We start from the raw sequence: 111,144 nt of genomic DNA, 5'->3' as shown, positions 1-111,144 counted from the left end.
AGCTCGCGCAAGACGCCCCTCAAGACGCCGCTCAGGAGTCCGCTCAAGATTCCGGCCAGGGCGCGGCAGGCGCAGCCCCGGCCCCCGTCGAGGCGCAGCCCGCACCAAGCGAGGCGCCCGCACCCGCGGCACCGCCAGCTGCCGAAGAGCCACCAGTTGCCGAAGAGCCGCCCGCCAGCGCCGAGCAGCCAGCAGCCGAGCCGGCGCCGGACGCGGAATCCGGGCCGGAGCAGGAAGCCGACGCCACCAAGGATAGGTTGGTCACGGCGTTCACCGACTCCCTGAAGCTGTGGACCAACCAGATCAAGGCCCTGGAACAGGCCATCGCCGACGGCGCGACGACCGACGAGGAACTGAGGGCCATCCCCGAATTTCTCGAGACACTGCGCGAGGCCATCCGCGAGCAGAAGGCAAGCTCGAACCCAAGCTCCAAGACATGCGGGAACGTTTGGCCAAGCTGGGCCCCGCGCCGGAGAAGGATGGGCCCAAGGAGAGCCCCGAGATTGCCGCGCAGCGAAAGCGCCTAGAGGCGAATGTCGCCGCCATCGACGGCAAGCTGAAGCAGGCCGACATCCTGTTCGTCCGCGCGGACCAGCTGATCGACGCCGCCAACGACAAGCGCCGCGAGCGCTTCACCGAATCCCTGTTCGGACCGGTCCCGAATTTCTATTCCAGCGTGCTGCCGGCGGCATTCGAGCGCGTGCCGCTGCAACTGAAGCGCCTGTTCGATGCCGGCGCCGAATGGATCTCCCGCGCCTGGGCCAAGGGCATCGTCGTATTTCTGCTGATCTTCCTCGTGCCGGTCGGAGCCGCCGTGGCCGGACGAAGCTTCGTCCGCAACATGGCCGGGCGCGTCGACGCCAAGCAGCGCGCCAACAAGCCGGCCGAGCCCACGGTACAGCAATGCGGCGTTTGGGCCTTGCGCAAGACGGTGCGCAGCACGCTGCCGCTGTGGCTCGGGCTCTTGGTCTTCTATCTCATCGTGTCCGCGGCGGGCCTTGCCGACCCCACCCTCAACGGATTCCTGCTCAGGGCAATTCTCGCCACCGGCTGGGCGATCTTCCTCATCGCCCTCATCACCTATTCCCTCCTGCCCGACGACAGCGCCTGGAAGATCATCCCGTCCACCGACGCGGTGGCTCGGCGCGTCGCCGGTTTGCTATGGGCCATTACCGCGGTCTGGTGGGTCGATCTGGTCTTAAATCTCACCGACACGGCGGTGTTCACGCCCTATCAGGTCTCGGTGCTGCGCTCGGCGATCTTCGCCGCCCTCTACGGCGTGATTCTCGCCGCCATCCTGCTGGCGATCCAAAGCGGTACGGTGATGGGCAAGGCGGCGTTGAGCGGCTGGCGCGCCTGGCTGTTCTCCTTCTGCGGCGCCGTCGCCGGCATCATCATCATCGCCATGCTGTTTGGCTACGAATCCCTCGCCCGCTTCGTGGGCATGCACGCGGTATCCACCGCCGGCGTGCTGTGGATCATGTACCTGCTGCATCTCGCCGCCGAATCCATCTCGAGCGTCAGCGTCATCTCCGGCCGAACCATCGACGACGATCTCGATGAAGAGGAGGACATGGGCGCGCCGTCCTTGCTGACCCTTCGCATCATCGTCAGCCTGCTGCTCGACATCGCCATCATCGCCGTCGGCGTCACCGTGCTTCTGCTTCTGTGGCGCTTCGACTGGGTCGAGGTCAAAGGCTGGATTCAGGCGGCGTTCTTCGGCTTCCAATTCGGCAATCTTCACCTATCGCTTCAATCCGTGCTGATCGCCCTCGGCGTCTTCGCCCTCGGCCTGGCGCTGACACGCTTCGTGCAACGCTGGCTCACCGGCCGCGTGTTCACCGGCCGGCACAGCGAGTCCGGCTTGCACGAATCCGTGCGCATCGGCATCGGCTATCTCGGCTTCGTGCTCGCGGCCTTGGCCGGCATCTCCTATCTCGGCGTCGACTTCTCGAACCTCGCCATCGTCGCCGGCGCGCTGTCCGTCGGCATCGGCTTCGGGCTCCAGAGCATCTTCAACAATTTCGTCTCGGGACTCATCCTCCTGGTCGAGCGCCCGATCAAGATCGGCGACTACATCCAGGTCGCGGGGCTCGAAGGCACGGTGAAGAAGATCAGCGTGCGCTCCACCGAGATCGAGACCATCTACCGGCAATCGGTGATCATCCCCAATGCCAACCTCATCACCGATCCGGTGACCAACTGGATGCATCTCGACAAGAGTTGCCGCCTCGACATCGCCGTCGGCGTCGACTACGGCACGGATGTCGAGCTGTTGCGGACGACTCTTCTAGATGTCGCCCAGCAACATCGCGGCGTTCTCAAGAGCCCGCCCCCGGTCGTCCACTTCGCCGGCTTTGGCGACAGCGCGCTCGACTTCGAGCTGCGGGTGTTCTTGCGCGATGTCGGCGAACGCATCCGCTCCAGCAGCGATCTGCGCTTCACCATCCTGGCGGCGCTCCGGGACGCCGGAATCTCCATTCCGTTTCCGCAGCGGGATCTTCATATCAAGGAGGGTGGCTTCACGCCGGAAGCCGGCGCCAAGCGCAAGCCGACCCAGGGTTCGCGATGAAGGCGCTGCCGGCCGCGACAGCGGCCAAATGCCTTGCCGAAAATCGCGAGATCGTGAGACTTGTCGCCATGCCGTCAACTTAGCCGAAAGGTCGTATGGGCTGATATCGGCCCATGGCGAAAAGAGGAAAAAGCAAACCCAAGATGGCCGCTGGCGATCTGGGCAAGACCCCTGTCGGGCATGGCAAGGCCCCTGTCGGGCAGGGCACCGGTCCTTTCGGCGCGACCAGGAACCCGTTTCAACTCCTCGTCGAGAACATCACCGACTACGCCATCTACATGCTCGATCCGCAAGGAATCGTGACCAATTGGAACCTCGGCGCGCAGCGGTTCAAGGGTTACAAGCCCGCGGAAATCATCGGCCAGCACTTCCGCCGGTTCTTCGTCGACGAGGATCGCCAAAACGGCTTGCCGGAGAAGATCCTGGCAACGGCCGCCGCAGAAGGCCGCTTCGAATCAGAGGGCTGGCGCGCCCGCAAGGACGGCACGCGCTTCTGGGCCCATGTGGTGGTGGACACCATTCGCGATGAGACGGGCGAGCTGATCGGCTTCGCCAAGATCACCCGCGACATCAGCGAGCGCCGCAAGTCGCAAGAGAACCTAGAGAGGCTCGCGCACTACGACAGCCTGACCGGACTCCCAAATCGCATCACGCTGCGCAACCACCTCACCGAAGCCACCGGCTCGCAAACGCCGCTCACCGTGCTCATGCTCGACCTAGACGGCTTCAAGGAGGTCAACGACAGCTTGGGTCATGCGGCCGGCGACAGCATCCTCAGGGCGGCCGGCGAGCGCATCAAGAGTTGCGTGGGCGATGAGGGCATGGTCGGCCGGCTCGGCGGCGACGAGTTCGCCGTGATCATTTCCGATGTCGCCGATCCGGTCCGGGCGGCGGAACTCTGCGACCGGCTGCTCCGCGCGTTTCGCCTACCGCTCGTCTGGGAGGGACAAGAGTCCTTTCTCGGCCTCAGCATCGGCATCGCGCTCAGCCCCAGCCACGGCCAAGACGCCGAGGACCTCCTCTCCAGCGCCGATCTGGCTCTGTATCAAGCCAAGGCGGAGCCGCGCAAAGGCTATTGCGTGTTCCAGCCGATGCTCAGGCAGGCGGCGCTCGCGCGGCGTCATTGCGATCAAGAGCTGCGCCATGCTGTGGCCACGGACCAGTTGGAACTTTTCTACCAGCCCCAGGTGAGGCTCGCCGACTATCGCGTCGTCGGCGTGGAGGCGCTGCTGCGCTGGCGGCACCGCAGCACGGACTTCTCGCGCCGGGCGCTTTCCTCAATGTCCTCGAGCGCGGCGCGCTTGCCCCAATCGTCGGCGACTGGGCGATTCAAGCGGCGGCGGCCCAGGCGCGCAAAATCCACGACTTGGGGCCGGACCACTTCCGGGTGAGCGTCAATCTCTTCGGCGCCCAGCTGCGCCGCGGCCAGCTTCGTTCGGCCGTCGTCCGCGCCCTGGAAGAGAACGCCCTGCCGCCGGCGGCCCTCGAGCTCGAGATCACCGAGAACATCTTCCTCCAGCAAGGCGACACCATGGTCGCTCCGTTGCGGGAGCTGCGCGATCTGGGCGTGGGTATTGCCTTCGACGATTACGGGACCGGCTTCGCCTCGCTCAGCCTGTTGAAGCGCTTCCCCTTGAGCCGGCTCAAGATCGATCAGAGCTTCGTTCACAATCTCTGCGCCGATTCCGAGGACGCAGCCGTGGTGCGCGCCATCGCCTATCTCGCCGAGAGCTTCAGCCTCGAGGTCACGGCGGAAGGGGTCGAGAAGGAGGAACAGCGCAAACGGCTGCGCGAGCTCGGCTGCGAGAGCGCCCAAGGCTATCTGTTCGGACGCCCGATCCCGGCGGACGAGATGATGGGGCTGATCTGCGGCGATCCCCATCACGGTCTCGCCCGCTGGCCGCGAAGCAGCGAGTCCGCCATGATTGACGCCGCCGCGCTCGACGAAGACGTCAGCCCGTTTGCTGCCAGCGCCTAGAGGTCAAGCCCCTCAACTGGCATGAGGCCCGCGCATCTCTTTGATCGCGGCCTGGATCCGGCGCCAATCTTCAGCGTGATGCTTTTCACCCAGCTTTTCGCATTCGGCGACTTTCTGCGCGGCCTCGACTTCCGCCTTGTCACCATGGGTGCCGATGAAGCGCCGCGCGTAATCGTGGATTTCGTTCATATCCATAGGGAACGTCCTCCTCTTCGAACGCCTTAACCTCCATGCTGGGCCACTTTTGTGCCCTGAGCGAGATCAATTCGTCGTCGGCGAAAGCGTTCCCTAGGCAGGCTCGGTTTCCACGGCCTTGGGCAATTCCACCACCTGCACCAAGCCGCCGCCAGGACCGTTGGCAATACTAATGTTGCCGCCGGCGCGTTGCACGAGCTCCCGCGCGATGGTGAGGCCGAGCCCCGCGCCCGGAATGTCCTGCCGGCGCGCCGGATCGGCGCGGAAGAACGGCTCGAACACCTGATCGATCACGGCGGGTGGAATGCCGGGCCCGCCATCCGCGATGACGATGCGCGCCATCGGCCCGTTGGGCGCATTGACGCTGACCCGCGCGCGAACGCCGTGCGTGGCCGCGTTGATGATGAGATTGCGCAGCGCGCGATTGAGCTTGAAGCGGCTGACCCGCACCGTCACCGGCTGCACGTCCTCGATCGTCACGTCGAGATTCTGCTCTCTCAGATCCGCGCCGATATCGCTGACCAGCTCATCGAGCCGCACCAGCTCGGGCGCGGCGGCCCCCGTCTCCTCGCGCACCAGCATGATCGCGCTGTCGGCGATGCGCTCGAGCTCGTCGAGATCGTTGAGCCACTTCCCGCGCTCGTCCTCGTCGGTGACGAACTCGGCCCGGAGCCGCATGCGCGTGATCGGCGTGCGCATGTCGTGCCCGGCGGCCGCCACCAAGCGCATCCGGCTTTCCATGGCGCGCTTGAGACGGGTCGACAGCGAGTTGAGCGCCTTGGCCGTCGCCCGCACCTCGGCCGGCCCGCGCTCGGGCAATTCCGGCAGCATTCCGTCGGCACCGACGGAGGCCACGGCGTTCTCAAGGAAGACCAGCGGCCGCACCATGCGATTGGCGACGAACACGGCGATTACGGTCGCACCGAGCGCGATCAGCATGAGCCAGCGAAACAGTGCCTTCCAGGGGGGGCCTGGCGGCGGCATGCCTGAGGTCGGCATCCAGAGCCAGCCCTTATCGCCGATGGGCACGGACACGATGAGCGGGGCGTGGTGGCCCTGCCGCGAGATCGTCACCGGAAGATCGATCCCGCGCTTCTTCAGAGTCTCACGCAAGGCCTCCGTCGTGCGCTCATACAAGCGCCCGCCTGCCGGCCCGTCCGCCAGCGTCACGCCGTCGAGACCGCTGCTCGTGAGCTTGAGCACCATCTCCACCTGCCGCACGACACCCTCGATCGCGCGCTCCGAGCGCGTCGGGGGCCCGAGCAGATAGAACAGCACGACCGTCAGCAGGCCCACGACCGAGACGATCGCGATAACAAGCAACAAGGCAAATTTTACGCGGAGCGTATTCACTGTTGGTCGTCCTCGGTGTCGACTTTCACCGCAAGCTGATAGCCGCCATTGCGCACCGTCTTGAGCAATTGCGGGACATCGTCCCCGCCCAGCTTGCGGCGCAGCCGGCTGACCAGAACGTCGATCGACCGGTCGAAGCCGTCGCCGTCGCGGCCGCGCGTCAGATCGAGCAATTGATCGCGCGACAGGACGCGGCCGGGCCGGTCGAGAAATGTCTTGAGCAGATCGAACTCCGCGCCGGTCAGCTCGATATCGCCGCGGCCCGGCGCGATCACCCGTCTTGTCTGCGGGTCCGCCGTGAATCCCTCAAAGCGGTAGACCTTCACCTCGCTCGGCTCCGGCGGCAGATCGGCCCGCCGGCGCAGTACCGCCCGAACCCGGGCGATGAGCTCGCGCGGATTGAACGGCTTGCCGAGATAGTCGTCGGCACCGATCTCCAGGCCGATAATGCGGTCCACATCCTCTTTGAGCGCCGTCAGCAGAATGATGGGCACGTTCGATCGCTGCGCCCGCAAGTCCCGGCACATGTCGAGGCCGGACCCGTCAGGCAGCATCACGTCGAGCACGATGAGGTCGACGTGGTGGGTCGCCAGTTGATCGCGCAGCTCGCGGCAATTCGCGGCGAGCAGCACGCGAAATCCCTGGCTCTCCACATAGCGCGCCAAAAGCTTGCGGATCTCCGGGTCGTCGTCGAGACGAGTATGCGGGGTGTGGTCGCGGTCATCTGATCGGCTTCCTTCTAGCCTCTTGGGCTCTGGCGAGAAGAAGATTTTTGTAACCGAAACGCACGCCGCCCGGACCAGCAATGTTTCGCAACAAAACTCGCCAGGGCGGCAACGTTCGGACATGCGAAGACCAATAATCGCAACGATCCGCCCGTAGAAAAATCGTCAGACACCAACAACTGAGGATGCTGGCTCAATGAAGTACCCCCCGAAGTTTGCCGCTCTCGCCGTCGTCGCCGTGCTCGGCGTCGCCGGGTTGACCGCGGTGACCACGGCATTCGCCGACAGCGATAACCGTAGCGAATGGAGCAAGCCCGGCATGGGCAAGCACCATGGCGGCAAGAAGATGTGCAATCGACACGGCGGCAAGCATGGCATGCGCGGCCCCGACGGCCTCGCCAAGAAGCTGAGCGTCATGGAGACGGAGATCGGCATTCGCGCCAATCAGCTCGATGACTGGCGCGACTTCACCGATGCCCTGCAAGCCACCATGAAGCGGCCGATGATGGGCATGGGCCCTGGCGGCCCGGGCGGTCCGGGTCCCCGCATGATGGCGCCGGATGCCGAGCCCTTCGCGATGGCCGAACGTCTCGCCGACAACACCATCGAGCGGGCCAAGAGCGCCGAGGCGTTGAAGACCGCGATCGCCAAGCTCCGCACCACGCTGACGCCCGAGCAACTCGACAAGGTCAAGGCGATCGAAGCCCGCCTGCGCGCAAAGATGGCCCAGGCTCATGGCTGGCAACGCGGACCTCATGGCAAGGGCCACCACGGTCAGGGCCCCCGCGACGGCGGACCGAATGCCGGCAAGCCCGCTCCCGATGCGGCCCCGTCCGCAGCGCCGGAGCCCCCCGGTGGCGATGACGACGATGGCGATGACAACGACGATTCGCTCTAAGCGCTAGCCGATACTCTCCGCGGCTAGAAGCGAAAGAGGCGGGAGCCAAACGCTCCCGCCTCTTTTCATTTCGAAGGCAAGGTCTCTTGCAAGACCGGCTCAGGAGTCCGGGAAGCCGAGACGCGCCTCGAGCGCCTCGAAGGACCGATCCATCGCGTAGAATTGCATGAACTCGAACGGGAAGTGGCCGAAATAGGGAGTCAGCTGAAACTCGGCGTAGAGTTCGGAGCCGCCGGCGATGCCTGCCACATAGAAAGCCGAAACCAGGCCCGTGCGATCCGCCCCGCTGCGGCAATGGATGAGGAGGGGGCGCTCGGCATTCGACATGAGAGCGAGCAAGTCCTCCAGCTGCGCGGCCGACACATCCCGCTTGGCCGACAGCTTGTAGTTGATGAGCTTGATGCCGTGGGCCTTGGCCGCCGCCTCTTCCTCGCGATACCAGTCGGCCTCCGGATGGGCGCCTTGCAGATTCAGGATGGTCTTGATTCCGTATCGCTCGTGCCAGCTGGCAATCTGTTCCGCAGAAGGACGCGCCGACCGGTAAAGCTCCCCGGCGATGACCGTGTGGAAGTTGCCCGTGGCGACCATGTACAGGGCATAAACCCCGCTCACGGCGACAACGAACAACAACGAGCGTACGATGATCTTGCGCGGCAGCATCCGTTTCCCTCGGATCGATAATCCCCTGGCCTAACCGGCGATTACGGCAACTTTGGCACCACCCCAAGAACACTTGGCAAATGGTCTGGCATAGGTCAGCCAGCTTGGAAGCGCGCCACGGCCCTATTTGGCGCCCGCCATCGGCACCGCGTTGGCGAACAGGGCTTCGCCCCATTCGTAAAGTGGACGCTCGAAATCGGACTCGGTGTGGATGCCCTGGCCCTTCCGCGCCTCCCATTTCTTTCCGTAGGTTTCATAGGGAAAATGGCGGATGTAATAGTCGCAGGTCTCTTCCCAATGGGCGACGGACAGCGATTTGCCGTAGTGCTGGCAATAGAGGTCGGTCTTGACGACCGTCGTGCCTTGAGGCGTGCGGCCATGCCCTTCGGCAAAACCGATCTCCTGGCGGTTGCGCCACAGCATGAGAATGTCCCGCTGCTCCGGACCGTAGAAGCGGCGGAAGTGAAGCAGTTCGCGATCCGGCGTGTAAGGCGCGTGATCCTCGGGCGTCAGATAGGCGTCGAAGAGTTGCACCCGCACCGCGTCGCAATCCGCATCGCTCAAGCCCGCCACATAATCACGCAAGTGGCACGTCACCCGCTCGTCGGGGTCGAAGCATAGCATCCAGTCATGCGGCAGTTGGCGCCGCGCCATGTCGAGCAGCAGACCGCGATGACGCGCTTCGGCGGCTTTGCGCGCCACCACATCTTCCTCCCACGACCGATTGGCGACGATCAGTGCGACCTTCGGGTGCGCGCGCAGGATTGCCACCGTATCGTCGGTGCTCGCATCGTCGTAAGCGACGATAGCATCCACTTGGCTGCTCAGATGATCGAGCGTGTCGGGCAGGATCAGCGCCTCATTGCGCATGCGCGTCATAGCGACGAGACAATGCGTCTGTCCGAGCAACGCGTCGTTGCCGGTGATGATCTCCTCGGAGTCGCGGAGCTGCCAGTTTGCAGCGCTGGTCACACCCAGAACCGCGAGACGATCGCCGCGAGCCAGATCAGGCCGGCGATGGCGATGACGCAGAACACGCCGGCCGAGGCGAGATCCTTGGTGACCTTGATGGCGTCGTGCTTGCCGGGGTGCAGATGATTGCACAGGCGCTCGATGGCGGTGTTGAGGAACTCGACCGCGAGTAGCAGGATCAAGCTGCCCATCATCGCCACCCAGATCCACACATTGGTGGCGATGAGGAACGACATCGGCAAGGCGATGACGGCGATCGCCACCTCTTGCTTGATGGCCGCCTCGGTCTTCAGCCCCTCGCGGAAGCCCCCGACCGTGTTCCAGAACGCCGCACCGATGCGCGCCAGCCCGCCTTTACCCGGCAGCGCCGGCTGCGCCCGCAAATGCTTGTACTCGGTGTCCTGCGAGGGTCTTGTATCCATGGGTCGTTTCCGGCTCACGCGGCGGACAGCTTCTGGAACACATCCTCGTCCATGTCGAAATTGGCGTAGACCTGCTGCACGTCGTCGGACTCCTCCAGCGCATCGATCATGCGCAGGAGTTTCTCGCCCGCTTCCTCGTCGATCGGCACGTCGACCTTCGACCGCCACAAAATCTGAATGGCCCGCGGCTCGCCGAAGCGCTCCTCCAGCGCCTTGGCCACCTCGTGCAGCTCCTCGGGGTTGCAGTAGACCGTATGGCCCTCCTCCCCCGATTCGACGTCGTCGCCGCCGGCCTCGATGGCCGCTTCCAGCATCTCGTCGGCGGTGGCCTTGTCAGCCTCGAACTCGATCGCGCCAAGCCGGTCGAAATTGAACGATACCGCGCCGGTCTCACCCAGATTGCCGCCGAACTTGGAGAAGATCGAACGCACCTCGCTGGCGGTGCGGTTGCGGTTGTCGGTCAGTGCCTCGACGATGACGCCGACGCCGCCCAAGGCAAAGCCCTCGTAGCGCACCTCTTCGTAATTGGCGCCGCCGGCTTCCTGGCTCTTCTTGATGGCCCGCTCGATATTGTCCTTGGGCATGTTCTGGACGCGCGCGGCGGCGACCGCCGTCCTGAGGCGCGCGTCATGGGTCGGATCGGGCAGCCCCATTTTCGCCGCCGCGGTGATCTCGCGGCCGAGCTTGGAGAACAGCTTGGCGCGCCTCTTGTCCTGCGCGCCCTTGCGGAATTGGATGTTCTTGAATTTCGAATGGCCAGCCATGGCCTGATCCCTAGTCGTTTGCGGCCTTTGCGGTCAAGACCGGGGCTGGAAGTGTCCCGCGCCCAACCTTTCCGCGATTTAGCGAAGCTTTAACCCTAATCCCGCGATAACCAAAGACTTGGGGCCGCGTAACGAGGGGGAACGGGGACGATGACGCCGAAACGGAAATCAGCCGACGACCAAACGCAAGCGCCGATCCTGAGCCTCCCGCAGCTCTGCTCCGATGCCGCCGACCACGTGGCCCGTGCCCGCGTTGTGCTTTACGACGAAACGCTGGATGCCGATCAGGCCCTGCTGCATCTCGACGACGCCATCGCTTGCCTGAAGCGCCTCTTGGCCCATGGCCGAACCTTGGATGGCAACGGATCCCATTCCGGGCTGCGCACAGCCTAGGCTTTTTGGACTTTAAGTCTCAAGCGAGCCAAGAGGCCGGCTCGGTCTGCGACAGTCGTCCGCCGAGCCTGACCGGCGCTATGGCGCGCGCCAGCCCGGTCGAATCGTCGACCTCGATAACAACGCCGCAAACCGTCGCCTCGCCCTTGGACGGCGCAAAGCGCCGCGTGTGATCTTGGTGAGGAAGCGGTTGATTGGCTCCTCCTTGTCCATGCCAAGCACCGAATCGAAATCGCCGCACATGCCCGCATCGCTGATATAGGCGGTGCCGCCGTTCAGGATCTGCTCGTCCGCCGTCGGCACATGGGTATGCGTGCCGATCACGGCGGTGGCGCGCCCGTCGACGAAATGCGCCAGCGCCTGCTTCTCCGACGTGGCCTCGGCGTGAAAGTCGATCAGGATCGCATCGGCACCGGACTTCAGCCCGCAAGCGTCCAACTCGCGCTCGATCGCCGGAAACGGGTCGTCGAGATCGCCCATGAACACCCGGCCCATGGCGTTGACCACCAGCACCTCGGCGCCGTTCGCCGCCTTGAACAGGCCCGCGCCCTTGCCGGGCGTGCCGGGCGGGAAGTTGAGGGGCCGCAACAGCCGGTCGTGGCGCTCGATATAGACCAGCGTCTCACGCTGATCCCAGACGTGATTGCCCGTGGTGACCACGTCGGCGCCGGCATCGAGCAGCTCGGTGAGGATCTGCTCGGAGATGCCGAAGCCGCCGGCCGCGTTCTCGCCGTTCACCACGACGAAATCGGCCGCGTAGCGCGTCCGCAGTTTCGGCAAGGTTTCGAGCACGGCCGCGCGGCCCGACCGGCCGACCACGTCGCCTAGAAACAGAATGCGCATGGCGTGCCGCAGATCCGCTGACGATGGTTCATCATTCTGGGCTCAATACAGCAATAAAGGCGCGGGGTCGCCAGCGGACGCGATTTTTGGGGGCGTGGTAGGGCCGCGATGGCCGTCGGAGCTTAGATCCCGGTCTCCCTACGTAATGTAGGTGGGCGCCAAGTGACGGAGACCACAGTCCCCGCCAGGGTCAGCTCCCATAGGATCTTATAGGGCCCTGGGATAAATGCTCCTAACGCACCTCGCAGCCCACCAACGGCGGACTATAACGAAAGTAATTTATAGAACGACTAGCGGCGGTTGGCCGCATCCTCCGGCGCGCGCCCCGCATGATCTGGGCATTGAGCCGTTCAATCCGGTCGGCGGTGGCACTGACCCGCTCGGCCAATTCGTCCTGGAGCATCCTGGTGGCTTCCTCGGCCGCCGACCTGTCCCGGCGCGCCTCGGCGAGCGACGTCTTCAGCTCTTCGATCTGGCCACGCAACTCCCATAACTCATCGCCCATTACCAGCGACGCCATCAAGATCAGCCGATCATCGCCCACTTGGCCGAATTTCCGCCTCATCGTGTCGACATGAGAACCGAGATATTCGGCGAGCTCGATCAGGTGGGCTTCTTCGCCCTCGCTGCATTCCAGCCGATAGTTGCGTCCATTTAGAGCGACACTAACCTGTCCCATGACAACAATTCCCCGCGTGGCGGATTTAGCCCGGCATCGCCGGCATCATGTCCTTGAGCGTTCCGAGCACGGTGTCGAGCCGGCCGGAGACCTCATCATTAGCAGCCTTCAAGCGCCTCACGCGACTGCGCTCGGCCTCGAGATCGATGAGGAGCTGGTCACGCTCATCGGTCAGAAATCGGATTTCCTCTTTAAGGGCCGCGACGGAAACGTCGCCATCGCTTTCCGCAAACACATGCTGCAAACGGCTATCAAGCGCCTCAACCGCCGCATCGAGCCGCTCGGTTGCCTGTTGCAGAGCCTTCGGTTGAGTCATTGCGCTCGCCCCTCCCCGCCTAGCGCCGCCATTTCATTTTCACAGGCACTCACTCGCCGTTGGAATCAGCAGCCTGGCGACAATGTGGTGACCCCATGTTCGACCTTCAACGACCTCTCGACAACCCTCTTCTCGGGGCATGTCCCCGATGATTGACAGCGGCGCGAGGCGTGTGATTTGAGACGGGACCTTGTTAACGTCCCGTCAATACGAAGTCGCCGTGGGAACCCCCCGATCATGGCTGACGCCAAGCCTAACTGCCGCCTGTACCTACAAGTTCCAGCGCCCTTGACCGCGAAGCTCGAAACCCAGCTCGCGCAAGCCATGGCGAACACCTCGACGGCCTGCGTCTTGCTTTGCCACGACGATCAGCCGTCGGACGATCTTGAGGCCGACCGCGTCATCGATCTCGTGCAGGCGGCGGGCATCGCCTGCCTCATCGACGGCGATATCGCCATGGCCGAGCGCCTTGGCGCCGACGGCGTTCATCTCGCCGCCGACACCGACGTCTATGCCGCCGCCCGCGCCCGCCTCGGCGAAAGCGCAAATATTGGAGTGGCTTGCGGCCCGAACCGGGACGAGGCCATGCGCCTTGCCGAGCTCGGCGCCGACTATGTCGCCTTCGCAGCGGAGAGCACGGAGGCCGACGCCGTCGATCAGTGTGCGGAGCTTATGTCCTGGTGGTCGGAGATTTTCGTGGTGCCCTGCATCGCCTGGAATGTGGACGATCCCGAGCTGGCCGCCCGGTTTGCCGCCCTCGGCGCGGATTTCGTGGCGCCGTCCAAGGCCATTTGGCAGGACGACCGCGCCGCTCAGCTCGCCGACATCGACAGCGCCATCGGCCGCGTCAGGAGCGCCGCGTGAAGGGTCTGGCCGTAGTGCTGGCGTTGCTAGCCGGGGCCGGGCTGTTTGCCGCCGGCACCGATGCGCTTGCCAAGGAAAACGAGTCTACGCGGCCTATGCCGAGGGCAAATATCTGACCGCGCTGAAGCTCGCCGAGAAAGAGGCGCAGGACGGCTCGAAAGAAGCCTACACCCTCATGGGCGAGATCTATTTGGAAGGTCTCGGCGTGCCGCAGGATTACGCCAAGGCGGCAGACGCCTATGCCAAGGCGGCCGATCTCGGCGACACCAACGCACAGTTCTCGCTTGGACTTTTGGTCGCCGAAGGCCGCGGCGTGAGGAAAGACCTTCGCATCGCCGGCGATCTGTTCACCCATGCCGCGGAGGCCGGCAATGCCGCGGCGCAATACAATCTCGCCCTGCTCTACGTCAATGGCCGGGGCCGGCCCATGGACGAGGCCAAGGCGGCCGAGTGGATGCAGAAGGCGGCGGCCCAAGGCAACGCGCAGGCGCAATACGATCTCGGCGCCTTTTATCAGTTCGGCCGCGGCGTCCCCATCGACAAGGCGAAAGCGGCCGAATGGACCGGCAAGGCGGCGGATGCCGGCTTGTCCGCGGCCCAGGTCGAATACGGCGTGATGCTGTTCAAGGGCACCGGCGTGGAGCCGGACCCGAAGCGCGCCGCCCAGCTCTTCCGGCTGGCCGCCGAGCAAGGCAACCCCGTGGCGCAGAACCGGCTGGCGCGCCTTTATGCCAACGGCGTGGTCTTCGATACCGACCTCGTCCAGGCCGCCAAATGGCATCTTCTCGCCCGTGACGCCGGCGTCAGCGACTTCTCGCTGGACATCATGCTGGCCAAGCTCACCAAGGAGCAGCGCATCGAGGCCGAGCGGGCCGTGGACGCGTGGTCCGCCGGACGGCTCACCGAATAGCGGGTTCCGCATCCCGCTTCTCTTGCGGTTCGCCTTGACAGGGGCTTGGGGCCACGTCTTAAAGGCTGCGACCCATTTCACCCCAAGGAATTCCATGAAGATCAACGGCAACGAGATCAGGCCCGGCAACGTGGTCGAGCATAAGGGCAGCCTTTGGCTCGCGGTGAAGACGCAAGCCGTGAAGCCAGGCAAAGGGCCCGCTTACGCCCAGGTGGAGCTGAAAAACGTCATCGACGGCACCAAGCTCAATGAGCGCTTCCGGTCCTCGGAGACCGTTGAGCGCGTGCGGCTCGAGCAGAACGACTATCAGTTCCTCTTTGCCGAGGGCGACATGCTCACCTTCATGGACACCGAGACCTACGACCAGATCCAGATCGCGCGCGATCTGCTGGAAGACCGCTCGGCTTTCCTCCAGGACGGCATGATGGTGACGGTGGAGAGCTACGAAGGCGTCCCGCTCGGCGTGGCATTGCCCGACCAGGTCACGCTCAAAGTGGTCGAAGCCGATCCCGTGGTGAAGGGGCAGACCGCGGCCTCGTCCTACAAGCCCGCCATGCTCGAGAACGGCGTTCGCGTCATGGTGCCGCCCTTTGTCGAGTCCGGCGAGCGGATCGTGGTCGACACCAACGAGGTCACTTACGTCAAGCGCGCCGAGTAGCCGATGCCCGCATCAGCGCTGATGAACGTCATGGTCACCGCCGCCCGCAAGGCGGGACGCAGCCTCGCGCGCGACTTCGGCGAGGTGGAAGCCTTGCAGGTCTCGCTCAAGGGGCCGGCCAATTTCGTCAGCGCCGCCGACCACCGCGCCGAGGAGATCCTCTACGCCGAGCTCAGCCGCGCCCGTCCCGGCTACGGGCTGCTCATGGAAGAGCGCGGCGAGATCAAAGGCGACGACGCGACCCATCGCTGGATCGTCGATCCGCTCGACGGCACCACCAACTTTCTGCATGGCATTCCCCTCTTCGCCGTGTCCATCGGCCTGGAGCGCGACGGCGAGATGGTGGCGGGCCTCGTCTATAACCCCGCCACCGACGAAACCTTCACCGCCGAGAAGGGCAAGGGCGCTATCTCAACGACCGCCCGCCGTCTGCGCGTGGCGGCGCGCTCCGAGCTCGCCACGTCCGTGATCGGCACCGGCATTCCCCATACCGGCAGGCCGGGCCACGATCTGTTTCTCAAGGAACTGCGCGCGGTCATGGCGGCTTCGGCCGGCATCAGGCGCACGGGCTCGGCCGCTCTCGACCTCGCCTGGACCGCGGCCGGCCGCTTCGACGGCTTCTGGGAGCGCGGTCTGCGCGCCTGGGACATCGCCGCCGGCATCGTCATCCTGCGGGAGGCGGGCGCTTATGTGTGCGACGGCGACGGCAAGGAGAACATGCTGGCGCAGGGTGGCATCATCGCCGGCAACGAGACGATTCAGGCCAAGCTGTTGAAACTGTTGAAGGCTGCTGGGGCGAGCGACGCCCCGCCCACGGCCGCGGCCAAGCCGGCGCTGACCAAATAGACGCGCGGACGCAGTAGGCTGCACCGTCGCAAAACAAACAATCCAGCGTGCAAATAAGAACTTGTCCGCCCTGAGGTTGCCGTTTTGCCCGTCAAACTAATCGGCTAATCTTTCGCGCGAAGACCCTCGATCGAACAGCGGCACAAGATGGCACCCAAGCAGTACAAGACGAAGCTCACGCGCCCGCAGGTCTTTCTCTGGCGCATGACGCTGTTCCTGGTGCTGGCGGTGTTGCTGGCCATCATCCTCGACGGGCAGACCGCACAGCTCCGGCGCAGCTTCATGGCCAATCCGGGCCTGAACGCGCTGATCATCGGCGTGCTCCTGGTCGGCGTCGTCTATGCCTTCCGCCAGGTGCTGCGGCTCTATCCGGAAATTCACTGGGTCAATAATTTCCGCATCTCCGACCCCGGCCTCACCGTCGACAAGCAGCCGGTTCTGCTGGCGCCCATGGCCACCATGCTGCGCGACCGCACCGGCCATCTATCCCTGGCGACAGGCTCTACCCGGACCCTACTGGATTCGGTGGCCTCGCGCCTCGACGAGCAGCGCGAGACGACGCGCTACCTCGTCGGCCTTCTCGTCTTCCTCGGTCTGCTCGGCACCTTCTGGGGCTTGCTCCAGACCGTGAGCTCCGTCGGCAACACGATCGCGGCGCTGGACACCACCGGTGGCGAGAACGTGATGCTGTTCGATCAGCTGAAGGAAGGCCTCGCCGGCCCCTTGAGCGGCATGGGTATCGCCTTCTCAAGCTCCCTGTTCGGTTTGGCCGGCTCGCTGATCTTGGGCTTTCTCGATCTGCAAGCGGGCCACGCCCAGAGCCGCTTCTATAACGAGCTCGAGGACTGGCTCTCCAACATCACCGAGTTGCAATCGGCCGATACAGCCGGCGCCGCCAACGTATCGCCGCAGCTGCGCTTCGCCCTGCTCGACATGCAGCGCTCGCTCACCGACCTCAACGAGAAGGTCGAGCTGCGCATCCTCAACGACAACACCGGCGACGCGGTAAAGGATCTCGCCCAAGGCGTCGACAAGCTGATCCGGCAGATGCGCGCCGAGCAGAAGGTCGTGCGCGAATGGGCCGACGAGCAGTCCCAGCAGCAGCAGGAACTCGCCGCGGTGCTGCGCCAGATCACCGGCAAGCCTAAAGTGCCCGCCGGCGGAGAGCGGAGCTAGCCATGGCCTTGGCACGCGCCCGGCGGCGGCGTTACGAGCCGAATTACTGGCCGGGCTTCGTCGACATGCTCTCCACCTTGCTTCTGGTGGTGATCTTCCTCATGGCCATGTTCATGGTCACCAACTACATCATCACCCAGGCCGCCAGCGGCAAGGACACCATGCTGTCGCGGCTCAACCGCCAGCTTTCGGAACTGACCGAGCTGTTGGCGCTGGAGCGCTCGCAGAAGTCCTCGGCGGAAGACAACCTCGCCGCGCTGCAAGCCACCCTGCTCGACAAGACCAAGGAGACGGAGCGCCTCACCGGCCTGCTCGGCGCCGCCACCGGCCAGACCGACAGTGCCGAGGATCGCGCCGCGGCGCTCGGCACCAAGCTGGACAACCAACGCAAGATCACCAATGACGCTCTGGCCAAGGTCGAGCTCCTCAACCAGCAGCTTGCCGCCTTGCGGCTTCAGCTTGCCGCCCTCAATGAAGCGCTGGAGGCCACCGAGGCCAAGGACAAGGAGAGTCAGGCGAAGATCGCCGATCTCGGCCAAAGGCTGAACGTGGCGCTGGCCAAGAAGGTCAAGGAGCTCGCCCAGTACCGCTCCGATTTCTTCGGCAAACTGCGCGCGGCACTGGGCAGCCGGCAGGACTTCAAGATCGTCGGCGACCGCTTCGTGTTTCCCTCCGACGTGCTGTTCGATCGCGGCTCCGCCGATCTCAAGCCGGAGGCCACCTTCCAGCTCGACAAGCTCGCCAATGCGCTACACGAGATCGAAGGCAACATCCCCGCCGATATCCCCTGGGTGATGCGCGTCGACGGCCACACCGACATCACGCCGATCGCCACGGTGGAGTTTCCGTCGAACTGGGAGCTGTCGAGCGCGCGGGCCATCTCGGTGGTGCGTTATCTGATGAGCCAGGGCATTGCGCCCGAGCATCTCGTGGCCGCGGGCTTCGGCGAGTTCCAGCCCATCGATGCGGCGACCACCGACGCCGCGATGGCCAGGAACCGCCGCATCGAACTGAAGCTGACGGAACGCTAGCGCTACTCTGCCGCGTCGGGGGCGAACTGAAGTTCGGCGAGACGCGCATAGATGCCGCCTTTGCGCAGCAACGTCTGATGCGTCCCCTCCTCCGCCAGATGTCCGTGATCGAACACCAGGATGCGGTCGGCGCCGACGACGGTGGACAGCCGGTGAGCGATGACGAGCGTCGTGCGCCCCTCCATCACCTTGTCGAGCGCTTTCTGCACCAGCGTCTCGCTGCTGGCGTCGAGCGCGCTCGTCGCCTCGTCGAGCAGCAGGATCGGCGCGTTGCGCAATACCGCCGCGCGATGGCGATGCGCTGGCGCTGACCCGCCGGACAGCGTGACGCCGCCCTCGCCGAGCACCGTGTCGTAGCCTTGCGGTAGCGCCACGATGAAGTCGTGGGCGAAGGCTGCCTTGGCCGCCTCCTCGATCTCCGCCCGGCTCGCCTCTTCCGCGCCATAGGCGATATTGGCGGCGACGGTATCGGCGAAGAGCGCGGTCTCTTGCGGCACCACGGCGAAGCGGGACCGGAGCGCATGAAGATCGGCCTCGTTCACCGGCACGCCGTCGATCTCCAGCTTGCCGGAGTCCGCGTCGTAGAAGCGCAGCAGCATGGCGAAGACCGTGGTCTTGCCGGCGCCGGACGGACCCACCAGCGCCACGCGCTCGCCGGGCTTCACCGTGAAGTCGACATGGTCGAGCGCGCTCGTTTCGGGACGCAAGGGATAGGTGAAGGACACGTCGCGGAAGGCGATCTCGCCGCGCGGCGGCTCGGGCAGCGCCTTCGGGTTTGCCGGAGATTGGATCGCCGAGGAAACCGAAAGCAGTTCGCCCAGCCGCTCGGCCGCGCCCGTGGCCTGCGCCACCTCGCCCCACACCTCGCTGAGGCTGCGACGCCGGCGGCCGCCAACACCGCATAGAGAACGAACTGGCCGAGCGTGCCGCCGGTCATGGCGCCGGACAGCACGTCCTGGGCGCCATACCACAACACGCCGACGACGGAGGCGAAGACGAGGAAGATGGCAATGGCCGTCAGACCGGCGCGCGCCTTCGCCCGTGCCTTGGCGGCCTCGAAGGACCGGTCCACCGCCGCGCCAAATCGCGCCGCCGTCGCATCCTCATGGGTGAAGAGCTGGAGCACCCGCACCTGCGCCAAGCTCTCGCTCGCGAAAGCCGACGCATGCGCCAGCGTATCTTGCGCCTGGCGCGACAGCGCCCGCACCGAGCGTCCGTAAGCCACGAGCGGCAGCACGATGAAGGGGATGGCAAGGAGCACGGCCAGCGACAATTTCGGGCTGGTCACCACCATCATAATGGCGGCGCCCACGAGCATCAGCGCATTGCGGATCGCCTGCGAGATGGCGGTGCTGGCGGCGGCCTTGACCTGGGTGGTGTCGGCGGTGAGCCGCGACATCATCTCGCCGGAATGCGACACCTCGTAGAAAGCAGGACTCAAGCCCGTCAGATGCCGGAACACATCGCTGCGAATATCGGCCACCACGCGCTCGCCGAGCCAATTCACGCAATAGAACCTGGCGGCGCTGGCCACCGCGAGGACGATACCGACGCCGAGCAGCGTGCCGAAATAGGTGTCGATCAGGTCAGGCTCGATGCCGGAGAAGCCGAGATCGATCATCCGCCGGATGGCCAGCGGCACCGCCAGCGTGGCGGCGGCCGAGACGACCAGCGCCAGGAAGGCCGCGGCGAGCATCGTCTTGTGACGGAAAAGATAGGGCTTGAGCCCGAGCAAAGGACGCAGCGAGACGCGCCTGCCCTTCTCCAACGGCTCGCCGGGAAGCGTTTCCGGCCCATCGGCGCTAGCGGACGGAAGCGGACCGCCAGCTTTTGACTCTCCGCCGGTATTCGGTGTTACGAGTTGCACAAGAAATGCCCAGTCATTCTTTCGGTTGGCCGACTTTAGGGGCGGAAGGCCCTGGCGGGAAGGGCCAGAGCCGCGCCTTTCCGGCGCAGTCTTGTATCGGCCGCCAAGTTCCAGTATAGGCTCGGCTCAATTGAAAACCTGCGGATTTGCAAGGCTAACGCCATGAAGAACGACATTCATCCGGATTACCACCAGATCAAGGTGGTGATGACCGACGGCACCGAGTTCATCACCTATTCGACCTATGGGGCCGAAGGTGACACGCTGAAGCTCGATATCGATCCCAAGACCCACCCGGCCTGGACCGGCGGCGGGCAGCACCTGATCGACCGCGGCGGTCGCGTCAGCCGCTTCAATAAGAAATACGAAGGCTTCCTCAAATAGCCGGTGCTATTCGGCCTCCGGGCCGAAGGCTTCCCGCAAGCGGGACAGCTGCGAGCTGAGCGGGTGGCTGACGTCGCCCGCCGGCGCGGCTGATTCAAATCGAGCATTTGATCGAGACGGACGACCCGCTCCTGGAGCTTGACGCTCTGGTCGATGAGATCGCGCAGGCGCTCGGGCAGGGCGTTGAGGTCCCGGGTCGGCTGATCGGCCCCCGTCGCCGGCAGCTTGATCTTGCGCTGCTCCTCGACGGCCTGCTCCGGCGTAACTCACCTTCGCTGACCGCGCGGCGGATCAGCAGCCATGACGCCAGCTGCATTAACCGTGTGGTGAGGCGCATGCTCTCCGTGGCGTAGGCCAGCGAATGCGGCGGCCGGAGTTTCCGGGCCTCCTTGCGGCCATCGCCGTCGAGATAAGCCGCTGCCGCCTCGACCAGCGCCATGCCTTCACGGAATACGGTTTTGAACTGATCCGAACGCGCGAACTTCGCGCCGAACGAGACCGTCACGCCGTCATAGTTATCGCTTTTTGATGTTCCCGCCATCGCCCCCACTCCGTCACCCTGAGCCGGCGGCATAGTATGCCATGCGGAAGCTCTGTCGTCGCGTACGAGTAACAAAGGTTAACGCGCGAATTCGGCCAAAAAAAAAAGAGCCGCCAAAGGCGGCTCAGGAAGTTAACAGGGAGGCGTCAAACAGAGTGGAACAGGCCACTCAGATCCAGAGGACTGGATAACGCAAACTTACCGCTCAACTCCTAACAAGCAGTTAAGACTAAGCCGGGATTTACCTAAATGAATCGCGCGGCAAGATTCTCAGCGCTTGAATGCGGCTTCCGCGGCGCTCTTCGACGATTGCTTGGTGGCGAGCACCTGCTCCACCCTGTCGATCTCGGCCTTCAGCGTTTCGATCAGCTCCGAAAGCTCGGCGACCGAGTGCTTGCTGAGATCCTGGCCGAGCTCGTGGCTCTTAACCTTCTTCGGTTCGAGATCGTTAAGGTCCATGGGCTCAGTTCCTCAGCTTGATCATAGCACCGCACGCCATATTGTGCTCGAAAGGGAGCCCATCTCATCCTGAGGTGGCCGCGCCTTCGGCCCGCGCGCCTCAGAACGACGGCTTTCAAGACCGAGGGACGCATGCTGCCACAGACCATGACTGTCATCGAAGCACGCGAGAGCGGTGGACCGGAGGTGCTGGTGCCCGGCGAGCGCCCCGTACCGTTACCCGCCGCCGACGAGGTGCTGATCGTGGTCGAGGCGGCCGGCATCAACCGGCCCGACGTGCTCCAGCGCCAGGGACTCTATCCGGCGCCCAAGGGTGCCTCAGACCTGCTCGGGCTCGAAGTGGCCGGCGCCGTCGTGGCCGTGGGCGAGGACGTCACCCGCTTCAAGGAAGGCGACTTCGTCTGCGCCCTGGTCAATGGCGGTGGCTATGCCGAGTTCGCCGTGGCGCCGGAAGCCACCACCCTGCTCGCCCCCGATGGGCTCGACGCGGTGCAGGCCGCGGCACTCCCGGAGACGATCTTCACCGTCTGGCACAATGTGTTCGAGCGCGGCGGATTGCAGGCGGGAGACTGGCTCCTGGTGCATGGCGGCGCGAGCGGCATCGGCACCACCGCCATCCAGCTCGCCACCGCACTTGGCGCCAAGGTGATCGTCACAGTGGGCAGCGCCGACAAGGCGAAAGCGTGCGAGGCGCTGGGCGCCGTCCGCGCCATCAACTACACGCAAGAAGATTTCGTCGAGGTCGTGCGCGAGGTGACCGGCAAGCACGGCTGCGACGTCATCCTCGACATGGTCGGCGGCGACTATATCGAGCGCAATCTCAAGGCCGCGGCGCTGGAAGGCACCATCGTGCAGATCGCCTTCCTCAAGACATCCAAGGTCGAGATCGACCTGATGCGGCTGATGATGCGGCGGCTCACCCTCACCGGCTCGACCTTGCGCGCCCAAACGCCCGAGGCCAAGGCGCGCATGGCGCAAGCCATCGAGGAGCGTGTCTGGCCGCTGGTCACCGCCGGCAAGTTCAAGCCGGTGATCGATTCCACGTTTCCGCTTCTCGAGGCGGCCGACGCGCACAGACGCATCGACGCGCCCGACCATGTCGGCAAGATCATGCTCAAGACGGCGTAAAAACGCCCACAGAGAACCAATTGCTTAGCTGCCCATCAGCCCCTATATAGGAGGCTATTCCCTTCATTTTGTCGGATTGGCTCTTTCGCCTGGAGGGGGCGAGAGAGGCGCCGCCACCCCTTTGAGGCTTGAAACGCTTATGACCCGCACCCCATTGATGCCCAAGGCGACCGCCGTTTGGCTGGTCGACAACACCTCGCTGACCTTCGAGCAGATCGCCGAGTTTTGCGGCCTGCACGTGCTCGAGGTGAAGGGTATTGCCGACGGCGACGTGGCCCACGGCATCAAGGGCATGGACCCGATCTCCTCCGGCCAGCTTTCGCGCGACGAGATCCATATCGCCGAGGAAGATCCCAAGCACCGCCTGCATCTGCTCGAGCCCAAGGTCGAGGTGCCCGAGGTGAAGACCAAGCGCGGGCCGCGCTATACGCCGGTGTCGCGCCGCCAGGACCGGCCCAACGCCATCCTCTGGCTGCTGCGCAATCACCCCGAGCTCAAGGACAGCCAGATCATGCGCCTGGTCGGCACCACCAAGCCGACCATCATCGCCATTCGCGACCGGTCCCATTGGAACTCGCCCAATCTCGTGGCCCAGGACCCGGTGACGCTGGGACTGTGCTCGCAGATCGACCTCGACGCCGACGTGAAGAAGGCCGCGGCGCGGCTCGAGCGCGAACGCAAGAAGGCCGGCATCCCCGACGAGGCGCCGGTGCCTGAGTCCCTGCTGCCGACCGAGGAGACCATTGCGGCCGCCCAGCCTGCGGCCGAGGCCCCGATGGCGTCTGCCCTGGCGCAAGAAGCGCGCGATGCCATGGCCGCCCCCGACGTGGTCGAGGATGCGCGGACGCGAGTCGGTCTTCGCCAAGCTGAAGGACCTGAAGCGCGACGAGCCGTCCGATGACGAGGCCTCCCACGAGGAATCCTCTTCGGAGTAGTCCGCTCCGGGGCAGCTCGCGGCCCTTATGCCTAAAAATCACCGAACGACCGCAACGGCTTAAGGCGTATCGCGGACGCGCGCCGATGCGCGGGCCGCGTGCGGTGCGCCTGGAGCACATCCGGGATTTTGACCTCGATCAAGGCCGCAGGTCGCGGCTGCGTGCAAGCCTTCCCCCCTAAACCGCTCAACAAGGGGGAGCTGTCATGAGCCAAGTCGACATTCTTTATCTCGCATTGGTGCTGGTCGCCTTCGCCGGCTTCGCCGCTGCTCTTGCGTACTATTCGCATAGCTGATCTCCGCCTCCCGCCCGATAAATCGGCAGGAGACGCGGAAGAAGGTTTGATTAGAGGCAGCCGCCTTGGCTAGGGTGCCGCGAGGAAGCGCACCCCACATCCATGGCGGAGGGTCATGGCCAACCCTTACGACACTGGCCTCGACAAAAATCCGGCGAACTACCAGCCGCTGACGCCGCTCGTATTTCTCGAGCGCGCCGCCGCCGTGCATCCGGACCATGCGGCAATCGTCCATGGCGGCGCGACCATCGACTACGCCACCTTCTATCGGCGCAGCCGGCAACTCGCTTCGGCGCTGCAAGGACGCGGCATCGGCGCGGGCGACACCGTCTCGGTGATGCTCGCCAACACGCCCGCCATGCTCGAAGCCCATTACGGCGTGCCCATGTTGGGGGCCGTGCTCCACTCCATCAATACGCGCCTCGACGCGGGCGCCATCGCCTTCATGCTCGACCACGCCGAGACCAAGGTGGTGATCGGCGACACCGAGTACGGTTCCGTGTTGAAAGAGGCGCTCGACCTCGCCGAGGTGAAACCGCTCGTGATCGACTATCGCGATCTAGAATGCGGCGTAGAGGGCGAACGCTTGAGCAATCTCGACTACGAGGAATTCATCGCCGACGGCGATCCCGAATTCGCCTGGCAGATGCCGGACGACGAATGGAACGCGCTTTCGCTCAACTATACGAGCGGCACCACCGGCAATCCCAAGGGCGTCGTCTATCATCACCGCGGCGCGGCGCTCATGTGCTACGCCAACACCATCGCCACCGGCATGGGCCAGCACCCGGTCTATCTGTGGACGCTGCCGATGTTCCACTGCAACGGCTGGTGCTTCCCCTGGTCGATCAGTCTCGTCGCCGGCACGCATGTGTGCCTGCGCGCGGTGCGCGCCAAGCCGATGTTCGACGCCATCGCCGACCACAAGGTGACCCATCTATCAGGCGCGCCGTTCGTCATGGCGGCGCTGCTCGGCGCCACGCCAGAGGAGAAGCGCGACTTCGACCACCGCGTGGCCTTCAACCATGCGGCCGCGCCGCCGCCCGCCGCCGTGCTCGCCAAGATGGACGAGGCGGGCTCGAGCTGACCCATCTCTACGGGCTGACCGAGACATACGGACCCGCCACCTTGAACGAGTGGCACGCGGCCTGGGACGAGCTGCCCTTCGAGGAGCGGCTGCAAAAGCGCATCCGCCAGGGCGTGCGCTATCACGCGCTCGAAGATTTGACGGTCATGGACCCCGCCACCATGGAGAAGACGCCGCGCGACGGCGAGACCATCGGCGAGGTCATGTTCCGCGGCAATATCGTGATGAAGGGCTATCTCAAGAACGCTACGGCGACCGGCGAGGCCTTCGCCGGCGGCTGGTTCCATTCCGGCGATCTCGGCGTCATGCATCCGGACGGCTATATCCAGCTCAAGGACCGCTCCAAGGACATCATCATCTCGGGCGGCGAGAACATCTCCTCCATTGAGGTCGAGGATGTCATCTATCGCCACCCGGACGTGACCGGCGTCGCGGTGGTGGCCAAGCCCGATCCGAAATGGGGCGAGACCCCGTGCGCCTCGTCGAGCTCCGGCCGAGGCGGAAGTGACGGAAGAGAGATCATCGCCTGGTGCCGCGAGAAGCTCGCCCGCTTCAAATGCCCGCGCCACGTGGTCTTCGTCGACCTGCCCAAGACCTCGACCGGCAAGATCCAGAAATTCAAGCTCCGCGACATCGCCCGGGACGTGTGACCGGCCCGAGGCGCTTCAGCATGCTAGAGGCTCAACATGCCCCTCCTCCGCTTTGACCTGATCGAAGGCCGCACCGACGACGAGATGCAGACGCTGCTCGACGCGGCCCACCGCGCCATGCTCGAAGCCTTCAAGGTGCCGGTACGCGACCGCTATCAGATCGTGCATGAGCACAAGCCGGGGCACATGATCGTCGAGGATACAGGCCTCGGCATCCCGCGCACCGACAAGGTGGTGTTCCTGCAAGTGACGTCGCGGCCCCGGAAGCGCGAGCAGAAAGAGGCCTTCTATCGCATCTTATGCGAGGAGCTGGAGACATCTTGCGGCATCGCCCCCTCCGACGTGGTGGTGTCGATCGTGGAGAATTCGGACGAGGACTGGTCCTTCGGCCTCGGGCGCGGCCAGTTCCTCACCGGCGAACTCTAGGCCCCCAATTCCGGCTAGGGCCGAATCGGCTTACCATCCCCGGAGGCTTGCAGGGGAGACGGGCCCATTCCACTCGAAGAGCACTTCAACGTCCTGGCCAGCTATGTGGCGCTCGTCATCGAGATCGGTGCCGTCATTGTCGTGATCATCGGCGGAACCCAGGCGCTGTGGGGCGTGCTCGGCGCCGTTTTCACCGGTCAGGCCACCGAGCTCCGCGGACGCCAGATATGGCTGAAATTCGCCACCTGGATCCTGCTGGCCCTGGAATTCGCCCTCGCCGCCGATATCCTGCGCACCGCCGTGGCCCCCACCTGGGAGGATATCTGGAAGCTGGCGGTGATCGCCACCATCCGGACCATGCTCAACTACTTCCTGGCCAAGGATATCGCCGCCTTCGAGGCCCAGGACGCGGTCCCAGGCCCCCCCGCCAAGCCGGTCTCCTCCTAGGGCCGGTCCGGCCCTAATCCGTTGGACCGCTGCCGGATTCTGTGTAGAGTCAGCCAAGGTCTTTTGGTGCAGCGCAAAAACTGTCCGCGTCGGCGCCGATTGGCACCTACAGGGGATATTTGGGCGCGACGGGCCGGAGCGTCCAACTCAGAGGCGACACGCTAGCGCGAGACCCGCTTCACTGCGCGGGAAGCGCCTCTTCACGGGATTGAGGGATGCTCAAGAGAACACCGACGGCAAAGCCGCGATTCCAATTCATCCTCATCAAGCCGTCGCACTACGACAAGGACGGGTATGTGGTGCAGTGGATGCGTTCGACCATGCCGTCGAACTCGCTGGCCTCCGTGTTCGGCCTGGCGCAGGGCGCCGCCGACCGCGACATCCTCGGCCCCGACCTGCCCATCGACGTGACGGCCATCGACGAGACCAACAAGCGGGTCAAGACGAAGGACATCATCCGCCTCATCGAGGACAATGGCGGCTTGGGCCTGGTCGGCATCGTCGGGGTTCAGTCCAACGAATTTCCCCGCGCGCTCGACATCTCGCGGGAGTTCCGCAAAGCCGGCGTGCAAGTGATGATCGGCGGGTTCCATGTCTCCGGCTGCCTGTCGATGCTTCCGGAGGTCCCCGACGACATCAAGGAAGCGCAAAGCCTCGGCATCTCGATCTTCGCCGGCGAGGCGGAAGAGCATATGGACGACGTGCTGCGCGACGCCGCCCGCGGCGAGCTCCAGCCACTCTACAACCATATGAAGCACCTGCCGTGCCTCGCCGCCGTGCCCTCGCCGCCCTTCCTGCCGCACGATTTCGTGGACCGCACCGTCGGCAACGTGACGAGCTTCGACGCCGGCCGCGGCTGCCCGTTCCAATGCTCGTTCTGCACCATCATCAACGTGCAAGGCCGCAAGTCGCGCTACCGCACGCCCGACAGCGTCGAGCACATCCTGCGCATGAACTACGAGCAGGGCGTGAACCGCTTCTTCATCACCGACGACAATTTCGCCCGCAACAAGGATTGGGAGGCGATCTACGACCGCATCATCAAGCTGCGCGAGGAAGACGGCCTCGACATCCGCTTCATGATCCAGGTCGATACGCTGTGCCACAAAATCCCGAACTTCATCGAGAAATCGAAGCGTGCCGGCGTCACCCGCGTGTTCATCGGGCTTGAGAACATCAACCCGGCGAACCTGATCGCCGCCAAGAAGCGCCAGAACAAGATCACCGAGTATCGAAAGATGCTCCTCGAGTGGAAGCGCGTCGGCATCATGACCTTTGCCGGCTACATCCTCGGCTTCCCCGCCGATACGCCGGAGTCGATCAAGCAGGACCTCGAGATCATCAAGCAAGAGCTGCCGCTCGATATGCTCGAGTTCTTCATCCTGACGCCGCTGCCCGGCTCCGAGGATCACCAGGTGCTCTCGAAAAAGGGGATCTGGATGGATCCCGACATGAACAAATACGAGCTGGAGCACGTCGTCACCGGCCACCCGAAGATGTCGAAGGAAGAATGGCAGGAGGCGTATCGCACCGCTTGGGGCATCTTCTACACCAAGGAGCATATGGAGACGGTGCTGCGCCGCGCTTACGCTTGCGGCATCAACATCCGCTCGCTGATGCCCGTGCTGTTCTGGTTCTCCAACGCCGTGCCGGTGGAAGGCCTGCATCCCCTGCAATGGGGCATCTTCCGCATCAAGCACCGCACCGACCGGCGCTCGGGGCTGCCGATCGAAAACCCGATCAGCTTCTACGCCAAATACGCCGCCGAGATCGCGCGCAAGGCCACGCTGCTCGCCAAGAGCTGGCGCGATCTCAAGAGCATCGTGAAGAAGATCGAAGCCGACCCGAAAGCCAAGGACCATATGGATCAGGCGCTCACGGCCGTGGCCGACGAGGACTCCGAGCATATGGGTCTCTACAACCAGAACGAAGCGGCCCGCGTGGCGGTGGAGCGCGAGCATCGCGTCGCCGGCGTGAAGCCGAAAGCCAACGGCGCGGGCCAGCCTGTCTTGGCGGTCAAGTCGAACGGCAACGGTCATGTCGCCGGCGAACACGGCGCGGCCGACCGTCCGGACAAGGACAAGCGCGTCTCGGAACCTGCATCGCCGCCGGCGTAACGCCGTTCCCCCCAAGCCATGGCGCCGAGCGAAGGCTTCAAGGACTTCATCACGGACCAACTGGCCGGCTTCGGGCCAGTCACCATCCGCAACATGTTTGGCGGGGCCGGCATCTATGCCGATGGTGTGATGTTCGGGCTACTCGCCGACGACGTCCTCTACCTCAAGGCCGACGAGACATCGTCCCGCGCCTTCGCCGCCGAGGGCATGGGCCCCTTCACCTATGAGCCGGACGGCAGGGCGCCGGTCGCCATGTCCTACTGGGAAGTGCCCCCGCGACTTTTGGAGGAGCCCGGCGAGTTGGCCCAATGGGCGGCCGAGGCACACCGCATCGCCCGCCTCGGCAAGACCAAAGCCGCCAAGATCAAGCCGTCACGCAAGCGCGCGGCGACGCGCCGGGCTTAGCGGAACGCGCGATTCAGGAAAGCCGCGAAGTTGGTCTTGCTGCCGCTGCTGCGGGCCTGCTCGTCGGACCCGCCGCCGAGCATCATCGGACGATACTGCTTGCTGGGAATGCCGGTCACGGGCTTGGGCGTATCGATCTCGACCGAAGCCTGCTTCACCCGCTTCACCGGCTTGCTCTCCTGCGCGATCGACGCGGTCAACATGCTCGAGGAGAGCGCGCTCCGCGCAACCCAACCTTGGGCGCCGCTCTCGACGTCGGCGACCCGAACGAAGTCGCCGTCGCGGCCGATCTCACGCAACTCGCGTCCGGCGGGGAAGCCATACAGCAGGGGAGCGTCCGCGGACGGACCGGCCCGCACGGCGGCCGGCTTGGCGGCAACCTGGATTGCCGCGGCCTCGGCCAGCGTCTTCGGCTGGGAGTCTGTCTTGGCGTTGGCGATGTTCATCGGCGCGACACTCGGTGACCGCTGCGGCAGCGGCGGTGTGTTTGGCAGGGACGGCGCGAGGTCGACGGCCGGATTCGTGCTCGGCACCGCATGCGGGAGCGCTACGGCGACGGTCACGGAGGCGGTCCGCGTGGAATCGCTGTCGGACATCACCAAGCCGCCGGCGGCCAGCGCTCCGGCAGTGAGACCGGCACACGCAAGGGTCGCAATCCTGAGAGTGTTCGCCATGATCATCCTCCGTCTCTTCCCCCTTTCGAGAGACAAAACGCCGATGCCCGGCCACTCGTTCCCCAAGCGCCATACCCGCCTTATCCTGTGCACGCCAAGAACACCGTGATGTCGCCCCCTGAGAACACTGGAGAGACACCGAATGAGCATGAACGAGAGACCACGGATTCGCCGCGTGGTGACGGGACAGGCGACGGACGGCGCATCGGTGCTGGCGAGCGACACGGCCGTCTCCCCGGTCGAGACCGCGCTCATGCCGGGCGCCGAGTTCTATAGCCTGTGGGGCGCGGACGCGCCGGTGAGCCTGCCCAATGACGGTGCCGAGCCGGACTTCCACACCTGGTTTCCGCCCGATGGCGGCTTCCGCTTCGAGTTGATCGTGCTGCCACCCGACGGCAAGCTGCCTCAACCCGGCCTCGACATGAAACAGGCGCTGGCCGAAACCGAGAAGGTGCTGCCTGGGCTGATCGGCAAGATGGATCCCGCCCATCCCGGCATGCACCAGACCGACAGCATCGACCTCATCTATGTGACATGTGGCGCCTGCGTGCTCGCACTCGACGGTGGGACCGAGATCGCCCTCGCGGCAGGCGACGTCATCGTGCAGCACGGCCCGCGCCATGCCTGGCACAATCCGCATGCCGAGCCGTGCGGTCTGCTCACAATATCGCTTGGGGTTGGCCGGAAAGGCTGAGCGTCGAAGACCCGGTTAGTTGCCGCCGAGCGCCCGGTTGATCATGTCGCCGAGACCGCCGCCATTGCGCTTGAACCAACCGGCTCTGCGGCCCCGCTGCGGCTCGTCGTCGTAATAGGCTTCGCTCTGTCCGAGATTGCGACGATTGACGCCGGACGGAGCCACCACATGCGCCTGCATCCACCCGGTCGCCGCGCTCTGCGGATCGGTCACCTCGACCCAGCCTTCATAGCGGGACACGACTTTGAGATTGCGGCCATAGGGGAAGGCGAACAGCATCGGCGCATCTTCTGACGCCGTGGCGCGCATCGCCGCGCCGGAGATCACAACCTCAACCCATTCCTCGGTGTTCTGATCCGCCCACTCCGTGGATTCCCGGCCGTCCCATTGAGGGTCTTGCGGTGGTCCGTAAGGATCGCCTTGGGCGGAAGGGCCACCTTGCGCAGGAGGCGCGTAAGGATCGCCGGGCTGGCGGTGGGCCGCATAGGGATCACCTTGTCCCGGCGGCTGACCGTAGGCCCATGGCGGGCGCCGCTCGTCGCCCATTGCTCGGCGTCGTCCGTATAGCCCTGGTCGGCGGCACCCGGCATGGGCGGCTCGGCGTCATAAGGTGCAGCCTGGCCGGGCGGCAGCGCGGCTAGGTCCTGCGACGAGTCGGTGCCCTCGCCCGGCCAGTCGTCCAAGCCGTCCTGCGCGTCCGCGCTCTCATCCGGCAGCGATGTCATGTCTTGTTCGGGAGTCTCTGCGGCGTCCACGCCGGCTGCGGGCTCCGGCTCGCTGGTGACCGTCTCGAACGGCGGGATGTCCGCGTTCTTAGTCTCATCGGCTTTGGCTTTGGGCTCGGCCTCGGCCTCGGCGGCATTCCGCTCGGCGATCGCCTGCTGGTAAGCGAGCGGACGCGCCGCCCGCTCCTCGGTCGTCGGCTTGGCAATCGGTGAAGAGCTAAGGACCATCCAAACCGCGCCAACGGCGATGGCGCAGATGACCACTAGGGAAAAGATCAGCTTTTTGATCGCGATTCTCCCGTTTTTCTCACCCCATTAGGTGGAGAAAAGGCGGCAACAGCGTGTCCTTACGCCGGGATTATGGTCTCGTTAAGCTTAATTTCCGGTGAACCGCGCAAGGTGCGTCAACGTGGCGGGGAAAAGCCAAAGCGCACCAAAAGCCTAGCGCGGAGCGGCGACACGCCGACGCATTGCTGCCGCGGGGACGTCTAGGCGCGCGCTTGCCTCCTCGGCTAGGATGCCGGCGCTGAAAACGCTTTTCCGAATCGCGCTTGCCGGACGGACCCCATGCTCTCTTACACGGAACACGATAACGCCCAGGCCGTCGAGATCGCCTTGAGCGGCCGCGTCTCGACCGATGAGTTCGACCGAGTGGCGCGCAAGCTCGAAGCCTTCATCAAGCGCCACGGTCAAGTGCGCGTGCTCGAGGTGATCACCGATTTCGAGGGCATGGACGCCGCCGCCTTGTGGCATGACGTGAAATTCAGCCTGCAGCACCTCAAGGACTTCAACCGCATCGCCGTAGTGGCGAGCCCCGGCACGCATAATCTCTGGTCGAGCCTGGTATCGCCCTTCATGGACTGCGAGGTGGAGCATTTCGCACCCGACGAGATCGACGCGGCCCGCGATTGGCTGATGTGGCCGGAAGGGGCCGCCGACGTCTGAAGCGGGCGCTTACTCGTCGGCTGGCGAAGTCTCGTCCGTTTCGGCCGGCGCCTCCTGGATCGACTCCAGATAGGCGATGATGGCGTCAACGTCATGCGGGCCGAACACGAAGATCGGCATATCCGGATGGCCGGAGACGATGCCTTCCGCCAGGGACTCGGCCAGATCTTCAATCGGATAGCGGCTGGAGAGCGTACGGAAGGGCGGCGCGTCCGGGTTCGGGCTCGCGCCTTCGATGCCGACCGCGTGGCAGCGTGAGCACTTCTCCCGCACGAGCACCTCGCCTTTGTCGGTGAGATCCTTCTCCGCCGCCAGGGCCACGGATGAGACTGCAGACGAGAGCGTGGCTCCCAGCAGCGCCACCATCGCCAATGCGAATATCGCTGTCTTACCCGATGACCAGCCGTGCATAGCGCCGCGTGCCTCCACTCCTGACGAATCGATAGGTGATGGGATCATAAGCGTCTCTCCAACCCACAGTCTGACCTAAGTCAATCTCGGCCCGCGCGCATGGCGACCTGAAGGAACTTTGGGCTCAAAAGCCGAGCCTCGAAGACAACCGAGCCAAAAAGGCAAACCGAGCCAAAAAGACAATGGCCGCGAGGAGGTTTCGCGAACCTCGCGGCCAATAAAACAAGCTCCGTTCGCGCCCCCTGCGCAGCAAGCGGGCGCGCCAATCCTAGTCCGTCGGTGTCGACCAGGCTGTGGAAAAGCCTAGTGGTGCGGCTCCGGATTCAGCCGCTCCAGCTCATCTTTCAGACGCAGTTTTTGACGCTTCCACTCCGCGATCTTGAGCGGGTCGGCGGTGGGCCGCCCCTGCTCTTCCACGATCTTGCGATCCAATGCGCGGTGTTTTTCAGACAACTTCACGAGGTTTGCGTCTAGCGCCATATCGGACCTCCAATGTCGATTGTCTACGGCATCCATACTGCCAAACCGGCGAGGACTTGTCTAACGCCCCGCGCTCGACGCGGCGTCACGGCACACGTCCCGCGCAAGCGCCTCGTCGCTCGGTGGGCGGGTTTCACGGGGCTGGCTCTTGCGCCCACTCCCGTTCGCCCCGATACTTCGACTCAAAGCGGAGAGGCAAAGGAGCGGGCACGCCCGATGGAGAGCGAGGAAATTCGCGAGCTTCGGGCGATGTTGGCGAGGCTCAAGCAAGAGCACCGAGACCTCGACAGCGCCATCAACGCGCTGGAGGATTCCGGCCGAGCCGACGCACTACAGCTCAAGCGCCTGAAGAAGAAGAAGCTCTCCCTCCGGGACGAGATTTCCCGCGTCGAGGATCAGCTGCTCCCCGACATCATCGCTTGAGCTTGCGGTCCTCGGTGATCAGGATCGCCAGCCCGAGCAGCCCGCCCAGGACTTCCACCGCCAGGTAGATGTCGAGCAGTAGGCTGGGGCGACCGTCCACGATGAGGCTGATCAACCGGCCGGCCGCCAGCGACAGCGCGAAGAAGATTGCCCAAATCACCGCCGTGCGCTGCCAAGCGGGCGTGAAGGCGGCGATCGCCCAGAACAGGGCCGAGCCGAGATAGAGGCACATCATGGCGCGAAAGATGTGGATCTGGTCGGTTCCGGTCACGGTGATGTCGAGAGCCTTGGGCAGCACGGACTGAGGCTGGACCCCGTAGCTCAGTGCGATGGGTATGATCAAGGCGACGACCAGCAAGAGATAGAGCCGCATCAACTTGCTGTTCCGCGGGCCCGCCAAGAGTTGCTCAGGCATCTCGTCTCCCTCTCCTCAATCGCCGGCGAGATTAATCCATTCTTTTTACGTAAGACACCATAACGGGAGCAGGCGCGAGACGTGCCTTGCCAAGCAAGGCCCCACCCCTATAATCGCGCGCTTTCCGAAAGCGGCCCTCCGGCCAGAATCCTTCCCATGACCAGCACCATCAGCGATGCGAAACCAGCCGTCGGCATCATCATGGGCAGCCGCTCGGACTGGCCCACGCTGAAGGCGACGGCCGATGTTCTCGATGCGCTGAACGTGCCCTATGAGACGAAGGTGGTCTCGGCCCACCGCACGCCAAAACGCCTTTACGACTATGCCGCGACCGCGCAAGACCGCGGCCTCAAGGTCATCATCGCCGGCGCCGGCGGCGCGGCGCATCTTCCCGGCATGACCGCCTCCATGACGATGCTGCCGGTCCTCGGCGTGCCTGTGGAGAGCCGCGCCCTGAAAGGCCTCGACAGTCTCCTGTCCATCGCCCAGATGCCCGCGGGCGTCCCGGTCGGCACGCTCGCCATCGGCCAAGCCGGCGCGACCAATGCCGGCCTACTTGCCGCCGGCATCCTCGCGCTCTCCGATACCGGCCTCGCCGCACGCCTGGCGGCCTGGCGCGCGGCGCAAACCGCCTCCATCGCCGAGACGTTAGAGGATAATGCCTGAGGTCAGGCTGCCGCCCGGCAGCACCATCGGCATTCTCGGGGGCGGCCAACTCGGCCGCATGCTCTCCGTCGCCGCCAGCCGGCTGGGGCTCAAGACCCATATTTATAGCGACGAGCCGAACGCGCCTGCCTTCGATGTCGCCGCTGAAACTACGGTGGCGGCCTATGACGACGAAGCCGCGCTCGCCCGCTTTGCGGGAAGCGTCGGCGTCGTCACCTGCGAGTTCGAGAACGTGCCGGCCAAGGCGCTGGAGATCGCCGGCCGGAAGGCCCCAGTGTTTCCGCCGGCCAAGTCCTTCGCTACCGCGCAGGACCGGCTGGTGGAGAAGGATTTCATCGCCGGGCTCGGCATCGCGCTCGCCCCTTACGCCGCCGTGGGCAGCCTGGGCGATCTCAACGAGGGCCTGGCGCGCGTAAAGATCCCGGCCCTGCTCAAGACCCGCCGCTTCGGTTATGACGGCAAGGGCCAAGTCATGATCCACACGCTGTGCGAGGCCGGAAGCGCCTGGGAGGCGATCGGCGAGACGCCGTCCGTGCTGGAGGGCGTGGTGCGCTTCGAGCGCGAGGTTTCGGTGATCGCCGTGCGGGGCCAGGACGGCGAGACGCGCTTCTATGACGTGGTCGAGAACGTCCATGAGGGCGGCATCCTCGCCACCAGCCGCGCACCGGCCCGCATCGCCGCCTCAACCGTGTTCGAGGCGCGCCAGATCGCCGGCAAGATCGCCGAGGCGCTTCAGCATGTGGGCGTGCTCTGCGTCGAGATGTTCCAGCGCGAGGGCGATGAGCCCCGCCTCCTGGTCAACGAGATCGCGCCGCGAGTGCATAACTCCGGTCATTGGACCATCGATGCCTGTCCCGTCAGCCAATTCGAGAACCATGTGCGGGCCATTTGCGGCTGGCCGCTCGGCGAGGTCGGCCGCCACAGCGATGCGGTGATGACCAACCTGATCGGGGCCGACGTCGAGGCCTGGGAGACGCTGGCCGCCGAGCCCAATACCGCCGTCCACCTCTACGGCAAGGCGGAGCCGCGCCCCGGACGCAAGATGGGCCATGTGACGAGGCTGTTTCCCGAGAGCTGAAACGGGGAATAGGCGGTCTGGACAACCAGTCCCCGTTTTGGTACATGGGCCATCGGATGCGGGACCTTGGCGTTCTGGCCAGGGTCATCTTTGGCCCCGCTCCAATCCCAAAACCAACGGCCAATCGGAGATCTAAGGCGCGTGCAAGTCGTCGTTCGCGATAACAATGTCGATCAGGCCCTCCGGGCGCTGAAGAAGAAAATGCAGCGCGAAGGCATCTTCCGCGAGATGAAGCTCCGTAATTATTACGAGAAGCCTTCGGAGAAGCGTGCCCGCGAGAAGGCCGAGGCCATCCGCCGTGCCCGCAAGCTCGCGCGCAAGAAGGCTCAGCGCGAGAGCGGCGTCGCCGCCAAGCCACGCACCCCGCGCCGCTAGGCATTTATCTTCAGATTTAGGCTGCTCGAGCCGGGAATCGTGTTCCCGGCTTTGTTGCGTGTGGCGCGCGTCTACGCTCGGCGTCGGCCGCCGCCACGAGTTCGACCGGACGCCCAGCCCGCGCGACGGGCGCCTCCACGGCAGGCTCCGGTGCGAGGCTGGCGATGAAGTCGCGCACGCGACCCCACGCCCCTTGCTCGAACAGATCGTTATGCCCCGCCCGAGGCACCAGGCTGAGGGTCTTCGGCTCGTTGGCGGCATGCAGCACGCGCCGCGCCTGATCCAGGGGAATGACGTTGTCCCGGCCGCCATGGATGATGAAGAGCGGCGCGGTGACTTGACCGATACGGTCGATGGTCCGGTACTGATCGACCATGATGTATTTCAGCGGCAAATACGGCCACATCAGCAGCCCCACATCCACCACCGAGGTGAAGGGAGCTTCCAGCACGAGAGCCTTCACCTCACGTTGCAACGACAGACGCGTTGCGACAGCCGTGCCGAGCGACTCGCCGTAAGTGACGATATCGTGCGGCGCCACGCCGAGGCCGCGCAGATAGTCGTAGGCGCTGACCGCATCCGCCGTGATTCTCGCCTCGGTGGGACGCCCGCCCGAGCCGCCATAGCCACGGTAGTTGAGCATGAACACGCCGTAGCCATCGCCGCCGATCGCCTTGATCTTGTTGGCGCGGTAAGCGGCACTGCCGCTATTGCCGCCGAAATAGAGCAGCGTCGGCTTGCCGGCTTGCGCCTGCCGGTACCACGCGATGAGCCGCGTACCGTCTGTCGCCTTGAACACGATCTCCTCGACGCCTGGGAGACCGGCATCGCGCGGCGCGACCCGCTTCCGATCCGGTACATAGACGAAATACCGATGCAGCAGTCGCGCAACGACGCAGAACAGCGCAAAGATTCCCACGAGCGATAGGAGAAGGTTCAACATGGATCAGGCAACGCCTCTCTATTATTGTCTTTGTTCGTCGTCTCCACCTTACCTGACGGGAATGAACGCTGGTTGAACGGCCCGTTCATCCAGCAATAACTGATGGGACGCCCCAGCGCGTTCCACGACAGCTAGCCCGCTAGGCAAAGCTCACTATATCAGCGCAAATCCAAACCTGACGAAGCTTAACTCTAGCCTAAATGGGGGGGCTGGCGTCAGAATCAATGCAACGCGCATGCGAGTCCAGCTCGCACGGCACGCGCTCTACGGACAGATTCCAGCCGGAGTTTGGCTATTCTCAGCCCAACTTTGTCCATTCTTCGTTATCTTTGAGACTGTTAACCACATCGCCGCATTGGCGGCGATCTGACGGATGTGGCCTAGAGCGACTTGGCGATCTCTTCCGTCATCTTCTTGGCGTCGCCCAGCACCATCATGGTGTTGTCGCGATAGAACACGGGATTGTCGATGCCGGCATAGCCGGACGCCAGCGACCGCTTGTTGAACAACACCGTGCCCGCCTTCCACACCTGCAGCACCGGCATGCCGTAAATCGGCGAGGACGGATCGTCCTCGGCGGCCGGATTGACCACGTCGTTGGCGCCGATCACGTAGACCACGTCGGCCTGCGGAAACTCCGAGTTGATATCCTCAAGCTCGAAGACCTCATCATACGGCACGTTGGCTTCCGCGAGCAGCACGTTCATATGGCCAGGCATGCGGCCGGCCACCGGGTGAATGGCGTATTTCACCTCGACGCCCGCCTCTTTCAGCCCATCGGCCATCTCGCGCAACGCATGCTGCGCCTGCGCGACGGCCATGCCGTAGCCCGGCACGATGATGACCTTCTCCGCGTTCTTCATCAGGAAGGCCGCGTCCTCGGCCGAGCCGAGCTTGACCGGCTTCTGCTCGCCGCCGCCGGCGGGGCCAGCCACCTCGCCGCCGAAGCCGCCGAGAATGACGCTGATGAAGGAGCGGTTCATGCCCTTGCACATGATGTAGGACAGGATCGCGCCCGACGAGCCGACCAGCGCGCCGGTAATGATCAGCGCCGTGTTGCCGAGGGTGAAGCCGATACCGGCGGCCGCCCATCCCGAATAGGAGTTCAGCATCGAGATGACGACCGGCATGTCCGCGCCGATGGGGATGATGATGAGCACGCCGAGCAGCAGCGATAGCCCGACGATCGCCCAGAAATAGACCGGCGTTTGCTCCTGACAGAACAGCACGACGCAGACCACCAGGCCGATGGCGAGCGCGATGTTGATGATATGGCGCGCGGGCAACATGATCGGCTTGCCCGACATACGGCCCGACAGCTTCAAGAAGGCGATGATCGAGCCGGTGAACGTAATGGCGCCGATGGCCGCGCCAAGCGACATCTCGATCAGGCTCGACACGCGGATCGCACCCGGCACGCCGATGCCGAAAGCCTCGGGCGCGTAATACGCCGCGGCTGCCACCAGCACGGCCGCGAGACCGACCAGCGAATGGAACGCGGCAACAAGCTCGGGCATCGCCGTCATGGGGATGCGGCGCGCGATGACCGCGCCGATGCCGCCGCCGATGGCGATACCGCCGGCAATCATCGCCCACGTCAGCGGTTCTTGCGGCTGGGCCACGGCCAGCGTGGTGACCACGGCGATGGCCATGCCGGCCATGCCCAGATAATTGCCCTGCCGCGAAGTCTCCGGCGAGGACAGACCGCGTAGCGCCAGGATGAAGAGAACACCGGCGATGAGATAGAGCAGCGTGACGAGTTCGCTCGACATCTTAGCGATCCTTGCGCCGGTACATGGCGAGCATGCGTTGGGTGACGAGGAAGCCGCCGAAAATGTTCACGCACGCCAGGATCAGCGCCGCGAGTCCCAGCAGCTTGGCAATGAGGTGGCCGGAGGAGCCTACCGCGTCGGCGGCCTCCACGGACACGGCAAGCAGCGCACCGACCACGATGACCGAGGAGATCGCGTTGGTCACCGACATCAGCGGCGTATGCAGCGCCGGCGTAACGCTCCACACCACGTAATAGCCGACGAATACGGCAAGCACGAAGATGGAGAACTGCGAGAGGAAATCGTGCCCGCCTTCCGCCGCGCCAGCTTCCGCCGCGTAGGCGCTTCCGGCCCAGGTCACTCCGGCCAGCATGCCCACGGCGAGGAGCGTGAGGCCCGCATAAAGGGTCCGTCTCGTCATGTCGTCTTGCCTCCCTTGGGCTGGCGCTTCGCAGCCGCCTTCTTAGCCGGAGCCTTGGCAGCGCCGTTGGCCTCGGGCTTCGCAGCCGCCGTCGTGGCGCCGGCCGGCTTGCCGCCCAGGCGTTCGGCAACCATGGCGTTGACGATGGCGCCGTCCCGGGCGATCGCCGTCCCCTTGGCCAACTCGTCGTCCCAATCGATGGCCAGCGCTTTCGACTCCTTGTCGATGAAGGGATCGATGAAAGCCTGGAGGTTGCGTGCGTAAAGGCTCGACGCGTTGACCGGCACTTGGCCCGCAAGATTGAGCGGGCCGAAAATGCGCACGCCCTTGTGCTCGGCCACCTCGCCGGGCTTGGTCAACTCGGCATTGCCGCCGCGCTCGGCGGCGAGATCCATGATGATGGACCCGGGACGCATGCTCTCGATCATCGTCTTGGAGATGAGCTGTGGCGCGGGACGGCCCGGGATCAGCGCCGTGGTGATGACGATGTCCTGGTTCTTCACATGCTCGGCGACCAGGTCGGCTTGCTTCTTCTTATATTCGGCCGACATCTCTTTCGCATAGCCGCCGGCGTCTCCGCCTGCTTGAACTCTTCGTCTTCCACGGCGATGAATTTGGCGCCGAGCGAAGCCACTTGCTCCTTCACGGCCGGTCGCACGTCCGTCGCCGTCACGATGGCCCGAGCCGCCGCGCGGTGGCGATGGCCTGAAGCCCGGCAACGCCGACGCCCATGACGAACACGCGCGCGGCGGGCACAGTGCCGGCCGCCGTCATCATCATCGGCAGCGCCCGCTCGAACGCCGCGGCGGCGTCGACCACGGCCTTGTAGCCGGCGAGGTTCGATTGCGACGACAGCACGTCCATGCTCTGCGCGCGGGTAATGCGCGGCATCAGCTCCATGGCGAACAGCGCGACGCCCGTCTTTGCCAGCGCGTCGAGACCCTCGGCATCGGCAAACGGATCGAGCATGCCGATCAGCGCCGCGCCCTTCTTCATGGATTTGGCGATGCTGAGCGGCGGCCGCCGCACCGTGAAGACGACATCGGCGCCCGAAACGGAGTCAGCGTCCGTCTTGGCGATCTTGGCGCCGGCGTCGGTGTAGTCCTGATCGGAGAAATGGGACCTGAGCCCCGCGCCGGAACGCACGGTGACCGTAGCCCCGGCTTTGACGAGCTTCTTGACCGTCTCGGGAGTTAGCCCGATCCGCGGCTCGTCGTTGCCCTCGGCGGGTACGCCAATCGCAATCATCGTGGCTCCGTAGGCCGACGACCAGACCACAGCGCGGTCAGTAGCCGGCGTGAATTATGTCTGCGGTTAGGATGAGCTGAAGTGTCGAGAGCTCAAGCTCTGACTATGTCAGGAAATAGCCCATGAGCGCCATAAGCACGGCGACGCTGATCACGGTCCACAACGTCATCTTACAGAACAGGCTGTAAGTCCGCATGTGCTCCGCATAGTCCATCTCCGGACTGCCCTCTTTGGGATCGATATGCATTTTGACTAACCCCCAGTCGTTTCCTGCTTTCCGAAGCCAGATAGCAAAATCCGGCCGGTCCCGCAATAATTGCGGGGCACGGCTCCTAGCCCATTAGTATGATCATATGCCCGTCCGGACCCCGAACCGACGCGGCTTTCCGGCCATTCTTCAGGGTGACGATCCCCGGCGAGACGAAAGGCGCATCCGCCGCCTCCAACTTTCTCACGAGCGCAAACAGGTCATCGACCGCGTGGATCTGGCGCGCCGAGGCCACGTCATCGGCCCTGACCGCGGCGGTCAGGGTGCGGCCAGGCGGGGTCCGGTAATGCAGAAGCTCCACATGGGGCGTCGCCACCTCGGCGGGCGCCAGCGCCACCACATCCACGAGGCAGTCGCTTAGCCCATCCAACCGGTCCTGCCCGGGCCCCTGATTGAGCGACCGGCCAGCGATTCGGAAGCCGAGCAGGCCTTCGTAGAAGGCGACGCTCCGATCCACATCCATGATCGAAATCGCCGTGTGATCGTAGCCCAAGATCCCCGAGCCCGCGGCTTGGTGCCAGACGGGGGCGCCGACGCCTTGCGGGAAGAAGATCAGCTCCAGCGGGTGACCTTCCGGATCGCGGAACTTGAAGGCGGTGACCGCGCCGGTATTGGGCGGCAGAAGCACGGGCGCACCCTTTGTGACCACGCCCGGCGAGCCGCCTTCGAGCCGCTTCCACACCGCGTCGATATCGCCGGCCACGAGGGCGACATGCTCGAACCATTGATCGTTCGAGGCGGGCTGCGGGGGATAGGGCCGGCCCGGCGGATCGAATGCCACCAGCCGGATGACGTGCTGACCGACGGTGACATCGATGGCCCGCGCCGTGGTACCCGCGTCGAGCCCGAGAAGCCTGTTCCACGCGGGATCGCCCAATCCCTGCTCCGGCCCGACATCGAGGCCGAGCGCGTCGCGGTAGAAGGCGGCCGTTGCCGGCAAATCCGCCACCGTGATGCTGACCCTGATGAGCTGCGTGACGGGCATCCGCCGCCCTCCTACTTGAAGCCGCCTGGACGGACGCCGGACCATGTCTTGGGGTCGAGTTGCACCACCATCAGCGAGGCGGGCTCGTCGCCCACCGTGCCGGAGCGATGCCCGACCCTTCCTTCCGGATCAGGCTTGGACTCCTGGTCGCCGCCGAAAGACGGCTCTCCCGGGCCCATCTCGACCCGCGTGCCGTCCATCGTCTCCACGAACCAGCGGCCCGACACGGGCACGATCCATTGCGGCTTCGGGTTCTCGTGCCAATCGCCTATCCAGCCGACCGGCAGGACGCAGAACAAGATGCTCGCCTCCGACGTCAGGAGATGATCGTTCCACTGAGGCGCGGCCTTGCCGCCCATACTCTTGAGCTTAAAGTCCGTCAGCGCGCAGCGCGTCTGATGGGTCACGCCGTCGTCGTCCGTCCACACATGCCAGTAATCGAGCTTCGGCGGCGCATCGGTCATGACGACTCTCCACTACTCTCCGGCGCTGCCGGCCAGCGTGATCTTCGGCTGTGTCAGCGCCGAAATGTCCTCGATGTCCTTGCCGACCGTCTGGATGAAGCCGCTGGCAAACATCACGAAGATCAGCCCGCCGACGAGACCGAAATTCTTGAAGAAGTCCCAGACATGCGGATAGCCCTCGCTCGAGGGCGACCAAAAGCGCGGATAGCTCCAGAAATTGTGGTAGAGGACGGCCGTGACGGCGCAATAACCGGCGAGAATGAATGCCGCGATGCCGTCATAGAAGCCGAACACGATCATCGGCGGGGTCAGCAGCTCGACGGCCATGGCCAGCACCAGGAGCACCGGACCGCCTGGCAGCACGCCGGAATTCGCCTGCTTCAGGGCGTTGTCCCAGTTGAACACCTTGTCGAGAAAGCTGAACGGGAAGATCCAGACGATGAAGATCCGCGCCAGCACCGGCAAGGCGTCGTTGATTAGCCAATCCATCGTCAGCCTCCTCTCGATAGATTCGCATCGATATGGAAGACTCGGCGAAGTGGGCCTGGATCACAACCCTTACGGCACGGTTCCCTCGGGTAACGGTACGCCCGCTTTAACGAAGGCATCGCGCTGCCGGCGCGCCACATCGGCCATATCGGAGCCGGCGATCGCATCCTCGAACAGCTGGTGATAGTTGAGCTTGGCGTCGAGATGCAGGAACACGCCGCCGAGCCCGATCGCCGCGCGGTCCATGAACACGAACTCCCGCGGCACCGTCACCGGCCCCTTCTCGCGCAAGCCCTGATGCACCCGGAAGGCTTCCTGCCGCCCATAGGCGCCCGGCCGCACATCCTCGGCGATGGTGCGCACACGGTCCTCGAGCATGGGCCCGTAGATGAAGCCCGCCCAGATATTGAGGAGGTCGATCAGCTCGTTCGAGAGCCCGGTGAAGCCCCAGGTCTCGTAGGCGTGGACGATCAGCGCGCGGTCGCCGCGCAACAGCCCGTGATAGAGATCGACCACGCCCTGAATGAACTTCGGCGCGAAGGTCCGCATGCAGCCATAGTCCAGCAGGTTGATGCCCGGTGGCCTTACCGCTTTCATCCTCGAACACCGTGTAATTGCCGAGATGGGGATCGCCGTGAATGATGCCGTATTGGCTGAACGGGTACCACCAGCCCGGAACATGGCGCGGGCGATCTGGTTGCGCTCTTCGAGCGGGCGGTCCGTGTAGTCGAGCAGCCGCTTGCCATCGAGCCACGTCATGGAGAGCAGGCGCCGGGTCGACAGCTCCGGCACGATCTCCGGCACGCGGATGAGCGGATCGTCTTGGAAGATGAGACTGTAGAGCCGGGTGTGCTTGGCCTCCAACTCGTAGTCGAGCTCCTCGCGCAAGCGCGCGGTGATCTCCTTCAGCATTTCCGACGTCTCGATGGCGGGCGTCATGCGGCGATGGATGGAGAACAGGACACCGAGTTGGGCGAGGTCCGCCTCGACCGCCGACTGCATGTCCGGATATTGCAGCTTGACCGCGAGCTGGCGCCCGTCATGAGCGGTGGCGCGATGCACTTGGCCGAGCGAGGCGGACGCCGCGGCCTCATGGCCGAAACTCGCGAACTTCGTCTCCCAGTCGGGACCGAGCTCCGCCGCCATACGCCGCCGCACGAAGGACCAGCCCATGGGCGGGGCCTGGCTTTGCAGCTGACCGAGCTCGGCCACATATTCCGCCGGCAGCGCTTCGGGGATGGTGGCGAGGAGCTGCGCCACCTTCATGATCGGCCCCTTCAAGCCGCCGAGCGCGGCGGCCAGCGACGCGGCATCCTTGTCGCGGGCGGGATCGAGCCCAAACAGCCGGCGCCCGGCGATGCGCGCGGCGACGCCGCCGACATTGGCGCCGACGGACGCATAGCGGGCGGCGCGGGCGGTGAACCGGTTTTTTTCGCGGTCGGAAGGGCCGTCGGTCATGTCACTTAGGGCTTTCACGCAAGGTCGAGTCTTCCCCATATAGGAACCGTTGGGCCCGCGCCCATCCCCTGCCTCATTCAACGTGAAAGACCTCCCCTTGATGTCGAGACTCTTAAGAGCGGTGGTCGTTGCTGGCCTCCTTGCCAGCGCGGCGCTGACGGCGGTCGGCATCCTGGCCTATTGGCGCCCCGCGCTCGATATCGTCAATAACGGCCTTCCTGTCCTCACCGTTGGCTGCCTGGCCCTGCTTGGCCTCGCCTTCGCCGACGGCAAGCGGACGCTGATCGGCGCCGCGGCACTTCTCGTAGCAATCAACTTCGCCTTGCTCGTTTCCGGCGTGAGCGGCGCCGCGCCCGAGGCGCCGGAGGGCAGCAAGCGCTTCCTGCGTGTGGCGACCTTCAATCTGTGGGGGCCGAACGATCACGCCGACCGCATCGAGAAGTTCCTCGCCGACACCGATCCCGACGCCCTCGTTCTCGAAGAGGTGCGACAGCATCATCGCGCGTTTCTCGACGGGCTCGGCCGGCGCTACCCGCATCGCGCCGGCGAGGACGGCCTCGTCATTCTGTCGAAATATCCGATCCTGGCCGATGGTCGCGTCGACCGCGCCGGCTTCCCGCCCTGGATGTCGCTCATCATCCGCTGGGCGCGGCTCGACGTGAACGGCACCGAGGTCGAGCTTGCCGGCGTTCACTTGGCGCGCCCGTTCTACCCGGAACTCCAGCAGGAAGACATTCTCGCGCTGACCGCGTTCGTGCAAAGCCGCTCCGGTCCGCTCATCCTGGCCGGCGACTTCAACCTGGCGCCCTGGACATGGAAGCTGAAGAGCTTCACCCGCGCGACGGGACTTGGCCGCTACAACACGGTCCATCCCACGTGGCCGATGCAATGGCAGGGTGTGCCGCTGCTGCCGATCATCCCTATTGACCACGTGTTCGCCTCGGCGCAGTTCAGCAAGATCGCCACCATGGTCGGCCCGCGTCTGGGCTCCGATCACCGGCCTGTGATCGCCGACATTGCGCTCAGCGAATAAGATCGCCCTCGACGTCCTTAAGCCGGAGAAGACCCATGATTTTGCGAACCGCCCTCGCCTTCTGTCTCGCACTCGCACTGTCGGGCCCGGCCCTCGCGGCGACGGAAAGTCAGCCGTCCATCGAGGTCTGGAAGTCGCCGACCTGCGGCTGCTGCGGCAAGTGGGTGGAGCATCTCGAGGCCAACGGCTTCACGGTGACGGCCAAGAACACGTCGTCGGCGATGCTCGACCGCATCAAGCGGCAGGCGGGCATCACGGAGAAGCTCGCCTCCTGCCATACCGGGCTGATCGACGGCTATGCTATCGAGGGCCACGTCCCCGCCGAAGACATCAAGCGTCTCCTCAAAGAGCATCCCGACGCGGTCGGCCTGACCGTGCCGAACATGCCGATCGGCTCGCCGGGCATGGAGCAGCCGGGCGGCGAGACCGAACCGTATGACGTGCTGCTGGTGAAAAAGGACGGCAGCCTCGAAGTGTTCGCCCGTCACTGAGCGGCAACGCGCAAAGCCCTCGTCACTCCTTGATGAATTTCTCGAGCGCCTGCCGATAGTCGCGCATGGCGCGGCTGGCGATTTCGAGCTCGGCTTCCAACGCCAGCGTGTCGGGCGATTTCGGCCGCGGCCGGCGGGCCGCCACCAGCAACAACGCCAGCACCGCCATTGGCGTGAGGAAATCGCTGACCAGGATCGGCCCCGCATTGCCCTGGTTGAGATTGCCGTAGGCCAGGATGTCATGGACGTGGCCGATACCGGCGCCGACCAGAAAGCACGACGCAGCGATGGCGACGGCGACCCGCGGGTAGAACCCGGTGAACGCCGCGTAGAGGCTGGCGAGTCCGATACCGAGATTGGCGTAGCCCACCTCGAATTGGAACGGGCTCACCTCCCAGCCGATGGCGGCCGCGGCGCGCTCGGGAAAAATCACGTGGCCGACAAAGGCCCAAAGGCTGGCGATGCCGAGCGGAAAGATGAACAGGTAGCGCAGCAGCCGGTCGGTGACGAAGGCCTGGAGGATCGGCCGCGGGCCCCGCCACACCGCGATGCCCCAGCATGCAATCGCGGCCATCCATACGAGGATCGGGACCAGCGATACCTGGGACATGGCGTCTCGGCCTCGGCTTAGCTCGTCTCGTCCATGGCTTCGAGCTCGTCGATCAAGCCTTCGATCACCTTGAGACCCATGGACCAGAAATGCGGCTCGGTCGCATCCAGACCGAACGGCGCCAACAGTTCCTTATGGTGCTTGGTCCCGCCCGCCGCCAGCATGGCGAGATAGCGCTCGGCGAAGCCCTCGTCGGCCTTCTCGTAAACGGCGTAGAGCGAGTTCACCAGGCAGTCGCCGAAGGCATAGGCGTAGACATAAAACGGCGCGTGGATGAAGTGCGGGATGTAGCACCAGAAGGTCTCATATTCGGGCCGGAGCTCGATCGCCGGCCCGAGGCTCTCGCGCTGAACGTCGAGCCAAATCTCGCCGAGGCGCTCCGACGTCAGCTCGCCCTCGCGCCGCTCCTCATGCACCTTGCGCTCGAAGCTGTAGAAGGCGATTTGCCGGACAACCGTGTTCAGCATGTCCTCGACCTTGGCCGCCAGCAGGGCTTTCCTCTCGCGCTTGCTCGGCGCCTGATCGAGCAGCTTCTTGAAGGTCAGCATCTCGCCGAACACGCTCGCGGTCTCGGCGAGCGTCAGCGGCGTCGGCGCCATCAGCGGCCCTTGCACATTGGCCAGCACCTGATGCACGCCGTGGCCCAGCTCATGCGCGAGTGTCATCACGTCTCGCGGCTTACCCTGATAGTTGAGCAGAATATACGGATGCGCGCTCGGCACCGTGGGATGGGAGAAGGCGCCTTGCGACTTCCCTTCCCGCATCGCCGCGTCGATCCAGTTCTCGGCGAAGAACTTGCCGGCGATGTCGGCCATGCGCGGTGAGAAATCGCCGTAGGCCGTGAGCACGGTCGCTTGCGCGTCGTCCCAGCCGATCACCCTCTTGGGTTCCTCCGGCAGAGGCGCGTTGCGGTCCCAATACATGAGCTTGTTCTTGCCGAGCCACTTGGCCTTCATGGCGTAGTAGCGGTGCGACAGGCGCGGATACGCATCGCGCACGGCGGCGACCAGCGCGTCCACCACCTCCTTCTCGACCCGGTTGGCGAGGTGCCGGGAATCGGCGACCTCGGCGAAACCGCGCCAGCGGTCGGAGATCTCCTTGTCCTTGGCGAGCGTGTTGGTGATCAGCGTGAATAGCCGCACATTGTCCTTGAACACCTTGGCCAAGGCTTCCGCCGCCTCTTTGCGCTTCTTCTCGTTCGGATCGAGGAGCAGGTTCAGGGTCGGCTCAAGACTGAGCTTCTCGCCGTCGACCTTGAACCGCAGAGACGTCATGGTCTCGTTGAACAGGCGGTCCCAGGCGCCGCGCGAGGTCACCGCCTTCTCGTGGAACAGCTGCTCGAGCTTGTCCTCGAGCTGATACGGTTTCTCTTTGCGCAGATCTTCGATCCACGGCCGAAAATGGCCGAGCTCCGAGCCCGACATGGCGCTCTCGAGCGCGGCGTCGTCGAGCCGGTTGAGCTCCAGCGGGAAGAACAGGAGCTTGGACGAGATGGCGGTGATCTTCTCCTGGATGTCGCCATAGAATTTCTGCCGCCGCGGGTCGGCGGTGTCGGCCGCATAAAGCAGGCTGGCATAGGAGACGATGCGGCCCATCACGTCGTTCAGCGCCTCGAACTCGCGCAAGGCCTGGGCCATCGCCGCGCCGCCCCGCCCTTCGTCGAGAAGACTCACGAGCTTGCCGGCGTAACGCTCATGCATGGCTTCGGCGGCCTTCGTCGCCTTGTCGAGGTCGGCTTTCAGCACCGGTGATTCGGGGGCGTCGTAGAGATCGCCGAGATTCCATTCCGGCAGGTCGCCAAGCTCCGGCTTGTCGTCATGCTTCGCCTTGGTTTTGGCGGCATGCGTGGCGGCGAAGACGGGACGCGGGAACGGAGTCGCAAGAATGGACGGCATCGGTATGGGGAATCCTCGTTAGCGGTGGCCAACGCCTAGTGTGGGAAGGCTCGCGCGCAGCCGCAAGGCCCAAACTGACGCTGTCTCATGCATTTTTGCCCACGGCACGGGCGTTTCGGAGGGCGCTGCGGCAACGACTTCACCAAAATCGAACCGAGTTAAAGAAGATGTTTACCCTTCCACTGCACAGTTTTGGCACAGCAGGGGCCCGCTCAGGGTGAAGTTGTTGCCGTGGGGGGCGCCTCTGCCTCGTTAGTATTTGCGTAACTTTAGTGAGTTTTGCGTCATGCCCAAGCGCGTCCTGGTCGTCGATGACGACCCAGCACAACGTCGTATTCTCGAAGAGACCATCAAGCGGTTCGGCTACCTTGTCGAAACAGCCGAAGGCGGCGACCAAGCTCTTGCCGCGCTGAAGGCCGACAACGCCGGCGATATTTGCTTGATCCTTCTCGATCTCGTCATGCCCGGCACCGACGGCATGGCCGTCCTGTCCGCCATGCGGTCCCTGCCGCGCAAGCCTCCCGCCATCGTCCAGACTGCCAATGGCAGCATCGATGCCGCGATCGGGGCGATGCGTGCCGGCGCCGTCGACTTCGTGGTCAAGCCGGTCAGCCCGGAGCGGCTGGAGGTCTCCGTCAAGAACGCGCTCAAGATCGAGGCGCTCGCCGGCGAGATCACCCGCATGAAGGCCACCGCCAGCGGCAATCTCGGCTTTGCCGATCTCATCGCCGGCAGCGAGGCCATGAAGCGGGTCATCGACCTTGGCAAGCGCGCCGCCAGCTCGAGCATTCCCGTCCTCATCGAGGGCGAATCGGGCGTCGGCAAGGAGATGATCGCCCGCGCCATCCAGGGCGAGAGCGCCCGGAGGTCGAAGCCGTTCATCACCGTCAATTGCGGCGCGATCCCCGAGAACCTGGTCGAAAGCATCCTGTTCGGCCATGAGAAGGGCTCCTTCACCGGCGCCTCCGAGAAGCGGATCGGCAAATTCGTCGAGGCCGACAGCGGCACGCTGTTCCTCGACGAGATCGGCGAACTGCCCCTCGATGCCCAAGTGAAGCTGCTGCGCGCGCTGCAAGAGGGCGAGATAGACCCGGTCGGCGGCAAGCAGCCGGTCAAGGTCGACATCCGTCTCATCTCGGCGACCAACCAGAACCTGATCAATCTCGTGCAGGAAGGCCGCTTCCGCGAGGACCTGTACTATCGGCTCAACGTCTTCCCCATCTGGGTGCCGCCCTTCCGCGAGCGCCTCGAAGACGTGCCGGAGCTCGTCCGTCATTTCACTGCCCGCTTCGCCGCCGAGGAAGGCAAGCGCATCGACGGCATCGACGCCGAGGCGACCGCCATGCTCCAGCGCTATTCCTGGCCCGGCAATATCCGCCAGCTCGAGAACGCGGTGTTCCGCGCCGTCGTCCTCGCCGACACGCCCATGCTGACGGTGAACGAGTTCCCGCAAGTGGCGGCGCACGTCGAAGGCTACGCGGTCACGGTGCCGCCGGCGCCGGCGCCGAAAGATCTGACGCCGCGCTTCGAAGGCCCGGTCATGCTGGGTCAGTCCGCCGACACGCCCGCCACGATCCATGTCCCGTCCACCAACGGCAAGGACGCCGTGGGCATCGCGGCCCTTAGCGACACAGGCGACATCCGTTCGCTGGAAGCCGTCGAGGCCGACATGATCCGGCTCGCCTTCGGCCGCTATCGCGGGCGGATGACGGAGATTGCCAAGCGGCTCGGCATCGGCCGGTCGACTCTCTATCGCAAGATGCGGGAGATCGGTCTCGAAGCGAGAGCCAATTAGCAAAACGCTGATCGAGACGACCGGTCAGCCGGGGGCAAACCTGCGATCGGCAGGAATGCAACAGTGGGAAGGAAAAGTGGGTCCGGCAACCTTTAAGCAGAGCCGCGTTATGGCCATTAAAGGAAAGGCCGGACTACCGTCCGGGCGCGACACCGGCTGATTCGGCCAGAGGGAGCAAGAATTCCATGAGGCCTATCCACAGTTTTGCGCTGACCTTGTTGTTGGCCACCTCTTTCAGCGCACCGGCCTATGCCGCCGAGCCCGATGCGCCCGGAGCCCTGATTACCAGGCCCGAGGCCATCCGCATGGCGGTGCAGAACCGGCTCTCGGAGAAATTCTCCGCCACCACCGAGCAGAAGAAGGACGAGAAGGGCGCCTGGTGGAGTATTACTCCATCCCCGACCAAAAACTTCTCTGGGTGGACGCCGACGGCCTGACCGATCGCGGCAAGGCCGTGATCGCCGAGATCATGCGGGCCGACGATTACGGCTTGAGCGCCGCGGACTATGAGCTGCCGAGCCTGTCCGGCTTCGATGCCGACTCCACGAGCGCCACGGAGCAGCTCGCCGATGCCGAGATCAAGATCAGCCATGCGGTTCTCGACTACGCGCACGATGCCCGCGGCGGCAGGATCACGCCCTCGCGCATCTCGCGCAATCTCGACCCGACGCTCGCGCTTCCCAATTCTTTGGAAGTGATCGAGTCGATCGCCTTCCGCTCCGATCCCGCGGCGTATTTGCGCAGCTTCCAGCCCGACCAGCCGCAGTTTGAGCTGCTTCGCAAGAAGCTGATCGAGCTTCGCGGCGGCGACAAGCCGGTCGACGCGGAAAAGCCACGGTGAAGATTCCGAACGGCCCGCTGCTCAAATTCGGCGTCGCCGATCCCCAGGTCGCGTTGCTCAGGACCCGGCTTGATGTGCCGGAAGGGCAGAACCCGGAGCTGTACGACGAGGACGTCCTCGCGGCCGTGAAGAAATTCCAGGTGGAGCACCACACCGCCGCCGACGGCGTTGTCGGCTCCGGCACGCGCCGGCTCCTCAATCAGCCGCATCTGCGCCACATGGGTTCGCCGGCGCAGATCAAGGCCATCCTCCTCAACATGGAGCGCTGGCGCTGGCTCCCCCACGATCAGGGCAGCTTCTACGTCACCGTCAACATCCCGGAATTCACGTTGCGGGTCGTCAGCGACGACGAGACGATCCACAGCACGCGTGTGGTTGTCGGCAAGCCGAACACGCAGACGCCGGTATTCTCCAACGAAATGCAGACGGTCGTGTTCGGCCCGTTCTGGAACGTGCCGAACTCCATCAAGACCGGTGAGATCAGGCCGTATGTGCGCCAGACCGGCGGCGGCTGGTTCAGCGGCGGCAGCGGCTGGAACACCTCGGTCTTCCAGCGCCACAACCTCCGCATCAAATACGGCGGACGCGAAGTCGATCCCGGTTCACTGGATTGGAACAGGATCGATATCCGCAGCCTTCACCTCTATCAGCCGCCGGGCCCCGGCAACGTTCTCGGCAACGTCAAGTTCGTGTTCCCCAACAAGCACGACGTCTACATGCACGACACGCCGCAGAAGCATCTGTTCGCCAAGCAAGTGCGCGCCGAGAGCCATGGCTGCATGCGGGTGCAGAACCCCGGCGAGTTTGCCGCGGTCATCCTCAAGCACGACCAGAACTGGAGCCACGCCCGCGTCATGTCGGCGATGGATACCGGCTACGACCAGCATGTAGGGCTCCATCGCAAGGTGCCGGTCTACATCACCTACTTCACCTTGCGGGTGAACGACGACGGCTCGATCACGACCTTCCAGGACCTCTATGGCCACGATCGCCGCATGGCGGCCGCCCTGTTCGACGGCCGCTCGGTGTTTTCCACACCGGCCGACGATGAGTTGCTGACCCAGTCAATCTCGCAGCCGCCCACGTCGCGCCGCCGGTCCGATCCCATCTCGGACGCCGTCTCGAGCTTCTAAGCTCCAGAAATCCTTGAAAACTAGGCCCCGCCCCGCTTAACCAAGCGGGGCGCCGGGCCGTGGCGTGTCCCCGGCTCTAACTGCCGCTCAGCGCGCGTTAACTATGCCCAGAACTGCTGGGCCAAGGTTAATGTGTTTGCCTTGTTTTTCGCCCAATTTACCGAATACTGTTGCTTAACGGTCACGACGGGAATGGTGGTGGCCGAGGGCGACGGGCCCTTAAAGGCCTGAAGTCACGGGGAAAAAGCCGGTCTGCGAACGCCGGCGAGGGAAGTTACGGAAAGTCGGGGATGCGCATTCGGGGGAGTAGTGCACGTCGCGCCATGCTTGGCGCAGGAGCCGTGCTTTTGGCCGTCGGCATGGCCATGGGCCCCCAAAGCCGGCGCCACCGGCGAGACCCGCACCCTTTCCCTCTACGAAATCCACACCAAAGAGAGCCTGACCGTCACTTATAAGCGGAACGGTCGATTCGACGAGGAGGCTCTCAAGAAGCTCAACCACTTCATGCGCGATTGGCGGGCCGACAAAGAGACCCAGATGGATCGCGAGCTCATCGATCTCATCTGGACGCTCCACGAGACGCTCGGTTCCAAGCAGCCCATTCACCTCGTCTCCGCCTATCGCAGCCCCGCCACCAACGAGAAGATGCGCAGAGCAGGCGGCGGCCAAGCCAGGAAGAGCCAGCACATGCTGGGCAAGGCGTCGGATCTTCATTTCCCCGACGTGCCGGTGAAGACACTCCGCAACTCGGCGCTGGTGCAGGAAGTCGGCGGCGTCGGCTATTATCCCACCTCGGGTCTGCCGTTTGTCCATGTCGATACCGGCCGCGTGCGCATGTGGCCGCGCATCCCGCGTCTCGAGCTTGCCGCGCTGTTTCCCGACGGGCAGACCGATTACCTGCCGCGGGACGGCGGGCGCATCACCAAGAAGGACTACCAGCTCGCGCTGGCTAAAGGCCTCGTGAGCAAGACCATGGTCGCCTCGGCGACGCCGACCCCGCTGCCGACGCCGAAGCCGCGCACCACATCGCCGCTCGAGACACCGCAGCCCATTCTTGCCTCTTACACGCCAAACCAACCCGCCGCCCCGATGGCCCTTGCCCCACCCGAGGCCGAGCCTCCCGCAGCCCCGCGCTTCACTTATGCCAACGCCGGTGGCTTCCCCTTCCCGCAAGCGCCGAGCCTTCTGCCGAAAGCGCATGAGGCCAAGATCCCGGCCTACCAGAGCGCGCAAGTGTCGGTGCGCCTGACGTCGACGACGACCATCCCGACGAGCTGAGCTACGTGCCCTTCGAGACCGCGAGCCTGATGACGGACACCTCGATTGCGAACAATCGCGAGATCGCCCCCCTCGTCCATCCCGAGCAGGGCAACCTTGATTATCTGTTCGACGATATGGACCGGCCGACGGCGTTCACGCTGCGCAGCACCTCAGGCTATCGCGGCCTGGCAAGCGCCCAGAAATTCTCCGGTGATGCGGTGAAGAGCCTGTACGCCGAGCTGGAAGCGCCTGCTCCCACCCGCCTCGCCCGGCGCTAAGCGAGAGACCTGGCGCCGCTACTTGGCCTTCCGCGCCTTCTCGAAGGCGTCCTCGATCCACGCCACCCCGATCAGCAGAAACACGGCCAGCACCAGCGACAGGCCGACGATCTGCCACGCCGCAAGGCCACAGGCGATACCGAGCGCGGCCGTCACCCACACGGTGGCAGCGGTGGTCAGCCCTTTGACCGTTTGCGATTCGGAATCGCGCAGGATCACGCCGGCGCCGATGAAGCCGATGCCGGCCATGATGCCCTGGATGACACCTTGGATCACACGCGCAAGCGATTCCGGGCTGTCCGCGAGACCCTGAAAGTGGATCGTTGAGATCGGCACCATCGCCGCGCCGAGCGATACGAGACCCAGGGTCCGCATGCCGATCGGCTTGTCGGCGAGATCCCGGTTGAGTCCAATCAGCATGCCGACGACGACGGCCGCCCCGAGTCGCAGTGCGATGTCGACGATGTCGAAGGATGCCGGGTTCTCAGTCAAAGGCTAGGCCGCCTCGGACTCCGCATCGGCGTCGGCCTGCGTCATGCCGAGCGCATGGAGATATGTGTCGAGGATCAACTCTTCCTCGCGCCGCTTGGTCTCGTCCAACTTGCGCAAGCGGATCACCGTGCGCAGCGCCTTGACATCGAAGCCGTTGCCTTTGGCCTCAGCGTAGACCTCGCGCAAATCCACGGAGAGCGCCGCCTTCTCCTCCTCCAGCCGCTCGATGCGGGCCACGATGGTACGAAGCTGATCTTTGGCTGATGACTGTAGCGACACGTTAGGCCCCTCGCACGTTTGTGATGATTCGATGAAAGGCGAGAGTGGTCCCGATCGCCGACCGCAGCAAGCTGGCAGCGGCGCTTTTCCCGGTTATCCAGAGCCCCGGCATGCGTGACCCGCGACGGCACCCAGAATGGCGCAGGAAACCAGTAAGATAATGATTTATTGCAGTTTTTTACGCCTGCCTGACATACGTCTCACGACCGCTAGGTCTGGTACTTCGCTTTCCATTCGTCATACGGCATGCCGTAGACCATCTCCCTCGCAGCGTCCTTGCCGAGCGCGATACCGCGTTCGTCGGCCGCCTCGAGATACCAGGTCGACAGGCAGTTGCGGCAGAAGCCGGCGAGCTCCATCAGATCGATATTCTGTACGTCGGTGCGCTCGCGCAAATGCTCGACGAGCCGCCGGAAAGCCGCGGCTTCGAGTTCCGTCCTCGTCTTGTCATCCATGATGTCCGCATCCCTTCGCTGCATCGATGCGCCGGTGTTGGAGCCGTGATACTCGATCTCGTGAAGCCGTTCGCCGGCGCTGAGCGCCATCGGCAAGACCCGGGCGAGATGTCCGGCCCATTCGGCCTGGCCCTCTGCCCCGAAGATCAGATCCTGGCGCAGCTCGATCAGCGCATGCGCCAGACCGCGCTCCGTGGCGTGCCGGTACAGCGTATCGCCCTTGAGCTGGCCGGAATACGGCACGTTGTCACCCACCTCCACATCGGGAATGGTCCGCAAGGCATCGAGCAGAGGCAGCGCGAAGCGCGGGTCCTTGTCCCACAGCACCGAGGCGGCCCAGGGCCGCGGCACGCCCTTCCAGGCTTGGGTGAAGCTGTGAATGGAGACGATCACCGGCGGCTTGCCAGCGGCGATGCCCGCCTCGACCGCCCGGCCGACGGCCTCATCATAGGGCCTGTGGAAGCGCTCGATCCGCGCCTCGATCTCGCCAGGGCTCAAACCCACATTGCCGGGGACCACGAGCCCATCGGACAGTTGCATGACGAGGGTCGGATCGTCCGGCCCCCGATTCGGGTCGATCAGGAGGCGGGAGAAGCGGCTGAGTACCGCGGGGGCGCCCAGCGCCTCGGCAAGCCGCGCCGCCACCTCGGCGGCCCCGAGATCGAAGGCGATATGCCGGTGAAGGTCCTCCGGCCTGAGGCCAAGTGTCCCATATTCCTCAGGAATCCGGTTTTCCGCATGATCGCAAAGGATGAGAAGGCCGAGGCTCAGATCCCCTTCGATGTTCCGGTATGGCTTTTCGCCCGATTTTTCTTGTACAAGAGTGTCCAGGCTCAACTCCCCGCGATCATCGTCGCACTTTTCCAACTGCTTCCGCCCCGCACCGCGGCAACAAGTAACGCTAAAAAGCCCACGTTGCGACGCATTTACCCACGATTTTCCGCGGTGATTGACGAAGCCCAACAGGCTTTATAATCGACTCCGGCCGGTCAGAGAAATGCAACCAATTCGATGCTACCTTTCGGAGTTCGTTAACCGAATTTCAGACTTGAGAGACTGATGGTGACTTCAACCCACGAATTGGCGACGCCGCCCAGGACTGCTCCCGGGCGCTCGCTGCTCCGGCTCTGCGGACCCCTGCTGTTCGGCCTGGCCATGTGGCTCGGCGCCACGCCCGCGCATGCCGATCTCAAGTTGTGCAACACCACCGCGAGCCGCGTCGGCGTGTCGATCGGCTACAAGGACATGGAAGGCTGGGCCAGCGAGGGGTGGTGGAACATCGCCTCCCATACGTGCGAGACCCTGCTTAAGGGCGTGCTGATTGGCCGCTTCTACTACATCCACGCGGTCGACTACGATCGCGGCGGCGAATGGGCCGGCAGGCTCTTCATGTGCACCGACGACAAATCCTTCACCATCCGAGACACCGCTGACTGTGAAAAGCGTGGCCACAAACGTACCGGATTCTTCGAAGTTGATACCGGCGAGGAGCGGGACTGGACCGTCCGTCTTACCGATCCGGATGGTGAAGCAAAGTCCCAATGAGGCGTAACCGCCGGGTCAAGATCGTCGCAACGCTCGGTCCTGCCTCCACCAACGAAGAGACGATGCGGCGCCTGTTCGAGGCGGGCGCGACGTATTCCGCGTGAACATGAGCCACGCCACCCATGACGGGTTGCGCGAGGTGCACGCCATCACCCGCAAGCTCGAGACCGAGTTCTCCCGTCCGATCGGCCTCCTGGTGGACTTGCAGGGCCCCAAGCTGCGCGTCGGCAAGATCGAGTCCGGCGCCATCCGGCTCACCCAAGGCGACATCCTGAGTTTCGTCCGCCGTGAGGCGATTGGCGGCTTGGGCCGCGTGCAGCTGCCGCACCCGGAAATCTTCGAGGCCGTCGAGCAGGGCCATGTGCTTCTGCTCGATGACGGCAAGCTCAAGCTGCGCGTCGTCGAGGCGAGCGATGTCCGCATCGACGCCGAGGTAATGACGAGCGGCGTACTCGGCAGCCGCAAGGGCATCAGCCTGCCTGACACCGTCATTCCGATGGGCGCGCTGACCGACAAGGACCGCGCCGATCTCGAATGCGCCATGTCTCTCGGCGTGGCCTGGGTCGCGTTGTCCTTCGTTCAGCGCGCCGAGGATGTCGCCGAGGCGCGCAAGATCGCGCGCGGCCGCTCCGCCATCATGGCCAAGATCGAGAAGCCGTCCGCTGTGAACCATCTCAGAGAGATCATCGATCTCGCCGACGGGATCATGGTGGCGCGCGGCGATCTAGGCGTCGAGATGCCGGTGGAGAAGGTCCCCGGCCTCCAGAAGCAGATCAGCCGCGCCGCGCGCAACGCCGGCAAGCCCGTGGTCGTCGCCACCCAGATGCTGGAATCGATGATCTATGCACCCGTCCCCACCCGGGCGGAAGTGTCCGACGTCGCCACCGCCGTGTTCGAGGGCGCAGACGCGGTCATGCTTTCGGCGGAGTCGGCGGTCGGCAAATATCCGGTCGAGGCCGTGGCCACCATGGACCGCGTCGCCAAGGAAGTTGAGCGCGACCCGCTTTACGCCGCGATCATCCACGCCCAGCGCATCGACCCGCAAGCCACCGAGTCCGACGCCATCTCGGCCGCGGCCCGCACGGTGGCCGAGACCCTGAAACTGGCGGCGATCGTCTGCTACACCGCCACCGGCGCCACCTCGTTGCGCGCCGCCCGCGAGCGGCCCCAGCAGCCGATCCTGGCGCTGACGCCGATCCCCTCCACCGGCCGCAAGCTCGCGCTGGTATGGGGGCTGCATTGCGTGTTGACCGACGATCCGCGCGATCTCGACGACATGGTGGAGAAGGCCTGCCGCATCGCCTACCAGGAGGGGTTCGCCCTCCCCGGCGAGCAGGTCATCATCTCGGCTGGCGTTCCGCTCGGCACCCAAGGCGCCACCAACCTGCTGCGCATCGCCACTGTCGGCGACGGCTCGGACGAGTAGCAGCCCTATTTCGCTGGAAATTGGGACAGGCGCGGCGTCTGATGGCGCCTAGATGTCCTGGCCTTCGACTTCGCGCTTGAGCGCCTCGCGCCCGCTTGCGCGTCCTCCAGGAACGGATTGACGGCCAGCGCCCGGCGATACGCTTCCAGCGCTTCCTTCTTGGCGCCCATCCGTTCGAGCACCAAGCCGAGATCGCTGATGGCGCGGTAGTGCTTGGGATCGAGACTGAGGGCCCGGCGCAGGTCGGCCAGCGCGCGCTCGGGCTTGCCTTTGAGCAGGTTCACCTTTGCCCGCAAATACCAGACCTCGGCCTCCTGCGGCGCGATGTCGACAATAGCATCGAGAATGGAGAGTGAGAGGTCGACTTCGGCCTCGTTGGCAAATTGCGTGGCCCGGCTCATCAGCAAATCGACCGTGTCGCTGCCCGAGACCGTCCACAACTCCTCGATGGCCTGCATGATCGGCTCCGCAGCCGTGCTATTCCGCGCCGCGCCGAGCTGATCGTAAAGCTGCGCCAGCAGTTTCGGCCGGTCCAGCGGTGCGATGACCGGCAAATCCCCGAGCTCAAGGTCGAGCTTGTTGTCCTTGGTCTCCTCCGCTGACTGCGGCGGTGCGGACTCGTCGGCATTCTCCTTGAGATCCGGGCGCAGCACGGGGGCGGCCTCGTGCGGCTGGGCCCCTTGCGGCACGGCCGATTGGGGTCCCCCATCCAGACCGGGAAGGTCCAAGTCGCCGTCAAGGCCCGGCAAATCGAGCTGCGGCTCGTCCAGAGCAGGGTCTTCGCCGTCTTCGGGCTCGTCACCCAGCGTGTCGAGATAGATCTGCGCCAGCACCACAGGCGGGGCCGCGAGCGCGGGCGCGCTCCATAGGCCCAACCACAGCAGCGCGCCGGCCGCGAGCGCAATGCTTCCGGAGTTCGGATCCTTGATCATGCTGGAAAGGTACGAGCGCGGCGCAGGATGCGTCAAAGCAATTCCACGCCAAGACCCCAGGTAAGAAGACCCCAGATGAAAAAGACCTGGGGTCGTACCGAGGCTTAGCCCTGGCGGGCTTTGAAACGGCGGTTGGTCTTGTTGATGACGTAAAGCCGCCCGCGGCGGCGCACCACCCGGCAGTTCCGATGGCGCGCGCGCAAGGACCTCAGTGAATTCTTGATCTTCATGGCAAAGCCATCCATTCGGCTAAAAACGAGGCAAGGCGGCCCTTTGGTGAAGGCCGCCCGCGAGTTGGCCGGACCATAGGTGAGGCCGGCCGGTTCTGTCAACACGATGGACACCGGACAAAAAAACGCCCCGCGGCATGCTGTGGGCATGCCCCGGGGCGTGAATTCTCGGAGACTTCGGCCGACTAGTCTTCCTTGACCTTCTTGGTGACCTTGAAGTCCTTGTCGAGATAGACGTCGTACTTGCCGTCGTCCTTGCAGACCACGTCGTCTGCCTCGTAGCCACCGTCTTCCATCTCGATATTGGTGTCCTCGACGGTGCACCCCATACCTCTGATCGTCTCCTGCACGCCCTCCATTTGCTGCTCGGTGAGCGCTTCGTCCATCGCATAGGCGGACGCACCGGTGACAAAGGTGAGAGCGAGAGCTGCTGCAAAGATCCGCATGAGTGTCTTCTCCATAGACTTGTCCAAAGACTTAGCCCCCGCGAAAGGGGGGAAAGCGGACTATCCGCTTGGAGCGTTTAGACCGCCATTTCCTAAACATTTCATGCGCGCATAGCTTGCAGATGACGCTGAATGCCACGGAGGTTGACAAATCCTTCCCGGGCTCATAACTTAACCTAATGGTTAAGTATCAAGACGCAGCGCTCGACCGCACCTTCGCCGCTCTGGCCGATCCCACGCGGCGGGCGCTGCTGGCGCAGCTCGAAACGCAAAAGGCGCTCTCGGTCAGCGAGCTTGCCGAGCCCTTCGCCATGTCGCTGCCGGCGGTCCTGAAGCACCTCAACGTGCTGTCGGACGCGGGGCTGATTACCCGCAAGAAGACCGGCCGGACCGTCACCTGCCGCTTGACCGCCGAGCCCATGGAGCAAGCCATGGACTGGCTCAACCACTATCAGCGCTTTTGGTCCGAGCAGCTCGACCGGCTCGCGGCCTTTGTGGAGGACGACCCATGCCCCCCCAAGTCATGCCCGCCCAAGCCAATCTCGCAACCAAGCCAAGCCTCACCCTCAAACGTCGTCTCAATGCCACACCGGAAAAAGTCTTCGCCGCCTGGACCGACCCCGAAAAAATCGTGAGGTGGTTCGGCCCCGATGCCGGACCCGTGAAGCACGCCGAGACCGATGTGCGCACCGGCGGCCGTTACGCCGTGGCCTTCGACACCGAGGACGGCGAGCAGCACCACGTCAGCGGCGTCTACCGCGAGGTGGTGCCGAACGAGAAGCTGGTGTTCACCTGGTCATGGCGCACCATGCCCGAGCGCGAAAGCCTGGTCACTGTTCTCATCAAGCCCGACGGCGACGGCTCGCTCCTCACCTTGATCCACGAGCAGTTCTTCGATGCGCCCGCGCGCGACCGCCATCGCGAGGGCTGGACCGGCTGCCTCGACAAGCTCGAACGTTTTGTCGCCGCGTAACTCAGGAAACCGCCATGCCCATTATCCAGCAAAAGATCACGCCGTGCCTGTGGTTCGACACGCAAGCCGAGGACGCCGCCAAGTTCTATTGCGCCGTCTTCGACAATTCACGCATTAGGACCGTCAGCCGCTACGGCGAAGAGGGCCACGACATTCACGGCATGCCGGCGGGCTCGGTGATGGCCGTGGAGTTCGAACTGGACGGGCAGTTATTCTCCGCGCTGAACGGCGGCCCTCTGTTCAAGTTCAGCGAGGCGATCTCGTTTCAGATCCGCTGCCAGGACCAGGCTGAAGTCGACGACTACTGGGCCGAGCTCACCGCCGATGGCGGTGAGGAAGGTCCTTGCGGCTGGCTCAAGGACAAATTCGGCCTTTCCTGGCAGGTGGTGCCGACCGCGCTCTACGACATGCTGACGGGCGACGACCACGCCGCCTCGCAGCGCGTCACGAAGGCATTTCTGCAAATGAAGAAATTCGACATCGCGGCGCTCGAGCGCGCCTTCGAAGGAGAAAGCGTGTGAGCACCGCAACCACCCAGAAGTTTGTCATCTCCCGGACCTTCAATGCCCCATTGGATCGTGTCTGGAAGGCCTGGACCGAGCCGGAGCAGATGGCCCAGTGGTGGGGCCCGAAAGGCTTCAAGGCCGACGTGAAAATGCTCGACCTCAGGCCCGGTGGGAAGTTCCACTACCTTCTCGTGTCACCGCAAGGTCAGGAAATGTGGGGCCGAATGCTCTTCCGCGAGATCGTGCCCAAGGAAAAGCTCGTGTTCATCAATTCCTTCTCTGACCCGGAAGGCGGAGTCACACGGCACCCGATGGCCCCTGACTGGCCGCTCCTGATGCACACCACGATCAGCTTCGCCGAGAAAGACGAGAAGACCACCGTCACAATCGAATGGCTCCCTTACGAGGCGAGCGACACCGAGTGCGAGACCTTCGACGAGGGTCGCGACTCCATGCAGGCCGGTTGGACCGGAACCTTCGACAAGCTCGAGAACCATCTCGCCGATGCCTAGCTGTTATTTCCGAGGAGCGCCTGAATGAAACTCAATCCGTATCTAAATTTTGCCGGCACCTGCGAGGAGGCGATGACGACCTATGCGAAGGTTCTTGGCGGCGAGATCGTCGCCATGCTGGCCTATGGCGACATGCCGGGCGAAAACCCCATCCCCGACGACATGCGCAAGAAGATCGCCCACGCGCGCTTGATCGTCGGCGACCAGGTCCTCATGGCTTCGGACGCGGGGCCAGAGCACTACAAGCCGATGCAAGGTGTGTCGGTCACCCTCAACATTTCGGAACCCGCCGAAGCGGAGCGCGTCTTCAGCGCCCTCGTCGAGGGCGGCATGAAGATCATGCCTCTGGAAGAGACATTCTGGGCGCACAAGTTCGGCGTGCTCGTCGACCGCTTCGGCACCCAGTGGATGGTGAACTGCGAGAAACCGAAGGAATAGGAACAGAGCAATGCCCTATGTCGATGGATTCATCGTCGCTGTGCCGAAGAAGAACGTCGATGCCTACAAGCGTCTGGCGCGCAAGGCCGGCAAGATCTGGAAGGAGCACGGCGCGCTCGAGTTTCGTGAGTGCATCGCCGACGACGTGAAGAAGGGCAAGCTCACCTCCTTCCCGCGAGCCGTGCAGATGAAGCCCAGCGAGACCGTGTTCTTCTCCTACATCGTCTACAAGTCGCGAAAAGATCGCGACCGCGTCAACGCCAAGGTGATAAAGGATCCCCGCCTCGCCGGCATGATGTCCGGGAAGGATATGCCGTTCGACGGCAAACGTTTGATTTATGGCGGGTTCAAGGTGACCGTCGACATTTAGCGAGCAAGCCCTATCGGCCCTGGCCGCCCAGAATGCCCAAGCCGAGCGGGCCTCGCGAGCGCGGCTGATTGGCGGCGGGTGCGTTGCCGCCGCGGGCGCGTTGCGCCGTCTGCACCACGCGGCAAGGCACGCGCCCCGGCGTCCCCGCCTTGGGCTGGACGATCGTGGCGAGCAGGTTGAGCGGCGAAGCGAGCGTGCCGACCACGGCGCCCGCCACCGGCGCGCCGGTCAGCCTCACGCTCGGACTGCCGAGCTTGCCTTGGATGGCGAAGGGCTGCGCGATCTTGATGAATTGGCTCTGTAGCGCTTGCGGCTTGAAATGGAGATCGACCCGGTCGGAGCGATAATCGATATAGCCAACACCGACGACCTGCACGTTGCGCGTCTCCAGGACCAGCCCGCGCGTGCTGCCCCGCCCCTGTTTGAACGAGAACGGCGCGACCGCGCAGACCAGCGTCGCCTGACCGCCGCGCTCCCCGCGCGTCAGGAGCCACGCCGGCAGGCTCATGCCGGTAAGATCGAGCAGGCCTGTGCCGATCCAGCCATTGCGCAGCGAGACCGAGAGCGAGCCGTTCAGCGAGCGCGGAATCTGCGCCTTGGTGTTCCCGGCCCCCGAAAGGTCGTAGGTGACGTTCAGCGCGCCGCTCACCGGATAGCTGACCTGCATTTCTTTCAGCACCGCGCCGATCTGCAGATTGTTGACGCCACCCTTGAGCGCGAAGTTGTTCTGCGCCGGGTTCGTGTCGATCTTGCCGTTCGCCGACGCCTTGCCGCCGAGATAGCTCAGGGTCAGCGGCTCCAAGCCGATGACGCCCGCGAGATAGGTCACCCGGCCGTCAATATTGCTTGCACCGTCGCCGCCGCCGGCGATCTTGGCGACCTTGATCTTGAGGTCGACGAACAAGGACTCCCAGACCTTCGAATAGTCGAAGACGTCTGCGTCCGCCTCGTCGACATTCTCCTGGTAGACCGCGTTGATCGAGGCCAGCTTCAGCAGGTCCGCGAGATGCAGCAGGGCGGTGGAGATATCGCCGGACAGCACCGGCTTGCCTTGCGACAGCGCCCCCGCCAGCGAGCCCTTCAGCGTCGTTTGGCCGACCAGCGTGGTGCCGGCCATGACGATCCGCTCGTCGCTTCCCGTGATGGAGCCGTCGAACTTGACCGCGCCCACCTCATCCACCTGACTGCCGAGCGCCGCGGCGAACGGCTTGAACCGGGGGATGTCGAGATGGGCGGCGAATTTCAGCTCCTTCACTTCAGGGATGTCGTCGAACACCAGATCGATGGCGAGCTTGATCAGCGAGCTGTCGGTCACGTTGGCCGTCAGCGACTCGATGCCCAGCGAGCCATCCGCGTCGGACAGCGCGATATGGCCCGACAGATGGCCGAGCTCCCCCGCATGCTCTTCAGCCGCTAAGTCGAGGAAGTCGGCGGCGAGAAAATCGATCTCGCCTTTGAGGTCAACCCCTTGGAACGCCAGAATGTCCTTGACGGTACCGGCCACGCGCACGCTCGGGCGCTGCGGATCGCCGGCCAGCACCAGCACATCGTAGATGCCGAGCCGGCCTTGCTTGTCCTTAAAGAGCCGCTCGGCGGTGATCGGCCCAATGTCGCGAAGATTTGCCGTGACCGAGCTGGTGAACACATGGAAGTCACGCACCGACGCGCCGTTGAGCGGTCCTTCGATCCGGCCGTTGAATCCGGTAATGCCGAGATCGTAGATCGGCGCCTGTTCGCCTTCGGCCAACGGCTTCTGCGCGAACGAGCCCGTGAGCGAAAGGTCGAGCCCGGTTCCTGCGGCGATGTCGCCGATCCCGCCGGTGAGCTGATATTTACCGCCGCTCTCGAATGCGAGCGTGAGCGCAAGGTCCGAAACCTTCAACGCGTCGAGCGACCCGGCTAGTCGCGCCCGGACTTTGCCCCGGCCCGCCATGTCGCCGCTGATGCCGTAAATGTCGAGAAAGCGCTTCAGGTCCGGCGTCGAGGACGCCAAGGTCATGTCGACCGTGTCGCCCCACATACCGAAGCTATAGGTACCGGCAAGCGTGTTGCTCAGGCCGGCGTGGATCACCGACAGCGTGAATTTGCGCTCATCCTCGTCGTCGCCCGGCGGCTCCACCTTACCCTCGAGCTTCCACGGCTCGCCGTTGAGACTGCCGGCGCTCGCCGCCGTGACCCCGCCATCGCCGGCGGGTGTCGTGACGATCTCGTCGAACGCATAGCGAAGACGGAACCCGCTATCCATATTGACGTAGTCGAGCGCGGCGTCGTGCAGGGTGAGGTCGTCGGCGAACCGCGACCGGAGGAAATCGCCGATAACCTCGGATACGTCGACACCGTCCACGTCCTCGGGCGCGCCGCCCTCGGGAATCTCGATGGCGACTTTGAGCCCATCGACCACAAGCGTGTTGAGCTGCACCTGACCGGCAAGGAGCGGCACGAGCGGCAGCTTGAGGCTGAGCGACTTGGCCGACATCGCCTTGAGGTCGGAGGGCAGCTCGGATTCGACCGCCACGAGATCGGCGATCGTTATCGTCGGTTCCCAGTCATAGCTGATCTGGATCGGCCCTCTGACCTCCACCTCGATATCGATGGCATCGCTGAGGAGATGTTCGATATTGCTCCGCCGTAGCGGTTCGAACGACTTCAGATAGAGGACGGCCAGCGCCGCGGCCGGCACCGAAAACACCAAGACGGCGATAAAGACCAGCCGGACAATGAGCCGGATGGGAGACGAAGGGCGCATCAGTGGCTTCACCTGAAGGCTTCGCGGGGTAACACGGAGATAGCAAGCCTAGACCAACAATCGCGCGCGGAAAACCTGAAGCCCAGGACCTCACGGCAGAAGATGTAAGCCAATTTCCAAAGCGGCCGTCCCGGTGGAACCGAAAGGGCCGCGGCGCGTTGGGCTGTGGTGTCCGCTAGAGACGGGGGTCTCCCATGCAAACCGACACCTATATCTTTGTGGTTTGGGCTCAACGCAGCGCCCGTAGCATTTTCGGTCCCGCGTCCAACCCGGTCATGCTGAATGGCGGGTTCCTCTGCTTCGACAGCGAGGAAAAGGCCCGCGCCGAGAGTGACGAGCTCAACGCGCGCTCAGGCGCCACCCATGTGCGTTACAGCGTCAGACCGGTCCGGGTTCAGATGAACCGGCCGAGCGGCTTGGCCGAAAGCCAGGGCCCCGCATCGCGCCACGCGTGCCACCGATCCAGAAGCCTCTGCCCGGTCTCGCCGCGATCCGATTGGCCTGATGGGATGGAAGAAATGGTGGGCGGTACTGGGATCGAACCAGTGACCCCTACGATGTCAACGTAGTGCTCTACCGTCCGTCGCCCTGCGGGCTCCTCACAAAAGATCGTAAGATCAGCTGCTTACGCAGTTTACGATCTTTCGTTGAGCTACGCAAACCGCCCGTCCTTGTAACCTTCGCTGTGACGTAGCTGTGACAGAAGGGGGTACGGAGGGGGACAGGGGGCCTCTGCGCATTATTGGATGCAGCCTCGAGAATATCGAAGAGAAATTCCTCAGTTTGAAAACGGAAGAGAACCTTGAGCCAGGTCAGCCAATCTTCGTCGATCGCAAAAGGTGATCGATAGCTCTATGCTCAGTTGAAACCCCCGAGGAGACGGTGCCGCTGTACGACTCAAAATCGTCTATGAAGGCGTCGCTGTTGGGCATGTTTGGAATGACAAGCAGGTGGCCAGTCTGATAACCGCAAGTTACCTTCCCGTGGGAAGGAAGCGTGCATCAGCATCAGCTTGTCTGTCTTTACAGACCCATCCCTTGTACTTGAGCGCGAGATAGAAAATCTGGCTGGCGGATGTCTTCGAGAGTGGAAACCCGCCTTTCTTCGCGGTGCGCATCTGCTCTATGACGAGAGCTCTCATCGCTCCCACCGACACCGATGACGGCGCACAACTGATACCGAGCACAGTGAGTATCTGGCCAGAGGCCATTGTGTACCCAAGACACATGCCCTCCTTCATCGCTCCGAGCTCGCCGGTATGCAGATCAGAGTCGCAGGCATCAAGGAGGTCCTCTCCTGATACGTCGGCAGCGTGAGCTGCTGTTGTGAGCGCAATGAACGTCGCTATGGTCGCGAGCGTTTTCATGTGCGGTCCCTTCTCTTCACGTCTGAGGAAGCTGTTCCTCCCAGCCGACGAGCATACCACCCTCGCATTACGCGCCAAGGTATTGAGGGGTAACTGAGAGGGGTAAATTGGGGGTGTATTTAGGGTACGTTTGGGGGTGTTTTAGGGGGTCAGTTTTGACATACCCCTCGGTCGTATCGCTTGCACTATTGTAAGGTTTTTCAGCCATTTAGTTTGGCCAGTGGCCGATGGTTTTCCGTCCGGGCGGGCTTTTTGATCGTGTATTGCAGTATTGCAGTATTGCAGTAGGCCCGGGGAACTTGCCTCTTCCACGCCGCCCGGGACAGTATGAGGCTTGGGGGATTCGGCGTGAAGGACGTCTTCGAAAAATATATCTTAGAGCTCAGGAAGGCTTATGCCGATGGAGGCACGGAGCAGTCCGGACGTCCTGCGCTCCAGGAGCTTCTCGATGCATTTGCCGCGGAACAAAACCCTCCTGCGAGCGTCCAGCATGAGCCCAAGCGCGTAGCCGAGAAGGGCGCACCGGATTTCCAGGTCTCCAGCCAAGGCATGATCCTGGGCTACGTGGAGAACAAGTTGATCGGCGAGAATTTGACCAAAATTCTTAGGTCCGATCAGATCGTAAAATACAAAACTCTCTCGGACAATATTGTCCTGACCGACTATCTCCACTTCATTTGGATCAACAGATATGGACCACCGCAAAGTGAGAGGCTTTGCGATCAAACGGATTTTGAAAATCCGAACTTCCGATTGCGAGCGGATCGAGTTGGAGCAGTCGCCAAGCTACTCGAAGGCTTTCTTTCGACCGCACCCGAAGGCATCGGGCGTGCGCAACAACTTGCGCTCGCGTTAGCGACGCGTAGCAAGTTACTCCGCGACTATCTGAAGGACGAGCTCCTACGCCAGGAGCAGGATCAGGGTGAGGGCCGACTTTACGGACTCTTTCAGGTTTTCCGCGATCAAGTGTTTCACGAGCTGACGCTTGAGGAATTCGCAGATGCCTTCGCTCAGATGTTGGCTTACGGCTTGTTTCTAGCACGCCTGAATTCCGGTACCGAGATCATCACGCTGCACAACGCGCGAGAACATGTCCCTGGATCTTTTCGGCTAATCCGTGAGCTGGTCGACTTCCTCACTGAGCTTGAGAGGCGTGAATATCGCGATGTTCGCTGGGTAGTAGAGGAGGTGCTATCTATCATCAATGGACTGAACTTACCGGCAATTAACGAGGATTTGTCGTTTCGGCATCGAGACGCAATCAGCCGGAACGTTCGGGCGGCCGACGAGGAAGAGCATCGGTTGTTCGAACGCGACCCGTTCATCTACTTCTACGAAGATTACCTAAGTGCCTACGCCCCGGCTATGCGGAAGAGCCGCGGTGTCTATTACACGCCCCCACCTGTCGTGAATTTCATCGTGCGTGCGGTTGACGATGTTCTGAGGAAGACTTTTGAAATTGATGAAGGCCTTGCCGATCACCGACTTGTAAAATTGCTCGACTTTGCATGCGGCACCGGCACATTTCTGTTGGAGGTGTTTCAGCGCATCCTCCACAACATAGGCGGGCCGGAGGCTGGGCGGGCCGAACCAATCGTGCGCGAGCATTTGCTCAAAAACTTGTTCGGGTTTGAATACCTAATTGCTCCCTACACGATCGCACACCTGAAACTCTCGCAATATCTGCGCGACCAGGGTCATCCACTGCGCGAAAGAGAACGGCTCCAAGTTTTTCTCACGAACACCCTAGAGCCGGTAGATCCGCAGCGAAACCTACTTCTGCCGGCACTTAGTCAGGAAGTTGAAGGAGCCCAGTCAGTTAAGGACATGCGGCTTCTCGTTATAATCGGCAACCCGCCCTATTCGGTCGAAAGCAAGAACACAGGCAAATGGATTTCAGCGCAAATCGAGGCATACAAAAAAGTGGATGGACACGACCTGGGAGAGCGCAAGCATTCTCTGGGAGACGATTACGTTAAGTTTCTTCGGTTTGCTCAAATAAAAATAGATGAGGTTGAGCGAGGTGTGGTCGGGGTAATTACGAACCGCCGCTTTCTCGAAAACGTCACTTTTCGTGGCATGAGGCAATCGCTTATGGCCACCTTTGATCAAATCTATGTTCTTGATCTGGGCGGCGCCTCTGGTTCCACCTACGAGGGAGGCCCCGACGAAAACGTATTCGACATAACTTTAGGGGTCGCTATCACCATCTTCGCTAAAACCGGGGGCGAGCCGCGGCTGCGCTACCTTCGGATAGGAGGCAAACGAACTGATAAATACCAATATCTCAGTCGGGAATCGGTCGTAAGCGACGACGCCGTAGACGTGCATCCAACGACTCCGAACTACTTTTTCATGCCCCATTCGGTTATCGGCACCGAGCTGGATTCCGTCTTTAGCTTAAGAGATGTTTTTCGCGTTTTCGGCGTGGGTGTGTACACCGCACGAGACGCCCTAACGACGGCCTTTAGTGCCGACGAGCTTGCCGCTCGAATTAAGACGTTTGCGGGTCTTCCGGCTGAGGAAGCTCGTAGCGTTTTTGATCTACGCCGAGATGCTCAAGCCTGGTCCGTAACGGGTGCCCAAGAGGACATCAGGAATACGAATGCGGACAAGCGTTACATTCAGAAACTGAACTACCGACCGTTTGATAGCCGCACCACATATTATACGGGCAAATCAAATGGATTTATCAGCCGACCCGGCTATGAGGTTATGAAACATCTGCGGTCCGGATTTCCTAGCCTAGTCACGTGCCGCCTGCTGAGCAGTGAGACTTGGGCTCACGCGCTAGTTACGGACGGAATAATCGACAATTGCTATATCTCCAGCGCCTCTCGGGAAAGGGCATATGCCTTTCCACTGTATCTAGAGTCTAACGCTCAATCCGGGCTTGTCCCAAATATTTCCGATGTATTTCAAGCCTTCGTTGACTCGCGCTTCGAGCATCACTTCTCGCCGGAAGAGATCCTCGGCTACATTTATGCGGTGCTGCACGCGCCAACATATCGGACCCGCTACGCGGAATCTCTGCGCATAGATTTCCCGCGCGTACCATTTCCTGAGTCTAGGAAGATTTTTGAAGAGCTATCGGAGCTCGGGTGGGAGCTTGTGCAAGCGCATTTGTTGCGCGAGTTCCCGCGGCAGGAGCTTGCATCCTACCATGGCAATGGAGATCATCTGGTCGAAGACGTCCGCTACTCTTACGAGGATCAGGCCATAAGCATCAACGACACTCAATGCTTTAAGCCAGTGCCCGAAGCCGTGTGGAAATTTGAGATTGGTGGATATCAAGCGCTTGAGAAGTATCTCAAGTCGCGAAGGGGCCGGGCGCTATCACTAGATGAGCTAAACCAGGTTCGCGCCATCGCCGACAGCGTTGCTTTCACCTGTGACCGGATGGGAAAAATCGACGAGGCATACCGGTCGGCTTTTCCCGAGTAGGGATAACTTGCTCGAAGCCCTCGCGCCATTCCAAGTTTTTGCGCATCATTCTAGTGATTCGATTCTTCGGAACACGAGTGGACCAATGTCGCGCTCCAGTGAAACGGACCTTTTCGCAGCAGACGCTCAGTCTGATCTGTTCGGCGCGGAGGCTGCGCCCACTTACCGGCCAGATCCCGACAAGGTGAGGGCACGGCTCCACAAAATTCTGGCAGAGACCCGCGCAGCTGACGAGCTGCCGTGGGGCCGCGCGAGCCTTTATCGCACGATTTTTCCGCAGATGACGCTTTGCCTGCCCGAGGAAGAAGGCGCGCAGTTGCGCTTCGAGTTCGAAGCGGAGATGGAGCGACTGAAGGCCGCCTGAACTGCCGATTTCAGGCTAGCGCAAGTGCAAAGAAGGGCAACTTGTTTGCTGACGCTGCCCTTCTCGCTGAACATCACACGATGCGAGGCTAGTTTTAGAAGGGAATTTCCGGCAGCAGCGATTCTCTTGAAATAGCGCTTGTGCGCTGCATCTCGTTGAGGCCCTTCAGCTCATCTGGATGGGGCAGCACTGATCCTCTCGGAAGCTGTCGGTCCCCAGGCAACAAAGTGGCCAACCGGCCTTGACCCGGTGTTAGATTCTTGAGGTAGCCCTGGTTGACCGCCTTTGCGACGTTCCGGCTTATGACACTAGGATCCCTACCGAGCATCTCTGCAAGCTTCACTTGGCTAACCCCATCCATAGAGGCGCCCCGCTGACCCTGCAGCTCTTGAACGCCCTCCACAACAAAGCGAACCTGTTCTGGGACCGCGTTGTCTAGGCCATAAGCCAGCGGCTCGGCGACGAAAGCGTACACAGCTTCATAGTCGGCAAACTTTGCGATTACAGACCCATCCTGATCTCTGTCCCTGGTGCATTGGTGCAATAGTGCATGAGCAGAGATCAATGAGAGGATGTGAGGGAAGTCTCGCAGCACTCTGAAGTGAGTATCAGGCAGCGCTTTGGCGAGCTTATCGGCATAGGGTATCGCTACCGAGAGCGGACGAGAGCCTACAAAGCGATGCAAGGCAAACCAGGGCCCGGTATCTAAGTCTTTCGGTTTCGATTTGACCCCTGCCGCCTGTTTCAGTAACGCCTCGCGGATCCTTTCAGGGGATTCGTCGAGATGATAGGAAAGCATGCGGCTCTCATCCTCTGGATGAAGAGCATTGGCCGTGGTCGTCAGAATTAGGCCTGTGGGACCTTCAAGAGGTTGTAGCTCTTGTCCGACGTTACCCTCAGACGTGCTTTGTACGGTTGCGTAGCGGACCTTTCCTTCAGTGAGAAGCTGGCGCAGGAATGCCCTCCCTGAGCCTTCCGAAAGACCGGCTGCCTCGCCGATCACGAGGTATCTGTGCTTGAGGTTTAGGCCCTTATTATAGAGCAGAGCCTTTTCTGACATGCCTGAGAAATACTCATACGCTTCGCTCGGGATAAACTTAAGCGCCGTGTTGAGAGCATAAGACTTCCCACTTCCCGACGGCCCCTTGATAACCAATGATGCTGGTTTATCGAGGAATCGCGTGTAGAAGCACGCAAATGCTAGTTTAACAAGATCTGTGCAACCTGAATAACCTTGCTCTCTTATTGACTTATCTAATTTATTTAGTATATTTTCACTTTCAAAGAACTCATGATCAGATTTCGAGAATTCATGTACAATGCCATTCATATAGTGATCCCCTAATGATTAGAATATTCAGGTGTGATGCGAAATGTTTTTCGTTCACTGTACAAATATTATATCAAAAAAAAACGCCACGTAATAGATACACTTAATTGTCTTTGGACGGATAGTTTCGTGGGGACGGTAGTACTGCAGCCTGTCAGTCGTGCTGTGCAGGCTTCTTTAGGTCCCAATAAAGGTGCCTGAAGATGTTTTCGAGAGTGCGTTCCGTAGGAGGATACTGGTCTGGAAACGTCGCCATAGCCCACTCTCTCAGCGATCGTATCTCAGCTGCTAGCTTGTCATGCAGCTCACCCGTTTGCCCTCTGCGCCTCAGTTCTCGTTCTAAGGCTGGCCTATGGAGGTAGCCCGGCCTACCGGGAAAGCGTTGCGCTTGCTCGTATTTTCGGAACCAAAACTCCGGTTCCTCCCACCCCTGCTTTTCGCAAAACTTTTCGAGCCACGGTTTATCAACATGCTCATCAGGGTCAGGCAAATCATGGTCAAGAGGCAGTTCCGCGAGTTGGTCCTTACCTTCCTCCCACCGTTGGAAGTTTATGATGGCTAACTGGAGCTCACGCAGAATGAGGCCGCTAGGCAAGCCGAGCTCAGGCGCCCACAACTCGGCAATCTCTCGCAGTGACATCCAGCGAACGTTATTGAGCCGGAGTTGTGGCATGCGATTTCAGCCTTTCGTCCCTTCCTCGACGAACCACTTCTCGTTCTTCTTATCTGTTTAGGGCTTGGGGTTCACTACGGAGGGAGAGCTATGCCACGGCTTACTCGCTGCGATGTGCCCATAGGATTACCCCACGCAGCTTACAGCCAGAAAAACGGCCATAAGAGTATCGATACAGCATGCGAAATGCCAATGCCGGTGTTGCAATAAATGCCTAATACCCCGGTCGCATCAATGCAGTCATTGCGGCTAACAGTGGCCCAAATAATAAGAGCGCTCACGAATCCCATAACGACATAAACTGCACCGATCACTTTAATTGCATTCATCACCACCCCCCCAAATCCTAATTATAGCGCTTTCTGCGAGCATCGACTTCATCAACAGTCGAGCTTTTCAATAATTTTACAGCGCATGGGGTGTGCGTACCGAAACAGCATCCTAGGGTCTCGATGACCGCTGATGAGCGCTACTTCTGGAACTGTAAGACCGCGCTCAAAGAACCGGCTAATCGCTTCGTGCCTGAGGTCATGGAAGTGCAGGTCAGCTAGGCCTGCTCGTGCCCTGAGCCGGTCCCATGCCAACCGAAAGGCATTGCCCGACATTGGGAATACCCAATCTCCCATCTCGCTTAGCGTGTCTAAGACCTCGGTGGTCTCTCTCATCAGTGGAAGTGTCCGAGAGTGACCGTTCTTCGTGTGCGGGATCAGCAGCGAACGTCCCTCCCTATCGATGTGGTCCCATCTCACGTTCAGTATTTCTCCGCGTCTCATACCAGTGGCCACGGCAAACAGGATGATAGGAACGATCAGCGGATTGCGACATGACCCAGCTGCAGCCATAAGCCTGTCGAGCTCACCCTCATTGAGCCTACGTTCGCGTCTGCGTTGAGAAGCACTGAGTCGAAGTTTACCCAAGGGGTTCTCGGGCAGAGGCAAGCCCCACTCATCTCGTGCCACTTCAAAGAGATTGTGCAGAGGAGACAACTGGCGCTTGAGGCTCGTCATGCTGATCGTTTTGAGCCTCTCGTCTCGATACGTCGCAAAGTCCTCTGTGCGGATATGGGAAAGGGGTTTTCGACAGATCGGATGACGAAGGAAGGCCGTGAGTACAATCCTCTCGACCTCGTATCCTCGCTTCTTCGGACTCACCGTGTCCCGGTATCGCTCGACGAGCTGACCAAGGGTGATGCGGTGCAGGATTTTCGGGTCGCTCGGCAGCTCAGAGCGATCGGCCTGGACCTCTGTTTGTCGTGCCCAAGCTTCAGCGTCTTTGCGGATCAGAAAGGAACGTGTGACAGAGGGGAAGCCCACCCGCCGGATTTGGACTTGCCACTTCGCTCCTCGCTTACGGATCGTCGCCATAGGGAAACCTCTCGCTGTGACAGAACTGTGCCAGCTGAGGTTCCGGTCATATTGTGAGGAGCAGGTCTCTTGCCGAAAACTGAGTCGGGGCAAGACCTTAAGATGGTGGGCGGTACTGGGATCGAACCAGTGACCCCTACGATGTCAACGTAGTGCTCTACCGCTGAGCTAACCGCCCGCTGCCTCGAGGCAAGGCGACTTCTATATGGGTGGTGATGGGCGAAGGCAACCCGCCGTTTCGCCCCTCGACCTTACGCCGCGAGCATCCGCTCCACCTGATCCACTAGATCGCGCAGGTGGAATGGCTTCGACAGGATCTTGGCGTCTTTCGGCGCGTTATTGTCTGGATTGAGCGCCACGGCGGCGAAACCGGTGATGAACATGATCTTGAGATCGGGATCGAGTTCCGTGGCCTTGCGCGCCAGTTCGATGCCGTCCATCTCCGGCATCACGATATCCGTGAGGAGGAGCATGAAGGGCTCTTCCTTCAGCCGCTCATAGGCGTCGAGCCCATTGCCGAACGACACCACGTCGTAGCCGGCCTTCTCGAGCGCCTTGACCAAAAAGCGGCGCATATCCTCGTCATCCTCGGCAAGCAGAATACGCTGCACGCTGCGTGCCCGTGGATCGTTCGCCTCCATATTCCCCGTCCCCCTCAACTCTCGCCTGATAGGGCGTACACGACTTTGGTAAACGACCGCTTGCCCTTGGCCAAAAAGACCAATTGGATCGCCCCCTTACTGAACTCCAAATCATTGCTTCTATTTGGGCCGGGCACAAGGCAGAACACGCCTAGACAGGTTCAACTCTCGTTGGCAGAGTTTACAGGCTAGGATTCTCAAGGCCGGCGGACCCCGCATCACGGCCCAGCGCAAGGATTGGCCATGAGCCTAAGCGAGGCCGAGGCGATCGAAACGGAGCTCAACCCGCCGTTTTTCGTGGCGCGGCCGGGGGAACTGAAAGTTCCCCTCGTATTCAACTCACCCCATAGCGGGCGCATCTACCCCAGCACCTTTCTGGCCGCCTCGCGGCTCGACCCGCACACCCTGCGCCGCTCCGAGGATTCCTTCGTCGAGGAACTGTTCGGCTTCGTCCCCGATCTCGGCGCGCCCCTGCTCCACGCGCATTTTCCCCGCGCCTATCTCGACGTGAACCGGGAGCCCTACGAACTCGATCCGGTGCTGTTCCGCGACGGCCTTCCCCACTATGCCAACACCCAGTCGGTGCGCGTGGTCGGCGGGCTCGGCACTATCGCCCGCATCGTCTCGGAGTCCGACGAGATCTACCGCGAGCCCCTATCGGTGGAAGCCGCGTTGGAGCGCATCAACCGACTCTACACGCCCTATCACGAGACGCTCTCCACGCTTCTCCTTGAAGCAAAAAGGGAATTTGGGCTCTGCGTGCTGATCGATTGCCACTCAATGCCGTCCAACCCGGTCGCGGCGCAGAGCATGGGTCGGCCGGACTTCGTGCTCGGCGACCGCTTCGGCACGTCATGCAGCGGCGAGCTCACCCGGCTCGCGGCGAGCCAGCTCGAAGCGCAAGGCTATGCCGTGGCGCTCAACAAGCCTTATGCCGGCGGCTACATCACCGAGCATTACGGCCGTCCACACAAGGCGCAGCACGTACTTCAAATTGAAATCAATCGGGCGCTCTATATGGACGAGACGCGATTCGAGAAATCGGCCGGCTTCGAGCGGCTGCGCGCCAGTCTAGAGACCATGGTGCGCGGCCTCGTGCCCGGCATCCCGGGCCTAGCTATTCCACGCGCCGCTGCCGAATAGCCGGGGACGCAGCAATTCAAAAAAAAATGGGCCGTCCGATTGAACGAACGGCCCAAGTCTAGGGAGGAAACGCCCAAGGAGGGCAGCGGCACAGCCTGGAGAGCCATGCCGCATTGCAACAATATGTCATTGCGGCGCACAAAAATCAAGATAGCTCTACCCTGGCCGCGGCATTCTTGAGACACTGGTGCAGAACTGTCACGTGATTGCCGGGAAGTCCTGACCTTTGGCCCTTCGGCCCGTCATTCACCCCTGAAGCCTTGACTCCTAAGGGCAAACGCCGCCAAGCCTGATCCGTGACCAAGCCCGAACAAGCCGATTTCGAGGCCTATATGGCCCTTGCGCATGCGCTTGCCGATAAGGCGGGCGCGGTCATATTGCCGCATTTTCGGACAGGCCTGGCCGTTGACCATAAAGGAGGCGCTGCCTTCGATCCCGTCACCGCAGCGGACCGGGACGCGGAAACCGCCATCAGGCAGGCGCTGGCCGAGGCCTGCCCGTCCCACGGCATCATCGGCGAGGAGTTCGGCGAAAGCCGCGGCAGCTCCTCCTATTGCTGGATCATCGATCCGATCGACGGCACGCGCGCTTTCATCATCGGCCAGCCGCTCTGGGGCACGCTGATCGGGCTCACGTCCGGCGGCGCGCCGCTTCTCGGCCTGATGGACCAGCCCTATACCCGCGAGCGCTTCTGGAGCGGCGAGCGGGACGCGTTCTTCCGTCGTGATGGGCAAACCACGACCATGCATGTGCGCCCCTGCGCCACGCTGGCCGATGCCGTTCTCGCCTCCACCACGCCGGATATGTTCGAGGGCGGCGATGCCGAACCTTTCGAACGGTTAAGCCGCGCCGTGCGCCTCAGGCGCTTCGGCGGCGACTGCTACAATTATTGCCTGCTGGCGCTGGGTCACATCGATCTCGTGGTCGAATGCGGCTTGAAGCCATTCGACATCCTGCCCCTCGTCCCCATCGTCGAGCGAGCCGGTGGCGTTGTCTCGACCTGGGAAGGCAACGATCCGAGGGAGGGCGGCCGCATCATCGCCGCCGGCGATCCGCGTTTGCACGCTCTCGCCATGGAGATGCTGGCGGGCTAACCGGCCTTGCTCAAGGCAACGCCCGGCACGAAGGCGTCGAAGGCCGCCCAGAACTGCTCGCGGATCGAATCCCGCTCTTGCAGGATCTCGTGGCGCGCGCCTCTGAGCACGAGCTGAGAGCCGGCTCTGAGCCGCGAGGCAAGATCCTCGATGGCCTCGCTCGACACCACCTTGTCGTCGCCCGCCGCGACCATGAGGGCCGGGATGCGGATGCGCGGCGCGAATTTCTCATCGGCCAGTTCTGACATCGCCTCGCAAGCGGCATTCAGCCAGCCGATCGTCGGCGGCCCCACCGCCAGCCCGGGCGCCGCGTGCAGCACGGAGATATTGCGGAAAAAGCGCTCCCGGTCGGAGGTCAGCGGGTTTCCCTCGAAGACCTCGCTATTCCAGTAGTCCTTCTCGCCGCCCGGCACCATGCGCTTGCCGAAGCCCAACAACGTGAGGCCGTCGGCGAGCCGCCCGCACAGCCCTTGGGCCATGGGCAACCCCTCGAGCTTCACCATGGGCGCCGTCATGACCATGCGGCTGAACCAGCAGCCTCGCTTGGTCGCGGCCTTGAACATCACTGTCGCGGCCATGGAGTGGGCCAGCGCGTAATAGGGTGCCGGGCAGTCCGGCAGCACCACCGACTTCATGAAATGAGCGACGTCTTCTTCATAGTCGCTGAAGTTTTGGACATGGCCCTTCATGAGGCTTCGCGTCAGCCGGCTCGACCCCTGCCCGCGCCAATCGAGCACGGCAACGGCGAACCCGCGGCGGCGCAATTCGCCCACCACTTCGAAATATTTCTCGATGAACTCGTTGCGGCCGGGGAATATGCACACGGTGCCGGACCGCTCGCGCAACGCCGACTGCCAGCTTGCATAGCGAACCCGGACTCCCTTGCGGATGTCGAGATAGCCCGACGATGCCCCAAGCGGAATCGGGTTCTTCGGTGTCGAGACGAGATCCATACCTGAACGGCCCCTAGTCCCGGTGCGAACGCGCGCCGGGGCGCAAAAGTCTTATAGCAGCGCCAGGCCTCATGGCCACAGCCTTGCCGCGTGGCGCGCGGGAACGTGCCTCTGCACGGCAGCGCCGCGGCATCCTCAACTATTTGCCTTTATTTTCAGCACGGTAGCCCTCTTGACGAGAATATGCGGCGTTCCCATATCCCTCGCTGCGCAAGGCCGTCAGGCTTGCGTTTTTGAGAACCGCCCGGCTCGGTACGAGAGCGGGCAAGACCATATCGCTTCTTTGCGGAGGATGTGACATGAGACACTTCGATCTGACCCCCCTTTATCGCTCCACCATCGGCTTCGACCGCGTCGGCTCCCTGCTCGACACGTTGAGTTCGTTCGAGGGCGAGACCCCGAGCTATCCGCCCTACAATATCGAGCGGGTCGCCGAGAACGCCTATCGCATCTCCATGGCCGTCGCCGGTTTCGGCGAGAGCGACCTCGACATCGAGGTGAAGGAGAACACGCTCTCGATTCGTGGCGAGAAGCGCACCGAGCAAGAGCAGGAGAACGCCACCTTCCTGCATCGCGGCATCGCTTCGCGCAGCTTCGAGCGGCGCTTCCAGCTTGCCGACTATGTCGTGGTGAAGAGCGCCAGCCTCGAGAACGGCTTGCTGCATGTGGATCTGGTGCGCGAACTGCCCGAGGCCATGAAGCCCCGCACCATCGCCATCACCACGAAGACGGAAGCCGACAAGCCCAAGGTGATCGACAGCAAGGCCGCCGCCTAGCGACCGTCCGATCAGCATTGTTACGCTAACAAGAAGGGCGTCCTCCGTGAGCGAGGGCGCCCTTCTCAGTTCGCAGGTGCCAATGGGAGAGAACCTGCCAGGAGTGCCGCGCAATACGCAAAACTGTGTCGGCGGCTGAGATAGAGTCTACGCCTCACAACTTACGCGCGGCTTAACGAGATTCATCTATTGGTGAAAGGTTTCGTTAAGGTTCTGCGCCGACGCCGACAATGGCGCCGCTGACCACGAGCCCAGCCAAATTGGCCTCAAGGTCGAACCCCGCCACCTCTTGCGCCGCCTGTTCCGCCGCCTGCTCAAGGCAAGCACCGCTTTTCAGCGCGAGGACAAACGCCGCACCGCCTGCCGGCAAGCGGCGCACCTCCACGTCGAGCTTGGGCCTGACGACAAGGGCGTCCTCGCCGTCGGCCGGGATCCGCGCCGGCTCATCCTCACCCTCTCGCGCCGCGAGGTGCCAGATGGTGATGACCGGATAGACCGAGCGCACGACGTGAAGCGTCGGATGCAGCGTCAGGGTCGCGGATGCGGCATCTCCGACGGCTTCGGCCAGAGCCTCGAGCGGCAGCGGCGCGGCATCCGCCGCGTGATACGCCGCATGCCAAGCCCATTCGAGCCGGGCGACGTCGGCGAGATAGGGGACCGGTCCGGCCGGCGGAAAGCTTGCGATGAAATCGGCAAAGCCCATGCCGTAGCGCAGCAGCACGGGCGAGTTGGGCGGCGCCGTCTCCGCATAGGCGCGCGCCATGGCGCGGAAGAACGCATCGCCCACCAGCCGCGCGGTGACGGGGAAACGCGCCGCGAGCGCGTCGATCAGACTCGCATAGACATTGTTCCGGTAGACGCCGAAGCGACGCGCCGGCACCCCGGGCGCTTCCCGAACAAGCGGCGCCGGCACATCGGCCTTGGCATCGAGCACGGCGCGGGCGAAATCGGCCTCAAGTTCCGAGGGCCCCGGCATCACACTGCCACGCAACTGCCGTGCTGGTCGGCCGAGAGAGCATCAGACCAGACCGTATCGGCGATCACCGCATCGGCCCGCCGCGCCTCGGCGAACAGCGTGGCCCATGCGGGCACATCGTTGTCCCATTCGATCAGGGTCGGCGTCGGCCCCGTTCGCGCGAGCGCTCGGGCGTAGAGCGCCCAGACCGGATCGGCCACTTCGCGTCCGTGATCGTCGATGAGCAGCGCCGAGCCGTCGTCGTCGGCGTCCTCGGCATGACCGCCGAGATGGATTTCGCCCACATGCTCGGCCGGGAAGCCGTCGACATAGGCGGCCGCGTCGAACCCGTGATTGGCCGCCTGGACGAAGACATTGTTGACGTCGAGCAAAAGCCCGCAGCCGGTGCGCCGCACGATCTCGCGCAGGAATTCGACCTCGCTCATGGAGGTCGCGGCGAAGGCCACATAGGTGGACGGGTTCTCGAGCAGCATCTGGCGCCCAAGCGCCTCTTGCACCTCGTCGATATGGCCGCAGACCGTGGCGAGCGTCGCTTCCGTGTAGGGCAGCGGCAGGAGATCGTTGAGATAAACGGTGTCGTGGCTCGACCAGGCCAAATGCTCGGAGAACAGCGCCGGCTCATAACGGTCGGCCAACGCCTTCAGCCGCGCGAGATGATCCTTGTCGAGCGGCCCGCTGCCGCCAATCGATAGCCCGACGCCGTGCAGCGACAACGGATACCGCTCGCGCACGGCCGTGAGGTAGGCGTGCGGCGGCCCACCCTCGCCCATGTAGTTCTCGGCATGGATCTCGAACCAGCCGATATCGGGCTCGGCGTCGAGGATGTCGCGATAATGCTGGGGCTTCAGCCCGACCCCGGCGCGTGGCGGGATCGGACCGGTCTGGCGTTGCGCCATCGCTACTACGCGGGCGGCAGGTCGCGGTCGAGCGGCTCGAGGCTGCCTTTACGGTCGCCCGGCAGTTCCATGGTGGTGCAGGTGCCCGCAGGGACCAGCTTCCAGGAATTGCCTGATAGTCGATCTTGGACGTGCCGGCACAAGAGGTGCCCTCACCGGCGGCGCAGTCATTCTCGGCCGCCTTGGCCACGCCATAGCATTTCTCCTTCTCGTCCGCGGCCACAGCGCCCTGGCTGGAGGCGGCAATCCCAAGGGCGGCGGCAAAGGCGGATGCTACGGCCACACCCGATATTTTCTTCGTTTCGCGAGTCATGTCAGCTCCTCGTGGGTCAAGCGATAGGGCCGGAACATGGAGCGTCCCGGCAGGCTTAATTGGGCCCTGAGTAGGCCAGCGCCGACGTGCTCACGTCAAATCACGGCTCCGCCAGAACACGGTGAACGGCGCGCTGTATCCCGGGGGCCAAATGCGCCGAATCCTGCTTGTGCACCCATTGGAAATCTGTCATTTTGACACTAGATAGGACAGGCTTGCTGACCTTTGTATTGGGGGCTGCGGCGCAAGGCTAAGGGCTTCTCTTGGAGAGGCAAAATCGGTCTTTGCATCGCATCCGCTAGCGCAAGGGGCGCTAGCCGCCTAAAGGCCGGTTCTTTGCTCTAGCCCCATAGGCTCTATGCTGGTGGCTTATTTTGGTGAAGAGGCTGGCTGTTCGCCAAACTCCTAACAGGCCCCGCCTCGTGCTTATGGCGAGGGCCGAGGTTCCATGAAAAACGATGGCACCCCGTGCGCTCATTCCCGGACCCCTGACTGTGGCGAGGCCCTCCCCGCCGCAGGCGCAAGGACTCTATGATCCCGCCTTCGAGCACGACGCTTGCGGCGTCGGCTTTGTCGCCGACCTGAAGGGGCGCAAGAGCCATACGATCATCAAGCATGGCTTGCAGATCCTCGAGAACCTGACCCATCGCGGCGCCGCGGGCGCGACCCCGCGCGACGGCGACGGCGCCGGCATTCTGGTGCAGATCCCTCACGCGTTTTTCCGCGAGGTCTGCCCGCCGCTGAACATCAAGCTGCCCGAGCCCGGTCACTACGCGGTCGGCCACATGTTCATGCCGTCCAATCAGGCGCAGCGCATCTATTGCGAATCCGTGGTCGAGCGCGTCGTCGAGGCCGAGGGCTTGAAGATGCTCGGCTGGCGCACCGTGCCGACCCACAACGCGTGCCTGTCACCAATGGTGGTCGCCACCGAGCCCACCCATCGCCAGGTGTTTATCGGCCGCGGCCCGGGTATCGAGGACGAGGCTGATTTCGAGCGCCGGCTCTATTTGCTGCGCAAGGTCATCTCCAACACGATCAACGGCGAGACCGGCGGCCGCGACATCGGCTTCTACACCGTGTCGCTGTCCTGCCGCACGCTGGTCTACAAGGGCATGTTCCTCGCCTACCAGCTCGGCGCCTACTACCAGGACCTGCATCACCCGGCTTTCGCCTCGGCGCTCGCGCTGGTGCATCAGCGCTTCTCGACCAACACCTTCCCGTCTTGGAAGCTGTCGCATCCGTATCGCATGGTCGCCCATAACGGCGAGATCAATACGCTGCGCGGTAACGTCAACTGGATGGCGGCCCGTCAGGCGAGCGTATCCTCGCCGCTGTTCGGCCCGGACATCGAGAAGCTGTGGCCGATCTCCTACGAAGGCCAGTCCGATACCGCCTGCTTCGACAACGCGCTCGAATTCCTGGTGCAGGGCGGCTACAGCCTCGCCCATGCCGCTATGATGCTGATCCCGGAAGCCTGGGCCGGCAACCCGTTGATGGATGCCCAGCGCCGCGCGTTCTACGAGTATCACGCCTGCCTCATGGAGCCGTGGGACGGTCCCGCCGCCATGGCCTTCACCGACGGGCGCCAGATCGGCGCCACGCTCGATCGCAACGGCCTTAGGCCGGCCCGCTATTTCGTCACCGACGAAGGTCTCGTGGTCATGGCCTCGGAGACCGGCGTGCTGCCCTTCCCCGAGGAGCGGATCGTCGAGAAGTGGCGGCTGCAGCCGGGCAAGATGCTGCTCATCGATCTCGAGAAGGGCTGCATCGTCTCCGACGAGGAGATCAAGGCGGAGCTCGCCGCGGCGCATCCCTATCAGCAATGGCTCGACCGCACGCAGATCCGCGTGCATGAGCTGCCCGGTGGACCGGCGACTTCATCGGGCACGAATGTGAGCCTGCTCGATCGCCAGCAGGCCTTCGGCTACACCCAAGAGGTCATCAAGTTCCTGATGGTCCCCATGGCCCAGACGGGCCAGGAGGCAATCGGCTCCATGGGTACGGACACGCCGATCTCGGCGCTGTCCGACCGGCCCAAGCTGCTGCACACCTACTTCAAGCAGAACTTCGCGCAGGTGACGAACCCGCCGATCGACCCGATCCGCGAGGAACTGGTGATGTCGCTGGTGACCTTTATCGGTCCCAGGCCCAACCTGCTCGACCTCGAAGGCACCTCGAAGCAAAAGCGGCTCGAGGCGGCGCATCCCATCCTTACCAACGAGAACCTGGAGCGCATCCGTGCCATCGGCGAGGTCGCCGACAACCAGTTTCGCACGGTGACCCTCGATATCACCTACCCGGCCGACCAAGGCGCGGGCGGCATGGGCCGCGCGCTTGAGAAGCTCTGCCAGCGGGCCGAGGCGGCCGTGCGCGCGGGCGAGAACATCATTGTCCTGTCGGACCGGGCGACGGGCCCTGATCGAATCCCGATCCCCTCGTTGCTCGCCACCAGCGCCGTGCATCATCATCTGATCCGTTGCGGCTTGCGGACCTCGGTCGGCCTCGTGGTCGAGACCGGAGAGGCCTGCGAGGTCAACCAGTTCTGCACGCTGGCGGGCTACGGGGCCGAGGCCATCAACCCCTATCTCGCTTTCGAGACCATCGAGGCGATGCTGCCGGAACTCGACGAGGAGCTGACCGCCGAAGAAGCCATCAAGCGCTACATGAAGGCGACCGACAAGGGCATGCTCAAGGTCATGTCCAAGATGGGCATCTCGACCTATCAGTCCTATTGCGGCGCGCAGATCTTCGACGCCGTGGCTTTGCGGACCGATTTCCTCGCCAAATATTTCACCGGCACGCACACGCAGGTCGAGGGCATCGGCCTCGAGGAGGTCGCGCGCGAGACGGTCGAGCGTCACCGTTTGGCCTTCGGCGAGGCGCCGGTGCTGAAGAACGCCCTGGAAGTCGGCGGCGAATATGCCTTCCGCGTGCGCGGCGAGACCCATGCCTGGCGGCCGCAAGTCGTCGCCGATTTGCAGCATGCCGTGCGCGGCCAGCTGCCCGAGAAATACCGCGCGTTCGCGCAAGCGATCAACGAGCAGTCGGAAGAGCTCCTCACCTTGCGCGGCATGTTCCGCCTCAGGGATGCCGAGGAGATGGGCCGTGCGCCCGTTCCGCTCGACGAGGTCGAACCGGCGGAGGAAATCGTCAAGCGCTTCGCCACCGGCGCCATGTCTTTCGGCTCCATCAGCCGCGAGGCGCATACCACGCTCGCCATCGCCATGAACCGCATCGGCGGACGCTCCAACACCGGCGAAGGCGGCGAGGAAGTGGACCGCTTCACACCACTGCCGAACGGCGACTCCATGCGCTCGGCCATCAAGCAAGTGGCTTCGGGCCGCTTCGGCGTGACGACGGAATATCTCGTCAACTCCGACATGATGCAGATCAAGATGGCGCAGGGCGCCAAGCCCGGCGAAGGCGGTCAGCTTCCCGGCCACAAGGTCGACGCCACCATCGCCAAGGTGCGCCACTCGCGCCCGGCGGTAGGTCTCATCTCGCCGCCGCCGCATCACGACATCTATTCGATCGAGGATCTGAAGCAGCTGATCTTCGACCTCAAGAACGTCAACCCCACAGGCGACGTATCGGTGAAGCTCGTTTCCGAGATCGGCGTCGGCACCGTGGCGGCAGGCGTGGCCAAGGCCATGGCCGACCACGTCACCATCGCCGGCTTCGAGGGCGGCACCGGTGCCTCCCCCCTCACCTCCATCAAGCATGCCGGCTCGCCCTGGGAGATCGGTCTCGCCGAGACGCAGCAGACGCTGGTGCTGAACCACCTGCGCGGCCGCATCGCCGTGCAGGTCGACGGCGGCTTGCGCACGGGCCGCGATGTGGTTGTCGGCGCGCTGCTCGGCGCGACGGAGTTCGGCTTCTCCACCGCGCCCTTGATCGCCGCCGGCTGCATCATGATGCGGAAGTGCCACTTGAACACCTGCCCGGTGGGCATCGCCACGCAGGACCCGGTGCTGCGCGCCCGGTTCAACGGCACGCCCGAGCATGTCATCAACTATTTCTTCTACGTTGCCGAGGAAGTGCGCGAGCACATGGCCGCGCTCGGCTTCCGCTCCTTTGCCGAGATGATCGGCCGGACCGAGGTTCTCGATAAGAGCCAGGCGATCGACCACTGGAAGGCGCGCGGGCTCGATTTCACCAAGCTGTTCCACAAGCCCGAGGTGCCGGCCGGCACCGCCATCCGCAATACCGAGCGCCAGGATCACGGTCTCGAGGAGGTGCTCGACACCAAGCTCATCGAGCTTTGCCGCGAGGCGATCGAGGACAAGAAGCCGGTCAAGCTCGACCTGCCGATCCGCAACGTCGACCGCACCGCCGGCGCCATGCTGTCCGGGGCGATCGCCAAGCGCTACGGCATTGCCGGCCTCCCCGACGACACCATTTGGATTCGCTTCAAGGGCTCCGCCGGTCAGAGCTTCGGCGCATGGCTGGCGCATGGCGTCACGCTCGATCTCGTCGGCGAAGGCAACGACTATGTGGGCAAGGGCCTTTCCGGCGGCCGTATCATTGTCCGTCCTCCGGCGGAGTCGGGCATCGTGCCGGAGAAGTCCATCATCGTCGGCAACACGGTGCTCTATGGCGCCATCGGCGGCGAATGCTATTTCCATGGCGTCGGCGGCGAGCGCTTCGGCGTGCGCAATTCAGGCGCCATCGCCGTGGTCGAGGGTACCGGCGATCATGGCTGCGAGTACATGACCGGCGGCGTGATCGCCGTCATCGGCCCGACCGGGCGCAACTTCGCGGCCGGCATGTCCGGCGGCATTGCCTACGTGCTCGACGAGGACGGCGATTTCGAGCAGCGCTGCAACATGGCCATGGTCGATCTCGAGCCGATCCCGAGCGAGAACCAGGCCATGGAACATAGGCGCCACCAGGGCAACGATCTCGAGAGCCACGGCCTCGTGGATCTGTCCGACATGACGCGCTTCGACGAGGAGCGGCTACACCAGCTGATCGAGAACCATCTCCACTACACGGGCTCAAAGCGCGCCCGGGACATTCTCGACAATTGGACGGAATATCTGCCGAAATTCATCAAGGTCATGCCGGTCGAGTACCGGCGCGCCTTGGAAGAGATGGCGCGGCAGCAGGTCGCCGACACGACTGGCCTCGGGGAAATCGAGATCGGTCTGCGCGGAAACGGCAAATAATCAGGCAGGATAGCGGCTACGTCCTGGGCTTTGATCCCAGGCTGTGGTCCTGCCACGCGGAATTGCGATACGCTGACGAGGATCCTTGGACTTGGCGAGCCAATCCCGAGGTTGTTGAGATGAAGATGGGCGGAGATTCGTGAGTCTGATGGGCAAGATCACGGGCTTTCTTGAGATTGATCGACAGGACCGGGCTTACGAGCCGGCCTCCGATCGCGTGCGCCATTACAAGGAGTTCGTGATCCCCGCGAGCGACGCCGAGGTCGTGCGCCAGGCCGCCCGCTGCATGGATTGCGGCATTCCCTATTGCCACACCGGCTGCCCGGTGAATAACCAGATCCCCGACTGGAACGACCTCGTCTACCAGGCCGACTGGGCGGAGGCCGCGCGGAATCTCCATTCGACCAACAACTTCCCCGAAGTGACGGGCCGCATTTGCCCGGCGCCTTGCGAAGCCGCTTGCACGCTCAACATCATCGAGGAGCCGGTCACCATCAAGACCATCGAGTGCTCCATCGCCGACAAGGCGTTTGAGGAAGGTTGGACCCAGCCGCAGCCGCCAAGCAAAAAGACCGGCAAGCGCGTCGCCATCGTCGGTTCTGGCCCCGCCGGGCTGGCCGCGGCGCAGCAACTCGCCCGCGCCGGCCACGACGTGCATGTCTACGAGAAGCATGCCCACGCGGGCGGCTTGCTCCGCTACGGCATCCCCGACTTCAAGATGGAGAAGTACATCGTCGAACGCCGCGTGGCGCAGATGGAAGCCGAGGGCGTGACCTTCCACTACAACGTCAATGTCGGCCACGACGTAGGCATCCAGAAGCTCGAGCGCGATTACGACGCGGTTCTGTTGAGCGGTGGTGCCGAGCATCCGCGCGACCTCAACGTGCCGGGCCGGGAACTGGCGGGCATCCATTTCGCCATGAACTATCTGCCGCAGCAGAACCGCCGCGTCTCCGGCGAGCCGCTTGGCGACGTCGAGCCGATCCTGGCCGAGGGCAAGCAGGTCGTCGTCATCGGCGGCGGCGATACGGGCTCAGACTGCATCGGCACCGCTTTCCGCCAAGGCGCCACCTCCGTGACCCAACTTGAGATCATGCCGCAGCCGCCGCAGCAGGAGAACAAGGCGCTCACCTGGCCCCATTGGCCATTGAAATTCCGCACCTCGTCGAGCCAGGCGAGGGCGCCGCCCGCGACTTCAGCGTGGCCACGAGCCGCTTCCTCGGTAAACGGCAAGGTGGAGCAGCTCGAATGCATCCGCCTCGATGAGCAGATGAAGCCGATCCCGGACAGCGAGTTCACGATCCCCGCCGATCTGGTGTTCCTCGCCATGGGCTTCCTGCACCCGGTGCAGGACGGCATGATCAAGGCGCTCGGGCTCGAGCTCGACCCCCGCGGCAACGTCAAGGCGAATGAGATCGAGTACCGCACCTCGCGGACCAAAGTGTTCGCCGCCGGCGATATGCGCCGCGGTCAGTCGCTGGTGGTCTGGGCCATCCGCGAAGGCCGCCAGGCGGCCCATTCGATCGATAAGTTCCTGATGGGAAAGACCGACCTGCCGCGCTAGCAGCGGGTCGGCTCAATCGCCGGCTAGCTGGGCGGCCAGGCGAAATCGTCGGCGCGGCCCGACTTGGGCTCGAGCTGCTCGCCCCTAATCAACACCCGGTAATACGGCCGTTGAGACAACGGCAAGCGGGGACGCGACGAGGCGAGCGACAGATCGGTGACCGCCGAGATCGTGGCCACGGCGGTAAAGCCTCCGGGAAGCTCCGCGGTAATCACTTCGGGCTCGGTCGTGGCGACAATCGCCGGCTGGGATGCCAGCCTGTCGGCCTGGAGTGTTGCATCGGGAATCGTCGGCCGGACCACACTGACCTCGCCGACTTGACTTTCCTGCAAGGCAGCCTGCTCGCCGTCCACCTCTTCTTCGTCCTCGGACGCGGCATCGAGTTCGTCCACCTCGGCAGCTTCTTGCGGCGCGGGCGCCGGGCGCGACGGCGTGAACCGATTCACCACCTTCGCTTGTTCCTGCTCATTGCCCGCAAGCGGAATATTCCGCTCGGCCTTGGCCAGCCCCAAATCCTTGCGCAGCTCTTTCTCGACGAAATGAGCCAGTTGAGATAGCCGCGCATGGTGAAATGCACGCCGTCATCGGACCGGAGCCGCTTCACCTGTCCCGACATGTCCGGCCCGTAGGCGCTGTACCGGCCCTGCTCGTCGACGAAGCCGCTCCACGTATCGATATATTTGGCGCCGTTGATGAAGGCCTTTTCGCGGAACACGTCGTTCAGCTTCTCGGCGTCACTGGTCTGCCCCGGCGCACGCATGACCGGCAACCCCACCCAATAGGTGGCGATGTTGGCGGCGCGCAGCTTCTTGATGAAAGTCTCCACCTGCGCGCCATAGGCCTCGCGCCACTCCTCTGTGCCGACCTTGAACCACTTCCCGTCCTTCTTGATCGGCTTGTCGTCATTGGCGCCGAACATCACCACGGCGACCTGAAACTTGTCGTCCTTCAAGATCTGATCGATCTCGCCGTTCCAGTCGTAGCGGCCCGTATCCACGAAGCCGGTGGACTTCTGCGAGCGCTGGATGAACTCGAGCGTGGCGTCGTCGTCGAAGGCTCGGTAGAGCCCTTCCCAGAGCCCATCGCCGAGGGAATCGCCAAGCACCACGATGCGATAGCGATCGCCGTTGGGGAACGGATTGATATAGCTGCGATGCGATGGGGTGTCCTGCGCGGCCACCGGCTGGGGCGCCAGAGCCATCACCAATGCCGGCAGAATCGCCGCCACGGCAAGCGCCAGGCTTCGCAAGCTGGCACGCAAGGCCGGCACGCTGCGGTTGGAGCAGTGACAGGACGCGGTACGAGACATCGATTGGCTAACCCCTATAGATCGGGTCGTCCCTTAGCTCGCCTGGGCCAAGGAGAGAACCCCTATAGCATTAATTCGGCGGAGGCGCCCTCTTGGGCACGGCGGTCGTGGCCGGCGCCACCTGGGTCGCCCCACTGGCAGGCGCCGCCGGGGGCGCTGCCGGTACCACCTGATTTTCAGCCTTTGCGGGCGCAGGCGCCGCGGGAGGCGGCGGGCCGGCGGCGGTGCCTCCGCCCTCAGCCTCTTCAGAATGGTCAGCGTCGGATAGCCGTCGACCGGCAGGCCCTTGGCGCGCTGATAGGACCGGATGCCCTCCAGCGTGCCGCTGCCGATGATCCCGTCCACCTCGCCCTCCAGATGCCCCAGCGTGATCAGGTCCTGCTGCAGCTCCATGCGCTGTTCGAGCGACAACCGGTTCTCGCCCGTGGGCCATGGCACGACGAAAGGCCCATAGCCGGCAAGACGGTCGGCCAGATGGCCCACGGCAAGCGCATAGGACTTTGCCTGGTTGTAGCGGAGGATCGAGCGGAAATTGTTGAGCACGAGGAAGACCGGCCCGTCGGTCCCTTCGGGTGCGAACAAGGTCGCCTTGTCGCCCGGGCGGGGGAAGGGCCTACCGTTGATCCGCACGATCCCGAGCTTCTCCCACTGCCCCAGCGATTTATAGGTGCTCTCGCTGATCCGTTTGGGATTGAGGCCCTTGGGCAGCCGGACCTCATAGCCCCAGGTCTGGCCGGGAATCCACTTGGAGACCTTGAGATAGGCCGCCGTCGAGCCGAGCGCGTCGGGGATGGTGCCCCAGATGTCGCGCCGCCCATCGCCGTCCTGATCGACGGCGTAAGCCGAATAGGTCGTGGGAATGAATTGCGTGTGGCCCATGGCGCCGGCCCAGGAGCCGTTCATCGCCTGATGAGTGACGTCGCCGCGTTGAAGGATCTTCAGGGCGGATACGATCTGCCCACGCGCGAATTTCGCCTTGGTGCCGGAGCAGGCCAGCGTCATCAGCGACTGGATGACATTCTTGTCGCCGGGATTGTCGCCATAGTTGGACTCGACACCCCAGATGGCCACGATGATGTGCCGGTCGACGCCGTATTTGGCCTCGAGCTGATCGAGCAACGCCTTGTACTCGACGAGCTTCTCCTTGCCCTTCTCGAGCCGCTTCGGCGAGACCGCACGGTCCACATATTCGCCAACCGGCTTCTTGTATTCGGGCTGGTAATTGGCGGATTCGATCACTTCCTTATCGAGCGTGATTCCCGCCGTAGCCTGCTCGAAGGTGTCCCAGCTCACGCCGGCACGCTTGGCCGCCGGCCAGAAGCTCTTCACGCAGGTCTGAAATTTGTCCGCCTGGGCCGGAGCGGACGGCACCAGGCCGCACAAAAAGGCCGAGACAGCGCCGAACATCAATGTCTTAGGGGGGGCAGCGATTCGCATAAGGCAAATCTAGCAACCGGACCGGGCAAAACCTAGGCAGCCAACTCCGAGCCCGACAATATTTCACCGGCCTTATTGGGCGCTTGCCGCCTTGAGCACCTGGCCGACCAAAGCCTCGCTCGGGTAGCAGGTGAGCGGCAGCTTGAACTTCTTCTCCTGCTCGCCAATGCTCTGCCGTGTCTTGAAGCCCACAAGACCATCGACCTTGCCGACGTCGTGCCCCTGCGCCACCAGCACCTCCTGGAATCGCAACATCCGATCGCGGGTAAAGCGCTCGACCGGCTGCCATTCGCCGACGAACTCGGCCGGCGCGTTGTAGGCGATCATGTCGGCCACATGGCCGACGAAGATCGCGTAGACGTCGGAGTTGTTATAGAGCTTGAGCACCGAGAAGTTGGTGGTGGCGAGAAAGGCCGGCCCCTTCATTCCGGCCGGAAGGACGAGGAAAGTCCAATCGCCTAGCCGCTCCTCCGGGAAGGGCCGGTCGCGCACCCGCCGCACACCAAGATCTATCCACTCACGGATTGGCAGCGCCTGATCCGGGCCTTGCAGCGTGCAGTCGAAGCCCTTGGGCAGCTCGATTTCATAGGCCCAAGGCTGTTTGCCGTCCCAGCCCTGGCTGTGCAGCGAGTTGCCGGCCGAGGCGAGCGCATCCGGCACCGAGCTCCAGATATCGCGATCCCCGTCGCCGTCGAAGTCGACCGCGTAGTCCTCGAAGTCGCCGGGCAGGAACTGGGTGTGACCCATCGCGCCGGCCCAGGAGCTCTTCATCTCAGCCCGCGTGGCATGTCCGAGCTGGATGATCTTGAGGGCGCCGATGAGCTGCGGCCGGAATTCTTCCGCCCGCCGCCCCATGAAGGCCTGCGTCGCGATAGCCGTGATGGCGTCATAGGGAAGCGCGGCCTGGCCGAAACCCGTTTCCCGGCCCCAGATGGCAAGGATGATGCTCGCCGGCACGCCATACTGTTTCTGGATCGCCGTCAGCTGTGGCGCGAGCTGCTTGTATTTAACCCGCCCGCCCGCCGCCAGCGCGTTCAGGCTGCGGCTCTTGAAGTAGTTTTCCGGCACGCCGAACTCGGCTTGCGGTTTCGGCTTGGGCTTCATCGCTTGTGGCATGGCCGGGCCACCGGGGTAAGCCGGATCGGGGGGCTCGAGTTGCGGCAAGGACCAGTCGAGCTTGAGCCCTTTCAATTGCGTCTCGAAGGTCTTGCGCGATACGCCCGCCGCTTCTGCCTCAGGCCAAAGGCCTTGCAGCCATTGCGCGAACTGCGCTTCGACGGCCTTCTTATAGGTGGCCACCGCATCGGCGGCCCGGGCCGGCGACGGCGGGAAAAGCGCGGTAAGGCTCACGGCCAGTGCCACGGCGAGTCCGGCGGGAAAAAAACGCGCATTTGCGCAAATTCATGCGTCCCCTCAGCGATCCAAGCGATTCGACACAAGGACCCTGATTGTGCAGAGCGTATTGGACGCTGAAAAGGCGAAAACCGTGAAACTCTAGGACGCGGCGCGGGAGCCGGCGCGATGGTCCCTCAACCGCTTCTCCCAGGACAGCGCATCCTCGACGATCGTGTCGAGATTGTTGCGCCGGGGCTCCCAGCCCAGCACATCGCGGATACGATCGGCGCCCGCCACCAATGCGGCCGGATCGCCCGGCCGGCGCTCGGCGGTGCGAACCGCGAAATCCGTGTGCGAAGCCCGCTTCACCGCCTCGACCACATCGAGCACCGAGTAGCCCTCGCCATAGCCGCAGTTCAGCACGATGCTTTCTCCGCCCGCGCGAAGATAACGAAGCGCGTCGAGATGGGCGCGGACAAGATCGCTCACATGAATGTAGTCGCGGATGCAGGTGCCGTCCGGCGTCTCATAGTCGGTGCCGAAAACTTCGAGATAGGGCCGCATACCGAGTGCCGCCTCGGACGCCACCTTGATCAGATGCGTCGCCCGCGGGCTCGACTGTCCGCTGCGCCCTTGCGGGTCGGCGCCGGCGACATTGAAATAGCGCAAGGCCACGAAGCGTAAGGGATGCGCCTTGGCCGTATCGCCCAACATGGTCTCGGTCATCAGCTTGGAGCTACCGTAAGGCGAGATCGGCTGAAGCACCGCGTCCTCGGTGACCGGATTGATTTTCGGAATTCCGTAAACCGCGGCGGTCGACGAGAAGATGAAGTTCGGGATCTTGGTCTCCACCGCGCAAGCGATCAGCGACCGCGAATTGCAAGTGTTGTTGAGATAATAGCCGAGCGGATCGGCGACCGAATCTGGCACGACGATGGAGCCGGCGAAGTGAAGGATCGCGTCGACGGAGTTCCGCAGCAGAAGCCGGCGCACCAGATTGTGGTTGCCGACATTGCCCTCGACGAACTTGGCGCCGTCGGGGACCGCCCAGCGGAAACCGGTGGACAGATTGTCGAGGACGAGTACGTCCTCGCCGGCCTCGAGCAGCTCGAGCGCCATGTGACTGCCGATGAAGCCGGCCCCGCCGGTGACCAGAACGCTCACGATCTTTGTTCCCCGCAATCCGATTTGCAATTCACTGCTAGCTATCGCAAAGAGGTTGAGGGACTTCTAAGCACCGGGGCGGGCAGACCGCCTCGCAACCAACCGTTAAGCCTAACGAGGACTGAATGCCTGCTCGCGTCCGCAAGGCCGTGTTCCCCGTCGCGGGGCTCGGAACCCGATTCCTGCCGGCCACCAAGGCCATGCCGAAAGAGATGCTGACCGTGGTCGACCGGCCGCTGATCCAGCACGTGGTCGACGAGGCGCGCGCCGCCGGGATCGAGCATTTCGTCTTCGTCACCGGCCGCAACAAGGGCGCCATCGAGGACCATTTCGACAAGCAGCCCGAGCTCGAGGAGACGCTCGCCGCCCGCGGCAAGACCGCGGAGCTCGAAGCGCTCGCCGCCGATCTCCCCGAAGCAGGCTGCGTCAGCTTCGTGCGCCAGCAGGAGCCCTTGGGGCTCGGCCACGCGGTGTGGTGCGCGCGCGACATCATCGGCGACGAGCCCTTCGCGCTGCTCCTGCCCGACGTGCTGGTGCAGACGCCCGGCAAAGGCTGCCTCGCCCAGATGCTCGATGTCTATGACAAGCACGGCGGCAACATCATCGCCGTGGAGCCCGTGCCCGACGATCAGGTGAAGAATTACGGCGTCGCCGCGGTCGGCGAGGCCGACGGCAACGTGTTCCCCATCACGGGCATGGTGGAGAAGCCGGCGCCGGGCACCGAGCCGTCCAACCTCACCATTCTCGGCCGCTACATCCTGCAGCCTGAGATATTCGGTCTTCTATCGGAGCAAGAGAAGGGCGCCGGCGACGAGATCCAGCTCACCGACTCGATGCTGGCGCTGCTCGCCAAGCAGCCATTCTACGCGGTGGAATATGAGGGCCGCGCCTTCGACTGCGGCTCCAAGCCCGGCTTCCTCGCTGCCAATATAGCCTATGCATTGGAGCGGCCGGAGCTGCGCGACGCGGTCCTCGCCGAGATCAAGAAGCTGATCTGAGCGGACAGCCTCAGTGCCGGATGCGCATGCCGATCCGCACTTCGTTTTGGTCGAAGTCGCTCAAGCGATCGGTGGAGAAGAAGTCCGTATACTCGTAGCGGGCATAGACCGACAACGTCGGGTTGAAATAATACTCGGCCGATGCGCCGCCCTTGAGCCGCTCGTCGACGAGCGTGCTGCCGGCATAGTCGGCGATCTCATAGGACCCGAAGCCGCGCACCACGAGATAGCGCCAGAAAGCATGCTGCAACGAGAGCTCGTAGAAGCGGTCGATGGCGCCGAGCGAGTCCACGAGCGTCGAGGTGCTTACCTGCGAGCGCGCCAGGAACTCGACCATGGTCATCGGCGTCGGCATCCAGATGACGTCGGCGTTGATCAGCATCCCTTCGATCGGCGACACGGATTCGTCGATGGACGTCTGCTCGCCCCAGCCGAGGCTGAACTCGCCGGTCAGCGTGCTGCTGACCGCGAAGGTCATGCCGGATAGCAGCTCATAGCCGGACGAATCGCGCGTGACGCCGCTGACGCTGACCGGCTGCTTGTAGACCTCCTGGCTGATTCCGCCCTGGACGAAAACCCCCATTTGGGGCTTGAGCTCATAGGTGCCGCGCAGCGTCAACTCGTCCTCACGATAGTCGCGGACGTCCTGCGTGGGGATGACAGTGGGCGTGGGATCGATGACACCGAATACCCCGCCGCCCAGGTCGCTGTAATCGTAAGTGGCAACGGTGCCTTCGAGATCAAGCGTGAGCCGGTTGAAGGTGTGATCGGCGCCCGCGGTGATGTGCTCTTCCTGGACGTTGGTCTGAACGCCGGCGATGTCGGTGAGGCTGATCGAGTTGCGCCCTTCCTGGGTCTGCGACTTGCCGAGCGCGAGCTCGAGATGGGTGCGCCGGGTCACATCGAGACGGCCTCTGAGTTGGGCGAAATACGTCTTGTCGTCCTCGACGCTGAAGTCGTTGTACCAGCTCCGGTCGGCGTCGAACGAGGCGCTGAAGAAATGCCGGCTCCAGTTCGACTCGAGCCGGACATTGGGGGCGACCTCGAGGGCCACGTCCGAGCGCGGGTCGGTGCGCGTGCCGAGCACGTTGTCGGTGAGGATGGTGCCGATCTCCGCCTCGGTGAACAGCAGGAAGCTGCCGATTCTCATGCCGGTCGGCACGTAGGGATCGAGTTCGTGGCCCTTTGGCGGCAGCGGAATCTGCTCCAGGTCGTCGTCGACGCTGGGCGGCGCGAGCAAAGGCTCGCCGGCGGCATTGGTGATGCCGAATTCGGGAACCGGAGGGATTGGCTCGGCCCGCTCATCGCCAAGCCCACCCAAGGGCGGCGGCGGCGCGGGCGGTGCCGGCAACAGAGAGCTGTCGTCGGCGAGGTTGTCAGACGCCGCGGCCCCGGTATCGGCGCCCCCTTGCTGGCTGCCGGTGGATTGACGCTGTTTCCGCAGGATGGAGGAAGCCGGATTGCCGCCCTCTTGCGCGCCGATACTGCCGCGCAAAGGCGGGCCCGCCGCATCTTGAGCGGCGGCCGGCGCCAGGATGGCGGCGGTTAGGGCGGCAGCGAGCGCGCCCGCTGCGCTGGACGTGTGGCGACGCGGCAAGGACGCACCCTCGATCGGCGCTGGGAGAACCCTCGGAATCCACGATATTGTGGCTCCTGATCCCAGGCCCGTTTGACAGCTCAAGCCTAGGAGCAAGAGGGTTAACGAGCCGTTTAGGGCTGTTTCGAAATGGCCCCGTCTTGGACCTTCCGCCGCCTTAATCCGTGCTAAAATCCGAACTGTCACAAAGGGGGAACACCAATGTCGCTCGGCCTGAAGCGGGATCCATCGCCACAAGAGGACCGTAACGAGGCGGTTGCCTCTGCAACGCGGACCCTCCAATTGGAGACCGAAGGCCTGAGCGCGCTGCAAGCCGCGCTCGGCGCGCATTTGGCCGACGCTTCGCCGAGGCCCTGGACATGCTCCGCGTGTGCCGCGGCCGGGTCATTGTCACCGGGATGGCAAGAGCGGCCATGTCGCAGGTGGCCGCGACCCTCTCCTCCACGGGCACCCCCGCCTACTTCGTCCATCCGAGCGGCGAGCCACGGCGACCTCGGCATGATCACCCGCGATGACGCGATCCTTGCCTTCTCCTGGTCGGGTGAAACCGTGGAGCTCGGCAATATCGTCTCTTATTCACGGCGCTTTGCCGTGCCGCTCATCGCGGTGACCTCGAACCCCGACTCGACCCTCGGCCAGGCTGCGGAGATCGTGCTGGCCCTACCGCAGGCGAAGGAAGCCTGCCCCCACGGGCTCGCGCCGACGACCTCGACGGTCATGCAACTGGCTCTCGGCGACTGCCTCGCCATCGCCCTGCTCGAAAGCAAGGGCTTCACGGCGATCGACTTCAAGGCGCTGCACCCCGGCGGTCAGCTCGGCGCGCGCCTGAAATTCGTCGGCGACTTGATGCATAAGGGGGATCGGCTGCCGCTCGCTGATGCGAGCCTCGTCATGTCGGAAGCCATCGTGGTCATGACCGAGAAGGCCCTGGCTTGTCTCGGCGTCGTCGATGGCGACGGAATGCTTCAGGGCATCATCACCGACGGTGACTTGCGCCGCCATATGGGCTCGTCGCTCCTGGGCAAGCGCACCGCGGAGATCATGACGCCGGCGCCGAAGACGGTCGCGCCCGATCTCCTAGCCAGCGCGGCGCTCGAGGTGATCAACGCCTCGGCCATCACCACCCTCTTCGTCGTCGAGGACGGTCGCCCCGTGGGCATCATTCACGTTCACGATCTGCTGCGCGCCGGCGTCGCTTAGGCCGTCGCCCGATCAGGCAACCGCGCGCTCTTCCACCGGCCGCTTGGCCCGCGAGAAGGACCGGCCCGCGTCGGGCATGGCGCCGCTCCCGTCATCGACCTGCGCCATCGCATGCGCCAGCGCGGCGTAGTGATAATGCATGGCCACCTTGATCGTGTAGATGAACAGGATATGCGGCTCGCGCCAGCGCTGGCGCACCACGCGCGACAGCTGCTGCTTGTAGCGCGCCCGCAAGGCGTCGTCTTTCACCACCGACAAGAGCCTCGAGGCCACGGCGCCGAACTTTACGTAGTTGAAGAAGCTCCGCTTGAGCCAGGCCACGGGATGGCTCTTCCAATAGGGCAAATGATGCAGGACGAATTTGAAGTCATCGTCGATGAACTGTCCGTCCAGCCGGCCGAAATAGGCATCGGGATCGTAACAGTCCTGCATCACCTGTATGAATCCGTCGCGCAGCGCCTCGGGAGACATGCCGAGGGGCACGACATTGGTGCCGTATCGCTCGGCCGCCTCGTCGTCGTTCAGCCGCCCGGCTTGCTTGAGCCGATCGTAAAGGGGCGTGGTCGGGATGGCGTGCAGTAGACCGATGAGCGCCGCCGAGATGCGCGCATCGGCAAGAAACCGTGGCATCACCTGAAAGATCGACTCATCGTCGTTATCGAAACCGACGATCATGCCGCACCACACATCGAGACCGCGCGCCTGGATGCGATGCACCCGCTCCAGCAGCGAGCCGGCATTGGGCCGCACATTCTGCAGTTTCTTGGTCTCTTTCAGGGATTCTTCGTTCGGTGTCTCGATGCCGATGAACACGCTCTGGAAATTGGCGAGTCCCATCAGCTCCATAAGCTCGTCGTCCTCGGCGAGATCGAGCGACGCCTCGGTGAACAGCGTCAATGGATAGGCGCGCTCTTGCTGCCAGGCGATGATGTCGCGCAGCACCTCCTTGATCGCCTTCTTGTTGCCGATGAGGTTGTCATCGACGACGAAAACAACCGTAAGCCCGGCGCGCTCGAAAGATTCGAGCTCGGCCAACACCTGCGCGCTCGACTTGAGACGGGGGCGCCGGCCGAAGGTGACGATGATGTCGCAGAATTCGCAAGTGAAGGGGCAGCCCCGGGAGATCTGCAGGCTACCAAACATATAGCGATCGGCCTTCAGCAGATCGACTCGCGGCAGAGGCAGGCTCGCCATGTCGGTTTTCTCGGTCTGCTCGTAGCGGTCCTGGTGGGTGCCTTGCTCCCATTCCCGCAAGAAGCGGGGCCATGTCTCGTCCGCCTCGCCGAGGAAAATGACGTCGGCAGCGCCGTCCAAGATCTCCGGCTCGACCGTGGCCATGGGGCCGCCCACCACGACCATGACGCCGCGGGACTTGACCTCGTCGAGAATTTCCAGGAGACGCGTGCCCTGAATGCTCATGCCCGTCAGACAGACGAGATCGGCGCGGCCGAGACGGTCGAAGTCGATTTCCTCGACATTCTCGTCGATCAACGTCACCTGGTGATGGTCGGGAACGAGCGCCGCGAGCAACGCAAGACAGGACACCGGCAGATTGGCGCGCTTGCCGAACAGGGGCATGCAATGCTCCAACCCCCAGAAGGAAATGTCGAAGCGCGGATTGATGATGACGATATCTGCCATAGTTCCTTCCGGGTGGCCGTTGAGCACAGCAGTCAGTGTAGAGTAGGCATGACAACATGGCGATAGCAGGCCGGAAGACGCCAAAAGCCTCGTTAAAGGCAGTTAATCCTTCGTCCCCGCCCGCGCGCCTGGGGCAACTCTAGGATCAGAACGTCGTGACCACGGAAACGTTCGACCTTGTCATCATCGGCGGCGGCATTCATGGCGCCGCGGTCGCCCGCGACGCCGCCGGTCGCGGCCTGAAAGTGCTGCTGGCCGAGAAGGGCGACTATGCCTGCGCCACCTCCTCCAACTCCTCGAAGCTCATCCATGGCGGCCTGCGCTATCTGGAACATCTCGAGCTGAAGCTCGTGCGCGAATCCCTGGTCGAGCGCGCCGAGCTGCTCCGCGCCGCTCCCCATCTCGTGACTCCGTTGAAATTCCTCCTTCCCATCTACGACTGGCAGACGCGCAGTGCTTGGCTCGTCCACGCCGGCCTCACGCTCTACGACCTGCTGTCCATGGGCGACGGCTTGCCGGCGAGTGGTCGGGTCTCGTCGGCGGAGGCGGAAAGCCTCCCCTATCTGCGCCAGGACCACCTGAGCGCCGTGCTGCATTATCACGACTGCCAGACCGATGACGCGCGCCTGACCTTGGCCGTGGCGCTCGATGCGCGCGCCCGTGGCGCCGACATTCTCAATCGGCGTGCCGTCATCGCCATCGCGGCCCTGGAGAACGGCTATGCCGTCGAACTCGATGAGCGCGGACAAAAGCGGCGGATTGAGACCCGTTTCATCGTCAACGCCGCCGGGCCGTATGCCCCCCAGGTCGATGCCCTGACGGAGGCCGCACCCGAGTCCGCAACCGCTGCGGCTCGTGCGCGGCAGCCATATCGTGCTGCCGATGCCGGACCCGCCCGCACCGTGCGCCTATACGCTGCAAGACGACGGCGAGCGCATCGTGTTCGTCATGCCATGGCTGGACGCGCGCTTCCTGGTCATCGGCACCACCGACGTCCCCCATGAAGGCGATCCCGGCTCGGCCCACTGCTCTGCCGACGAGAAGGCCTATCTGGTCCAAGCCTATAATCGCTATTTCACCTATCCGGGCAGGACGGTCACCGAACGGGACATCGTCTTCACCTGGTCGGGCGTGCGCGCGCTCCATGGCGGCTCGGAGGAGAAGCCGAGCCGCATCAGCCGCAGTCCCTCGCTGGCGGCCTGCGCACAAGGCACTGGCGGCTTCATCACACTCTATGGCGGCAAGCTCACCACGCACCGCGCCCTCGCCGAGGACACGCTCTTCATGCTCAACACGTTTGGTTTGGAGATGAGCGGCCCGTGGACCAAGGACGTGCCGCTTTACGGCGGCAGCCTGAACCGCGAGATGCTTCTCGCCCACGCCGAGGAAGGCCCTGAGGAAATTCCCTTGGCGACGCGCCGGCGCTGGACCCTCACCTATGGCGATAAGATCGAAGATCTCTTCGCCCGCATCGGCGCCGACGCGGGGGCTGCTACGGAGATTGCGCCAGGCGTACCTCGCGCCGAACTCGACCATGTCGTCGAGACCGAGGACGCCATGACGGCTGACGATTATCTCCTACGCCGCACCAAGCTACACCTCCTCCTCGACGAGGTGGGACGCGAGGCGGTAGGGACATGGTTCGCTGCCCGGACTTGATCACGCACAACCTGAAAAGAGAGAAACCATGTCGCGCTACACCGTCCGCCCGGGCCTCCGCTACAAGGCCACAATCGCCCTAGGCCTCTTCCAAGCGCGGCCTCCAACGAGATGGTCGCCGACAAGTTCCGCGAAGTCGGCTTCACCGACGTCGTCGTCACCGGATCGGGCCGCACGCGGTTGGCCATGGGCTCCTGGCCGCACGCGGAGAAGTCGGCAAACATTCCAGACGAGATCAAAGAGATTCACGAGATCGGCCAGATCGAGGTCTGAGCCGTCCTAAGCCGGCCCGTCGGCCGGCTCGACTTTAAGCACCGACCCGTCCACGCCGACCACCTTGATCCGCGTGCCCTTGGGCAGCGCCGGCCCCTCCACCCGCCAGATCGTATCGCCGGAATGGATGCTGCCGCGCCCATTCACGATCGGATCGACGAGGTCGAATGAGTGGCCGACGAGCTGGGCGGCGCGCTGGTTCAAGAGCGGCTGATCGGACTCCAGCGGATGCTGGCGCAGATATCGATTGGCGATCAGCACCGCAGCGAGCGACAGCCCGCAAAACCAGATGAGCTGCCACTGCCAGCCGAGGTCGTAGCGGAACATGATGAGGCCGGTCACCAAGGCTGCGAGCCCGAACCACATGAAGAATATGCCGGGTGCCACCAGTTCGAGGACAAACAGGGCGGCGGCGAGAATCATCCAACTCCAGGCGCCAAGCTCGAGGATCGCTTCCATCACCGGTCCCCGCTAGACGCTTGGCACGGACCCGCGTCCGCGCTGGCTGCCCTGCGGCTTCGCCCCGGACGCATCGCCCTTATCGCCGAAAGCCTCTCGCGCGATCTCGCTGACGCCGGCGATGGCCCCGATCACCGACGACGACTCGAGCGGCAGGATCAGCACCTTCTGATTGTCCGCCTCGGCCAGCGCCTTGAGCGCGCCGATATAATTGTTGGCCACGAAATAATTGATCGCTTGCGCGCTGCCTCTATTGATGGCCTCGCTAACCATGGCGGTTGCTTTGGCCTCGGCTTCGGCCTCGCGCTCGCGAGCCTCGGCATCGCGATAAGCCGCCTCGCGGCGCCCTTCCGCCGCCAGGATTTGCGCCTGCTTCTCGCCCTCCGCAGAGAGGATCGCCGCTTGGCGCTCGCCCTCGGCCACGAGGATCGCCGCACGCTTGTCGCGCTCGGCCTTCATCTGCCGCGCCATGGAGTCGACCAGGTCGCGTGGCGGCTCGATATCCTTGATCTCGATGCGGGTGACCTTGACGCCCCAACTATGAGTGGCGTCGTCGACCACCTTGAGCAGGCGATGATTGATCTCGTCGCGCTCGGACAGAAGCTTGTCCAAATCCATCGACCCCATCACCGTACGGATATTGGTCATGGTGAGGTTGAGGATGGCAACCTCGAGATTGGTCACCTCATAGCTCGCCCGGGCGGCATCGAGAACCTGGAAGAAGGCGACGCCATCGACCCGCACCATGGCGTTGTCCTTGGTGATGACTTCCTGGCTCGGCACCTCGACCACTTGTTCCATCATGTTGAGTTTGCGCCCGACGCGATCGATGAACGGGATGATCAGGGTGAGGCCGGGAGTGAGGGTCCGCGTGTACCGGCCGAAGCGCTCGACCGTGTAATTGTAGCCCTGCGGCACGATCTTGACCGCCGAGATGACAAGAACGACGAATAGGACGAGCAGAACAAGGACGAAGATGTCGAAGCCGAACATATGGCACTCTCCCCAGGTGACCGGCGCCGCTGCCAGTTGAGCTTAAGCGTATCGCACGCGCCTTGATAACGGCAGTCCATTAAATGGTGGAGACCCAACGGCGTATAAGGGGCCGGGCCGGCCCAGATGCCCGCTTTGTGCGGTGCATCACTCACTGCGGCAAGAGCTTGAGGATGTCTTGCGCCGCCGCATCCGCCGCGGCTTCCGCCGCCGTGCCCCAGTGCCGGTCGAGCGAGCCTTTGCGGATGACCTTGACCTGGGTGACATTGCCGATCCGCGTGCCTTCCGGGCCGAAAATGGTCCAATCGATGCGGATGTTTTCCTTGCCGCGCTCCGCCGGCGAGAGTCTCACGGTGCCTTGGATTTCATAGGCGTTGACCTGGGGTGTGCCGGTGACGGTAAACCCCTCGTTGAGAAAGCGGTTGGACAGGGCGCGTTCCAGCGCCTGCTCGCCGTCGCCGGGCGCGCCGGCGACATCGATGAATGCAGCGGGTCCGTCGGCGCCCCACGCCGGCGCCAGCAGCAAAAACAAGCCAAAACCCAAGATGGCCGCGCGTCGCATCGTCCCCTCCTCGCGCAAAATCCGGCCGCAAGATACGCGTCCGCTGGCGCCTCTCCAACCCTTAGGGGCGGCATTTGGCAGGCGTGCGACTTAGCACCGCTTTTTCGCCCGCCGCAGCGCCGCAAGCTTACGGTCGATGGCGCGCGCCCAATTGCCCGTGGCGATGGAAACATTCGTGCCATAGGTGCCGCCAATGATGTTGAGAGCGGCAAGCGCCGGCGCCACGGATTGCACACCGGCGAGAACCCGCTGATCGTTCTGAGCTTTTTCCTGCTCGAGCGTGGCGATCTGCTTGTCGATGCGGGCGCAATTGGGCTGCACCGCGTCGATCTCGCGCATGGTCATGGGCGTGGCGCACCCGGCGAGGAGAAGACTCAGGCAATAGGCCGGTAGTCCTCTGTGCATGACCCCCATCCCCCCGCAGTGCGTCTTACAGCCAGCCCTTGAGCTCCTGCTCGATGAGATGGACGAGCACGCGAATACCGCCTTCACTGTCGTTGAGGCACGGGATGAAGCTGAACCTCTCGCCGCCATGCTCCAGGAAGATGTCTTTGGCCTCGCCCGAGATTTCCTCAAGCGTCTCGACGCAATCGGCGGCAAAGCCGGGCGTGAGGATGGCGATCCGCTTCACCCCATCACGCGCCAGCGCCTCCACCGTCTTGTCCGTATAAGGCTGTAACCATTCGGCGCGGCCGAAACGGGACTGGAAGGTGAGTTTCAGTTTTTCGCCGAGGGGCCCGAGCGCCGCGCGCAGGGCATCCACCGTCTCCATACACTGGCACTGATACGGGTCGCCCTTGTCCACATACGCCTTCGGCAGTCCGTGGAACGAAGCGATGATCACTTCCGGCTCGAAGTCGAGCGTTGCCAGATGCGCGCGGATGGAATCCGCCAGCGCCTCGATATAGACCGGGTCCGTCGGATAGGGCGGCACGGTCCGGAGCGCCGGCTGCCAGCGCATCGTCTTGAGCTTGTCGAACACCGTGTCGTTCACGGTCGCGGTGGTCGCCGCCGCATATTGGGGATAGAGCGGAAACACCAGGAGCTTCTCACAGCCCTGCTTGATCAGAGCCTCGACCCCGGAAGCAATGCTCGGATTGCCGTAGCGCATGGCCCAATCGATGACGAGCTCCTCGCGGTGTCCGAGCTTGTCCGCGATCTTCTCGGCCTGCGCCCGGGTGATGGTGCGCAAGGGCGACTCGTCGAGCTCTTCGTTCCAGATCGAACGGTAGGCCTCGCCGCTTTTCGACGGCCGCGTGGTGAGCACGATGCCGTTCAGGATCAGCCACCAAATAACCCGGTTCACTTCGATCACGCGGCGGTCGGAGAGGAACTCCTTGAGATAGCGCCGCATCGACCAATAGTCGGTGTCGTCCGGCGTGCCGAGGTTGACCAGAAGCACCCCGATCTTGCCAAAGACACCCGCACGGCAATCAAAGGGCTCAGCGAAAGCATCCGTTCGCGGCGTTTCGTTCATTCCGGCCAACTCCTCAGGCTCAGCCCCTAGATAAGGTATCGAACCCGACGCGCCTAGTCTTCAGCCGCAAGCGAGGCCAAACGCTCCGCATCCTCAAGGATTTGCGCGTGATCGAAAGCCAGGGCCTCCCCCCGCCAGTCGGCCACCCATTCGGCAGCCTCGGCGTCGTCGCCGGCCCTTGGGGGCATCGCTGCGGGCAGCCGGGCCAGGAAAGCCGCGCTCACCGTATGCCCGCGCGGGTCGCGCCCGGGATCGGAATAGACGCCGACGAGCGTGAGCTCCGCGACCTCCAAGCCGGTCTCCTCGCGCACCTCGCGGCGGCAGCCGGCTTCGACCGTCTCGCCGATATCGACGAACCCGCCAGGCAGCGCGAAGGCGCCCTTGAACGGCTCGTTCTTGCGGCGAATGAGGAGGACGCGCCCGTCAGGGTCGTGGATGACGCAATCGACTGTGAGCGCTGGGGTCTTCGGCAGTCCCATGGAGCCAGTCTAGCAAGTTGAGCCGAGCCGCGGAGGTTCAGCGATCGTCCTGCGACAGCCGCCGGGCCTCCCTAAGTGCCATGGCCAGGAGGTAGGCCAGAAAGTCGAACCGCCTGGACTTCGCGACCTTCATCAGGGGCGCGATTTGTTCAGCGATCTGCTTGGCGCACTCGCGCGGGTCTTCCCCGCCTCCGGATAAAACCGGACTGCTTGGATCAGACATTATTTCTGCCCGGTGTTCTGGCCGGCCCCGAAGGCACCGACTCAGCGTTCCATTTGGCCACGAACCGGTATGATTTGTAGGCCCTCGCTTCTAGCACGAAGCTGCCGAGCCCATCCAATTGAAATTGTCCGTGTTCCACCGGCATCTGTGGCCGGCGTCCGAACCGACATGTGAGGGCAGCGATGTCCTCAATCCTTAGGCTGCGGCACGATCCGGATATAAGGCTTCGGCGCCGTCCACCCGTCGGGGTAGATCGTCTTTGCCTCATCATCGGAGACCGAACCGGCGATGATGACGTCGTCGCCTTGCGTCCAATTCACGGGCGTCGCCACACGATGCTTGGCGGTGAGTTGCATCGAATCGATGACCCGCAGCACCTCGTCGAAATTGCGCCCCGTGGACATCGGGTAGATCAGGATCAGTTTGATCTTCTTGTCCGGTCCGATGATGAACACGTTGCGGACGGTCTGGTTGTCGGCGGCGGTGCGGCCGTCCGACGTCCCGGTGGTGCCCGCCGGCAGCATGCCGTAGAGCTTGGCGATCGTCAGGTCCGGGTCCCCGATCATGGGATAGTTGACCGCGCTCCCTTGCGTGTCCTTGATGTCCGCCACCCACTTCTTGTGCGTCTCGACCGGATCGACGCTCAAGCCGATGAGCTTCACGCCCCGCTTGTCGAACTCGGGCTTGATCTTGGCCATATAGCCTAGCTCGGTGGTGCAGACCGGGGTGAAGTCCTTTGGATGAGAGAACATGACGGCCCAGGAACCACCGAGCCACTCATGGAACCGGATCGGACCTTCCGTGGTCTCGGCCTCGAAATCCGGGGCGGTATCACCAAGTTGCAGCGCCATGACGACTCTCCTGCTTCTGGGAACAAGCGTCTGAGACCTCAAATTTAGGGCGTCTTACGCCACTCCCGCAATTCCACTGCGACAATAAGAAATACCATTCTCGGCGCCGCAAGTCGTTGGCAACCGGCTTGCCCAGAGTCGCCTCGCGGAAACAAAATTTGGGCCGGAACGCGTGTTCCAGCCCAAATGTCCGCAGTCGAATGAAGGCGTGATCAGGCGACCTTGCGGGCTTGATGGGGGCCCTCCTGCACTTCTCCGATGATCTTGGCACAGAAGGCGTCGAGATCGTCCGGGTTGCGGCTGGTGATAAGTCCCTCGTCGACGACGACCTTCTTGTCGACCCAGTGCGCGCCGGCGTTATTCACGTCCGTCGCCATCGAGTAATAAGACGTCATCTGGCGTCCTTTGGCGATGCCGGCTTCCACCAGCACCCAAGGTGCATGGCAGATGGCCGCAATCGGCTTCTTGCTCTCGAAGAACTCGCGCACGAAGGCGACGGCATCCTGATCGGCGCGCAGCAGATCGGGATTGATCTGCCCGCCCGGAATGACGAGCGCGTCATACTCATCGACAATGACCGCATCGATCGTCCGGTCGACATCGATGGACTCGCCCCAATCGCCATCCTTCCAGCCACGGATCTGGCCGACCTTGAGGGATACGATATCGACCTTGGCGCCAGCTTCTTCGAGCTTCTCTTTCGGCACCATCAGCTCCGACTGCTCGAAGCCGGTTGCCGCCAGGATCATGATTCTTTTGTCGCTGATGTCAGCCATGGGGGGCTCCTATACTTTTGGGTGTGGCTTTGACGGTCAACGCGCCAAGCCCCCAGAATGTTTCGGAAGCCGGAAAATCAGTCGGAATTAGAAGGGTCTAGCCGGACCCAGCGACGCGGCAAACAGAAGAGGCCCGCGGTGAGCACCACCAAGGCGCCGCCGATGGCGCATGTGGTCCATACGGCCTCCGCCCAGCGTTCGTTCCCGCCGCCAAGCTTCAACACAAGCTCACGCGAGCCGAGCGCCAGCGTCGCCAGAACCGCCACCGTAATCGCGGTGCCGAGCGCCATGGCGAATGTGGCGGCGACTCCGGCCCAGAACAGTCCTTGCGTGAGGGCAAAGACGAGCACGAGGATAGCCCCCGAGCACGGCCTGATGCCGACCGAGACCACCACCGCGAGAACCTTCCGCCATGACAGCGGCCCGGCAATGTCGGCAACGTCCACCATGTGATTGCACGCCTCGCCATCCGCATCATGATGATGGTCATGGCCGTGCGTGTGATCATGGTTGTCGTGATCGTGGCGCGCATGCGCGGCCTCTTGCGGTGTCTGCCGGCGCCGCCACAGACGGATGAGCTCGGTCAACAGAAGATAGAGACCGACCAGCGCGATCATTGCGTAGCTCACCGTCTCGAGCTGGTTCGTCCAGGCATTGACCTGAAAGCCCGTGGCGTTCAGCGCGACAAGCAACAGGCTGACGAGCGCCACCGCCGTCAGCGCTTGGAGCCCCGCGGCAAGGAAGGAAATCAAGATGCCCCGCCGCACCGTCTCCTCGTTGGCCACGACGTAGGACGAGATAATGGCCTTGCCGTGCCCCGGACCGACCGCATGCACGACGCCATAAACGAAGCTCAACCCCGCGAGAAAGAGCGCCGCGCCGATGGCATTGCCGCTCTTGAGATTCTTCACGGCCGTCGCGAGCTGACGCTGCATTGTCTGTTGGGTCTGCGCCACCCAGCTCAGCACGCTGCCCAAGGGGCCTTTGGCACGGAGGGGTGCCGCCTTCGGTGCTGCTGCGGCCTTCCCGCCAAACGCCGGCGGCGGTGATTGTTGCTGTGCCGGCGCTCCGAACGCCGAAGGCGGCGGCGTTTGGGCCGACGCCGGCGCCGCGGCGAGTATGAGCATCGCAACCCCGACAATCGCCAAGCCAAGTACCAAGCTCAAGCCGGCGCCAAAACGCGTGACCGCAACAAAACTTATCATTGGGAAACGCACTTCACACGCATGGTTTGTGCGAATTGCGAGCCATAGCTCGAATTGGGGCCGAGCTGGCTGAAGAAGGCTTCGCTCAGCGCCTTCGCCGCTTCGGCGCTCTCGGGGTCGGGCTGATCCACCTCGGCCGTGCAGCCCGAGGCGGGCGTGCCCGCGATCTTGACCGGCGCCTTCTCGGCGAAGCCGAAAGCGACGAAGAAGGACGGATCGTAAACGTCGATGTCGACATCCTTGGGTCGGGGGTCGATCGGCGTTTCGATAGGCAAGGTGAAATGCAGGGTCAACACGGTGTTGTCGTACTCGACCCAATAGTCCACCGGCGGCTTGAGAGGCAGAAAATTGTCCTCGCCGTGGAGTCGGACGAAGGTGAAGTAATCGAACTCCTGCAACGAATCGACATTGACCTTGGCCAACGGCTCGAGCTCTTCCTTCGAGTAGACGCCATCCCCGTCGGCATCGAGGCCCTGCACCGCCATCGCGGTATAGAACTCATCGAACGTCCAGGCGTGTCGAATACCGATGATCGTGTGGTCGGGCCCGAAGACGATCTCCGAGCGCACGGTGGCCCAGACATGCGGATGCGCATCGCTGCGCGGCGCAGAGCCGGCGAAGGCTGCGGCGGCGATGATGGCAGACAAGAGAAGCTGGCGGCCTTTAAGACCCCGTCGCGGCAAGGCTAAGCTCCCTCAAAGGTGAGCCCGTGCTTAAGCGCGAATTATGGAGGATTGGGGGCTAGGCCTGCAACGCCGGGCAAACGGCGGAAGCCCAAAAACAGCGGGATCCAGCTCCGGCAGGAGCTGGATCCGCTTAGTAGACGTCTAAACGCCGCTTGGCTTAGCTGACCTTCAGCTTGCCGGCGAGGTCCGAGAAGAGGCTGGTCAGGCCGCCGGACAGCGAGGCCATGGCCGTGATGATAGCCGTGGCGATACCGGCAGCGATAAGGCCATACTCGATGGCCGTGGCGCCCGACTCGTCCTTGACGAAGCGTGCAATAGAAGTCCTCATTTCGACACTCCCTTTGGATCAGAACTCACAAATGGCCCCGCACCGCGTCACCATGTTCGTCGGTGGAACCTGACGCACAAGGTAGCGGCCACCAGTTAGATACAGGTTAAATTGATCCAACAGACTCGGGCTGCTCAGGGTAAACAAATCGAAAATAGGAAAACTCAGAAATCACGCAAATTCGCCAATTTTTGCTTCAAGTTTACAGAAGCTTTGTCTTGTCTTTACCGCGCCTTTACCACATCACAACAACGCGGGTTCCAATAGGGACCCGCTGGTAGAGGTCGGCGACGTCCTGATTGAGCATCCGGATGCAGCCATGGCTGACCTCCTGCCCCACCGTCCAGGGCGCGTCGGTGCCGTGGATTCGGTAGGTGGTCTGCCCGAGATACATGGCCCGCACCCCTAGCGGGTTCCGCGGATGGCCGCCGGGGACATAAGCCGGCAGATTCGGATTTTCCCGCCGCATGTCGGCCGTTGGGGTCCAGCCGGGATTGACCCGTTTTTCGCTGACATAGGTCGTTCCGGACCACCGGGCGTCGCCTTTGGGCGCGCCGATCGGGTAGCTGATCGCCCGTTGCTCGGGCAGCACGAAATAGAGTCGGCGCTGGCTGAACTGGACAAGGATGGTGCCCGGCTCGTAGCCGGCGGGCATCGCCACGAGGTGGCGGCCGGCCACCCGCTGCGGCTGGTAGGAATCCCCGAAGGCATCGAAGAGACCTGCCGCGGCTTGGCCTGGCAGAAGGGAAAGAAGCATGGCTGCTACGGCCATGGCGGGTGCCGCGGACCGGGGACCGAGGATACGCATAACAAAACCCCCGTTTTACTGTCCCCCCTTTGTCGGGTGATTCTGGTTAGCGAAATGCAAATGCCTGTCTCGTCGGGAGGCAAGGCGATCTGCCTGAAATCCTCGAGGTGAGCAGGCCTCCTTGACTCCCGCTTCGACTCTGCTTAGAACAAAACAAGAACGAGCGTACCGGTAAGTGTGGAGAGTAAGTCGTGCGTAACAGCGTTCCAGACGGCGATAGTGGTGATCTCGTTCCGCCGGCTGGCGTTGAAGAAAGAGCAGGCGGGTCTCCGGGAAGGGTCCTGATTGAGCAGCTACGGGCTTCGATTCGTGCTCTCGAGCAGTTCCCGTGTCCCTGGCCTCACCCCCCGCACCGGGCGCGGCCCTTTCCCGCCCCGCCTGCTCTTTATCGGCCTCTCATCCCTCCAACGACAATCGGGACAATCCCTTGGCCGCCCTGTGCCAAGGAGGGCTCCACGAGATCAAGCCGCACGCTTACCGCGACACGCCCGCAGGCCTCGGCTTCATCCTGTCGGTCATCGCCCAGGCTCTGACAAATTGTCGCGGGCCCGTGCTGTGGTGTCTGACCCGGGCCGCAGGCCAGGAATGGGGCCACCCCTATGGGCCGGGCCTTCTGCGCGCCGGTCTCGACCCCGCACGCTTCCTCATTGTCGAAACGCGCACCGACCAGGAGAGTGCCTGGGCCCTGGAGGAAGGCCTGAAGAGCGGCGCGCTCGCCGGCTGCGTCGCCCAACTGGCGATCAAGACCCCGCTTACCGCCCGCCGCCTCGGCCTTGCCGCGCAAGCCGCCGGCACCCCGTGTCTTCTCCTCTCCCCCCACGGGGCGGCCGAGGTGCCCGGCACGCGCTCCCGCTGGCGCATTGCCACGGAGGCCAGCGCCCATGTCCCTTTCGACACGAGCGCCCCCGGCACCGCCTGTTGGCGCCTCTCCCTCGAGCGTTGCCGGGGCGCGGCGCCGGGCGCGGACTTTCACATGGAGGCCAGCCATGAGCCGGATCCTCTCCGTGTGGCTGCCGCATCTTCCGATCGAGCGGCGGCGGGAGAACGCGGCAAGCGGTGGCACGCCTCCGCCGGATGACCGGCCTTTCGCTCTCGTCGGCAGCAATTCGCATGGGCTGACCCTCACCGCCGTCAATGCACGGGCTCTGAAAGAAGGTCTGGCCCCCGGCTTGGGCCTCGCCGCGCCCGCGCCATCTGCCCGCGGCTTCTCACCGCACAGGCCGCGCCCAACGAAGATGCCGACGCGCTGCTGGCTCTCGCCCGCTGGTCGTCCCGCTACAGCCCGACCCTCAACGTGGACGGCGACGATGGTCTGTGGCTCGATATCACCGGCGTCTCCCATCTTTTCGGCGGCGAGAGCGCCCTCCTCGCCGACCTCGAGAAGCGGCTGGCGGGCGCCGGCCTCACCGTGCGGCTCGGGGCAGCCGAAACCCTCGGCGGGGCGCACGCGCTGGCCCGCTTCGCGCGCGCTCGCCGTGCATCGCGCCCGCCGGCACGCTCCGCGCCACATTGGCAAGTTTCCCCATCGAGGCCTTGCGTCTTCAGCCTGAGACAGCGCACCTGTTGCGGCGGCTCGGGCTGAAGCGTGTCGGCCAACTCATCGAGGTGCCGCGGGCGAGCCTCGAACGCCGCTTCCATTCACGGGATATGGCGCAAGCCGTCTTGCACCGTCTCGATCAGGCGCTCGGCCAACGCGCCGAGACACTGAAACCTCTCCTGCCGGCATCTGACTTTGTGGCCCGGCTGGCCTTTCCCGAGCCGCTCATCACCCATGACGGTGTCATCGCCGGTCTCGGCTACCTCGCGGGTGAGCTGGGCCGGATCCTGGCACGCGCGAACCTCGGCGCCCGGCGCGTGGCGCTGTGGGTCGCCCGCACCGACGGCTCCGCGACCGAGATCGCCGCCGGTTTGAGCGCACCGTCTCACGCAGCAGCGCATCTCGTGCGCCTGTTGCAGGACAAGCTCGAGGATATCGACATGGGTTTCGGTGTCGATCTCATGGCGCTGGCCGCGTTGATCACCGAGCCGCTGCACCCGACCCAAACGAGTCTCACCGAGACCGGAGAAATCCTCGCGCCCGAAATCCTGATCGACGCCTTGGCCAACCGTCTCGGCATCCGCGCGGTGCGCCGCCTCTTTCCCCGGTCGAGCTACATTCCCGAGCGCGCGCAAAGCACGCGCGGCGCGTTTGCCGGCGTGCCAATCTGGCCGCATGAGGCTTCCGCCAAGCCGCCACGGCCGTTGTGTCTGCTCAGCCGGCCGGAACCTGTGACGGTCCTTGCCGAAATTCCGGAAGGACCGCCGGCGCGCTTCACCTGGCGGCGCGTGAGCCGCCGCGTGGTCAAGGCGCAAGGTCCTGAGCGGATCGCGCCGGAATGGTGGCGCGCGCTGAACCTCCTCGCCGGGACCAGCTTAAGGACGCGCGACTATTACCGCCTCGAGGACGAGGACGGCTGCCGCTATTGGGTGTTCCGCGAGGGCCTCTACGGCGACGGGGAGGACGAGGCCCCCGATTGGTTCCTGCACGGGGTGTTCGCATGAGCGGCCCGCCAAGCTATGCCGAGCTCGACGTCACCTCGAACTTCACCTTCCTGCACGGCGGCTCTCATGCCGAGGAACTGGTGGCCTCGGCGAAGGCGCTGGGACATGCGGCCATCGCCGTCACCGACGCGAACACGCTGGCCGGCGTGGTGCGCGCCCATCTCGCCGCCAAGGAGGTCGGCATCCAATGCTCGTCGGCGCGCGTCTTGTCCCGCAGGATGCCCCTCGCCTCTTGGCTTACCCAACGGACCGCGCGGCTTACGGACGGCTCTGTCGCCTCCTCACCCTCGGTCAGCGCCGGGCCGAGAAAGGCCAATGCACGCTTTATCTCGACGACATTGCCGACCATGCCGAAGGCCTGATCTTCATCGCGCTGCCGGACGACAATCATCCCTCCCCCTGCAAGGGGGAGGGAGTCGCTGCACAAGGTGCAGCGGCGGGTGGGGGTCATGCGACGACGAC

At 63.6% G+C, this 111,144-nt stretch carries 114 protein-coding genes, 2 tRNA genes, 1 other RNA gene and 9 pseudogenes (1 of these 126 only partly in view); 57 read left to right on the top strand and 69 right to left on the bottom strand.

The annotated features are described in order from the left end of the window. The 3 genes and pseudogenes from AUC69_RS11280 to AUC69_RS19770 all read left to right on the top strand — a co-directional run. A protein-coding gene (locus AUC69_RS11280) for a hypothetical protein (protein WP_141700752.1) crosses the window boundary here: on the top strand, positions 1-527 show its 3' portion. 88 nt of this gene lie to the left of the window's left edge; the window shows 527 of its 615 coding nt (coding positions 89-615); the start codon falls outside the window, past its left edge; the stop codon is at positions 525-527. Beyond that, on the top strand, positions 437-2,572 hold the full coding sequence (locus AUC69_RS11275; RefSeq protein ID WP_083239361.1) for a mechanosensitive ion channel domain-containing protein: 2,136 nt from the start codon (positions 437-439) through the stop codon (positions 2,570-2,572). Before AUC69_RS11280 ends, AUC69_RS11275 begins: the two co-directional genes overlap by 91 nt. 113 nt (positions 2,573-2,685) lie before the next feature. Next, a pseudogene (locus tag AUC69_RS19770) lies at positions 2,686-4,550 on the top strand (putative bifunctional diguanylate cyclase/phosphodiesterase). Positions 4,551-4,562: 12 nt separating this feature from the next. Here the strand turns inward: AUC69_RS19770 and AUC69_RS11260 are convergent. The 3 genes from AUC69_RS11260 to AUC69_RS11250 all read right to left on the bottom strand — a co-directional run bounded on the left by AUC69_RS11260 (position 4,563) and on the right by AUC69_RS11250 (position 6,730). Next, positions 4,563-4,745 carry a hypothetical protein gene (locus tag AUC69_RS11260; protein ID WP_069442234.1) on the bottom strand — a complete coding sequence of 61 codons (183 nt, stop codon included), beginning with the start codon at positions 4,743-4,745 and terminating at the stop codon, positions 4,563-4,565. 93 nt (positions 4,746-4,838) lie between these two features. After that, positions 4,839-6,098, bottom strand: a complete 1,260-nt coding sequence (locus AUC69_RS11255; RefSeq protein WP_069442233.1) for a sensor histidine kinase — start codon at positions 6,096-6,098, stop codon at positions 4,839-4,841. Then, the gene (locus AUC69_RS11250) at positions 6,095-6,730 is read right to left on the bottom strand and encodes a winged helix-turn-helix domain-containing protein (protein WP_425283532.1); all 636 of its coding nucleotides are present in this window, start codon (positions 6,728-6,730) and stop codon (positions 6,095-6,097) included. Before AUC69_RS11250 ends, AUC69_RS11255 begins: the two co-directional genes overlap by 4 nt. Before the next feature lie 289 nt (positions 6,731-7,019). Here AUC69_RS11250 and AUC69_RS11245 point away from each other — a divergent pair, with 289 nt between their 5' ends. Continuing rightward, positions 7,020-7,721: a Spy/CpxP family protein refolding chaperone gene (locus AUC69_RS11245; protein ID WP_069442232.1), complete on the top strand. Its 702-nt coding sequence runs from the start codon at positions 7,020-7,022 to the stop codon at positions 7,719-7,721. 99 nt (positions 7,722-7,820) lie between these two features. Here the strand turns inward: AUC69_RS11245 and AUC69_RS11240 are convergent, their stop codons facing one another. The 9 genes and pseudogenes from AUC69_RS11240 to AUC69_RS11200 all read right to left on the bottom strand — a co-directional run bounded on the left by AUC69_RS11240 (position 7,821) and on the right by AUC69_RS11200 (position 12,770). Beyond that, positions 7,821-8,381, bottom strand: a complete 561-nt coding sequence (locus tag AUC69_RS11240; RefSeq protein ID WP_069442231.1) for a fused DSP-PTPase phosphatase/NAD kinase-like protein — start codon at positions 8,379-8,381, stop codon at positions 7,821-7,823. 123 nt (positions 8,382-8,504) lie between these two features. After that, on the bottom strand, positions 8,505-9,353 hold the full coding sequence (locus AUC69_RS11235; protein WP_069442230.1) for a glycosyltransferase family 2 protein: 849 nt from the start codon (positions 9,351-9,353) through the stop codon (positions 8,505-8,507). Continuing rightward, on the bottom strand, positions 9,350-9,775 hold the full coding sequence (locus AUC69_RS11230) for a diacylglycerol kinase (protein WP_083239357.1): 426 nt from the start codon (positions 9,773-9,775) through the stop codon (positions 9,350-9,352). The genes AUC69_RS11235 and AUC69_RS11230 overlap by 4 nt, the downstream gene beginning before the upstream one ends. A gap of 14 nt (positions 9,776-9,789) precedes the next feature. Continuing rightward, a complete protein-coding gene (locus tag AUC69_RS11225) occupies positions 9,790-10,539 on the bottom strand; it encodes a YebC/PmpR family DNA-binding transcriptional regulator (protein ID WP_069442229.1) in 750 nt (249 codons plus the stop codon). A 168-nt stretch (positions 10,540-10,707) separates the two neighbouring features. Beyond that, positions 10,708-10,911: a hypothetical protein gene (locus AUC69_RS11220; protein WP_069442228.1), complete on the bottom strand. Its 204-nt coding sequence runs from the start codon at positions 10,909-10,911 to the stop codon at positions 10,708-10,710. 40 nt (positions 10,912-10,951) lie between these two features. After that, a pseudogene (locus AUC69_RS11215) lies at positions 10,952-11,775 on the bottom strand (TIGR00282 family metallophosphoesterase). Between the two features lie 96 nt (positions 11,776-11,871). Beyond that, positions 11,872-12,029: non-coding RNA, 6S RNA (ssrS, locus tag AUC69_RS11210), on the bottom strand. A gap of 140 nt (positions 12,030-12,169) precedes the next feature. Continuing rightward, positions 12,170-12,454 (bottom strand): annotated as a pseudogene (locus tag AUC69_RS19765) (cell division protein ZapA); the annotation flags it as partial. 25 nt (positions 12,455-12,479) lie between these two features. Then, a complete protein-coding gene (locus AUC69_RS11200; RefSeq protein ID WP_069442226.1) occupies positions 12,480-12,770 on the bottom strand; it encodes a DUF4164 family protein in 291 nt (96 codons plus the stop codon). A 288-nt stretch (positions 12,771-13,058) separates the two neighbouring features. Between AUC69_RS11200 and AUC69_RS11195 the strand changes: the two genes are divergently transcribed. The 6 genes from AUC69_RS11195 (at position 13,059) to AUC69_RS11170 (ending at position 18,255) form a co-directional block, all read left to right on the top strand. After that, on the top strand, positions 13,059-13,634 hold the full coding sequence (locus AUC69_RS11195) for a thiamine phosphate synthase (RefSeq protein ID WP_069442225.1): 576 nt from the start codon (positions 13,059-13,061) through the stop codon (positions 13,632-13,634). A 112-nt stretch (positions 13,635-13,746) separates the two neighbouring features. Then, a complete protein-coding gene (locus AUC69_RS11190; RefSeq protein ID WP_280136643.1) occupies positions 13,747-14,544 on the top strand; it encodes a tetratricopeptide repeat protein in 798 nt (265 codons plus the stop codon). A 94-nt stretch (positions 14,545-14,638) separates the two neighbouring features. Next, positions 14,639-15,202 (top strand): elongation factor P, encoded by a 564-nt coding sequence (gene efp, locus AUC69_RS11185; protein ID WP_069442223.1) that lies wholly within the window; start codon positions 14,639-14,641, stop codon positions 15,200-15,202. A 3-nt stretch (positions 15,203-15,205) separates the two neighbouring features. Further along, positions 15,206-16,048 (top strand): inositol monophosphatase family protein, encoded by an 843-nt coding sequence (locus AUC69_RS11180; RefSeq protein ID WP_069442222.1) that lies wholly within the window; start codon positions 15,206-15,208, stop codon positions 16,046-16,048. 147 nt (positions 16,049-16,195) lie between these two features. Further along, positions 16,196-17,224 carry a flagellar motor protein MotA gene (locus AUC69_RS11175; RefSeq protein WP_069442221.1) on the top strand — a complete coding sequence of 343 codons (1,029 nt, stop codon included), beginning with the start codon at positions 16,196-16,198 and terminating at the stop codon, positions 17,222-17,224. 2 nt (positions 17,225-17,226) lie between these two features. After that, positions 17,227-18,255, top strand: a complete 1,029-nt coding sequence (locus AUC69_RS11170) for a peptidoglycan -binding protein (protein ID WP_069442220.1) — start codon at positions 17,227-17,229, stop codon at positions 18,253-18,255. A 2-nt stretch (positions 18,256-18,257) separates the two neighbouring features. On the opposite strand, the gene AUC69_RS19395 is transcribed toward AUC69_RS11170, so the two are convergent. Together AUC69_RS19395 and AUC69_RS19390 are read right to left on the bottom strand one after the other, a co-directional pair. Next, positions 18,258-18,980 carry an ABC transporter ATP-binding protein gene (locus AUC69_RS19395; RefSeq protein WP_342018576.1) on the bottom strand — a complete coding sequence of 241 codons (723 nt, stop codon included), beginning with the start codon at positions 18,978-18,980 and terminating at the stop codon, positions 18,258-18,260. Continuing rightward, the gene (locus AUC69_RS19390) at positions 18,917-20,122 is read right to left on the bottom strand and encodes an ABC transporter transmembrane domain-containing protein (RefSeq protein ID WP_342018575.1); all 1,206 of its coding nucleotides are present in this window, start codon (positions 20,120-20,122) and stop codon (positions 18,917-18,919) included. The genes AUC69_RS19395 and AUC69_RS19390 overlap by 64 nt, the downstream gene beginning before the upstream one ends. 162 nt (positions 20,123-20,284) lie before the next feature. Between AUC69_RS19390 and rpmE the strand changes: the two genes are divergently transcribed. Further along, positions 20,285-20,506 carry a 50S ribosomal protein L31 gene (rpmE, locus tag AUC69_RS11160; protein WP_069442219.1) on the top strand — a complete coding sequence of 74 codons (222 nt, stop codon included), beginning with the start codon at positions 20,285-20,287 and terminating at the stop codon, positions 20,504-20,506. A 122-nt stretch (positions 20,507-20,628) separates the two neighbouring features. On the opposite strand, the pseudogene AUC69_RS16430 reads toward rpmE, so the two are convergent. Together AUC69_RS16430 and AUC69_RS11150 are read right to left on the bottom strand one after the other, a co-directional pair. Beyond that, positions 20,629-20,945: pseudogene (locus AUC69_RS16430) on the bottom strand (DUF1465 family protein); the annotation flags it as partial. A 372-nt stretch (positions 20,946-21,317) separates the two neighbouring features. Next, positions 21,318-21,506 carry a DUF1192 domain-containing protein gene (locus AUC69_RS11150; protein WP_069442217.1) on the bottom strand — a complete coding sequence of 63 codons (189 nt, stop codon included), beginning with the start codon at positions 21,504-21,506 and terminating at the stop codon, positions 21,318-21,320. Positions 21,507-21,638: 132 nt separating this feature from the next. Between AUC69_RS11150 and AUC69_RS11145 the strand changes: the two genes are divergently transcribed. The 7 genes and pseudogenes from AUC69_RS11145 (at position 21,639) to AUC69_RS11115 (ending at position 28,996) form a co-directional block, all read left to right on the top strand. Further along, the gene (locus AUC69_RS11145; RefSeq protein WP_244500217.1) at positions 21,639-22,634 is read left to right on the top strand and encodes an NAD(P)H-quinone oxidoreductase; all 996 of its coding nucleotides are present in this window, start codon (positions 21,639-21,641) and stop codon (positions 22,632-22,634) included. Positions 22,635-22,773: 139 nt separating this feature from the next. Further along, positions 22,774-23,535, top strand: coding sequence for a DUF1013 domain-containing protein (locus tag AUC69_RS11140; protein WP_083239354.1), 762 nt, complete (start codon positions 22,774-22,776; stop codon positions 23,533-23,535). A gap of 444 nt (positions 23,536-23,979) precedes the next feature. After that, a pseudogene (locus tag AUC69_RS11135) lies at positions 23,980-25,601 on the top strand (acyl-CoA synthetase). Positions 25,602-25,637: 36 nt separating this feature from the next. Further along, positions 25,638-26,027, top strand: a complete 390-nt coding sequence (locus AUC69_RS11130; protein ID WP_069442216.1) for a tautomerase family protein — start codon at positions 25,638-25,640, stop codon at positions 26,025-26,027. Between the two features lie 105 nt (positions 26,028-26,132). Beyond that, positions 26,133-26,474: a DUF1622 domain-containing protein gene (locus tag AUC69_RS11125; protein ID WP_244500216.1), complete on the top strand. Its 342-nt coding sequence runs from the start codon at positions 26,133-26,135 to the stop codon at positions 26,472-26,474. Positions 26,475-26,689: 215 nt separating this feature from the next. Further along, entirely contained in the window at positions 26,690-28,591 is a 1,902-nt protein-coding gene (locus AUC69_RS11120) for a B12-binding domain-containing radical SAM protein (protein ID WP_069442214.1), read from the top strand. A gap of 18 nt (positions 28,592-28,609) precedes the next feature. After that, positions 28,610-28,996 (top strand): TfoX/Sxy family protein, encoded by a 387-nt coding sequence (locus tag AUC69_RS11115; RefSeq protein ID WP_069442213.1) that lies wholly within the window; start codon positions 28,610-28,612, stop codon positions 28,994-28,996. Here AUC69_RS11115 and AUC69_RS11110 read toward each other — a convergent pair. Then, positions 28,993-29,670 (bottom strand): SH3 domain-containing protein, encoded by a 678-nt coding sequence (locus AUC69_RS11110; RefSeq protein WP_158008094.1) that lies wholly within the window; start codon positions 29,668-29,670, stop codon positions 28,993-28,995. The two genes, AUC69_RS11115 and AUC69_RS11110, sit on opposite strands and share 4 nt — an antisense overlap. Before the next feature lie 148 nt (positions 29,671-29,818). Between AUC69_RS11110 and AUC69_RS11105 the strand changes: the two genes are divergently transcribed. Further along, positions 29,819-30,364, top strand: a complete 546-nt coding sequence (locus AUC69_RS11105; protein ID WP_069442283.1) for a cupin domain-containing protein — start codon at positions 29,819-29,821, stop codon at positions 30,362-30,364. 15 nt (positions 30,365-30,379) lie between these two features. Here AUC69_RS11105 and AUC69_RS11100 read toward each other — a convergent pair whose 3' ends face one another. Next, complete coding sequence (locus tag AUC69_RS11100) at positions 30,380-30,691, bottom strand: SH3 domain-containing protein (protein ID WP_069442211.1); 312 nt, start codon at positions 30,689-30,691, stop codon at positions 30,380-30,382. After that, positions 30,688-31,317 carry a hypothetical protein gene (locus tag AUC69_RS11095; RefSeq protein WP_141700749.1) on the bottom strand — a complete coding sequence of 210 codons (630 nt, stop codon included), beginning with the start codon at positions 31,315-31,317 and terminating at the stop codon, positions 30,688-30,690. Before AUC69_RS11095 ends, AUC69_RS11100 begins: the two co-directional genes overlap by 4 nt. A gap of 339 nt (positions 31,318-31,656) precedes the next feature. Between AUC69_RS11095 and AUC69_RS11090 the strand changes: the two genes are divergently transcribed. Next, entirely contained in the window at positions 31,657-32,034 is a 378-nt protein-coding gene (locus AUC69_RS11090; RefSeq protein ID WP_069442209.1) for a SpoIIAA family protein, read from the top strand. 9 nt (positions 32,035-32,043) lie between these two features. Here the strand turns inward: AUC69_RS11090 and AUC69_RS11085 are convergent, their stop codons facing one another. Together AUC69_RS11085 and AUC69_RS16425 are read right to left on the bottom strand one after the other, a co-directional pair. Then, positions 32,044-32,493, bottom strand: coding sequence for a c-type cytochrome (locus AUC69_RS11085; protein WP_342018574.1), 450 nt, complete (start codon positions 32,491-32,493; stop codon positions 32,044-32,046). A gap of 255 nt (positions 32,494-32,748) precedes the next feature. Next, positions 32,749-32,925, bottom strand: a complete 177-nt coding sequence (locus AUC69_RS16425; protein WP_083239350.1) for a YdcH family protein — start codon at positions 32,923-32,925, stop codon at positions 32,749-32,751. A 216-nt stretch (positions 32,926-33,141) separates the two neighbouring features. Between AUC69_RS16425 and AUC69_RS11080 the strand changes: the two genes are divergently transcribed. Continuing rightward, a complete protein-coding gene (locus AUC69_RS11080; RefSeq protein ID WP_069442207.1) occupies positions 33,142-33,348 on the top strand; it encodes a YdcH family protein in 207 nt (68 codons plus the stop codon). On the opposite strand, the gene AUC69_RS11075 is transcribed toward AUC69_RS11080, so the two are convergent. Continuing rightward, positions 33,338-33,763 carry a DUF4345 domain-containing protein gene (locus tag AUC69_RS11075; protein ID WP_083239349.1) on the bottom strand — a complete coding sequence of 142 codons (426 nt, stop codon included), beginning with the start codon at positions 33,761-33,763 and terminating at the stop codon, positions 33,338-33,340. The two genes, AUC69_RS11080 and AUC69_RS11075, sit on opposite strands and share 11 nt — an antisense overlap. Positions 33,764-33,919: 156 nt before the next feature. Here AUC69_RS11075 and purE point away from each other — a divergent pair, with 156 nt between their 5' ends. From purE to rpsU, 3 genes are all read left to right on the top strand, one after another. Then, positions 33,920-34,429, top strand: coding sequence for a 5-(carboxyamino)imidazole ribonucleotide mutase (gene purE / locus AUC69_RS11070; RefSeq protein ID WP_069442206.1), 510 nt, complete (start codon positions 33,920-33,922; stop codon positions 34,427-34,429). Continuing rightward, positions 34,422-35,507 (top strand): 5-(carboxyamino)imidazole ribonucleotide synthase, encoded by a 1,086-nt coding sequence (locus tag AUC69_RS11065; RefSeq protein ID WP_069442205.1) that lies wholly within the window; start codon positions 34,422-34,424, stop codon positions 35,505-35,507. The genes purE and AUC69_RS11065 overlap by 8 nt, the downstream gene beginning before the upstream one ends. Positions 35,508-35,648: 141 nt before the next feature. Further along, positions 35,649-35,882: a 30S ribosomal protein S21 gene (rpsU, locus tag AUC69_RS11060; protein ID WP_069442204.1), complete on the top strand. Its 234-nt coding sequence runs from the start codon at positions 35,649-35,651 to the stop codon at positions 35,880-35,882. A 16-nt stretch (positions 35,883-35,898) separates the two neighbouring features. Here the strand turns inward: rpsU and AUC69_RS11055 are convergent, their stop codons facing one another. From AUC69_RS11055 to AUC69_RS11020, 9 genes and pseudogenes are all read right to left on the bottom strand, one after another. Further along, positions 35,899-36,825, bottom strand: a complete 927-nt coding sequence (locus tag AUC69_RS11055; protein WP_069442203.1) for an alpha/beta hydrolase — start codon at positions 36,823-36,825, stop codon at positions 35,899-35,901. Positions 36,826-37,205: 380 nt separating this feature from the next. Beyond that, positions 37,206-38,597, bottom strand: coding sequence for an NAD(P)(+) transhydrogenase (Re/Si-specific) subunit beta (locus AUC69_RS11050; RefSeq protein WP_069442202.1), 1,392 nt, complete (start codon positions 38,595-38,597; stop codon positions 37,206-37,208). A 1-nt stretch (position 38,598) separates the two neighbouring features. Continuing rightward, positions 38,599-39,018 (bottom strand): proton-translocating transhydrogenase family protein, encoded by a 420-nt coding sequence (locus tag AUC69_RS11045; protein WP_083239348.1) that lies wholly within the window; start codon positions 39,016-39,018, stop codon positions 38,599-38,601. After that, positions 39,015-40,266 (bottom strand): annotated as a pseudogene (locus AUC69_RS11040) (Re/Si-specific NAD(P)(+) transhydrogenase subunit alpha). The gene AUC69_RS11045 and the pseudogene AUC69_RS11040 overlap by 4 nt, the downstream one beginning before the upstream one ends. 103 nt (positions 40,267-40,369) lie before the next feature. After that, entirely contained in the window at positions 40,370-40,513 is a 144-nt protein-coding gene (locus tag AUC69_RS16420) for an aa3-type cytochrome c oxidase subunit IV (protein WP_083239347.1), read from the bottom strand. A gap of 85 nt (positions 40,514-40,598) precedes the next feature. Continuing rightward, on the bottom strand, positions 40,599-41,519 hold the full coding sequence (locus AUC69_RS11035) for a VOC family protein (RefSeq protein ID WP_069442201.1): 921 nt from the start codon (positions 41,517-41,519) through the stop codon (positions 40,599-40,601). Between the two features lie 11 nt (positions 41,520-41,530). After that, positions 41,531-41,983 (bottom strand): cupin domain-containing protein, encoded by a 453-nt coding sequence (locus tag AUC69_RS11030; RefSeq protein WP_069442200.1) that lies wholly within the window; start codon positions 41,981-41,983, stop codon positions 41,531-41,533. A 12-nt stretch (positions 41,984-41,995) separates the two neighbouring features. After that, positions 41,996-42,472, bottom strand: a complete 477-nt coding sequence (locus AUC69_RS11025) for a DoxX family protein (protein ID WP_069442199.1) — start codon at positions 42,470-42,472, stop codon at positions 41,996-41,998. Positions 42,473-42,541: 69 nt separating this feature from the next. Then, on the bottom strand, positions 42,542-43,930 hold the full coding sequence (locus tag AUC69_RS11020; protein ID WP_244500215.1) for an ABC1 kinase family protein: 1,389 nt from the start codon (positions 43,928-43,930) through the stop codon (positions 42,542-42,544). Positions 43,931-44,051: 121 nt separating this feature from the next. Between AUC69_RS11020 and AUC69_RS11015 the strand changes: the two genes are divergently transcribed. Beyond that, positions 44,052-44,963, top strand: a complete 912-nt coding sequence (locus tag AUC69_RS11015) for an endonuclease/exonuclease/phosphatase family protein (protein ID WP_069442198.1) — start codon at positions 44,052-44,054, stop codon at positions 44,961-44,963. Between the two features lie 35 nt (positions 44,964-44,998). Beyond that, on the top strand, positions 44,999-45,454 hold the full coding sequence (locus tag AUC69_RS11010; RefSeq protein WP_069442197.1) for a DUF411 domain-containing protein: 456 nt from the start codon (positions 44,999-45,001) through the stop codon (positions 45,452-45,454). 22 nt (positions 45,455-45,476) lie between these two features. Here AUC69_RS11010 and AUC69_RS11005 read toward each other — a convergent pair whose 3' ends face one another. Next, the gene (locus AUC69_RS11005) at positions 45,477-46,064 is read right to left on the bottom strand and encodes a DUF6790 family protein (protein WP_193427418.1); all 588 of its coding nucleotides are present in this window, start codon (positions 46,062-46,064) and stop codon (positions 45,477-45,479) included. A gap of 17 nt (positions 46,065-46,081) precedes the next feature. Continuing rightward, complete coding sequence (locus AUC69_RS11000; RefSeq protein WP_069442195.1) at positions 46,082-47,959, bottom strand: M3 family oligoendopeptidase; 1,878 nt, start codon at positions 47,957-47,959, stop codon at positions 46,082-46,084. A 286-nt stretch (positions 47,960-48,245) separates the two neighbouring features. On the opposite strand from AUC69_RS11000, the gene AUC69_RS10995 reads away from it, so the two are divergent. The 6 genes from AUC69_RS10995 (at position 48,246) to AUC69_RS10970 (ending at position 53,266) form a co-directional block, all read left to right on the top strand. After that, positions 48,246-49,754 (top strand): sigma-54-dependent transcriptional regulator, encoded by a 1,509-nt coding sequence (locus AUC69_RS10995; RefSeq protein WP_069442194.1) that lies wholly within the window; start codon positions 48,246-48,248, stop codon positions 49,752-49,754. A gap of 185 nt (positions 49,755-49,939) precedes the next feature. Beyond that, positions 49,940-50,191 carry a hypothetical protein gene (locus AUC69_RS10990; protein WP_069442193.1) on the top strand — a complete coding sequence of 84 codons (252 nt, stop codon included), beginning with the start codon at positions 49,940-49,942 and terminating at the stop codon, positions 50,189-50,191. Then, positions 50,134-50,595: a L,D-transpeptidase scaffold domain-containing protein gene (locus AUC69_RS10985; protein ID WP_204377317.1), complete on the top strand. Its 462-nt coding sequence runs from the start codon at positions 50,134-50,136 to the stop codon at positions 50,593-50,595. Before AUC69_RS10990 ends, AUC69_RS10985 begins: the two co-directional genes overlap by 58 nt. Then, entirely contained in the window at positions 50,592-51,728 is a 1,137-nt protein-coding gene (locus AUC69_RS10980; protein WP_069442191.1) for a L,D-transpeptidase family protein, read from the top strand. The genes AUC69_RS10985 and AUC69_RS10980 overlap by 4 nt, the downstream gene beginning before the upstream one ends. 327 nt (positions 51,729-52,055) lie before the next feature. Then, positions 52,056-53,006 carry a peptidoglycan L,D-endopeptidase MepK gene (locus AUC69_RS19050; RefSeq protein WP_069442190.1) on the top strand — a complete coding sequence of 317 codons (951 nt, stop codon included), beginning with the start codon at positions 52,056-52,058 and terminating at the stop codon, positions 53,004-53,006. 5 nt (positions 53,007-53,011) lie between these two features. Continuing rightward, entirely contained in the window at positions 53,012-53,266 is a 255-nt protein-coding gene (locus tag AUC69_RS10970) for a hypothetical protein (RefSeq protein ID WP_069442189.1), read from the top strand. An 18-nt stretch (positions 53,267-53,284) separates the two neighbouring features. On the opposite strand, the gene AUC69_RS10965 is transcribed toward AUC69_RS10970, so the two are convergent. The 3 genes from AUC69_RS10965 to AUC69_RS16415 all read right to left on the bottom strand — a co-directional run bounded on the left by AUC69_RS10965 (position 53,285) and on the right by AUC69_RS16415 (position 55,329). Continuing rightward, on the bottom strand, positions 53,285-53,758 hold the full coding sequence (locus tag AUC69_RS10965) for an MgtC/SapB family protein (protein WP_069442188.1): 474 nt from the start codon (positions 53,756-53,758) through the stop codon (positions 53,285-53,287). Between the two features lie 3 nt (positions 53,759-53,761). Continuing rightward, entirely contained in the window at positions 53,762-54,037 is a 276-nt protein-coding gene (locus AUC69_RS10960; RefSeq protein ID WP_083239343.1) for a DUF2312 domain-containing protein, read from the bottom strand. Between the two features lie 209 nt (positions 54,038-54,246). Beyond that, positions 54,247-55,329 (bottom strand): DUF1244 domain-containing protein, encoded by a 1,083-nt coding sequence (locus AUC69_RS16415; protein ID WP_158008092.1) that lies wholly within the window; start codon positions 55,327-55,329, stop codon positions 54,247-54,249. Between the two features lie 222 nt (positions 55,330-55,551). Between AUC69_RS16415 and AUC69_RS10945 the strand changes: the two genes are divergently transcribed. Both AUC69_RS10945 and pyk read left to right on the top strand, forming a co-directional pair. Further along, positions 55,552-56,037 (top strand): DUF1036 domain-containing protein, encoded by a 486-nt coding sequence (locus AUC69_RS10945; protein WP_083239342.1) that lies wholly within the window; start codon positions 55,552-55,554, stop codon positions 56,035-56,037. 100 nt (positions 56,038-56,137) lie between these two features. Beyond that, on the top strand, positions 56,138-57,463 hold the full coding sequence (pyk, locus tag AUC69_RS10940) for a pyruvate kinase (protein ID WP_425283531.1): 1,326 nt from the start codon (positions 56,138-56,140) through the stop codon (positions 57,461-57,463). A gap of 5 nt (positions 57,464-57,468) precedes the next feature. Here pyk and AUC69_RS10935 read toward each other — a convergent pair whose 3' ends face one another. From AUC69_RS10935 to AUC69_RS10925, 3 genes are all read right to left on the bottom strand, one after another. After that, on the bottom strand, positions 57,469-58,395 hold the full coding sequence (locus AUC69_RS10935) for a tetratricopeptide repeat protein (protein WP_069442184.1): 927 nt from the start codon (positions 58,393-58,395) through the stop codon (positions 57,469-57,471). Positions 58,396-58,499: 104 nt separating this feature from the next. Then, entirely contained in the window at positions 58,500-58,625 is a 126-nt protein-coding gene (gene ykgO, locus AUC69_RS10930) for a type B 50S ribosomal protein L36 (protein WP_069442279.1), read from the bottom strand. A gap of 185 nt (positions 58,626-58,810) precedes the next feature. After that, the gene (locus AUC69_RS10925; protein ID WP_141700747.1) at positions 58,811-59,071 is read right to left on the bottom strand and encodes a PepSY domain-containing protein; all 261 of its coding nucleotides are present in this window, start codon (positions 59,069-59,071) and stop codon (positions 58,811-58,813) included. A 179-nt stretch (positions 59,072-59,250) separates the two neighbouring features. Between AUC69_RS10925 and AUC69_RS10920 the strand changes: the two genes are divergently transcribed. From AUC69_RS10920 to AUC69_RS10895, 6 genes are read left to right on the top strand one after another with little or no spacing between them, the layout of a single operon-like run. Next, on the top strand, positions 59,251-59,706 hold the full coding sequence (locus tag AUC69_RS10920; RefSeq protein ID WP_069442182.1) for an ArsR/SmtB family transcription factor: 456 nt from the start codon (positions 59,251-59,253) through the stop codon (positions 59,704-59,706). Further along, the gene (locus AUC69_RS10915; protein WP_069442181.1) at positions 59,595-60,044 is read left to right on the top strand and encodes an SRPBCC family protein; all 450 of its coding nucleotides are present in this window, start codon (positions 59,595-59,597) and stop codon (positions 60,042-60,044) included. Before AUC69_RS10920 ends, AUC69_RS10915 begins: the two co-directional genes overlap by 112 nt. A 14-nt stretch (positions 60,045-60,058) precedes the next feature. Beyond that, positions 60,059-60,565 (top strand): VOC family protein, encoded by a 507-nt coding sequence (locus AUC69_RS10910; RefSeq protein ID WP_204377316.1) that lies wholly within the window; start codon positions 60,059-60,061, stop codon positions 60,563-60,565. Continuing rightward, entirely contained in the window at positions 60,562-61,062 is a 501-nt protein-coding gene (locus AUC69_RS10905) for an SRPBCC family protein (protein ID WP_069442180.1), read from the top strand. The genes AUC69_RS10910 and AUC69_RS10905 overlap by 4 nt, the downstream gene beginning before the upstream one ends. 24 nt (positions 61,063-61,086) lie before the next feature. Further along, a complete protein-coding gene (locus tag AUC69_RS10900) occupies positions 61,087-61,500 on the top strand; it encodes a VOC family protein (RefSeq protein ID WP_069442179.1) in 414 nt (137 codons plus the stop codon). Positions 61,501-61,510: 10 nt separating this feature from the next. Further along, positions 61,511-61,870, top strand: a complete 360-nt coding sequence (locus AUC69_RS10895; protein ID WP_069442178.1) for a DUF1428 domain-containing protein — start codon at positions 61,511-61,513, stop codon at positions 61,868-61,870. A gap of 10 nt (positions 61,871-61,880) precedes the next feature. Here AUC69_RS10895 and AUC69_RS10890 read toward each other — a convergent pair whose 3' ends face one another. From AUC69_RS10890 to AUC69_RS10880, 3 genes are all read right to left on the bottom strand, one after another. After that, entirely contained in the window at positions 61,881-64,616 is a 2,736-nt protein-coding gene (locus AUC69_RS10890) for an AsmA family protein (protein ID WP_141700746.1), read from the bottom strand. 519 nt (positions 64,617-65,135) lie between these two features. Further along, a tRNA-Val gene (locus AUC69_RS17505) sits at positions 65,136-65,283 on the bottom strand. Between the two features lie 306 nt (positions 65,284-65,589). Beyond that, entirely contained in the window at positions 65,590-65,982 is a 393-nt protein-coding gene (locus tag AUC69_RS10880; RefSeq protein WP_069442176.1) for a Rap1a family protein, read from the bottom strand. Between the two features lie 348 nt (positions 65,983-66,330). Here AUC69_RS10880 and AUC69_RS10875 point away from each other — a divergent pair, with 348 nt between their 5' ends. Together AUC69_RS10875 and AUC69_RS10870 are read left to right on the top strand one after the other, a co-directional pair. Further along, positions 66,331-69,426, top strand: coding sequence for a type ISP restriction/modification enzyme (locus tag AUC69_RS10875; protein WP_158008091.1), 3,096 nt, complete (start codon positions 66,331-66,333; stop codon positions 69,424-69,426). An 85-nt stretch (positions 69,427-69,511) separates the two neighbouring features. After that, positions 69,512-69,790 carry a hypothetical protein gene (locus AUC69_RS10870; protein ID WP_069442174.1) on the top strand — a complete coding sequence of 93 codons (279 nt, stop codon included), beginning with the start codon at positions 69,512-69,514 and terminating at the stop codon, positions 69,788-69,790. A 94-nt stretch (positions 69,791-69,884) separates the two neighbouring features. On the opposite strand, the gene AUC69_RS10865 is transcribed toward AUC69_RS10870, so the two are convergent. From AUC69_RS10865 to cpdR, 4 genes are all read right to left on the bottom strand, one after another. Beyond that, on the bottom strand, positions 69,885-71,120 hold the full coding sequence (locus tag AUC69_RS10865; RefSeq protein ID WP_141700745.1) for a hypothetical protein: 1,236 nt from the start codon (positions 71,118-71,120) through the stop codon (positions 69,885-69,887). Between the two features lie 1,053 nt (positions 71,121-72,173). Then, positions 72,174-72,800 (bottom strand): site-specific integrase, encoded by a 627-nt coding sequence (locus tag AUC69_RS18595; protein WP_280136642.1) that lies wholly within the window; start codon positions 72,798-72,800, stop codon positions 72,174-72,176. Positions 72,801-73,260: 460 nt separating this feature from the next. Further along, positions 73,261-73,335 (bottom strand) — tRNA-Val (locus AUC69_RS10850). Between the two features lie 73 nt (positions 73,336-73,408). Further along, positions 73,409-73,768, bottom strand: a complete 360-nt coding sequence (gene cpdR, locus AUC69_RS10845; RefSeq protein ID WP_069442277.1) for a cell cycle two-component system response regulator CpdR — start codon at positions 73,766-73,768, stop codon at positions 73,409-73,411. 273 nt (positions 73,769-74,041) lie between these two features. Between cpdR and AUC69_RS10840 the strand changes: the two genes are divergently transcribed. Further along, on the top strand, positions 74,042-74,941 hold the full coding sequence (locus AUC69_RS10840) for an N-formylglutamate amidohydrolase (protein ID WP_069442170.1): 900 nt from the start codon (positions 74,042-74,044) through the stop codon (positions 74,939-74,941). A gap of 296 nt (positions 74,942-75,237) precedes the next feature. Beyond that, positions 75,238-76,035 (top strand): histidinol-phosphatase, encoded by a 798-nt coding sequence (hisN, locus tag AUC69_RS10835; protein ID WP_244500214.1) that lies wholly within the window; start codon positions 75,238-75,240, stop codon positions 76,033-76,035. Here hisN and AUC69_RS10830 read toward each other — a convergent pair. Then, the gene (locus AUC69_RS10830) at positions 76,032-76,988 is read right to left on the bottom strand and encodes an alpha/beta fold hydrolase (RefSeq protein WP_069442169.1); all 957 of its coding nucleotides are present in this window, start codon (positions 76,986-76,988) and stop codon (positions 76,032-76,034) included. The genes hisN and AUC69_RS10830 overlap by 4 nt on opposite strands. A 299-nt stretch (positions 76,989-77,287) precedes the next feature. Here AUC69_RS10830 and AUC69_RS10825 point away from each other — a divergent pair, with 299 nt between their 5' ends. Beyond that, positions 77,288-77,764: an Hsp20 family protein gene (locus AUC69_RS10825; RefSeq protein WP_069442168.1), complete on the top strand. Its 477-nt coding sequence runs from the start codon at positions 77,288-77,290 to the stop codon at positions 77,762-77,764. Between the two features lie 205 nt (positions 77,765-77,969). On the opposite strand, the gene AUC69_RS10820 is transcribed toward AUC69_RS10825, so the two are convergent. From AUC69_RS10820 to AUC69_RS16410, 3 genes and pseudogenes are all read right to left on the bottom strand, one after another. Continuing rightward, the gene (locus tag AUC69_RS10820; protein ID WP_069442167.1) at positions 77,970-78,740 is read right to left on the bottom strand and encodes an HvfC/BufC N-terminal domain-containing protein; all 771 of its coding nucleotides are present in this window, start codon (positions 78,738-78,740) and stop codon (positions 77,970-77,972) included. After that, complete coding sequence (gene bufB / locus AUC69_RS10815; protein WP_069442166.1) at positions 78,740-79,636, bottom strand: MNIO family bufferin maturase; 897 nt, start codon at positions 79,634-79,636, stop codon at positions 78,740-78,742. Before bufB ends, AUC69_RS10820 begins: the two co-directional genes overlap by 1 nt. A gap of 5 nt (positions 79,637-79,641) precedes the next feature. Further along, positions 79,642-79,949: pseudogene (locus AUC69_RS16410) on the bottom strand (BufA1 family periplasmic bufferin-type metallophore). A gap of 458 nt (positions 79,950-80,407) precedes the next feature. On the opposite strand from AUC69_RS16410, the gene gltB reads away from it, so the two are divergent. Continuing rightward, entirely contained in the window at positions 80,408-85,117 is a 4,710-nt protein-coding gene (gene gltB, locus AUC69_RS10810; RefSeq protein ID WP_069442165.1) for a glutamate synthase large subunit, read from the top strand. A 148-nt stretch (positions 85,118-85,265) separates the two neighbouring features. Further along, the gene (locus tag AUC69_RS10805) at positions 85,266-86,681 is read left to right on the top strand and encodes a glutamate synthase subunit beta (protein WP_069442164.1); all 1,416 of its coding nucleotides are present in this window, start codon (positions 85,266-85,268) and stop codon (positions 86,679-86,681) included. Between the two features lie 23 nt (positions 86,682-86,704). Here the strand turns inward: AUC69_RS10805 and AUC69_RS10800 are convergent, their stop codons facing one another. From AUC69_RS10800 to galE, 5 genes are all read right to left on the bottom strand, one after another. Next, on the bottom strand, positions 86,705-87,130 hold the full coding sequence (locus AUC69_RS10800; RefSeq protein WP_069442163.1) for a hypothetical protein: 426 nt from the start codon (positions 87,128-87,130) through the stop codon (positions 86,705-86,707). Continuing rightward, positions 87,124-87,990, bottom strand: a complete 867-nt coding sequence (locus AUC69_RS10795; protein ID WP_083239341.1) for an SGNH/GDSL hydrolase family protein — start codon at positions 87,988-87,990, stop codon at positions 87,124-87,126. The genes AUC69_RS10800 and AUC69_RS10795 overlap by 7 nt, the downstream gene beginning before the upstream one ends. Before the next feature lie 33 nt (positions 87,991-88,023). Next, positions 88,024-89,397 (bottom strand): lytic murein transglycosylase, encoded by a 1,374-nt coding sequence (locus AUC69_RS10790; protein ID WP_069442161.1) that lies wholly within the window; start codon positions 89,395-89,397, stop codon positions 88,024-88,026. Positions 89,398-89,499: 102 nt separating this feature from the next. Then, positions 89,500-90,789 carry a lytic murein transglycosylase gene (locus tag AUC69_RS10785; RefSeq protein WP_158008090.1) on the bottom strand — a complete coding sequence of 430 codons (1,290 nt, stop codon included), beginning with the start codon at positions 90,787-90,789 and terminating at the stop codon, positions 89,500-89,502. Positions 90,790-90,921: 132 nt separating this feature from the next. Then, positions 90,922-91,926 (bottom strand): UDP-glucose 4-epimerase GalE, encoded by a 1,005-nt coding sequence (gene galE, locus AUC69_RS10780; protein WP_069442274.1) that lies wholly within the window; start codon positions 91,924-91,926, stop codon positions 90,922-90,924. Between the two features lie 125 nt (positions 91,927-92,051). Here galE and galU point away from each other — a divergent pair, with 125 nt between their 5' ends. After that, a complete protein-coding gene (gene galU / locus AUC69_RS10775; RefSeq protein WP_069442160.1) occupies positions 92,052-92,924 on the top strand; it encodes a UTP--glucose-1-phosphate uridylyltransferase GalU in 873 nt (290 codons plus the stop codon). A gap of 10 nt (positions 92,925-92,934) precedes the next feature. On the opposite strand, the gene AUC69_RS10770 is transcribed toward galU, so the two are convergent. Then, entirely contained in the window at positions 92,935-94,521 is a 1,587-nt protein-coding gene (locus AUC69_RS10770) for an outer membrane beta-barrel protein (protein WP_069442159.1), read from the bottom strand. 201 nt (positions 94,522-94,722) lie between these two features. Between AUC69_RS10770 and AUC69_RS10765 the strand changes: the two are divergent. Next, positions 94,723-95,721: pseudogene (locus tag AUC69_RS10765) on the top strand (KpsF/GutQ family sugar-phosphate isomerase). Positions 95,722-95,733: 12 nt separating this feature from the next. On the opposite strand, the gene AUC69_RS10760 reads toward AUC69_RS10765, so the two are convergent. After that, a complete protein-coding gene (locus AUC69_RS10760; protein WP_069442273.1) occupies positions 95,734-97,362 on the bottom strand; it encodes a B12-binding domain-containing radical SAM protein in 1,629 nt (542 codons plus the stop codon). Between the two features lie 155 nt (positions 97,363-97,517). Here AUC69_RS10760 and AUC69_RS18590 point away from each other — a divergent pair, with 155 nt between their 5' ends. The 4 genes and pseudogenes from AUC69_RS18590 to AUC69_RS17500 all read left to right on the top strand — a co-directional run bounded on the left by AUC69_RS18590 (position 97,518) and on the right by AUC69_RS17500 (position 99,294). Then, entirely contained in the window at positions 97,518-98,366 is an 849-nt protein-coding gene (locus AUC69_RS18590) for an FAD-dependent oxidoreductase (protein WP_083239339.1), read from the top strand. After that, positions 98,260-98,559 (top strand): annotated as a pseudogene (locus AUC69_RS19045) (FAD-dependent oxidoreductase); the annotation flags it as partial. The gene AUC69_RS18590 and the pseudogene AUC69_RS19045, both read left to right, overlap by 107 nt. An 87-nt stretch (positions 98,560-98,646) precedes the next feature. Beyond that, positions 98,647-99,021, top strand: coding sequence for a glycerol-3-phosphate dehydrogenase C-terminal domain-containing protein (locus AUC69_RS18585; protein ID WP_342018581.1), 375 nt, complete (start codon positions 98,647-98,649; stop codon positions 99,019-99,021). A 111-nt stretch (positions 99,022-99,132) separates the two neighbouring features. Further along, complete coding sequence (locus tag AUC69_RS17500) at positions 99,133-99,294, top strand: hypothetical protein (RefSeq protein WP_158008088.1); 162 nt, start codon at positions 99,133-99,135, stop codon at positions 99,292-99,294. A 6-nt stretch (positions 99,295-99,300) separates the two neighbouring features. Here AUC69_RS17500 and AUC69_RS10750 read toward each other — a convergent pair whose 3' ends face one another. The 12 genes from AUC69_RS10750 to AUC69_RS10695 all read right to left on the bottom strand — a co-directional run bounded on the left by AUC69_RS10750 (position 99,301) and on the right by AUC69_RS10695 (position 108,105). Continuing rightward, positions 99,301-99,753 carry an NfeD family protein gene (locus tag AUC69_RS10750; RefSeq protein WP_069442158.1) on the bottom strand — a complete coding sequence of 151 codons (453 nt, stop codon included), beginning with the start codon at positions 99,751-99,753 and terminating at the stop codon, positions 99,301-99,303. 12 nt (positions 99,754-99,765) lie between these two features. Next, the gene (locus AUC69_RS10745) at positions 99,766-100,746 is read right to left on the bottom strand and encodes an SPFH domain-containing protein (RefSeq protein WP_069442157.1); all 981 of its coding nucleotides are present in this window, start codon (positions 100,744-100,746) and stop codon (positions 99,766-99,768) included. A 151-nt stretch (positions 100,747-100,897) separates the two neighbouring features. Continuing rightward, complete coding sequence (locus AUC69_RS10740) at positions 100,898-101,308, bottom strand: hypothetical protein (RefSeq protein WP_069442156.1); 411 nt, start codon at positions 101,306-101,308, stop codon at positions 100,898-100,900. A gap of 90 nt (positions 101,309-101,398) precedes the next feature. Continuing rightward, positions 101,399-101,713, bottom strand: coding sequence for a hypothetical protein (locus AUC69_RS10735; RefSeq protein ID WP_141700742.1), 315 nt, complete (start codon positions 101,711-101,713; stop codon positions 101,399-101,401). Between the two features lie 25 nt (positions 101,714-101,738). Then, positions 101,739-102,785, bottom strand: a complete 1,047-nt coding sequence (gene hemH, locus AUC69_RS10730) for a ferrochelatase (protein WP_069442154.1) — start codon at positions 102,783-102,785, stop codon at positions 101,739-101,741. 53 nt (positions 102,786-102,838) lie between these two features. Beyond that, on the bottom strand, positions 102,839-103,264 hold the full coding sequence (locus tag AUC69_RS10725; RefSeq protein ID WP_069442153.1) for an NUDIX domain-containing protein: 426 nt from the start codon (positions 103,262-103,264) through the stop codon (positions 102,839-102,841). A gap of 411 nt (positions 103,265-103,675) precedes the next feature. Further along, on the bottom strand, positions 103,676-104,338 hold the full coding sequence (locus AUC69_RS10715) for a peroxiredoxin (protein ID WP_069442151.1): 663 nt from the start codon (positions 104,336-104,338) through the stop codon (positions 103,676-103,678). A gap of 212 nt (positions 104,339-104,550) precedes the next feature. Beyond that, positions 104,551-105,114: a type 1 glutamine amidotransferase domain-containing protein gene (locus AUC69_RS10710; protein ID WP_069442150.1), complete on the bottom strand. Its 564-nt coding sequence runs from the start codon at positions 105,112-105,114 to the stop codon at positions 104,551-104,553. A 77-nt stretch (positions 105,115-105,191) separates the two neighbouring features. Next, positions 105,192-106,082 carry a nickel/cobalt transporter gene (locus tag AUC69_RS10705; RefSeq protein ID WP_158008087.1) on the bottom strand — a complete coding sequence of 297 codons (891 nt, stop codon included), beginning with the start codon at positions 106,080-106,082 and terminating at the stop codon, positions 105,192-105,194. 233 nt (positions 106,083-106,315) lie between these two features. Continuing rightward, on the bottom strand, positions 106,316-107,002 hold the full coding sequence (locus AUC69_RS10700; RefSeq protein ID WP_069442148.1) for a DUF1007 family protein: 687 nt from the start codon (positions 107,000-107,002) through the stop codon (positions 106,316-106,318). A 160-nt stretch (positions 107,003-107,162) separates the two neighbouring features. Then, a complete protein-coding gene (locus AUC69_RS16395; protein ID WP_083239336.1) occupies positions 107,163-107,333 on the bottom strand; it encodes a Flp family type IVb pilin in 171 nt (56 codons plus the stop codon). A 235-nt stretch (positions 107,334-107,568) separates the two neighbouring features. Then, positions 107,569-108,105 (bottom strand): L,D-transpeptidase, encoded by a 537-nt coding sequence (locus AUC69_RS10695; RefSeq protein ID WP_244500213.1) that lies wholly within the window; start codon positions 108,103-108,105, stop codon positions 107,569-107,571. A 463-nt stretch (positions 108,106-108,568) separates the two neighbouring features. Between AUC69_RS10695 and AUC69_RS10690 the strand changes: the two genes are divergently transcribed. From AUC69_RS10690 to AUC69_RS10680, 4 genes are all read left to right on the top strand, one after another. Next, positions 108,569-109,219 (top strand): ImuA family protein, encoded by a 651-nt coding sequence (locus tag AUC69_RS10690; protein ID WP_069442146.1) that lies wholly within the window; start codon positions 108,569-108,571, stop codon positions 109,217-109,219. Positions 109,220-109,333: 114 nt separating this feature from the next. Next, positions 109,334-109,723, top strand: a complete 390-nt coding sequence (locus AUC69_RS16390) for a Y-family DNA polymerase (protein ID WP_342018580.1) — start codon at positions 109,334-109,336, stop codon at positions 109,721-109,723. Further along, a complete protein-coding gene (locus tag AUC69_RS10685) occupies positions 109,705-110,682 on the top strand; it encodes a DinB/UmuC family translesion DNA polymerase (protein WP_083239334.1) in 978 nt (325 codons plus the stop codon). The genes AUC69_RS16390 and AUC69_RS10685 overlap by 19 nt, the downstream gene beginning before the upstream one ends. Further along, complete coding sequence (locus tag AUC69_RS10680) at positions 110,679-111,044, top strand: PHP domain-containing protein (RefSeq protein ID WP_069442145.1); 366 nt, start codon at positions 110,679-110,681, stop codon at positions 111,042-111,044. Before AUC69_RS10685 ends, AUC69_RS10680 begins: the two co-directional genes overlap by 4 nt. Positions 111,045-111,144: the final 100 nt, after the last annotated feature.

It is taken from the genome of Methyloceanibacter superfactus, from assembly GCF_001723305.1.
GTDB classification, from domain to species: Bacteria; Pseudomonadota; Alphaproteobacteria; order Rhizobiales; family Methyloligellaceae; genus Methyloceanibacter; species Methyloceanibacter superfactus.
This window is presented reverse-complemented; position numbering and strand designations above follow the sequence as displayed.

Excerpts from the sequence above, each read along its gene's own strand:
- AUC69_RS11275 (WP_083239361.1), top strand. The coding sequence starts at position 437 with ATGCGGGAACGTTTGGCCAAGCTGGGCCCCGCGCCGGAGAAGGATGGG.
- AUC69_RS11260 (WP_069442234.1), bottom strand. The coding sequence starts at position 4,745 with ATGGATATGAACGAAATCCACGATTACGCGCGGCGCTTCATCGGCACC.
- AUC69_RS11245 (WP_069442232.1), top strand. The coding sequence starts at position 7,020 with ATGAAGTACCCCCCGAAGTTTGCCGCTCTCGCCGTCGTCGCCGTGCTC.
- AUC69_RS11240 (WP_069442231.1), bottom strand. The coding sequence starts at position 8,381 with ATGCTGCCGCGCAAGATCATCGTACGCTCGTTGTTGTTCGTTGTCGCC.
- AUC69_RS11230 (WP_083239357.1), bottom strand. The coding sequence starts at position 9,775 with ATGGATACAAGACCCTCGCAGGACACCGAGTACAAGCATTTGCGGGCG.
- AUC69_RS11225 (WP_069442229.1), bottom strand. The coding sequence starts at position 10,539 with ATGGCTGGCCATTCGAAATTCAAGAACATCCAATTCCGCAAGGGCGCG.
- AUC69_RS11220 (WP_069442228.1), bottom strand. The coding sequence starts at position 10,911 with ATGGGATCCGTTGCCATCCAAGGTTCGGCCATGGGCCAAGAGGCGCTT.
- AUC69_RS11200 (WP_069442226.1), bottom strand. The coding sequence starts at position 12,770 with ATGACTCAACCGAAGGCTCTGCAACAGGCAACCGAGCGGCTCGATGCG.
- efp (WP_069442223.1), top strand. The coding sequence starts at position 14,639 with ATGAAGATCAACGGCAACGAGATCAGGCCCGGCAACGTGGTCGAGCAT.
- AUC69_RS11180 (WP_069442222.1), top strand. The coding sequence starts at position 15,206 with ATGCCCGCATCAGCGCTGATGAACGTCATGGTCACCGCCGCCCGCAAG.
- AUC69_RS11175 (WP_069442221.1), top strand. The coding sequence starts at position 16,196 with ATGGCACCCAAGCAGTACAAGACGAAGCTCACGCGCCCGCAGGTCTTT.
- AUC69_RS11170 (WP_069442220.1), top strand. The coding sequence starts at position 17,227 with ATGGCCTTGGCACGCGCCCGGCGGCGGCGTTACGAGCCGAATTACTGG.
- rpmE (WP_069442219.1), top strand. The coding sequence starts at position 20,285 with ATGAAGAACGACATTCATCCGGATTACCACCAGATCAAGGTGGTGATG.
- AUC69_RS11150 (WP_069442217.1), bottom strand. The coding sequence starts at position 21,506 with ATGGACCTTAACGATCTCGAACCGAAGAAGGTTAAGAGCCACGAGCTC.
- AUC69_RS11145 (WP_244500217.1), top strand. The coding sequence starts at position 21,639 with ATGCTGCCACAGACCATGACTGTCATCGAAGCACGCGAGAGCGGTGGA.
- AUC69_RS11140 (WP_083239354.1), top strand. The coding sequence starts at position 22,774 with ATGACCCGCACCCCATTGATGCCCAAGGCGACCGCCGTTTGGCTGGTC.
- AUC69_RS11130 (WP_069442216.1), top strand. The coding sequence starts at position 25,638 with ATGCCCCTCCTCCGCTTTGACCTGATCGAAGGCCGCACCGACGACGAG.
- AUC69_RS11120 (WP_069442214.1), top strand. The coding sequence starts at position 26,690 with ATGCTCAAGAGAACACCGACGGCAAAGCCGCGATTCCAATTCATCCTC.
- AUC69_RS11115 (WP_069442213.1), top strand. The coding sequence starts at position 28,610 with ATGGCGCCGAGCGAAGGCTTCAAGGACTTCATCACGGACCAACTGGCC.
- AUC69_RS11110 (WP_158008094.1), bottom strand. The coding sequence starts at position 29,670 with ATGGCGAACACTCTCAGGATTGCGACCCTTGCGTGTGCCGGTCTCACT.
- AUC69_RS11105 (WP_069442283.1), top strand. The coding sequence starts at position 29,819 with ATGAACGAGAGACCACGGATTCGCCGCGTGGTGACGGGACAGGCGACG.
- AUC69_RS11095 (WP_141700749.1), bottom strand. The coding sequence starts at position 31,317 with ATGGTCCTTAGCTCTTCACCGATTGCCAAGCCGACGACCGAGGAGCGG.
- AUC69_RS11090 (WP_069442209.1), top strand. The coding sequence starts at position 31,657 with ATGCTCTCTTACACGGAACACGATAACGCCCAGGCCGTCGAGATCGCC.
- AUC69_RS11085 (WP_342018574.1), bottom strand. The coding sequence starts at position 32,493 with ATGATCCCATCACCTATCGATTCGTCAGGAGTGGAGGCACGCGGCGCT.
- AUC69_RS16425 (WP_083239350.1), bottom strand. The coding sequence starts at position 32,925 with ATGGCGCTAGACGCAAACCTCGTGAAGTTGTCTGAAAAACACCGCGCA.
- AUC69_RS11080 (WP_069442207.1), top strand. The coding sequence starts at position 33,142 with ATGGAGAGCGAGGAAATTCGCGAGCTTCGGGCGATGTTGGCGAGGCTC.
- AUC69_RS11075 (WP_083239349.1), bottom strand. The coding sequence starts at position 33,763 with ATGCCTGAGCAACTCTTGGCGGGCCCGCGGAACAGCAAGTTGATGCGG.
- purE (WP_069442206.1), top strand. The coding sequence starts at position 33,920 with ATGACCAGCACCATCAGCGATGCGAAACCAGCCGTCGGCATCATCATG.
- AUC69_RS11065 (WP_069442205.1), top strand. The coding sequence starts at position 34,422 with ATGCCTGAGGTCAGGCTGCCGCCCGGCAGCACCATCGGCATTCTCGGG.
- AUC69_RS11055 (WP_069442203.1), bottom strand. The coding sequence starts at position 36,825 with ATGTTGAACCTTCTCCTATCGCTCGTGGGAATCTTTGCGCTGTTCTGC.
- AUC69_RS11050 (WP_069442202.1), bottom strand. The coding sequence starts at position 38,597 with ATGTCGAGCGAACTCGTCACGCTGCTCTATCTCATCGCCGGTGTTCTC.
- AUC69_RS11045 (WP_083239348.1), bottom strand. The coding sequence starts at position 39,018 with ATGACGAGACGGACCCTTTATGCGGGCCTCACGCTCCTCGCCGTGGGC.
- AUC69_RS16420 (WP_083239347.1), bottom strand. The coding sequence starts at position 40,513 with ATGCATATCGATCCCAAAGAGGGCAGTCCGGAGATGGACTATGCGGAG.
- AUC69_RS11035 (WP_069442201.1), bottom strand. The coding sequence starts at position 41,519 with ATGCCCGTCACGCAGCTCATCAGGGTCAGCATCACGGTGGCGGATTTG.
- AUC69_RS11030 (WP_069442200.1), bottom strand. The coding sequence starts at position 41,983 with ATGACCGATGCGCCGCCGAAGCTCGATTACTGGCATGTGTGGACGGAC.
- AUC69_RS11025 (WP_069442199.1), bottom strand. The coding sequence starts at position 42,472 with ATGGATTGGCTAATCAACGACGCCTTGCCGGTGCTGGCGCGGATCTTC.
- AUC69_RS11020 (WP_244500215.1), bottom strand. The coding sequence starts at position 43,930 with ATGACCGACGGCCCTTCCGACCGCGAAAAAAACCGGTTCACCGCCCGC.
- AUC69_RS11010 (WP_069442197.1), top strand. The coding sequence starts at position 44,999 with ATGATTTTGCGAACCGCCCTCGCCTTCTGTCTCGCACTCGCACTGTCG.
- AUC69_RS11005 (WP_193427418.1), bottom strand. The coding sequence starts at position 46,064 with ATGTCCCAGGTATCGCTGGTCCCGATCCTCGTATGGATGGCCGCGATT.
- AUC69_RS11000 (WP_069442195.1), bottom strand. The coding sequence starts at position 47,959 with ATGCCGTCCATTCTTGCGACTCCGTTCCCGCGTCCCGTCTTCGCCGCC.
- AUC69_RS10995 (WP_069442194.1), top strand. The coding sequence starts at position 48,246 with ATGCCCAAGCGCGTCCTGGTCGTCGATGACGACCCAGCACAACGTCGT.
- AUC69_RS10990 (WP_069442193.1), top strand. The coding sequence starts at position 49,940 with ATGAGGCCTATCCACAGTTTTGCGCTGACCTTGTTGTTGGCCACCTCT.
- AUC69_RS10945 (WP_083239342.1), top strand. The coding sequence starts at position 55,552 with ATGGTGACTTCAACCCACGAATTGGCGACGCCGCCCAGGACTGCTCCC.
- AUC69_RS10935 (WP_069442184.1), bottom strand. The coding sequence starts at position 58,395 with ATGATCAAGGATCCGAACTCCGGAAGCATTGCGCTCGCGGCCGGCGCG.
- ykgO (WP_069442279.1), bottom strand. The coding sequence starts at position 58,625 with ATGAAGATCAAGAATTCACTGAGGTCCTTGCGCGCGCGCCATCGGAAC.
- AUC69_RS10925 (WP_141700747.1), bottom strand. The coding sequence starts at position 59,071 with ATGCGGATCTTTGCAGCAGCTCTCGCTCTCACCTTTGTCACCGGTGCG.
- AUC69_RS10920 (WP_069442182.1), top strand. The coding sequence starts at position 59,251 with ATGGTTAAGTATCAAGACGCAGCGCTCGACCGCACCTTCGCCGCTCTG.
- AUC69_RS10915 (WP_069442181.1), top strand. The coding sequence starts at position 59,595 with ATGCCCGCCCAAGCCAATCTCGCAACCAAGCCAAGCCTCACCCTCAAA.
- AUC69_RS10910 (WP_204377316.1), top strand. The coding sequence starts at position 60,059 with ATGCCCATTATCCAGCAAAAGATCACGCCGTGCCTGTGGTTCGACACG.
- AUC69_RS10900 (WP_069442179.1), top strand. The coding sequence starts at position 61,087 with ATGAAACTCAATCCGTATCTAAATTTTGCCGGCACCTGCGAGGAGGCG.
- AUC69_RS10895 (WP_069442178.1), top strand. The coding sequence starts at position 61,511 with ATGCCCTATGTCGATGGATTCATCGTCGCTGTGCCGAAGAAGAACGTC.
- AUC69_RS10890 (WP_141700746.1), bottom strand. The coding sequence starts at position 64,616 with ATGCGCCCTTCGTCTCCCATCCGGCTCATTGTCCGGCTGGTCTTTATC.
- AUC69_RS10880 (WP_069442176.1), bottom strand. The coding sequence starts at position 65,982 with ATGAAAACGCTCGCGACCATAGCGACGTTCATTGCGCTCACAACAGCA.
- AUC69_RS10870 (WP_069442174.1), top strand. The coding sequence starts at position 69,512 with ATGTCGCGCTCCAGTGAAACGGACCTTTTCGCAGCAGACGCTCAGTCT.
- AUC69_RS10865 (WP_141700745.1), bottom strand. The coding sequence starts at position 71,120 with ATGAATGGCATTGTACATGAATTCTCGAAATCTGATCATGAGTTCTTT.
- AUC69_RS18595 (WP_280136642.1), bottom strand. The coding sequence starts at position 72,800 with ATGACGAGCCTCAAGCGCCAGTTGTCTCCTCTGCACAATCTCTTTGAA.
- AUC69_RS10840 (WP_069442170.1), top strand. The coding sequence starts at position 74,042 with ATGAGCCTAAGCGAGGCCGAGGCGATCGAAACGGAGCTCAACCCGCCG.
- AUC69_RS10830 (WP_069442169.1), bottom strand. The coding sequence starts at position 76,988 with ATGGATCTCGTCTCGACACCGAAGAACCCGATTCCGCTTGGGGCATCG.
- AUC69_RS10825 (WP_069442168.1), top strand. The coding sequence starts at position 77,288 with ATGAGACACTTCGATCTGACCCCCCTTTATCGCTCCACCATCGGCTTC.
- AUC69_RS10820 (WP_069442167.1), bottom strand. The coding sequence starts at position 78,740 with ATGCCGGGGCCCTCGGAACTTGAGGCCGATTTCGCCCGCGCCGTGCTC.
- bufB (WP_069442166.1), bottom strand. The coding sequence starts at position 79,636 with ATGGCGCAACGCCAGACCGGTCCGATCCCGCCACGCGCCGGGGTCGGG.
- gltB (WP_069442165.1), top strand. The coding sequence starts at position 80,408 with ATGGCACCCCGTGCGCTCATTCCCGGACCCCTGACTGTGGCGAGGCCC.
- AUC69_RS10805 (WP_069442164.1), top strand. The coding sequence starts at position 85,266 with ATGGGCAAGATCACGGGCTTTCTTGAGATTGATCGACAGGACCGGGCT.
- AUC69_RS10795 (WP_083239341.1), bottom strand. The coding sequence starts at position 87,990 with ATGTCTCGTACCGCGTCCTGTCACTGCTCCAACCGCAGCGTGCCGGCC.
- AUC69_RS10790 (WP_069442161.1), bottom strand. The coding sequence starts at position 89,397 with ATGTTCGGCGCTGTCTCGGCCTTTTTGTGCGGCCTGGTGCCGTCCGCT.
- galU (WP_069442160.1), top strand. The coding sequence starts at position 92,052 with ATGCCTGCTCGCGTCCGCAAGGCCGTGTTCCCCGTCGCGGGGCTCGGA.
- AUC69_RS10760 (WP_069442273.1), bottom strand. The coding sequence starts at position 97,362 with ATGGCAGATATCGTCATCATCAATCCGCGCTTCGACATTTCCTTCTGG.
- AUC69_RS18585 (WP_342018581.1), top strand. The coding sequence starts at position 98,647 with ATGCTCAACACGTTTGGTTTGGAGATGAGCGGCCCGTGGACCAAGGAC.
- AUC69_RS17500 (WP_158008088.1), top strand. The coding sequence starts at position 99,133 with ATGGTCGCCGACAAGTTCCGCGAAGTCGGCTTCACCGACGTCGTCGTC.
- AUC69_RS10750 (WP_069442158.1), bottom strand. The coding sequence starts at position 99,753 with ATGGAAGCGATCCTCGAGCTTGGCGCCTGGAGTTGGATGATTCTCGCC.
- AUC69_RS10745 (WP_069442157.1), bottom strand. The coding sequence starts at position 100,746 with ATGTTCGGCTTCGACATCTTCGTCCTTGTTCTGCTCGTCCTATTCGTC.
- AUC69_RS10740 (WP_069442156.1), bottom strand. The coding sequence starts at position 101,308 with ATGCGACGCGCGGCCATCTTGGGTTTTGGCTTGTTTTTGCTGCTGGCG.
- AUC69_RS10735 (WP_141700742.1), bottom strand. The coding sequence starts at position 101,713 with ATGCACAGAGGACTACCGGCCTATTGCCTGAGTCTTCTCCTCGCCGGG.
- hemH (WP_069442154.1), bottom strand. The coding sequence starts at position 102,785 with ATGAACGAAACGCCGCGAACGGATGCTTTCGCTGAGCCCTTTGATTGC.
- AUC69_RS10725 (WP_069442153.1), bottom strand. The coding sequence starts at position 103,264 with ATGGGACTGCCGAAGACCCCAGCGCTCACAGTCGATTGCGTCATCCAC.
- AUC69_RS10715 (WP_069442151.1), bottom strand. The coding sequence starts at position 104,338 with ATGGCGCTGCAACTTGGTGATACCGCCCCGGATTTCGAGGCCGAGACC.
- AUC69_RS10710 (WP_069442150.1), bottom strand. The coding sequence starts at position 105,114 with ATGGCTGACATCAGCGACAAAAGAATCATGATCCTGGCGGCAACCGGC.
- AUC69_RS16395 (WP_083239336.1), bottom strand. The coding sequence starts at position 107,333 with ATGAGGACTTCTATTGCACGCTTCGTCAAGGACGAGTCGGGCGCCACG.
- AUC69_RS10695 (WP_244500213.1), bottom strand. The coding sequence starts at position 108,105 with ATGGCCGTAGCAGCCATGCTTCTTTCCCTTCTGCCAGGCCAAGCCGCG.
- AUC69_RS10680 (WP_069442145.1), top strand. The coding sequence starts at position 110,679 with ATGAGCGGCCCGCCAAGCTATGCCGAGCTCGACGTCACCTCGAACTTC.